Origin of the sequence: Brevibacillus sp. 1238 (assembly GCF_029892995.1) — a bacterium.
In the GTDB taxonomy this organism is placed as follows: Bacteria; Bacillota; Bacilli; order Brevibacillales; family Brevibacillaceae; genus Brevibacillus; species Brevibacillus parabrevis.
Window position 1 is genome coordinate 229,103 of the sequence record NZ_JARXWC010000004.1, and the last position, 114,387, is coordinate 343,489.

Here is a 114,387-nt window from a genome sequence, read left to right on the forward strand (position 1 = left end):
AGCTTTTCGTAGGTAAAGGCACGGTCGATTCCGACAATGACGTAGTCCGGATCAGCTTCGGTCAGGCGATAGCCTGCTGCTTCCAGTTGTGTCAGCAAGCCTTCCTCCCCGATCGCGTATACGTTTGCCCCGGCGGGCGCCTGCTCTTGTAAATACTGGACAGTCGCCATGCTTGTCGTGTAAACGTCACGGGCAGCCGCCTCGATTCCCATCCCCGTCAACCGATCCGCCACTCGCTCAGCCGATGTCGAAGAGTTGTTGGTTAAAAACAGGTACGGAATCTGCTTGTCCTGCAAATAGCGGACAAACTCGCCAGCCCCTGGGATCACTTCATGACCGCGGTAAATCGTTCCGTCCAAATCGAGCAAATAGCCTTTGTATGGTTTCATGTCTGATCTCCTCCACCCTGTTGTACCCATTTACCATACCCGCTTTTTCATCGTTTGACGAGTCGGCTGTATGTTTTTTCAACAGCAAAAAACCACCCTCGCACGCAATCGTACAAAAGTGGTCATCACTGACACTGTATTTACGCTTTTTTGATTTCAAACACGCACTTGTCTCCGCCTTTTGCCATGCAGGAGGTTTGCTCCACATCGGCGTTCAGCACGCGGCGGAACAAGGAAAGCTCACAGGTACAAGCCTGGTTGAACTCGCGCGCGACTTGGGCGATCGGACAGTTGAACTCCTGAATGCGGTACGTGTTGCCGTCCGCGTCCGCTTCCCATTCCACCATGTAGCCTTTTTCGTTTTGCAGCTCCGCCAGCTTCGCTACGCGGTCCTTCAACTCCCCTTGCACTTGGGAGCGATACGATTCCTCCAGGCGATTTTCGCGGCGGCGAAACAGCATCTCGACTTTGCCCATTCCGTCGATGTCTTTCAAATCTTGCAGGAAGTCCAGTGTCAAATGAGAATAATTGCGCGGAAACAGCTCATCTGCTTCCTGCGACAAGGAATATACATTCGTCGGTCGTCCCATTGCTTGTCTTACAAGCGTGGACTTGATCAGATTGTCTCTCTCCAAAGTGTTCAGATGGCGTCTGACCGCCATTTCAGTAATGCCAAGCTCGACGGCCATGTCGCTGACAGAGAGTGAGCCTTTTACCTTGAGCATGTGCAGGATTTGGTCACGAGTGGACGTCCCCTCGTTTGTCATACGTATCACCGTCCTTTCTACTTATTGTAGCGGATCGGCACGCTTTAGTAAACAAACGAAAGTGTTTTGTATAAAAAATCCGCTTCTCCATTTTCTAGAACAATTCTTTCTGCAAAAAAGCGCGAACTTGCGGGTCAAACTGGCGCATCGCTGCGACTGCCTCTTCTGCCAGCGCAAACATTTCTCCAGCAGGAACGCTTGTGTAGTCAATCACCAGATGCTTGCGGAAATCAACGACGCGCGTCAAGACGACCGCTTGCTCATCTGTAATGACTTGTTCGTCACGCAAAATTTCTACGATGTCGCTATAGCTGCCAGGGTCACGCATGATAAAGCCGTCGATCAACGCATTCCCTACATCGACAATTCCTTCGATGGACAAGTGCAGGGCTCGCTCCATCGCTGCAACAGCCACTTCATCCGCCAAAACCGCCTCGGCTCCTCGTTCCCTGAGCTTGTCCAGCAGATCAAGCATGAGAGACATATATGCTAAAACTTGGTCAATTCGCTTTGTATTCACGTCGTACATAAGATTCTCCTTATTTTCGCTTTTTGGCTTTTCGTTTCGCATAATAGGTAGTAAACACAAATGTCAGCACCAGGACGAGAAGGACCAATTCCCCTTCCTGCAAATAGGAATTGCTCACGGCTTTCACCTCTTTTCCTCCAACAGTATACCAAATTTGTCCCTGCTGTCACGAATCAGCTTGTACTTTGTGTTACAATGATGGGGTGAATTTTGCCGGCATAAAGGGAGGAACACAACTGTGGAACGCGAACTGGCATTGGAAATCGTGCGGGTGACGGAAATGGCTGCCCTCGCCTCGTCTCATTGGATGGGTCGGGGAAAGAAAAATGAAGCGGACGGAGCGGCGACAAGCGCCATGCGCGCCATGTTCGACACCATCAACATGCGGGGAACCGTCGTGATTGGCGAAGGAGAGCTGGATGAAGCGCCGATGCTGTACATTGGCGAAAAACTCGGTCACCCCGAAGCTGGCGGCCCGGAGGTTGATGTCGCTGTCGACCCGCTGGAAGGAACCACGATCGTCGCCAAAGGCCACAACAATGCCATGTCGGTCATCGCGATCGGTGACCGCGGAACGCTGCTTCATGCCCCTGACATGTACATGATGAAAATGGCTGTGGGCAAACGGGCTGCGGGACAAATCAACTTGCTTGATCCCGTGGATAAAATGATTGAAGTGGTAGCGAAAGCGAACAACAAGCGCGTTTCCGACGTGACTGTGATCGTTCAGGAACGGGAGCGGCACCAGCACATCATCGACACGGTGCGGGAAAAAGGCGCGCGCGTCAAGCTGTTCGGCGATGGCGATGTAGGCGCAGCGATTGCCGCCTGTCTGCCACATACAGGGATCGACCTGTTTCTCGGAATCGGCGGAGCACCGGAAGGCGTCATTAGCGCGGCGGCGATCAAATGCCTCGGCGGAGACATGCAGGCGATGCTCAAGCCGCAAAATAACGGGGAACGCGAACGCTGTATCAAGATGGGCCTGACCAATCCGGAGCAGTTGTTGACCTTGAACGATATGGTAAAAGGAGACGACGCCATTTTTGCCGCCACAGGCGTATCGGACGGCGAGCTGCTTCAAGGAGTTCGCTACCTGGGCGACGATATGGTGGAGACGCATTCCATCGTCATGCGCGCCCAAACGAAAACGATCCGTTTTGTCCGCGCTTTGCACAATATCGAACACAAACCAAATCTGTTATGGAAGTAGAGGAGCGTATTTATGGTGAATGACCTGTTTTTCTTGTACGACGAACCGGAGGACACGAAAACCCGCTTCGTCAGCTTTATGGGCGAAGCTACCCGATTCGATCTGGCTATCACGACGACAAACCGTTTTTACGGCAAAAAAATCGTCATCAACATCCAAAACGGCCGCTCTGCCATTATCGGGCACGACGATCTCGAAGAAGAAGGCTACCTCGAATTTGCCTTCAATCTGAACGAGCGGGAAGCTGAAGAGCTGAAAACTTTTTTGGAGACTGTCGTTTAATTCCGCTTTTTGGGCCTATCCCGCTCTTGACACAAGAGCCCGGGGATAGGCTTTTTTGCTGCCCATTTCCATCGGGACAACGCTCCTTGCAGGCGGATGTCTCGTATACTGCTACTGCACATACAGACACTGAGAGGAGTGCAGTCGCAATATGCAACCGTATCAAGCTGACGAAAACCAGTTGCAGGGCCATCAGGCGGACGAACAATATCAGATGATTCCGGAAGACCAGGCGCATCCCGTCTTCTTTCGCCGAAGAAGAGACGAAGGAATTGGCCCTGTGATCATTCCGCTTCCTTATAGCTACTATCCGCCTTATTACTATCCATACCCGTATCCATACTCCTATCCGTACTACCCGTACCCGTATCAGCCCTTTCCGTTTTACGGCGGCGGCTTTTGATGAAGCAAGATTTATGTACAGCAAAACAGCCCCTAGTCCCGGGGCTGTTTGCTTTTGTCTTTCTATGTGTCACGCTTGGGCGTGTTCTGACCAGTCGGAACTTTGTCGCGCTCCCGGTTGGGACGCATCTGGTTCGGACGTTTTTCCCGCGAGGAAGAGTCCTTGCCGTTTTTGTCCTGCTTTTCTTTGTGGAACTTGGGCTTGTCTGACCGATCGTTGCGACCAGCACCGGAACGGTCGTGGGAAGCTCCGTTATTGTTTCGCTCCTGGCGATCCTGCTTGTTTTGCCGGGGGTTAAAACGACGTCGGTCCTTGCGTTCGACAATGACAGCCGAACTTTCTCCCCTTGGCGCGTCATGGCGAATATCGAGAATCGTGTCCGGATTATCGTCGTTGCCTTCGTGCTCTCCACCGCTATGTCCAATGGCATCCTTCACTTTGCGCAAGACGAAGTACGGGCAGCCAAAGTTGCAAAACTCGTGCAGGTACTCATCCAAAGCGGCGATCCTCTGCTCGAACGGTACTTTGCGATTGGCATCTGTATAAAATCCCCGCAGACGAAGCTGTCCGTAGCCCCAGTCCCCTACGATGTAATCGTATTTATCGAGGATATCGCTGTAACGCTCCCTGAATGCTTCCGGATTCCAGCCGTCGCGATTTTCTTCCATGACTTCATAAGTACCGGCTTGCGTGCGAATCAAGTCCGCTTCCTCCTTACACTTGTTTACTTTTGTACATCTTACCATATTTCAAACAGCAAGAGATAAAATTCCCACGAAAACTGCACCTGCCCCCTGGACATTCTATCGTGTAGGGGGTGTTACCATTGAAAAAGACATGGTTGTATCCTGCGATTGCAGGCATTGCTCTCTTGGCTTCCGCTTGCGCAAACAACGCTGCGCCGAACTACACGCATCCGAATCAGGCTGCTCCTCACGTAACGAATGTTGACGGGCTGCATGTCCGCAACTACGACGGTGTGCGCTCCGCAAACTTTGACGGACTGCACGTGCGTAACGGGGTCGGTCTGAACAACGCGCCTGGCGTCGATAATGGCTTGCATCCGAACGGGACGTATCCACGGGCGAACGTCAACAATTACAACGCCTACACAAGTGGCATGCGACCGTACAACGCCTTTACCGACCACAACGACGGAGCGTTGGGCACGCCGAATGGAATGAATCATTCCATTTATCAAAAGCGGGCCTGGAATCGTGCAGGAGCTGGCATCATGCAAACCGGCATGCCGAAAATGGGCTACGTCCAGACGAACCGGGCCAGCATGAAGACCGCTGGCGCCCAAAACGTCTATGTAGACCGTGATGCGCTGGCGCAAGCAGTCGGCAACGTCACAACGAGCTGCCCCGGCGTTCAGCAATCTACTGTCCTGGTGACGGATGAAGAAATCTTCGTCGGCCTGAACACGCAGGGAGCTGATGCCCGCACCGCCAAAAACCAGGCGAAAATGAATGCGCAGTCGATTTCACCACGTTACTACAAAGTATACGTAACGGACAATCCGAACGACATTCAGGAAATCGCCCGTGTCGCCAGCCGCTCAAGCAATCTGCATACGGCGCGTAACGAAGACGCAGCCAGCATCGATACGCTGATCAAGCGAATGGGCGGCATGACGGATCGCGAGCAAGGAACCAGCACAAAAGCGCAAACGAACGCGCATGCAACCCACAAAGCTAACATGGGTACAACCAGTCGCTAGTGCGAATCTCCCCTGTACGTAAAAAGAACCCCTTTTGCCGCGATTCGTCTCGCTTGCAGGAGGGGTTCTTCCCTGTTATTGCGCCTGTGGCATTGCCGTTTCCTTGGCGATGGTTTCCTTCGCTGCATTGGCCTGTTCGTGGGCATGGTAAGAGCTGCGTACGAGCGGCCCTGCTTCGACGTGGCTGAAGCCCCGCTTCATGCCCTCTTCCTTCAGGCGGGCAAATTCATCCGGATGGTAATAGTGCTCTACCTTCAGGTGCTTTTTCGTCGGTTGCAGGTACTGACCAATTGTCATGATGTTGACATCTGCGGAACGCAAATCGTCCATTGTCTCGATCACTTCTTCGAGCGTCTCGCCTACGCCGATCATCAGGCTGGACTTCGTTGGAATGTTTGGCTGAAATTCCTTCGCCTTTTTCAACAGTTCCAAAGTCCGGTCGTACTTGGCGCGCGCCCGCACGCGATCGGACAGGCGGCGAACAGCCTCAATATTGTGGTTCAGCACGTCTGGCTTCGCGTCCATGACGAGCTTCAATGCATCCCAGTTTCCTTGGAAATCGGGAATCAATACTTCCACAGAGGCAAACGGCAGACGACGGCGAATCGCCCGGATCGTCTCTGCGAAAATTTGTGCGCCTCCGTCTTTCAGGTCGTCGCGGGCAACAGAAGTCACGACAACATGTCGCAAACGCATCTGCTCGGCTGCTTCTGCCACGCGTTCCGGTTCGGCCACATCAAGCTCCGTCGGCAATCCGGTTTTTACTGCGCAAAACCGACAGGCACGGGTACATATATCACCCAAAATCATGAACGTAGCTGTTCCGCTGGCCCAGCATTCATGAATGTTGGGGCATTTGGCTTCTTCGCAAACAGTATGTAGCGTCTTGCTGCGCATCGTTTGCTTCAACTCTTTGAAGCTGGCGAGTTCTGGTCCTGAAACAAGGTTGATCTTGAGCCACTCCGGCTTGCGTTGCGTCATAGGGCCCACTCCTCATGTATCTTGGTACGAGACATAATCAATCTCCATTATAGAGGTTGGATATACAAGGGGCAACCTCTTTCACAATTGAGGTAACAATTACCCGATCCGATGCACTTTATGCCGAGCCCCTCCGGACAGCAACGATTCCAGCATGCGCCGCTCGCGCTCGTGGCAAGTAAACAAAAACACTTGCTGCTCCGCTGCCAGCTCGGCAACGTACGCCAATGTTCTTCGCAACCGCTCGTCGTCATAGTGGACAAAATGGTCGTCCAAAAACAGCGGCAACGGTTCCGTCCGCTTGCTCACATGATGCAGCAGAGCCAGCCTTTGCGCCAAATAAAGCTGGTCGGCGGTTCCCGTGGAGCATTGCTCCTGGCTGACAATTTGCTTGCGGGATGGCTCCAGCAGGCGTACGGCAAAGCCTTCGCCCGGATCGAGCCTCACGTCGCAATAAGCCCCCGCTGTAATTTGGCTCATCACCTCGGAAGCAATCCGGTTTACATCCGGCGTGACGTCCCGCTTCCACTCCCCTTGTGCTTCCAAAAGAGTATCCCGCGCCAGTTGCAGCGCATCTCTGCGTTGCTGCAGTTGGCGCAGCCCCTGCACGGCTTGCTCGTATTCGTCTCTGGCACTCGCTACGGATTCGCTTTCATGCGCATTCATTTCGCCATGCGCCCTCGCCGTTTTTTCCCGCAGCTCCTGCAACTCGGCTTCGATGTGCGCTAACTGCGCCAGACAGTCGCTCCCCGCTTCCTCGCACTGTCGCTTTTCCCGTTTTAAAATCGCACGCAGCGCCTCGCCCCAGCTTTCCGCCAGCAGTTCCTCCCGCCTTGTTTTGGCCAGATCGTTCTCCAGCGCAACAGTCCGCTGCTCCTGCACGCTTCGTTGTAGCTCTTCCCTTTTTGCCAGAAAAGTATCCCAATCCGAAACGCCATAACGCCCCACCAGCTTCGCCAACTCGGCGTCCAAGGCGGCGATCTCCTGTTGCAGCTGTTCTCCCTCCAGCGCTTGCTGGCTGTCGATGGCTGCGGCGGGACTGCTGCTGTTTGCGCCCCCTTTTGCCCGCAGCACAACTACGCCGAGCGCGGCCAAAAGCAAAGCCAGACCAATGGCACTGCCTCCAAGGACAGGATGCTCCGTCGCCAAACCGACTGCACCCAAGCTGGCAAACACCCCGGCGACACCCCACAGACGCAGGACGCCTTTCCTCCGCTTCGCCTGGTTCCCTTGCCTTTGCGCGCGTCCTTGCCCTTGTCCCTGCCCCCGGCTGCGCGTTCCCGTGGACAAAGCGAGAACCGCTAACTCAGCGAGTCGCAAATGGCGCTGCTCCCGCTGTTTGCGAAGCGCAACCCCTCGCTCGTAATCGGCCGCAAGCTCGTTCAGCGCTTGGTCGGGCATCGCTTCTGGCGCGGCGGCAGTTCGCGGTTCGCCCCACTTTTCCACTTCTTTGCGCGCCTGATGGTGCAGTTGCCGCTCTTCTTCGCTGCCAGCAGACTGCTCCCACCAGTCCCACTCTTGCCTGTCGACTGCGGTAAAGCTTCGCTGCCAGCGCTCCTGCAAAAGCTGTTCCTGCTCCTGCCACTTTTGCATGCGCGCCTGCAACCTGATTCGCCGCTGCTCCAGCCCTTGGCGCTCCTCCTCCCAGCCGCGGATCGACTGCGCAAGTTGGGTAATCATGCGCCAGGCGGCTTCGGCATCAGCCAGCTCCTGTTCTTTGCGGGCGACCCGCGATGCAGCCTTGCCCATTTGCGTATTTTCCGCCCGCTCCTTTTTGCCGATGCTCGTCAAGTCGCGATCCAACTCCGCCAAAATCGTGTGGACAAGCGGACTTGCCTCCTGCACATCCGCAAACGAAGGCAACAGATGCTCGGCAGCCTCCAAAGGCTCCCGTCTGATCCAGGTCAAATCGGTGAACAAGCTGCGGGTAAGCCCCAGATGCTTTTCGAGAAAGTTCCGTTCCTTGCGGCGATCCTCCAGGTAGATGTCTGTCAGCTCCGTCCATTCCGGGTCGAGAAAAAGCCGCGCCTGTTCCCGCTCTTTCAAAAGCGTCCGGTGCAAGCGGTACGTCTTGCCCCCGAGCTGGTACGTAATGATCGTTTCATACTCTCCCTGATGCCAGGGGCGGTATTTTTCGTATTCAGGCAAATACCTTGCCGTCTTCACGTAGTCGCGCTTCATCCCGTACAGGGCGGCGAAAATCGCTTGCAGCAGCGTGGACTTTCCCGCTTCGTTGGGGGCGTAAAACAAATTCAGCCCGGGAGCGAAGCGAAAAGCAGCTCCTTGCCATTTTCCGAACCCGGTTACGGTCAGCTCCTCGATTCTCATCGCATGCTCCCCCCAATCCGCGCAAGCGCTTCTTGCTTCGCCAGTCTCGCTATTTCCCGCTCTTCTTCGCTGCGGGCATTCGCCTCGATCTGCGCCAGCTTGGCGAGCCATTTTCCCCAGATGCTGTCCTCGGCCATCAGCTTCTGCGCATCGATGTCCGGCCACGTCTCATCCGTAATTGCAAACAGAAAAAACCGCGAAAATCGCTGCTCCAGAACGGGAATCGAGGGAACAAAATGCGCCGCTCTCTCTCCTGTCAAAGTCACATACACGAGATCACGGTCGGCGATCCTGCCAAGCTGTGCCTCCATCCCTGCGATTAGCTGTTCCGCCGTTTCCGCTCCTTGCGCGTGGATCGTCCATTTATGAATCTGCCGCTGACTGACCGGGATCGCTTGCAAGGTCACTTTTCCCGCGTCGTCCAGCTCGCCGTGCAACACGCAGCGCTCTCCCGTTTCCTTATTGGTCAATCCTTCCGGCGAACCGGGATAGGCGGCAAGCGGCTGCTTTTTGAACGGATGGACGAATTGTTCCGGCTTGTGGATGTGCCCGAGAGCGACGTAGTCTACATCCGCCTGGACAAGCTCCTGCAAGCTCATAGGTGCGTAAGGCTGGTGCTCGTCTTTCGTCGCGTTCAAGATCGTGCCGTGCAGCACCATCAGGTGATGCCGATAGCCATCCAGCTTGCCCGGAAAAGTCGCAAGCGGCGATTCGTAGACGTGCGGCTGTCCAAAGCCCCAGCCGTAGATGACACACGACTTTTCCGGAAATTCGTATACGCCCCATTCCGGGGTAAACCAGTAGACGTTGCCAGGCCAGTCCATCGTCTGGTAAAACGAATCCGCGCGCCACGGATCGTGGTTGCCCGGCGCGATGCAAACGGGAATCGGAGCGACACTTTCGAACAGATCGCGCAAAAATACAGCCGTCGCTCTTCTGCCCCCGTGGTATTCCAGCAAATCTCCGGCGATCAGCCAAAAGTCGACCTGTCTGGACACGACCAGGTCGCGAATCGTTTGCAGCGTGCGGCGAACATCATCCTGCCTAAGCTCGTAACGATCCGCCAGCATATGTAAAGGCGCGTCCAGATGGACGTCCGCCGTATGAATGAATGACAACACGAAGCGCTCAACTCCTTGCATGACAAACTGAATCGGCAAATGGTACACTTTGGACAAGCAATCGCCAATCAGACGAACATACTTTCCCTATATGATACAGAGGAAATCATTGGTTGAAAAGGAGTGTTTCTTGTGCGCATCGCGTATTTGGACTGTTTTTCGGGGATCAGCGGAGACATGCTGCTCGCCGCATTGGTGGACGCAGGAGCCAATCGCGAGCGGATCGAACAGGAGTTGCGCAAGCTGTCTCCGGGAGATTTTCGCCTGGAGTGGAGAACCGTCGTCAAAGCTGGCGTTTCCGCTTTGAAGCTGGACGTCATCGATGAAAGCCACGCTCCCTCGCTGCCGCAGAAGCCTTTGAAAGTGCTGGGAAACGACCACACACACCGCAGCCACAAAGACATTGTGGCGATGATCCAGGCTGCCGGACTGGCGCCGCGCGTAACTCGCCGCTCTCTGGCTATTTTTGAAAAAATCGCGATCGCCGAAGCGAAAATTCACAATGTCCCTGTAGATACGGTCCATTTTCATGAGGTGGGCGCACTCGATTCCATCGTCGATATCGTCGGGATCGCTTTAGGACTGGAAGAGCTGGACATCGAGCAGCTTTACTGCGGGCCGATCCCGACCGGAAACGGCTACGTGCGCTGCGCTCACGGACTGTACCCGGTTCCCGCTCCGGCGACCATGGAGCTGTTGCTCGGCATACCGCTGCGCGAGACGAGCATCCAAAAGGAATTGACCACCCCTACCGGAGCAGGAGTGGCTGCCGCCCTAGTCGAACAGTTCGGTTCGTTGCCGTCGATGACCGTAGAGTCCATCGGCTACGGCGCAGGCACACGCGACCTGCCCGATCAGCCAAACGTGTTGCGGCTGTTGGTCGGACACAAGTAAACGAAAAAAACTTCCGCCGATGTGCTTTGTCGGCGGAAGTTTTTATTTAGGCAAGGGCAAAGGCTAGGATAGGCTTATCGCAGCAGACGCAAAAACTCACGCATAAAGCCGGGCAAATCCGGCCACGCATGACCAGAAACCAGGTTGCCGTCTACGTGAAGGGTTTCTTTTTCGTAAATCGCCCCCATCGCCTCGACGTCTGGCCTGCATGCCTGATAGGCCGTCAGCGTACGGCCAGCGAGATGCTCGGAGACGATTGCCAGCACCTGTGAACCGTGGCAGATCGCGGCAACAGGCTTGTTCGCTTCAAAAAAGTGCGAGACGATCGGCTTCAAGTTTTCGTTCAGCCTGATGTACTCGGGTGCTCTACCGCCCGGAATGATCAAGGCGTCGAACGCTTCCGGATTGATGTCGGCAAAAGCGGCGTGCGCAGGCAGCTGATAAGCCGGCTTTTCCGTATACGTCTCGCTGTGTGCTTCAAAATCGTGGCAAACGGTGTGCAGCGTCTTCACGCTGGGCGCAGCAATCACGGCTTCGTAACCCTCTTCCAGCAAACGGTAATACGGGTAGAACACCTCCAAGGCTTCTACGGCATCCCCTGTAACGATCAACACTTTTTTGCTCATCACACAGCCACCTCCATACGGTTTTGGGGTTTGGATACTCCACGTTTTCAATTCTTTGGCGGCTCGGCTTGCTCCTGCTTGTCTGCCCATATTTTTACAGAACTTTTACGGGCGGCCAGTTCCACAGCTTCCTGATAAACTTGCTGCAAAGGTACGCCGTTGGCTCTGGCAAGCTGCGCGCAGTGCTCGTATTCCGGCGCAATCTGCACCCGCTCGCCCCTGTGATAGCCGAGTTTGACCGCAACCTCTCCCCAACTCGTCTGGACGGTGATGAATCGCCTTGCCAGACGGTGACACGCTACAGGGAAAGAGCGAATGCCAAACGTCGTCGTCTCCTTGAACAAAATCGTTTTCATCGCCTCAAGCTGGCTCTGATAGCACATGACTTGCACCAGTATCGCGGCTCTGCTCTTTTTCATCGTCACCGGCAAAAAATGCACATCGTTCGCCCCTGCCAAAAAGCATTGCTCCATCAGATAGGAAAGCCACTCCGGGCTTGCGTCATCTATGTTCGCTTGCAATATCACCATGCCTTCGTCGATATGCTCGTCGGCGTGCTGCCTTTGCTCGTACCCGACAGGTATGCCGTCTGCTCGCGCCGTTTCAACGCCTGGCTTCAGCAAAATTGCTGCCACGTTGTTTTCGCCTTCCACCTGCACCAGTTCGCCTGCAAGCCCGCGCATCGGCTTTGCTCCCACTTCCTTCAACCAGAGCACGGCGAGCGGCGAAAAGTCGCGACGCGGCTCCAACTGTTCCGTCTCCCGAATCGCCAGCCCGGACAGAAGCGACAGGGCGGCGAGCGGCAAACCGAACGGGACGGCGATTGTTTCCACATACAGCTTGCCCCGGCACCAGTCAGTCAAAGGGCTTGTCATCAGCTCGCGCAAGGCTGCTGCTTCCCGTTGCCAGCGTTCCTGATCCATGCCCTCCCGATACCACTCCGCCAAATCGTGCATGCACCCGGCGAATTTCGCGGCGGCAGGCTCAGCTGCACCGATCCCTTGCTTGCTCGCAATCCGTTGCAGCGGCTTCACCAATGATTCCAGCATGATCGGACCTTCTGCCCGAATGACCAGCTTCATTTTTTCCCCTCCGAACTTTGCTTGTTTCTTCTTGCATCATACATCAAATGCCCGTGCCTCCGGAGAAAAGTTGCTCGCCTGCTTCCAAAAAGTATCGTGGATAATCCGCTCAGACTGGCAGAAACTACAACGGAAACTACCCTGGCTGGAGGGAGTCGGCATGCGAGTTTTCCGCCTAATCATTCAGATCAGCTTGTGCGTGGCAGCAATCGTTTTGCCGCTGGAATCAGGCTTTGCCAAAGGCTCTGCTGCCAAACAGACAGATCCTCTGCTAAAAGAGCGCCTGCAGCTTTTTTTGCGCATGGAGTCTTTGTACGGCATTCCGTGGAACTATTTGGCCGCGATTGACCAGTACGAGCGCACGATGAAAATACGCAAAAAACAAGCCAATACGCAAGAATCGAACGCGCGGCTCACGGCTGTTGATATCCCGCAGGAGCGCTGGTCAGGCGTGATGAACCCCGATCCGGAAGATACCAACCCGGCATCGATTCAGTTTTTTGACGGGCTGGGAATGGACGGCGACGGAGATGGGATCGCCGACCGCAACAACGATTTGGATGCACTCACTACGCTTATTCATTACCTGTCCGCTTACGGCTTTTCGGCGGATGACTGGCAAATCGGCGTCTGGTCTTACTACCAGCGCGATCGCTCGGTAAAAACGATCCGGCAATTCGCCCAGGTGTACGACAAATACCAGCACCTGCAACTGGACGAGCGTCATTTTCCCATTCCTGCCCGGTACGACTACAGCTACCGCAGCACATGGGGAGACGCTCGCGGCTGGGGAGGACGCCGCATTCACGAAGGCACAGACATTTTCGCCAGCTACGGCACGCCCGTCCTGTCGACCGCCTACGGAGTCATCGAGGTCATTGGCTGGAACCGCTACGGCGGCTGGCGAATCGGCATGCGGGACATGGGCAACGTGTATCATTACTTCGCGCATTTGTCCTCGTTTAAAAAAGGGTTGAAGCCAGGCGACATCGTCGAGCCAGGGCAATTGCTCGGGTATGTCGGCAGCTCCGGCTACGGAAAGCCCGGGACGGCGGGGAAATTTCCGCCCCACTTGCATTACGGCATGTACCGGGAGACAGGGGGAGCCGATTGGGCTTTTGACCCTTATCCGTATCTCAAGCGTTGGGAACGTCAAAGGAAGCGGTGATGCAGCCGCTTCTTTTTGGCATGTTCTCGATTTCCATTGACAGAGCGCACAGCAGCGAATTACAATCAAATCAAAATTTGGACGATCGTCCAAAAACGAGGTGCACAGCATGACTCCCCCTTCCAAAAGCCAAGCGAAAGCAGAAGCGAAGCGAGCCTTCCTGATCGAACAGGCAACGGCCTGTCTGGCGGAAAAAGGCTACGCCAACGTGTCTTTGCGCGATATCGCCAAGGAATCCGGCGTCTCGCTCGGCATCCTGCATTACTACTTCGCCAGCAAGGAAGATTTGCTGCTCGCTGTCATCGCAAGCTACAAGGAACGCTTGATCGACGAGTTGGAACGCGAAGTAGTCACTGCTCCCCTGGACAGTTGGCTCCCCGCACTCGTGACGGTTCTCGGGCGCAGTCTCCAAGAAGACCGCAAGCTGCATCGGCTCTGGTACGATTTGCAAGCGCAGGCTTTGTACACCCCCGTCTTTCTCGAACAAGTCCACCGCATTCGCGCCCGGCTGCACGACTTGATTGTGCGCATGCTCAGACGGCTGCAAGCGGAGCGGCAAACACCGCTCGCAATGGACGAGAACGCTGCCAGCTCGATCGTTTACTCCTTGATTGACGGCATGATCTTGCAAAGCTTGCTGGACGAAGACAAACCCGCAGCCGAAGCTTTGGCCCTTTTCCAGTTTGCAGTGCAGCATTTTCTTGCGTCGCTTTTTCCGCTTGATCAAAAATGAATGAGGTGATCCATGATGTCCGTCCTCTCTTTGCGCAATCCTGCGACTGGCGAAGTTTTTGGTTCGGTAACGGAGGCCAGCCCGGCCGAGGTTGATGCCGCCGTAGCAAAAGCACGGCGCGCCTTTGCTGCCTGGTCCGCTACATCCCTCGCTGAGCGGCTGCGCTATCTCGCTTCCCTGCGCCACTATCTCGTCGAGCACGGCGAGGAGCTGGCGCAAAAAATCAGCCAGGCAACGGGAAAAGTAACGCTTGAGGCGTACATGACCGAGATTTTTGTCACCGCTGATACGATCCGTTTTTACGAAAAGCACGCACAGCAAATGCTGTCTCCCCAGCCTGTTCCCACCCCGCTCGTGCTCTGGCCGAAAAAATCGTACATCCACTACAAGCCGATGGGCGTTGTCGCGGTCATCTCGCCGTGGAACTATCCGTTTCAGCTTGCCATCATTCCGATGCTGTCCGCGCTTGTCGCCGGAAATACCGTCATTCTCAAGCCGTCGGAAGTCACGCCGTCCACTGGCCTGTTGATCGAAGAACTGTTCGAGATTGTCGGACTGCCTGAAGGCGTCGTCACTGTCCTGCACGGCGGGCGGGAGGTCGGCAGTCGGCTTGTATCCGCCCGGCCTGACAAAATCTTTTTCACAGGTTCGGTCGCCACTGGCAAAAAAATCATGGCAGCCGCAGCGGAGCATTTGATCCCCGTAGAATTGGAATTGGGCGGAAAAGACCCGATGATCGTTTTCGACGATGCCCATCTGGAGCGCGCCGCAAACGGTGCCGTCTGGGGCGCTTTCACCAACTCCGGTCAAGTGTGCATGTCCGTCGAGCGCCTGTATGTCCACGAGCGCGTGTATTCCGAATTTTTGCGCTTGGTCACCGAAAAAACAAAAGCGCTGCGCCAAGGCTTTCCCGAGCAGGCAGAAGTCGGTTCGATGACGTCGCCGCAGCAAATCGGGATCGTCCGCGCGCACATCGACGACGCGCTCGCCGCGGGAGCCACAGCTGTCACTGGCGGAGCGATCCAAACGGACAGCATGTTCCTTGCCCCGACCATCCTGACAGGCGTCACACCGGAAATGAAAATCATGCGCGAAGAGACATTCGGCCCTGTCCTGCCGATCGTCACCTTTTCCGATGAAGCAGAAGTCATCCGTCTGGTCAATGAATCGCCCTACGGCTTGAATGCCTCTGTCTGGTCAGCCGACAAAGCAAAAGCGCAGCGCGTGGCGGAAAAGCTGTTGAGCGGAAACGTGTGCATCAACGACGTCATCATCAGCTATGCCAATCCGCACCTCCCTTTTGGCGGGGTCAAGGATAGCGGCATCGGCCGTTACCGCGGCCCGGTTGGACTGCAAGCTTTCACCCACAGCATCTCGATCATTCACGATCCCGGCTCGAAAAAGCGCGAGTTCAACTGGTATCCGTACACGCCAGACCAGCAGCTGATGTTTTCCGGGCTGACCCATCTGCTCTACGGAAAAAGGCCAAAATGGAATCTTCCCACGCTGAAAGCCATCTGGCGGGAGCTGAAACGACTGCGTTAGCAAGCCTGCTCCCCCTTATTTGATGGTTCCGTAGCCGAGAATGTCCAGTTTGACCTTGATGTTGAGATCGGCCTTCTTGTAGAGGGCCAATCCTTTTTCCCGCGTCCATTTCCCATGGTATTTCTGCCGGAGGCTTTCCTCCAAGCCAGCCGGATCGACGCCCCATTTTTGATAGTTTTTCAGCATGGTTTTCGTTTCACTTTGAATCCGCTTTTCCATTTGTTTGACCAGCTTGGTGATCTGCGGACGCTTATCCAAGTTTTTCTTTCCATCATAGCCGACGACCACGCCGCGCAGTTCCAGGTCGATATGAATGACCGGCTTTTTCGTATTGCCATTGCTCCGCACTTTTGATTTCGACCAGACGAAGTCGAAAATGATCTCTTCCATGTCGGCGTTCTCCTCCGCAGCGTCCGGGTCGCCAAACCCGAACTTGACGCGGGGGAGCCGCTTGCGTCCCAACAAACATTGCACCAGCTTCCCTTCGCGCTGCGAGTACAGTCCAATCATCTTGTCCTTTCGCAATAACGCAACTTGGGCAATCTCGATGCTCCCGTCTTGCTTGACCAAATACGGCAAATTCGGATCGCCTATATTGCTGGTCATCATGAAGACAAAATCGTGAATCGTGGAAAAAGACGAAAACGCCGTCTCCACTCTCGGACGCAGCAAGTCGTTCAAATACGTGTTGATTTCCGGCTTGTTCTTGTACTTCCCTCTGATGACATCCTCTACTTTGCCTTTGACGATGGCGATAAACACGTTTTCGCCCACAATCGGATTCCGGTACAAATCGAGCACGACTTTGCCAATCCCGCTTTTTCGGGCAAGCTCCTCGCTGAACAAAATGACGCGCAGCTGCGATAAAGTAATCGTCCGCTCCACTTTGGGAGCCAACGCCAGCATCGCTTCACTGGTCATCGAAGCCTGGGTCGCATAAATTTGCGTCGTTTCCTTGCCTTTTGCCGGAACCGGAATGGAGACCAGCACCTTCATTTGCGTATCATCGACATAGTCGAACCCCATCACGCCGATCATCGCCATGTCTTCAAGCGCCGGACGTTCATATTCGGCGGCACAGCCCGCAAGCGTGCAGGAAAGGAGTGCGATCAAAAAGAGCCAACTGCTCCATCTCATGACACCTTCTCCCCCTTTCCTCGCCGCAAAGCGTGCAGCATCAGCAAAAAGATCGGCCACAAGATCAAGCCGTACGCGAAGTAAACAGTCAGCTGGTCATACAGGTAACGTTGCGCTTCCACGGACAGAGGGCCGCGAATCATAAAGTAAGAAATCGCGGACGGCAACAAGAGATGCCATAAGCGACGTTTCCCCGCCAATTGTTCCATCCCCGTACGCGCCATCCACAAGTACGCGGTCGACGTGCTGAGAATGAGAAATACCCACAGACCGATTCCCAAATTTTCTACCCGCTCCAAAAAGGACAGCTCGACAGCCTTGAACAGATTCAAAATCGGGTAGACGAGATTCGCCACCTGCCATTCGGAAAAATACGCCACACTCGTGAGCAGCACCAACACGTAGAAGAAAACGACCGTCCATACGCCGATCAACACATGGCGCCGCGCTCTGTTCTTTTCGATGATAAACGGGTAGTAAATCAACAAAATTTCGTACCCCAGCATACTGCCTGAGGATTGGTTAAGCGCATCAAGCACACTGGCCAGATCGGTATTGAAAAGCGGAAAAATATGCGACAGCCCGCCTTTTTGAAAACCGTAATGCAGCAACACCAGCATCCACCCCGTAAAAAACAAGGCCAGCAGGCAAAATCTCGCCACGAGCTTGATTCCGCCGTTCGTAATGTACATCATGACGAGTGTCAAGCCAAGCAACGGCATGGTGATCGTCTGGTTGTTGAGCATCGAGGTTTGCAAAAGCCGGACGTATCCTTCATTCGCTGTCGATGTGTTCAGGATGGCGTAGACGATGACCAGGACGTTCAGGCAGCTGCCCAGCCACTTCCCCAGCAACTTTTCATGAATCCCGAACAGCGTATCTCCCGGGTAGCGGCTGCACAGCGCGATCATCGGAAAGACCGTCAGCGTCACAATGATTCCGAGCAAAATCGGCGCCATCCACAAGTTATAGCCCATTTTGCTGGCAAAATGAGAAAGCGACAGCAGATTGACGCCGACCATTGAATTGATGATCAGCCCGATTACATGGATCGGATTCAGGCTGTGAATCTTTCCTCTGTCCATCTATCTACTCCTCACCAACGGGCCGCGCCTGTTTGCGTTTTGCTCTGGACATGCGGTTGCGATAGACGATGAACTTCATCGGCGCGCGCACCAGGCCATTAAACAAATCCGTCCACTGGCGCGGCACACCCGGAGCCATGTAAGGAGTGCCCAAAGAGGTCAGGTTGAGCAAATGCGCAAACAAAAAAGCAAGCATCAGCATCTGACCGTACATCCCCATCATGCCTGCCATCAAAATAAAACCGTAACGAACGAGACGAATCGCGTTGCTCATCAAAAAATTGGGCGGAACAAACGAAAGCAGGGCCGAGACGGAGACGAGAACAATCAAGATGTTGCTGGCCAATCCCGCTTGAACGGACGCTGTTCCGATGACAATCCCGCCCACGATCCCGATCGTCTGACCGATTTTCGTCGGCATGCGTATCCCGGCTTCACGCAAAATCTCGATAACCAGCTCGATGAAGATCACTTCGATGACCGGAGGAAAAGGCACCTGGCTGCGCGATTCAGACAAAATCGTCAGCAAGGCGGGAGGGAGCATTTCCGGGTGAAAAGTCAGGACGGATACGTAGCTGGAAGTAAGCAAAATCGTCACAAACAGCCCGAAAAAGCGGATCATTCGCAGCAAGCTCGCCGTTAACCAGCGATTGTAGAAATCCTCGGGGCTGCTGAACATCTCCAGAAAAGAGGCCGGGCAGATCGCCGCTTCAGGGCTTCCGTTCAGCATAATGATGATTCTGCCATCCAGCAGTGCCGCTGCCACATTGTCCGGGCGACTGGTCAGCCCGAACTGGGGAAACGGCGAGTACGGCTTGTCTTCGAGCATTTGTTTCAAAACAGGCAGTCCGACGAAGCCCTGATACTCGACGTTTTGGATGCGTGTCTTCACGCGTTCGACGTTGATCTCGTTCGCGATATTTTCCAGGTACAGGACCGCTACCCGGTTTTGCGTCTCTGTGCCGATCGTGTAGGCGACAATTTTCAGGTTGGGCGTCGTCAATCTGCGGCGCAAGAGCGACAGGTTGATCTCCAGCATCTCCACAAACGAATCCTGCGGGCCGAGAACCGTCGCCTCGCTCTCCGACTTGGTAATCGCACGATGCTCGACCTGAAACGTATTGACGTGCAAAATAAGCTCCCGTTCCAGAAAAAACAGGATCGTATGGCCGCGCAGCAAATTGGCAAGCAGCAAGTCCAGGTTGCCTTCGCGACACGGCTGCGCGTAAGGAAGCACGGTCAACGGATCTCTGCCGTCCGAGCGCTGCAACGGCAAAAACACGTTTTCATACAACTGCGCCAGTTCCACCATCGTATCTAGAAAAAAAACGTGAACCTCTTCGTCATTGATCGTCAAAGCCAGGCTGCTGAGGTCATCCACGTTGTGCATTTGCTGTTTGATCATTTCCGGCGTGATTCGCTCGCCACGCGAAGGCGACGCGCCACCGCTCTTGGCTTGTGCCACTTTGAATACTTGCGCTCTCCACCAATCTGTCGGCTCCATCTTGAATCCCCCGATCTACAGGAAAATCCTTCTTACTTTGACCGATAGGTGGTGATTTTATCCATCCATAGGCGTTTTTATCCATGCAAAAACGGGAGCCTCAGCCCCCGCTTCTCGCCTTCTCATGCTATACTGTTCTCGTTTAGGCAAACTGCTTCGACAGATTCGCCATTTCAATCGCAGCCGCAGCGGCCTCCCAGCCTTTGTTGCCTGCTTTCGTTCCAGCACGCTCAATCGCTTGCTCAATATTGTCTGTCGTCAGCACGCCGAAAATAACCGGAATCCCTGTGGACAGCGACAAGGAAGCAACTCCTTTGGCCGCTTCGTTGCACACGTAATCAAAGTGCGGAGTTGCGCCGCGAATCACGGCGCCCAGCGTCACTACCGCGTCGTAACGGCCGGATTCCGCCATTTTTTTGGCAATCAGCGGAATTTCAAATGCGCCTGGCACCCATGCCACATCGACGTTTTCCTCTTCCACACCGTGGCGCTTCAAAGCATCGAGAGCGCCGCCAACCAGCTTGCTGACGATCAGTTCGTTAAATCGCCCTGCTACAATCCCTACGCGCAGTCCTGTCCCTACCAGATGTCCTTCAAATGTTCTCATTCCGTTCACTCTCCTTTGCATTATAGGTGGAGCAAGTGCCCCAGCTTCGTTTGCTTGGTTGTCAAATATCGCTGATTGTGCGGTTGCACCTGCATTTGCAACGGCACTCTTTCTTCTACTTTCAGCCCGTAGCCGTCCAGCCCGCGAATTTTGCGAGGATTGTTGGTCAAAAGGCGCATCCTGCGCACTCCGAGGTCGCGAAGAATTTGCGCACCAATCCCGTACTCTCGCAAATCGGCCGCAAAGCCCAGCTTTTCGTTTGCTTCCACCGTATCAAGCCCTTCCTCCTGGAGCTTGTACGCCTTGAGCTTGTTAATCAGCCCGATGCCGCGTCCTTCTTGGCGCATGTACAAAAGAATGCCCGCGCCCTCCGCCTCGATTTGCGCAAGCGCAGCATGCAGTTGCGGCCCGCAGTCGCATCGCTCGGAGCCAAAAATATCCCCGGTCAGGCATTCGGAGTGCACCCGGACGAGAACCGGCTTGTCCGAGTCGATCTCGCCCTTGATGAGCGCTACGTGTTCTTTGCCATCTACTTCGTTCGTATAGGCCGCGATCCGAAAATCGCCGAAGCTCGTCGGGAGATTCACTTCGATTTCTTTGTGCACATGCGATTCCGTGCGCATCCGATACGCGATCAAATCGGCAATCGTGATCAGCTTCAGCTCAAACCGCCGCGCAATCTCTACCAACTGCGGCAACCGGGCCATCGAGCCGTCTTCATTCATAATCTCGCAAATCACGCCTGCCGCAGCACTGCCAGCCATCTCCGCGAGATCGACGGCCGCCTCCGTGTGACCAGCCCGGCGCAACACGCCGCCCGCTTTTGCTATCAACGGAAAAATATGCCCCGGCTTGCGGAAATCTTCGGCTGTCTTCTGCTCATCCAGCATCGCCAGCACTGTCTGCGAACGCTCATGGGCTGAGATTCCCGTATGCGTGCTCGCCTCATCAATCGAGACGGTAAAAGCCGTCCCTTGCTTGTCTGTGTTGTCTTCGACCATCGGAGCAAGCTTCAATCTGGCCGCGCGCTCTTGCGTAATCGGCACGCAGACCAGCCCGCGCCCATGCGTTGCCATGAAGTTGATCATCTCCGGTGTCGCCGCTTCCGCCAGGCAGACGAAATCCCCTTCGTTTTCCCGATCTTCGTCATCCACTACGATAATCGCTTTCCCTTGGCGCAAATCTTCCAATGCCTCTTCTATCTGATGAAACATGGGACTTCCCTCCTCGTTCAGACAAATCCATTTTCCTGCAAAAAAGCCATGCTGATCGTCGAGCCTGCCGCTTGCCCGCTCCTTTGCTGGCCGCGATCGCCCAAAAGCCGCTCTACATACTTGCCGATGACGTCTGTCTCCAGATTCACCTGATCGCCTGCACGCCGATCCTGCAAGCTGGTCTGCGCCAGCGTGTGCGGGATGATCGACACGCTGAAATGCGTATCCGCAGCTTCCACCACAGTGAGACTGATGCCATCCACGCAAATCGAGCCGCGCTCGATGACGTATTTCAACAGCTCCGCGCTCGCTTCGATCGTAAACAGCACAGCGTTGGCGTGCGGCTGTCGCGACACGATCGTGCCTGTCCCGTCCACGTGCCCGGAGACGATATGCCCGCCAAAACGGTCGCCCAAGCGCATCGCCCGCTCCAGGTTGACTCGCTGGCCCGCTCGCAGATGGCGCAGGCTCGTCTTTTTCATCGTTTCCGGCATGACGTCGACCTGAAAATGCCGCTGCGTAAACGAAGTAACCGTCAGGCAAATCCCGTTGACTGCGATGCTGTCGCCCAGCTGCACACCTTCAAGCACCCGCTGCGCCCGGATCACGAGCTGACTCGCCTGATCGTTGCCCGTGAGCGATTCCACCGTGCCCAGCTCTTCTACCAGTCCGGTAAACATCGGCTTTCCTCCTCTTTTTACACGGTTTATAACATCGGAAAGCAGCCATCGGCCTCGGCAAAACAAAGCCGTCTGTCTCCGATTCGCTTTTTTGTCCTCACTCCCACTGTGGATAGCCGCTGATCCGCAAGTCCAGCTCATCCAGTTGCTCAACGGTCGGATTCGCCAGCTTGACCGCCTGATCCATCGTGGAAAAGCCTTGTCCTCCAAACGGTGTCGGCGCCTGACCACCGCCAATCATTTTCAGCGACACGTAGCTGATCACTTTTTGAATCGCCCGCGCCTGCAAAAACGCTCCGTTGACTGCGGCCCCGCCTTCGACGAGAAGCGAAGTGATTCCCCATTCGCCCAACGTGTCCAGCACCTCGTCCACCCTAATCTGCTCATCTGCCACGAACAGCCGGATACCTTTTTCCGCAAAAGCCTCCTGCTTCGCTTGCGCCGCAGCTTTCGTCGTAAAAATCCAGGTGGGCGCATCCGTATTTTGAATCACGTTGGCCCCGAGCGGCGTGCGCAGCTGACTGTCCCAGATGACACGCACAGGCTGTCGGCCGTGCGCTTGCCCGTCCAGTCTCGCCGTCAAAAGCGGATCGTCCGCAAGCACCGTGCCTACTCCGACCAGGATCGCGTCGTGCTGTCTGCGCAGCTCGTGCACTTCCCCCCGCGCCCGCGCTCCCGTTATCCAGCGGCTGTGCCCGCTTTCGGTAGCGATCTTGCCATCCAGCGTGCTCGCTGTTTTGATCGTCACAAACGGACGCCGCGTCGTGATGAAGTGGAAAAAGACTTCATTCAGCTTTTTCGCTTCCGCTTCATGCACGCCGACAACCACTTCCACGCCCGCTGCCAACAGCTTCTCCGCGCCTTTTCCCGCGACGAGCGGATTCGGGTCCAGCGTGGCGATCACGGCACGCCGGATGCCAGCCGCGATCACCGCCTCGGCGCACGGAGGCGTTTTGCCGTGATGACTGCACGGCTCCAATGTGACATACAGCGTAGCGCCAGCCGCTTTTTGCCCTGCCATCCGCAGAGCGTGCACTTCTGCATGAGGTTCGCCTGCACGCAAATGCGCTCCCATGCCTACTACTTCTCCGTTGTTTACCAGGACTGCACCGACGAGCGGATTGGGGCTCGTCTGACCGTTTGCCGAGCGCGCCAAATCCAGTGCCAGCGCCATGAACCGCATGTCCTGCTCCATGTAAACCTCCTCTTTCATGCACGGATTCCAGCCAATGCAAAAAGCCCTCGAAACCACTAGCGGCTCAGGGCATAAGGAAAGAAGCCTTATCGCATCCGTTTTTTGCAAAAGGGATGCCAAAAAGCATGGTCAGCTCTTCTTCCATCCGGACTTTACCGTCGGCTCTGGATTTGCACCAGATCAGTCGCTGACCGTAACGATCAGCGAGTCGCGGGCTTTAGACGTACATACGTCATTACCGCCGGTCGGGAATTTCACCCTGCCCTGAAGATTTTTGCGCTATGCAGTTTTCCAATAAAAAACGCCCACGAGCAAACGATACTCAGGGCGTAGGGAAACAAGCCTCGTGACAGTTCTGTTTTTGAAAAAACAGCCGCCGAAGCTATTGTAAGACACCTTCTCCCATCCGGACTTTACCGTCGGCCTTGGATTTGCACCAAGTCAGTCGCTATCCATACAGCAATAGCGAGTCGCGGGCTCAGACGTGCGTTCGTCATTACCGCCGGTCGGGAATTTCACCCTACCCTGAAGGCTGGTATTCAGTTAGGCACAGTATAGCACACATTTCTCGTCAACTGTCACTTTTTTAGGTGGAAGTGTCCTTTTCCTGCTCTCCGCGAGCGCGGCTACAAAATGTCCAGCAGCTCGCGCAAGTCCGTAATGTACGCTCGCGGCGAAACTTCATTGCGCTCCATGTCCGCCCGCTCTCCCTGATACGCGATAAACGCCACTTCCCCGCCGTGCGCCGCTTTTCCGTCAATCCAGGAATCTCCGACCATCGTCCACGCCGTAGCAGACCAGTTGGGGTATTGGGCGCGGATGTAGTGAATCCCGGACGGATGCGGTTTGAGTGTCGTCATCTGCTCGCGCGCGACAATCTCCTGGAAACAATCGGCGATTCCCGTATGATTCAGCGCTTCCTCGGCGGCTGCGTAGGCATTGTTGGTCAAAATGAACAAATGATACCGTTCCTTTAGGTGGGCGAGCACTTCCTTGACGTGGTCTTCCAGGACAGCCTCGTGCATCCCTGCTTTTTCAATCGCGGTCACGGCTTCCCACATCGTTTGCTCAAGCTGACTCGTCATCCGGCCCGACTTTCTGCCCATTTCGATCAATTGCGAAGCGGTGTGGCTGCGCCAGTCAAAAGTCGGCTCGCACAGCCCGTGCTCAGCCCATAAGGTAAAAATGGCCTGCTTCATTTCCAAAAAGTTGATTTTGGATTGCAGCAACGTATTGTCCATATCGAAAATGATGCCTTTTATCGACGCTCTGGTCATTGTCGGATCTCTCCCCCTTTTGCCAATGATTATTTGGTCAAGTATACCAAATTAAGAACGTTCGACTAGATACGAAAACGGGAATCAGGACTTTTTCCAATCGCAAAAGCTCGTGAACGACGCCCAGACGATCGACGATAAAAACATCATCATCCAGGGACAGGACCAGGAGAAAAACACCTCATGGAGCATGATCGGCGGCACGCTCAGCAGCCAGGAGGGCGTGATTGAGCTGACCGTCACCTGAGGTGAGCCGTAGATTTCCCCGACACCTTTTCACGGAACGAAAAAAGCGACAGCCCGCTGCTGCCGCTTTTTTGTTGTTCCCGCCATTCGCCAAGTCCGCTATGGCGCATCGTCTGCCCCTTCCATTTGCGCCCGGGGCACATCCGGCTTGCCCTCCGGATTGTTGTACAAATACTGCGGCACATCCCCGATAATCAGTGAATGCGTGATCGGGATTTTCGTGGTGATCGTCTGCTCCTCGGTGGCAAACGGGATGACGATCTGCAAATCGACCTCCACGAAAATGTAGACGGTTGCGAGCACCATGTTGATGCCCGCCTCCTTCAACTCTGTCTCCAGCTTTGTTTTCACAGAGCCGATCGGTACAAAAGTGACAGGCAAATTCGGTCCCATCTGCGCCAAAAACGTATTTCCTGTCGCCAAGCCAAGCGGAATGGTGCGATCGACTTTTTCCGTCTCAAATTCCTGAAGCTTGTTCTGCACTCGTGAAGTTGTCTCGCCGACAATTCTCGCGTATTCCCTAAAGTTAAACTGGTACGCCTGAATCTGCCCTTCGTTGTTCTTCTCGATCTTGACGATCTGGTTGAAATCGACGCCCTGCTGGGAAATTCGTTTGGTGACTGCGTCCGTAATCGCTTCTTTTGCCAATTGCTCTGCTTTTTGGGTTGCCAGGATCAAGAGCGTCGGTTCCAGCCGTTGCTGCAAAAAGACGAGTGACTGAATCGACAAAACCACAAAAATAACCAGCGCAATCAAAAACGCTTTCGTTCGAGAAAGCGGGTTCCTCCAACGCCGACGGGGTCGAAATATGGCCAATCCCGTCACCTCCCAATTGGTACATCCTATGGTAGGAGAAGGGAAAAAAGACTATCAGCGACGAGAGTCGGCAACACCCCCGCTTTTCTGCACGTACACGCCCAGTCCGACGAGCGCAAAAATCAGCAGCACCTGTGCACAGACAACCAATCCGAACAAGCCGCACGCCGCCGTTAACAGCGGTGCGCCAAGAAAACCGATAAAAAAGCCGCTGCGGCCGAGAAAGCCCTGCACCCCGAGCACCTTGCCGCGCACTTCATTTTTGGCCAGCTGCAAAAGCGTGCCCTCGTACACCTGTGCCGCCCCGCTCAAAAGCCCGGCGCATCCGAGCAACAACAGCACCCCCGCCGTCCAATCGGCAGCAAACGCCGCCACGACCAGCAGCGCCATCAGCCCGTATGCGCCAAGCAAGCCACGCCAAAAATCAACGGAAAAACGGACGGCGAAGTAAGCGCCAACCAGCCCGCCTGCGCTCATCGCGGACCACATCAGCCCGTGCAGGGTAGCATCGCCACGGCTTAGCCCATCGGCCAAAAACGGCAAGCCGTAGTTGTGCGCGGCCGTACTGATCGCCAGCGGCGCAGCCAGCAGACTGACCGCGAGCAGCACGGGCGCTCCTTGCAAATATACGAAAGCTGCGCGCATCCCGCCGCTTGCCGTTTCTTTCCCTTCGGCTTTTTCCGCCTTGTCCGGCGTAGCTCTGCTCTCCCAGCGCATCCGCGTCAAAATTGCTGCCGAAAACAAAAAGCTCGCAGCGTCTGCTCCAATGACGAGTGCATAGCCGACATGATCGGTTAACAAGCCGCCCAAAAGGAAGCCGACAATGCCGACAAACGATTCCAGCCTCACCTTGAGACTGTTCACCCAAGCCAATTTTTCCGGTCCAAACATCTGCGGCAATGACGCCTGGAAGCTGATCGCAAACAGCGTGTACAGCATCCCTTTGAGAAAAGCCGCCGCGACGACAACGTATGGATGCGGAATGAGCAAAATCGCCAGCAAAGCCAGCCCCGCTCCGATGTCGCTTGCGATCATCGCCTGTCTTCTGTCCATCCGGTCTGCCAATATGCCAGCAAACGGGCTGAACAGCATTCCGCCCACCTGTCTGGCGACAAAAAAAGCCATCAGCCAAAACGCGCTATGTTCAAACGTAAAAATCAAGGCGCTGCACGCGATCAAGTCCATTCGCGATCCGAGCGAGGACAGCGCATTGACGTACAAATACTTTTTCATGTTCATGTGTACCAAACCTCCTGTTGATCACAGGCGGTTCAGACTGACGCCCCCATCTACGGGGTGCGTACACTGATTATGGCAGTTGACATGCGCATGCCTCCTCGTGTGTAAGTGTGTAAAATCATGACTCGTTTTTGTTCTGTCACTTTCGACGGGGGCCGTTCCTTAACCGTCTATGTGCGGCAACTCATGCCGTACTCTCATCATAACGGGACGCTCCTATCTTGTCATGAAAAACGGGAAAACCTTCACAAAAAAATGGCGCTTCTCCTACGTCAGACTGCATCTGTCTTTCATATGGTAAGGGGGAAGATCTTTTTTGCCCTGGAGGTTTGTCATGAATCTGGAACGATTGGAACGTGCCTTTGGCTCCCTTGTTTGCCCCAGTCCTACCGAATTGAGGCAGGCTGTCGCTTCACTCGCGCTCTGCCCAGACGATATCGCGTCACTCGTTCCCCAACCGGAACAGCTTCCATATGGCCGCAAAATTTTGTATCTCACGCCTCACGTAGAGGTCGTTCTCATCCATCTTCCTGCCAGGCAGGAGTCCATCCCGCACAACCATGGCGACTCGTTTGGCTGGGAGTGGGTCATATCCGGCACGCTCACCAATGTCGTCTACCTCCCGGCTGACCGCGAAGACGAAGTTTTTCGGGCACAAACGACGCATGTCAGCGCAGGAGATTGCTATTACGTCGCTCCCGGCGAGATTCACGCCATTCGCAACAACACAGACGGACCTGTCCTCTCGCTCAATGTGTATACGCCCCCGCTGCAAAACTCCCGTCAGTACCGCGCCGTCCAATCCCCCACGTAGGATTGGAAAAGATACAAAAAAACCAGTACACCGCCAAAAGAGCGGTCGTACTGGTTTTTCGCGTCTACAAATTTTCCGTAATCTCGGACAGCTCATCAGCAGAGCTGGCTACTTGCGCCACTGCCTGGTTCATGTCTTCCATGACTTTGAAGAAGTTTTCCAGTTCTTTTTGAATGTGCGTGCTTTGCTCCTTGCTGTCTGCTACAGCGCCGATAATTCCTTCGAAAAACGCGTTCGTCTCATCCGTCATTTTGCTGCTCGACTGAACAAGCCCTTGAATTTCCAGAACGACCGAAGACAGCACTGTTGTTTGCTGGTTCGTTTTCTCAATCAGCTCCCGCACGCCGAAGACAGACTTCTTCGTCTGCTCCGCCAGCTTGCGCACCTCGTCAGCCACGACCGCAAAGCCTCGTCCCTGTTCGCCCGCTCTCGCCGCCTCAATCGCAGCGTTTAGGGCAAGCAGATTCGTCTGCTCGGCTATCGCCGTTACCACATCGACGATCCCGCGAATTTTTTCGGCATTGTCCTCCAGCGTGTTCATTTCCCCGGAGATTTGCCTCACGCTTTGCTGAATCAATCCCATCTGTTCTTGCTGCTTTTCCAGCTTTTCCTTGCCCTCCCGGGACAGCTCCTGCGCCTTGCTGGAAAATCCGGTGCCGTTTTCGGCATAGCGCAGCATCTCGCGCGACTGCTCCGTCAACTGCTCGACGGACGCGCTGTTTTCTTCCGATACCGCTGCCAGCTCATGGGCGGAATTGGTCAGCATGATCCGCAGCTCATCTTTTTTGTCCTGCTCGGCACGCCGAACACGCTCATGCTCGTTCTCGTACTCTTCCAGCACAATTTGCTGCTCGATGTTGAGAATTTTGGTCACCGCCGTAAGGGCCACCATCAGCTCGTTCTTGTCGGCAATATGCTTGTTCAAGATGTCCATAATCGAAACGAGCAGATTTTGGAACGCGCTCATGTACCATTTCGGTTCCAGTCCGATTCGCATATGTATGATGGCAATCTTGCTGCGCTGCTCGATGTAAGCAGCATCTATACAGCCATTGAACATTTCGGTGATGTGCCGGGTCAGTGTCCCTTTCAGTCTTTGAATCGTGCTGTTCTTGTCCACAATGTCCATGAGCAATGGCTCAGTTTCGATATTCGAATAAAAGAAATCTACAATTTTGTCAATATTTTGAATGATGAGCGGTTGAAGCGCTTTGACGATCGACAAGTCCTCCTCTGTCAGATGAATCAGAGCCAGTTGCCTGGAGAGGGTGTTTTGTCCTTGAAGCTTTACCTTCCCTTGTTCCTTGTGATCCTGGAAAAACGACTCCTTTTTGGCTTTTCCTTTTAATCCAAACAGGCTGGAAAATGGACATGTACTCATACGCCGAACTCCTTTTGACCGATTAAAAAATGGCTGGAATTACCATATTAGGTAGAGTAAACGAATTATTTCCAATTGGCATATCCTTTCAATTATATACCCGTTTGATCTAGAGTGTAAACCAAATGAGCAAGAAAAGAGGGCAACCGCGCTTCCGAACGGGAAGTCGGCGCCCTCATTTTTACATCTCTGCTTTCTTCACTTCCGCTTTTTGCAGCTTCCAGCTCGTCTTGTCCCATTTCCAAAGCGACTCGACGTAGGCAATCGTGTCAGCATTCGCGACACCGCTCACCCGCTGCACACCTTTCAGCTCGCAGACGCCATCGCGGTTTTCGTCGACAGGCGCAAGCACGCTGAAACTGTTCGGCATCACGTCTGTGGGCGTCACCAGCTTGCCGTTTTTGTAAACGCCGTTTTCTTCGTATATTTTTTTGCGATCGGACAAATCGAGAACCGTGGTCTGATTCGTCTCTTTGATCAAAATCGGAACCTTGTAGTTGTCCTGATACGAGCCGGAAATCGTCAAAGGCTGCGGCACGGGCAGCACAACAGGCTTGTTGTCCTTGTTGCTGAACAAATAAAAGTCGGACGTTCCCCCGCTTCCGCCCGTAGGCGCTTGCACCAAAATTTGTTTGGTGCCGTTTCCGATAAAATCGCAAAAGGCCATGTCCGGCTGATAACCGCCGTACGCCGTCGTGAAAAAGGTCGTCTTTTTCGCGACCGGATCTTGGACCATGACCTTCAGCTTTTCAAAATACGGGCTGTCCGCAGCAAAGCGTTGACCGAGCAGCGTCACGACATCCGGCTTTCCGTCTCCGGTCACGTCCTGTCTTTTGATCTGGATTTCCTCAAAAACGCCTGGTTGCTGCTGAGGCTGGCGCACTTCCTCTGCCAGAGCAGGCCCCCCTCCTCCCGCGATCAATACACAGGCCAAAATGACTGCCCAGCCAAATCGTTTTCTTTTTTCCATATCCATCCACCTTTGCTTTTTTGAACCTTAGGCGTAGTATGCAAAAAAAGCTGTGCTGCCATGCCTTTTTGTTGCGCGCATCGGCTGGTCAAAATGGCTAGATGAATTTATGGAAAGTGCGGTACACTATTCCAAGAATGTTGACCGTTTAGGCAAGCAGACGAGCATGTTTTCATACGTATGAGAATGACAGTCCAATCAGGAGGCGATGCAAGCGTGAGTACGCCAGAAAAACGGCGGGTCGCACAGGCTCCGCCCAGCCGCGAAGCGCTGCGCACGGCTTATGAGCTGATTCTCACACGGATTTTGCCGCGTCTGCCGCCGACCTCTCAATCTACTGGCAGGAGATGCGAACATGAAGATACGACTGATCGAAAACGGGATCATCACGCAGATCGATGACATAGAGGACGCTACCCAAGCACCCGGACAAGGCTTTTTTTGGATTGACGCTTCTCCGTTTGATCTGGATATTTTACAGCCGCTGTACGATCTCCACCCTCTGGCAATCGAGGACTGTATCGACGAAGAAGAACAGCGGCCCAAGCTGCAAATTTACGACGATCACTATTTTCTCGTGCTAAACGGCATTGCTTTTCACAACCAGGATATTTTTTTGCGCGAGATCAATATTTTTTTCGGCAGTCATGCGATTATTACGGTAACGAAGCAGGAAGCTCCCGAATTTGCCTCCATGCTTCCGATTATCAGGGAAAAAGAAGTGAATCACCCGGACACGTTTTTGTATCACCTGATTGACCAAATTGTCGATCGTTATTTTGATGTGACGGAAAAAATCGAGGACTTGATTGAAGCGCTGGAAGAGGAAATTTTAATGAAGACGCGCAAATCGCACCTGGAACAGATCATCGGGCTGCGAAGCGAGATTTTGTACGCGCGAAAAATGTTGTTGCCGCAGCGCGATTTGATTGACGCTCTGCACAAAAAAGAACTCCCGCTGATTCGTCCGAAGCTGCGGAAGTTCTTTGGCGATATTTGGGAGGACGCGAGTAAAATCGTGGAAAACTTCGAGACATTCCGCGACCTCATCGGAAACTTGCGCGAAGCTTATCAGGCGGCCCTCGCCGGACGGGCAAACGACATCATGCGCGTGTTTACGGCTTTGACCACCATTTTCATGCCGCTCACGATCGTGACGGGCATTTACGGCATGAACTTCGACTTCATGCCAGAGCTGCATTCGCCCTACGGCTATTACGTCGTGCTCGGGTGCATGGCGCTCATCGGGCTGACGATGTTCATCCTGTTCAAGAAAAAAGAGTGGCTGTAAACGAACAGGCTAGACGAGATCACCGCAGGCGACGATCATCAGCGAAAGTATTTTAGACAAGTCGCACTCATACGGCTGTGCCAGCTCCTGCCCATCTTCATCGACCAAAATGCGAATGAGCGGGCGGCTTGGCATGCCTTTGTTGGAATCAATCACGATGCCTGACACCCCTGTATTGAGCGTGACGCTCAACCCGACCGGGTACAGAGCGATGGTGTCGCGCAGCGCTTCTACATAAAACTGGTCAAACAGTCTTCCCGAGCCGGAATAGAGCACTTCCATCGCTTCGTGGGGCAGCATTCCCCGGCGATAGATGCGATCGGAAGTCAAGGCGTCGAATACATCCGCTACCGCCATCAGGCGACCGAACGGGTGAATTTGATCTTGCTTCAGATGGCGCGGATATCCGGACCCGTCCCAGCGCTCGTGGTGCTGAAAAGCGCAGTGGGCAGCAAGCAACGGGATGTCGTCTTGCCTGCGCAGCATTTCAAAACCGATTTCGGTATGTTTTTTCATCACTTCAAACTCTTCTGGCGTCAGGCGGCCCGGTTTTTTCAAAATCGTGTCCGGAATTTGCACTTTCCCGATATCGTGAAGCATGCCGCCAATAGACACATCGAGAATCTCCCGCTCTGTACAGCCTGTATTAATCGCCAGAGCCGTACTGTAGAGGGCGACGTTAAAGGAATGGCTGAAAATATAATTATCGAAGGCGCAGGCATCCGCCAACAGGTTGATCGCCGATTTGCTGCCTTTCAGCTCGTCGGCTACCGCAGCCATGACCTGTCTGAGCTGACGGCCCAGATTCTTGTCCGTGAACAGCTGCTGCCATTTTTGCGGTACCTCCTGGACACTGCGAAACGTATCGTGAATAATGGACATCGCCTGTCTGCGAGTGCCCTCGGAAATGACTGTATCCACCATGATATCGTCCGTGCGTTCATCTTGTATGTACAGGCTGTTGATGTTCTTGCTCATGAGGCGTCCGATCATTCGCTGGGTCAGTTCAACTCCTGCCCCAACGAGCACCGTTCCGTTTTCTGCATAGATGGAACGGGCAAGCTTGTCGCCCGGCTGGCATTTTTGAATGGATTTCAGTCTCATTTCCAACCTTCGCCTTTCATCAGAGTATCCCTATTATAGCGTGATTCGACGTAATTCTACATGAAAAATTTTCAAGTCTTTCAATTAGACATATGGACGGGAGACACAGGTGAAATAGCTTGGAAGAAGCTGCTGTATGTTTTTAGGTTATCGGTACTTCCGGGGGGAATTTTGAGGAAAATGCGGAATGACAGAAAGCTTGCTTGGGAGATTGCGTTATCGGTAGGTACTTTTTGCTGTGGCAGGGAAAGATTGAATGCAGGAAGCTTGTTTGGGTGACGCTTTGTAGAATGCGTCATCGGTAGGTACTTTTGCTGCGGCGAAGAAAGATTGAATGCAGGAAGCTTGCTGGGGCGCCGCTTTGTAGAATGCGTCATCGGTACTTTTGCTGTGGCGAGGAAAGAGACGAATCGCTGTAGCTTCTTGGGATACCCCCTGTGGGCCTGGACTGCACGGCTCCGGGGAAAAAGCGAAACCGCGTCAAAAGCAGCTCGCTCACAGATGTGGGGGCACGTTGACGCTTAAAACCGTGTTTCGCTTTTTCCTCGGAACCTCGGTCGGTATCCCAAAGAGCTTTCGCGGATTTCGTCTCTTTCCTCGTCAGCGGCTGGTGGTGGTGGTCGCGCGGGTTTTAAAGAAAAGAAAATACCAAATGCTAAAAAGCTTGCTTGGGCTGACCCTTTGTAGTCCGCTTCATCGGTACTTTTGCTGTGGCAAGGAAAGAGCTGGAGAGTTCAACGTATGTTTCAAAAAGACATGAAAAAATGTTTAAGTTTTTTCATGAAGTCAATTGCTGAATGCACCTCATCCATGCAAAAGATCGTTCATTAGCCGCACTGGATTTCCCCCAGATCATCCCTCAAAAATCCCAATCCGACCAAAGCTAAACACTGGCCGAGGAAACAGGAGAAACAAGCGGCAGGGCTTTCCAAGCTTCCCCGCAAGATGCCAGTTGTTCTGAGAAAATAAAGTTTTCAACTGAAAATGATCAACACCTAATTTAAGAAAACTATATAAATGAAAGCCTCAAACATATTGTGTACATCTAATATGTTTGAGGCTTTATGTGTTGGATTGGGCATTTATTTCGTATAGAAACGCTTTTTAGGAATCTAATGCTGTCAACTACGTTCAGCCTAACGATCGGTTGCTGTTTTCCATGACTCTCTGAATATAAGACTCCAGTACCTCGATGAACAATTTGGCCGCTTTCCCCATAAACCTGTCCGCATGGTAGATGATACAAATATCCTGGCTTGGTGTAGGGTTCAAAAGGGTGACGGCGGTGATCGTATCGCGATTGAGATTGTCCACTAACAAGCGGGGGAGAATGCAAGCTCCTACGCCTTGCTCGACCAAGGATAGCAATGTCGAAAGGGTGGAAGTTACAATCGGGCTATCGATCTTGATCCCCTTTTGCTGGCAGCAGGCATTAATGACCTTTGAAATTTGATGTTCCGAACCGAACATGACCAGCTTCATATTCTGCAGTTGCTCGAAGGGAATGGCTTTCGCTTTCGCAGCGGGGTGATCCGAGCGTAGTGCCAAGACGAACTCCTCATGGAACAGCGGTATAACGGTGATACGATCATCAGGTTTGTCAGGAGTTGTGGTAACGCCAAGATCCCGGATACCGTCGACAACCTGTTCGTACACATCTGTCGACTCCGTGACTTTAATCGACAACTTCGGGTACGAGCGATGAAAGTCGATAAGAAGGGCGTCAAACAAAAGGTCTCCGTCGCCAGGAAGAATCCCGATATCCAGCTTGCCACCATCTACCTTCTTTAAGTCCGCAATGGCCCCCTGAATGTAGTCAATGCGTTCGAAGATGATCTTGCTCTGCTCCAAAAGGATTTGCCCCGCATCAGTTAAAGCAATCCGTCTCCCAATGCGATCAAATAGCGGAAGTCCCAGTTCATTTTCCAAAAACTTAATTTGTTGACTGAGGTTCGACTGAGTCGTACAGAGATTTTCTGCCGCTTTGGAGAAGTGCATTTCCTTGCAGATGGCAGCAAAATACTGGAGTTGTCTAAGTTCCATACCGTCATGCCCCTTTTCCATTTTTTGCACGTCTTAGAAGCGAATGACTCCTTTACAGTATACCCACTATATGGATGATTTGCACGAATCGGTAATCGATCGATTAGTGAGACCGATCAATTGCATCGGAATCGTGTGATTGTTGCGTATTCAGGGGAGAGCTACACTTGCATTAAGAGAGCAGCAACAAAAAAGGAGGCATGATCTTATGAGTCAAACCATTATCCACACTGCTAACGTACTTCGTCAGGTTGTCATTGGTCAGGTTCAAGCCATTTCCGAGGAGCAGCTCGACATACAACCGATGGGCTTCCACAACACAATCCGCTGGAATGTCGGTCACATCATCTTTTGGATGGATCGGTACTCCACGCTCTGTTTCGATTCTCCATCCTTGATTCCGGATCAGTATGAAGCGCTGTTTACGTCCGGTACGAAGCCAGCTTCATGGACGATAGCTCCCCCGAGCAAGGAAGAATTGCTTCAATTGCTGACGATGCAGCTTTCCCGGCTATCCGAGCTGACGCCTGAGCTGCTCGATGCACCATTGAAATCGCCGTATGTCATGGGGCCATTCCAATTCGATACCGCAGGCGAGCTGTTCAACTTTGCTCTGGTCCACGAAGGGATTCACCTTGGTACAGTTTCAAGCCAGCTTAAGCTTATAAAATGAAGCCCTGCATCTAGATGCATAAAGCGATGGATCACACAATGAAATGAGGAGGCTTGTTATGACGAAAATCCATGAAGTATTTGCTGCTTTTAGGCGTGCTTTCGAAACAGGGAATACAAGCGATTTCCTAAAAAAGGTTACGGATGATTTTCATTTCTTCGTTCCGCTGCCGCTTGAAGGCTGGAATCAGAAGCAGCAAGGCCAAGAGCGGTTCGAGGAATTAATCAGGTTTGAGCGCTCGGTATTGCAGATGAGCCTCACGCCGCTGATCGAGCTAGAGAATGAAAGCTACGGGATGGTCGTATTTCGCTCGGAAGGGTTGCTGTACGGCAGGCCTTTCCAAAATGAGCTTTCAGTCGTCTTCGAGTTCGAGAAGGATCGGGTCCGCTCCTTCCGAGAATACGTAGGAATGCCGTTAAAAAATTACGAGGCACCGATGGTTGATTAATCTAACGAGAGCGATAGTTCAATAAAGCAGCGGCGAGTCTAAGCTTTCTTTTCCGGTCTTAGGTCGCCGCTGTTTCATTTATTGGGGTCAGTCTAAAAACAAAAAAACACCTTCGTCTCATCGACAAAGGCGTTCCGCTGTCCATTTCTGAACCGTTAATTCATCATCGCTACAGCATTTTGACGACCGCTTCCCGTCCGATCATCCCCGCTGTGATGCCTTGCGCCTCCGCTGTTGTCGTCACCGATTCCAGCGGCGCATCCAGCAGCTCCTCAATCGTTTTCACCCCGACAGCCCTGCCAGCCAAAATCTCCCGGCTCGCCAGCCGCTCATTCAACAGACCCACGTCCAATGCTCCGCACATGATGTACCCTTTGTCTGTCGTCACCGCAAGCAATGTCGTCCTGGGAAGCCGTACCGTGACGGCAATCGCCGTCCCTTCCGGAAAGTGGATAGGCAATACCTCGACCATCCTGCTCCCTCCTTTTCTCTCCTGCCTTTTGCGTTACCATCCTATGACACAGGAGCGAAAAGTGTGTGAATCAGTGCAAGTTCACAGCCGGGAACTGCTCGTCTTCCATTGCGACCTTGCGCTTCATCACTTCAATCATATACGTAGCCATCATGTGAAACAGCTCTTCCTCGTCCATTTCTTCCGCCAGTCCGAGCAGGGCGTCGCGGTCCTGCTCGTGCAAAACTCCAACCACCACGGCCGTAATGTCCTCTTCGTCACCGTTGAAATGACCTTTGTACAGCTCGTATACTTCGTCGATAAATCTCATGGCTCATCCCCCCTGCTTCATTCGATAGCATGCCCAGAACTTTCAGGGGACACCTTTTCCCATCTCGGCAAAAAAGCGCTTTGCACCAAAGTTCGGTCTGTGATCGTACTGGCAATCACTTCGCGAAGCATTTCCGGGTGGAAAAATTCAATCTCCCGCCCTTGCAGCAAGTCGGGAAACAGGCGATTGTACATGAACATGTCAACCGTACCGACACGATACTCCCGTTCGCGGATTAGCGGTTGCCCGTTGACTTCAATCGCGAGGATGTGCGGCTGCCCCGACTCTTCATAACGAATCCGCAGCCCGTCCACTGCCATCCAGCCTTCGATTTTGCCGCGAAAACCGCAGCCGCGCAGCTCGCGATGCACGATTTGCGGCTGGATCGCCTGCTCCAGCACACTGGCGAGCTGCTCCCCCGTCAACGTGACAGCGCAGGCGTTGATCGGGTGCGGCACGCTTTCCAAAAGCTGGGCAAACGTCAGACGGCCCTGATGCAAGTCGGACAGCAACAGTCCTCCGTTGGCGATCCCCACTTCTGCTTTGGTCCATCTGCGAATGCTCGCCGCCACAAACGAGCCAAACGGCGTCTCCTCCGTCCAGTTGACGTGCAAATCCTGCTCCAGCTCAGCGATCGGCTGAAACAGACTGGCATCTGCCGCTGCCTTTTCCTTTTGCAAAAAATCGCGCAGCGCCTCATCCGGCGCGTAGCTGGCGGTGTCAAACAACTCTGCCGAGACATCCGCAATCTGTTTGCCGTCGCGATCCCACACAAGCCGGATGTGGCCTACGTGCTCGCCAAAACGCCCCGTCTGGGCAATCAACGTGTTTCCGACCCGTTCCCCGTGCGGAAGCGTATGGTGCGTATGACCGCCCAAAATCACGTCCAGCCCTTCGACTTCCGCGGCGATCCGGCAGTCCGTCTGATAACCGAGATGAGACAGCAAAATCAAAATATCCGCCGAAGAGCGCAAGGCAGCAACCTGCTCACGAATAAGCGGAAGCGGATCGAGAATTTCCCAGCCCAGGCTCTGATAAGTAGAAAAAGGAATCGTCATGCCAAGCAAAGCGACCCGCAGCTCTCCAAGCGTATGGATAGCATAGGGGACAGCCCACTGTGGAGGTGCCGAGCTGGCTTTATCCAGCAAGTTGCCGACGATGACCGTGAAGTCCGCTTGCTCGTACATCTCGTCGAGCTTCTCTTTGGGCAGCGTGATGCCCTCGTTGTTGCCGATCGTCGCATACTGGTAGCCGCATCTGTTCATGACTTGGACATTCGCTTTTCCGAAGCTTGCCTCCGAGCGGACATCCATGCGATCCATATGATCCCCGATATCGACTGTCAGCACATGTTCCTGTTGGGCCTCCCACAGCTGGCGGCTTGTTTTCAGGCAAGTCGCAATCTGCGGCATTTTTTCGAAATGACTATGCAGGTCATTCGTGTGCAGCAAGTGCAAGGTCCAGGTGTCCGCCACGACTTTCCCCTCCCTTTTGTCTCTAAGGTCAACCGATGATCGCTTTTATGATCATTTGTACAGCTATCGCCAAAATCAGGATGCGCAAGAACAGCACAATCGTGCGTCCTTTCAGCTTGCTGGCTATGACCGCGCCCAGCTTGCCGCCCGCCCATGCGCCAGGTGCCAGCATCGCCGCATACAGCCAGTTCACATGATCGTGAAAAATGTTTGTGACCGAGCCGATCACCGCCGAGAAAAAAATGACCAGCATGGAGGTCGCCGTGGCAATGTGCGGAGGAAACCGGAACAACAGCATCATCGCCGGAACCATCAACACTCCGCCACCCACGCCAAACAAAGAAGACGTGATCCCGACAAAAAAAGCGATCGTAATGACACTCACCCTGCTATATCCATACTCGTATTCATTGCCCTCGTTGTCGACAAACTGCCGCTTGATTTCCCAGTTGATCTGGCGCGGCCGGAGTTTGTCCTTGACCATCAGGATGACGAACATGCACAACTGAAACAAGCCAAAAAGCAGTGTAAAATCTTCTGTTGCTAGTAATGTATTAAGGTAGACACCCACGATAGCACCAGGCGCGCTGCCAATAAAAAAAAGCAGGGCGCTTTGCATATCGACTTTTTTTTGCTTGATATACGATATGGACGAGGACAGCGCCGTCACCGCAATCACAAGCAGCGAGGTCGCTGCCGCTACTTGCGGAGACATGGAGTTCGGCTCATACCAGTTGGCGAAAAACAGCAACGCCGGAACAAAAAAGATGCCGCCGCCAAGCCCGGCGATACTGCCAATGACTCCGGCGACCACCCCGATCACCAAAAACAAAACAGCGATGGCTACAAGCATGTCTCCCCTTCTTTCTTCCTTGTTAAAACAACTCCATCTGTCTGGGATTCAAACCGCTCGGATCAAGTCCCAGCATGTCTGAAAACTGCTTGGCGTTCGCTGCCGCATCGCCTCCAGAGTTATTGTTGAACAAAATGCAAACTTCATCCGCTTCCTGCTCAATCTGCCGGATGTGGACAAGCCACTCTGCCAGTTCTTCCTCGCTGTAGCGGTACAAGTAGCGCACATCGCGCCATTTTTGACCTTCTCCCGGATCGCGCCACCCCGATTTGTTGCGCCCGTGAAACCGGACGAGAGCCAGCGAAGAATGCGTGACGGCGGGCACAATCGGAACCGATCCTTGCCCTGCCTGTGGTTCATCGCACAAGACGTGCACGGCTTCGATTTTATGTAAAAAGTCCAGCGTGCGCTCTCTAAACCGCGCTTCGAACCAGCTCTGATGGCGAAATTCCACCGCAAACGGATACGCCTTCATCGCTTGCCGGCAAGCCTGGACATACTGGACATGTTCCCTGGTGCAGTCAAACCAGGGCGGGAATTGAAACAGAAGCGACTTCAGCTTCCCGGCCTCGACAAGCGGCTGGATGCTCTCCTCAAACTGTTGAAACAGCTCGCGCCGGTTCACAGGCGCATCTCCCCGCTGATGGCCCGTCATCGCCTGGTGCGGCTTCACGATAAATCCAAAACGGTCCGGAGTGTCCCGGACCCACGACTCGTAGTTTCGCTGTGGTAAAATGGCGTAAAAAGAGCTGTCTACTTCCACAATCGGAAAATGGCTGGCGTACACCGCCAATTTATCGCCGCTGCGCACCCCTTGTCCGTACAGCGTGTCATGATCGCCCCAGCCACAGACACCCACATGTATCGTACTCATGGCAAACACCCCTAACAAAATCAAGCGAAATCAAACAGGAGGAGTCCCTTCGCATGAAAACAACTGACTGGTTGGGTGACCCCTTTGCGTTTAAGGATAACAAATTATACATGGGCCGAAAAGTAGCGAACCGCCTCCTGCGTGACGCTCAGGAGGCGGTTCCTTATGAGTTTTCCGCTCTGCTCGCGGGCAGAGACGCGACGATTACCGATGCAGTTGCCATGCCGATCTCTTCGGACACAGGCAACTTTTCCTGGGACGGCCCTGCCTTTCTCCAGGCGCTTCACTCCATTCGCAAGCGCCAGCTGCAATGGCTGGGCGTCCTGCACACGCACCCGCATACCGCTCCCATCCCGTCCAGACAAGACGTTTTGGGCTGGCACTACCCTACGCTTTCCTACTGGATCGTCAGCTTGGCGTCTGAGACACCGGAGTGGCGCGTCTATCAATGGAAGAACGGGGCATTTCTGTTGCGCGATTACACCGTGACAGAAGCGGCGGACGAAGCAGTCAACAGTTCTGCTGCTGTCTCCCCTTCGTCTCCAAAAAACTCCTGATACAAGGCGATTACGGCGCGGTCGGCTTCTGCCGCTTTCACCCCGAACATCATGCTGACTTCAGAAGAGCCTTGATTGATCATCTCCAGATTCACCTTCGCCGCAGCCAAAGCAGTAGTCGCTCTGGCTGTGGTGCCCACCGATTGGCGCATTCCTTCCCCGACGATCATGACGAGTGCGAGACTGTGCTGCACCGCGACGTCGTCCGCTCCCAGCTCGCGAAACATGCGCTCGATGATCCGCTTTTCCTTCTCTTCTGTCAGGTCTTTCTCGCGCAAAATGACCGAAATATTGTCGATCCCGGAAGGAGTGTGCTCGTACGAAATCCCTTCCTCCTCAAAAATTTGCAACAGCTTGCGGCCAAAGCCGATTTCTTTGTTCATCAAATACTTGCTGACGTAAATGCTGCAAAAGCCGCTGTCGCTGGCGATTCCCGACACCCTGTTTGTCGCAAACGGACGCTCGGCAACGATCATGGTGCCTGGCGCAGACGGATTGTTCGTATTTTTGATGCACACCGGAATGTCAGCCTCATAAGCCGGAATTAGCGCTTCCTCATGAAACACGCTGAATCCCGAATAAGACAGCTCCCGCATCTCGCGGTACGTGATTTCCTTCACTTCCTTCGGGTTGGCAATCAAGTTCGGATTCACGACGTACACCGAGTCGACATCGGTAAAGTTTTCGTACACTTCCGCAGTCACCGCTGCTGCCAAAATCGAGCCGGTAATGTCCGAGCCGCCACGCGAGAACGTCACCAACTCACCGCTTTTCGCATACCCGAAAAAGCCGGGAAAGACAGTAATTCCGCTACGTTCCCGCAAAGAAGCAAGCTTCGCGTAAGCTTCCGGCAAAACGTGGGCGTTGCCCGCTTCGTCGGATACGAGCATCCCCGCGTCCTGCGGATTGACGTAGCTCGCTTCCTCGCCCAAGCTTCGCAAGTAGTGGGCCACGATTTTGGCGCACGTATCCTCTCCCGCTGCTTTGGCAGCATCCATGAAGCGCTCCGCTGACAAGCCTTGCCGATTGCTCAGCACGTCATCCAGCTCGCTTTTGATTTGCTCTGCGACAGCTTCTCCCAGCCCCAGCTCAGCGATGATCTCCTCATAACGCGCAAAAACAGCCTGCTTTTCTTCCTCGGCCTGTTGCTGCTGCAAAAAACGGTTCGCGCAGCTGATCAAGAGGTCTGTTACTTTTGTATCTTCCTTATGTCTTTTGCCAGGGGCTGAAACGACGACGAGACGTCTGTCCCGATCCGCCATGACGATGCTGCACACTTTTTTTATTTGCTCGGCATTCGCCAGGGAAGTGCCACCAAATTTTGCTACCTTCATTCTTTACTCCTCCATCTATCCGCTCTTGTCCGGTCTTTTTCTTTCATGAATTATGTTACTAGCTTAATGTATCCACCCAAAAAGCACAAGTGTCTTTTCCACAAGTACACAACAGAATAATTTGGACAAGTTGACGCATAGTAACGGGTGAGAGATTCCACAATGAGGTGTGTTATGAAAAAACATGTACGCTTGCTCCTCCTCACCTGTGCCGTGTTCCTGCTTCTCTCCTACAGCCAAACGGCGTCCGCGATTCGCGAAAAAAATCGCGAATACTACGAGACGCGCGGGGAGATCGTCTGGGAAGTTCCCACGAAAAGCAAGATCATTGCCCTCACTTTTGACGACGGGCCGGACCCGGGCTACACCCCGCAAATTGCCGCCCTGCTGAAAAAGTACGAGGCCAAGTCTACCTTTTTCGTGGTTGGCTCACGTGTAAGCCAGTACCCGGAAGTCGTTCGCTCGCTGGCTCAGGATCAGCACGAGATTGCCAACCATACCTACAGCCACCCCGATATTCGCCGCCTTTCCCCGGAGCAGTTGCGAGAGGAAGTCGAAAAGACTCAGGAAGCGATTCATTCGGCAACAGGAATACGACCTGCGCTGTTCCGTCCGCCTGGGGGATACTACAGCGAGTCCATCGTGCATACGGCGAAGCAGTCCGGCTTTTTGGTCATCATGTGGTCGTGGCACCAGGATACGCGCGATTGGGCAGACCCCGGCGTCAAAAAGATCGTCGACAAGGTGCTGAACAACGCCCGCAACGGCGATATTGTCCTGTTCCATGACTACGGCGGAAACCGGAAACAGACGGTGCAGGCGCTGGAACAAATTTTGCCCGAGCTGAAAAAACGCGGCTACAGCTTCGTTACCGTCAGTGAGCTGATGAAGCACTCCGGTAGACTCAAGCAAGTAGACCGAGCGGATTAAACAGCACAAATCCCCCTTGTGGCTGAAGGGGGATTTGTGTTTTGTCACCTTCGCATTATGCTTTGTGATCCGTTTTGTTTGCTGGTCGTGCCTTGTCATCTGCGGGATTGCCCGCGAGCAAGTGGGAGATAGACGGAGCAGCAGGCTGGCTTTGGTTCGCCGTTGGGCCAGACTGCGCCGCACTGCCCTTTTGCATGAAATCGGAAATCATTTTGTTCATATCAAGCCCGGATACGTCTTTGAGCATCTCTGGCAGTTGGGCCATCAGCTTCGTGACATTGCCGCTCAGTCGGTTGACGCCGTCTCCCTGACCGCCGCCCGCATCCACAATCGTTACTTTGTCGATCGCCTTCATCGGCTCGGCAATTTTTTCGGCCAGTTCAGGCAGCATTTTGGCGATGATGTCCAAGATGGCGGCATGACCGAACTTCTCGAACGCTTCCGCGAGCTTTTCCTTCCCTTCCGCTTCGGCTTCCAGCTTGAGGCGCGTTACTTCTGCCTCCGCGCTTCCTTTCGCCTTCTCGGCTTCGGCAATCGCCAGACCTTCCAGTCGCTTCTGCTCCGCCATCGCTTTCGCCTCTGCCTCGATCCGGTATTTGAGCGCATCGGCTTCGCGCAGTTTTTTCGCTTTTTCCGCTTCCGCCGCTTGCTCCACGGAGTAGCGATCCGCATCGGCTTTTTTCTTCACTTCCGCGTCATATTGCTTCTCGCGGCGCAAAATTTCTTTTTCTTCCAGCTCGATCTCTTTTTGCTTGCGCACCAGATCGATTTTCATTTCTTCTTCCGTAACCTGCTGCTTGGCGACAGCTTCTTGCAGCTTGTAGGCTTGGTCCGCGCTTGCTTTCGCCCGGTCCTGCTCCTGTTTGAAGGCAGCTACCTTCAGCTCTTTATCTTTCTCCGCTTCCGCGATGTTCGTTTCTTTCAGCAGCTCGGCTTTGCGCGCCTCTTCTTCGGCCTGGGCCTGTCTGATCCGCGCTTCCTTGTCTGCGTCGGCTTGCGAGATCGTCGCATCGCGCTTGACTGCCGCGATCTGCGGAATCCCCAGCGCTGCCAAATAACCGTTTTTGTCGCGCACATCCTTGATCGTGAAGCTGACCACGGACAGCCCCATTTTTTTCAAATCTTTGGTCGCGACCGATTGAACTTCCTGGGCAAAGCGCTCGCGGTTTTTGTAAATTTCCTCCACCGTCATGCTGCCGAGAATCGCCCGCAAGTAGCCTTCGAGCACTTCCTGCGCCTCGGCACGCAGAGCCTCATCTTTTTTGCCCATGAACTGCTCAGCAGCGGTGGCAATATCCTCGATCGAACCGCCGACCTTGATAATCGCCACACCGTCCGCCATGACAGGTACACCTTGCTCTGTATATACTTCTGGCGTGGACACATCGAGCTTGTGGGACAGAAGACTCAGAAAATTTGCTTGTTGAAAAATCGGGAGGATGAACGCACCGCCGCCGCGGACGATTTTCATTTTGCGGCCAGACTCGTCGCTCAGCACATTTTTCGTGCCCAAATAACTCCCTGTCACGATCATCGCTTCATCGGCACCAACGGTTTTGTACCTTGCCCAAAATGCGATCCCCAAAACGAGAAAGACTGCGACTACGATACCGACCGTTACTAAAATGTCCGGTTCAAACATGCACTCTCAGCTCCTTTTTCTATGATTCAGGCTGGAAAGGAATAACGTACAAGACATGGTCGCGCACTTCTACCACTACGACGCGCGTTCCTTGCGGGATGCTTACCCGCTCCAGACTGGCAGCCATATGGTAGGTCGTCCCGCTGAGCATGGGCAACAGCACTTCGCCCAAGCCCTCTGCCGGAATCGTCGTGCCCACCTCGCCCAGCTTTCCGCCCAGTTGGGTCATGGAATAGCCTGTTGAGTTCTCTGCCTGGCTCATCGGCTTTACCCAGAGAAAGTACGCGAAGACTGCCAAACCCGCACCGATGACCGCGGCCAACACAAACACGACGAGGTCAGACAAACTGGTAAAACGGGACAAAATATACCCGGCGCCGCCAAAAGCGGTGAGGCCGCTGACAAAAGTGATTGGCTGAAACAGCGGCAAATGAAAATGATCGAGCCAATCCGAGACCGCATCGCCGAATAAAAGCGATAAGACGGTATAAATAATGCCACTCACAAGGCAGACCATGTAGACGGTTTCAAGTACGCCCACGCTTGTCACTCCTTTCCAAGATTGCATCTATTTTTCATACGTTTCAGCTCGGAAAAGGTTTCATAATTAAGGAAAATCCTCCCTGTATACAGAGAGGATTTTCCCGCTTTCATCCGATGAATGTTTGTACAAGCAAATACAGATTCAGCCCCATAATGATCGTCGCCACGATCCAGGCCAGCCATTTCAGCCACCCGGCGTTGGCAAACTCGCCCATTTTGGCCTTGTCGCTGGTGAATTTAACGAGCGGCACGACGGCAAATGACAGCTGGAGGGACAAAATGACCTGGCTCAAAATCAGCAAGTCGGTAGCCCCGCTCTCGCCGTACAGCGCGGTGACAATGACGGCTGGCACGATGGCAATCAGGCGGGTAATCAACCGGCGCAGCCATGGGGTAATTCGCAAGTTCAAAAAGCCTTCCATGACGATCTGGCCTGCGAGCGTTCCCGTCAATGTGGAGTTCATCCCCGCCGCCAACAGAGCGACCCCGAACAAAATGCTGCCGAGCGTCGTGCCGAGCAGGGGGGCCAGCAGGTGATAAGCGTCTGCGATATCGGCCACATCTGTCATCCCCGCCTGGTGAAATGTCGCGGAGGACAAGATCAGGATCGCTGCATTGATCGCCATGGCGAACACCAGGGCAATCGTCGAATCGAGCGTTGCGTATTTGATCGCTTCCTTTTTCCCCAACGTCGTCTGGTCGTACTGTCTCGTTTGCACGATGGACGAGTGCAAGTACAAGTTGTGCGGCATGACCGTCGCCCCCAAAATCCCGATCGCAATGTAGAGCATCTCCGGATTTTTCACAATCTCTGTGCTGGGGATGAAGCCGCCGAGAATCCCGGCGATGTCCGGCTGCGACCAAAACATCTCGAATGCGAAGCAGGCACCGATCGTCGCAATCAGGGCAATCACGAGCGCTTCAATATAGCGGAATCCTTTGTTTTGCAAAAACAGGACGATCATGACATCAAGCGCGGTAATCAACACGCCGTACACGAGCGGTATTCCGAAAAGCAAATTCAGGGCGATTGCCGCCCCGATGACTTCTGCCAGGTCGCACGCCGCGATGGCAAGCTCGCACAGTACCCACAGTCCCATGGCTACCGGCTTGCTGTAGTGATCCCGGCATGCCTGCGCCAAGTCTCTTCCTGTCACAATCCCCAGCTTTCCAGCCAGCGCTTGCAGCAAGATCGCCATCAGGTTCGATAGCAAAATAACGGAGAGCAAGGAGTAGCCGAAAAGGGAGCCGCCCGCAATATCCGTCGCCCAGTTGCCCGGGTCCATATAGCCGACCGCCACGAGATAGCCGGGGCCAGCGAAAGCTAGAAACTTGCGAACCCACGAGCCTTTGGTCGGAACTTTCATAGAGCGGTGGACTTCCGGCAACGATGGCCCATCCGCCTCTTTTCTCCATGCTTGCTGATTTTGGGCAGCTTCGCCTGAGTTTGATCTGGATAGCATAACCCTTCACCTCAATTTGTGGACCAAGTCACCTTTTTTGCCCCAAGGCAACTCTTGGTCAAAAAAATATAGAAATTTGCCTCCACCAAAAATGTTTACCTAGCGAAATATATGTTTTATTATACTCCGATTCCGCCCTTTTGCAATGGTTGCCCTGCATATATTTGGGCGCTTGTTGAACACTACTCGTATTCCTTTTCAGGAGGGCTTGATCGTGAATTGGGAACAGGAACTGGCCGAGCAGATGAGCGGCAGCTCCGATTACGTCCAGCAACAGCTGCGGATCGGAGAAAATGTCTACACGGTATGTTATTTAGAGTGTTTGGTCGAGGCCAACTATATTCAGGATGAAATTGTGGAAAAGTTGGCCGATCCAGCCTGCCGCTTCCCCTTTCATACTTTGGAGACAACTCCAGAAGCCATCGAAGCGATTTTATACGGCAATCTCGTAATCTACAGCCATGCAGAGCAAGTCTTGTATGTCGCAAACGGAACCGGGATGGAGACGCGCAACGTTCAGGAATCCGAAAATGAGAGTTCGCTTCGCGGCCCCCGCGACGGGTTTGTGGAATCCGTGAGCACCAACCTCTCGCTGATCCGCCGCCGCTATCCTGACCCGGAATTGAAAGTGGACATCCGGCAAATAGGCCGGCGGACCAAAACAAAAGTCGCGTTGGCGTACATAAACGGGATCGTCAATCCGGTTATTCTCGATGAAGTGAAAACTCGTCTGTCGACCATGGATATCGATGGCGTCATGGATAGCGGAACCGTGGAGCAGTGGATTGAAGACAGCTGGTATTCGCCTTTTCCGCAGACACAATACACAGAAAGCCCGGCAAGAGTGCTGCACATGCTGCTGGAAGGGCGCATCGCGATCATCGTCGACGGTTCTCCCTTCGTGCTGATTGTGCCCGTCACCTTTTCGATGCTGTTCCAGGCTCCCGATGATTATTACGAGCGCTGGATGATCGGGTCGGCAATCCGCATCATCCGCATAACCGGTGCCAGTATTGCCCTGATTTTGCCTTCCTTGTACATTGCGCTTATTTCTTACCATCCGGGAATGATTCCAACCCAGCTTGCGCTCACCATCTCCGCAGCCAGGGCGGAGGTGCCGTTTCCTTCGTTCCTGGAAGCCGTTTTCATGGAAGCGACGCTGGAAATGCTGCGGGAAGCCGGACTGCGCTTGCCGAAGATCATGGGCCAGACGATCGGCATTGTCGGCGGGCTGGTCATCGGACAATCAGCCGTTGAAGCCGGGATCGTCAGTCCGGTACTCGTGATCGTCGTAGCCATCACCGCGATCTCATCCTTTCTCGTGCCTGCCTACAACGGGGCCATCGCCCTGCGTCTGCTACGCTTTCCCCTGATGCTGCTCGCAGGCAGCCTCGGGCTGTTCGGTCTTATCCTCGGCATTCTTGCTATTCTCGCGCATCTAGTTTCATTAAAATCGTTTGGCATCAACTACTTTTCTCCGCTCGTTCCCTACCGCCCGAGCGACTGGAAAGACATGTTTGTCCGGGCACCACTGCCTTATTTGCGGGACAGGCCGGAAATTTTGCACCCGCAAGATAAAAAGCGGATGGATCTGCACAAACGAAAGAAAGGATGGTAGATGTGATCAAAGACAAGCTGACTGCCCCACAAATAACCGTACAGTTGTTTGCCGCAATCGTGGGAGTCGGCATTTTGTCCTTGCCGGAAACCGTCGGGAACAAGGCTGGCGTCGACAGCTGGATCGTCATCATGGTTTCCGGCCTGGTTGCGATGGTTGCTGTATCGATGATGGCTTATGTCGGGTCGCGATTCCCCGGGAAAGGGATCATTGAATACGGTCCTTTTCTGTTCGGCCGCTTTCTCGGCCTGGTGACCTTGCTTGCTTTTCTGGTCTATTTTTTGATGTTCGTCGGGACAGTCGTCCGCATCTCTGCCGATGTAACCAAGCTGTTTTTGCTCGACCAAACCCCTATAGAAGTGGTCATTATCGGCATGCTCAGTGTGAGTACCTATTTGATCATGCACGGAGTCAATGCCATTGCCCGGTTCAACGAGGTGATTCAGCCGATTGCGGTGTTGATTTTGCTGCTCGTCCTGACCCAAACCGTCCGCGACACCGACATCGGCCGCCTGCTCCCCATCATGGGTGACGGGATCGCCCCGTTGCTGCACGCCTTTCCGACCACCTTTTTTTCCTATCTCGGATTCGAGATTTTGCTGTTCATTCAGCCATTCATGGAAAAACCGGCCCTCGGGCAAAAAAGCGCCCTGATCGGAGTTGCCGCTACTCTTTTTCTGTACACGCTGGTCACAGCCCTCTGCCTTGCCGTGTTAGGCGGTCATGAAGTTACGCTGGTTGAATACCCTACGCTGGCGATCATTAAAAATATTGAGGTGCCTGGCGCTTTCATCGAAAGGCTCGATTCCATCATGATGATGGTCTGGATTCCTTTTGCCATCACCACGATCGTCATGTTTCATTTTTGTGCCAGTCTGATCGCCTCCCGCTTGCTCAAACTCCAGGAGCACAGAGTCATTGCCTTGCTGCTCATGCCTATCGTGTTTTTGATTGCCGTCCTGCCACGCAACACGCTGGAAGTGGACGAATGGAGCAAATGGTCCAGCTATCTTGGCTTCGGCCTGATTATCGTCATTCCGCCTTGTCTCTGCCTCATGTACAAATGGAAAGCAAGAAGGCGGGCACACGCATGAGAAAAAGTCCCGTCTCCCGTCTGTTCGCACTCCTCATGCTGCCAGTCTTGCTCACCGGATGCTGGGACAGGGTGGAAATTCAAGATCGACTGTTTGTGCTGGCTGCTGGCATTGACAAGAACGTGCAAAAAGAACAGAAACGGTCTTATTATGAATTTACCGCCCAGTTGGTCGAGCCACGCGCCTTGTCCGGCAAAGTATCCTTGCCGAACGTCTCTCCCGTCTGGAATCCGACTTCCTCCGGGCCGTCGATTTTTGAGTGCATTCGCCTGATGGCGACGCGCGTGGCGAGACAGCCGTACTATGAGCATCTGCAGGCAATCATTATCGGGGAGGAGCTGGCGAAGGAAGGCATCGACAGGTCATTGGATCTCTTTTACCGCGATCACGAGTCGCGCCGCAAAATCAAGCTGATCATCGCCAAAGGAAAGGCAAAAGAGGCTCTTTATGTCAAACCGCGGCTGATGCCCTTGCCTGGTCGCTACATTAGCAAGCTGACGGAAGAAGGAGAATCGAAAACAGCCAGATTGCCTGCGACCACATCCATCGGGGAATTTTCCCGCAACTTCCACAACGGAGAAAACAGCATCCTCCCCGCTATTCGAGTCGAGCAAAACGAGGTGAAAATGGCGGGAGGCGCGATCATGAGAGGAGACCGACTGATTGGTTGGCTAAGCGATCATGAAATAAAAACGCTCCGCTGGATTAACGGAACGTTTTCGAAAGGCGATGAGGTGATCGTCAAGCTAACGGACGCGGATGAACGGCCCTCTTTCATCACAATGGAAGTAAAGGGCGCCCGTTCCACCGTGAAAACATCGGTCGAAAACGGAAAGCCCGTGATTACCCTTTTGATTCGCGGAGAGGGCAATATCGCAGAAGACGGCTTTGGCAATAAGCCTACCATGGAGAAAATCAAGAAAAAAGAGGAGCAGATCAATCATGCGCTCAAGCAGAGAGTGGAGAAGCTGATCGCCATGATGCAGCAAAAACACGGGATCGATATTTTCGGCTTCGGCGAAGAGTTCCGCAGATTTCAGTATGCTTACTGGAAAGCCCACAAACATGAGTGGGATGCCTTGTTCAAAGAAGCAGAAATCCGCATAGACGTGCAAACGTTCATCCGCCGTTACGGCCAATTCAAATAGCAATGAAATGAGCGACAAGCACGATTCCTGACAAGATCAGCAAAAGGTAGCCGCCACCTTTGGCAAAGGCCGCATCACGGGTCAGCTGCCGATTGCGGTAGGCGACATAGTACCGAAAACGCAAAATCAGGCCGACCACAAAAAGCAAAATGACCAAATAATAAGAGGTCAGGGATTCGAGAAATCCGATAACAAGCGAAAATCCCATCGTACTCCCCCTTTTCCATCCTGGTGTGATTTTCCTAGTATGGTCCAGGGGTACGTTCCTTATCGCTTGCTCATTTGAAGCACCTTTTTCAGGCGGCGAATCCCTTCCCTGATTTTGTCCGGCTCTTCCCACGAATACGTCAGCCGGAGCCACCCCGGCTCGGCACCATACACCCCGCCCGGAGTGAAGACGACTCCCTCCCGGATTGCACGATCCAGCAGCTCCTGTTCCTCTAGCGGCTCATGCAGTTGGCAACAGATGTGATAGCTGCCCGCTGGTCTGTTCCAGGCAGCATATTGTTGCAATTCGGTTTCCAAAGCAGCGTTCATCGCCTGTTGCTGCTCTCGCAAGTAAATGGCGAGTTTGTTTATTTGCTCCTGCCAGCTTGCTTCCTGCAAAAAATGACGCGCAAGCTGCTGCGAGATACTGCTTGTGCCGAAGTCCATCTGCTGCTTGGCGTCAGCAAGCCGCTCCACGACAGAGCGCGGCCCCACCAGCCAACCGATCCGCAGCCCCGGAGCTACCGTCTTGGACACACTGTTGACGTAAAGCACATGTCCCGCTTGGTCAATCGCCTTGATCGGTCGCGGAGGAAGTGCCGCTCCTGCCAGACTGAGCGCCCCGTAGGCGTCATCCTCCACCAAAGGAATCCGCAATTCCTGGCACGCGGCCAAAAGCTGCGCCCGCCTCGGTTCACTCATCACAATTCCGGTCGGATTATGGTATGTCGGATTGGCGAAAACCATTTTGATCCGCTGTTCTCGATGCAACGCAACCAGTGCCTCCGTGATGATCCCTTGCTCGTCTTGCGGCAGCCGAAACAGCCGCAGCCCGGCCGAGCTGAACAGCGGCAAGGAATACGAGTAAGACGGCCCTTCCATCGCGACCGCATCGCCCGGATTCAACAGGCACTGCGTAATCAGATGCAGCGCCTGCTGCGCCCCGGAGGTCACCAAAATTTCCTCGCTGTCCGCTTTGATCCCGTAATGCTGCGCCAAATGCTCGGACAGCACGGCCCGCAGTCCCGGATCTCCTTTTGGCTGCGCGTAGCCAAGCTCCAGGCGCATATGCTTCAAACCGCCCAACTGCTCGGCAGACATAGACGGAATCATCGCCGTATGCAGCTCTGCTTTCGCCAGGTTAATGATCGAGGAATCCAGGCAAGCATCCTGGATGCGTTTGGCAAGCGGATAGGCAGGCAAAAACGCCCCTCCGTTCGTGTATTTGTACCAGTTCGGCATTTGCTGGACTCCCCACAAATGTCGGCTGACCCATGTACCGCTTCCTTGCCACGATTGCAACAGCCCTGTTGCCCGCAATTCCTCATATGCCGCTGATACCGTTCCCCGGTTTACGCCGAATCTTCTCGCCAATACCCGCTCGGGCGGCAAAGAAGCGCCTGGCGGCAGCTCCCCGGATACGATTTGCTGCTCCAATCTTTTCGCGATTTGCTGATACACCGGAATCCCCGCAAGCTTGTCAGGCTTCCACTCCATCTCGTTCCCGCCTCTTCACCGTCTTTTTTTCCATTAGCTTCGACAAATTGGCCTACTCATCCTGCTGCCAATTGGCCCTACCGTTCCCATCCGTCCTCTACTAAGCTGAAAGCACACTGTTCGCATTTCTCATCAACAAAGGACGGGATCACAAATGAAAGCAGACTCTCTACCGGAGGAAGCACACACAAAACGGGCGCAAGACACGCCCGCACAAGCAAAGCCTGACGGCGGCATGACCTTGGAAAAGGCGGGCATGCTATACGGCTTGCTCGGCGTATGCAGCTTCAGCCTCACCCTGCCTGTGACAAAAGTGGTCGTCACTGCGCTCTCGCCCGCATCGGCCGGACTTGGCCGTGCGCTGATCGCTGCCATCTTGGCTGCATTAGTTCTCGTGTTCAAGCGCGTTCCGCTGCCGTCCTTGGCCCAATTCAGCCAGCTCGTCCTCGTTTCCGCTGGCGTGGTGATCGGCTTTCCTTTTTTCTCCTCATGGGCAATGGAGCGCGTGCCCGCTACCCACGGCGCGGTCATTATCGCCCTGCTGCCGCTCGCAACAGCAGGCGCAGCCGCCTTTTTTGCCGGAGAGCGCCCGGGAAAAACGTACTGGCTTTCCAGCATAGTCGCGTGCCTGACGATTATCGGCTACGCTGTTCTCTCCGGGTTTGGCGCCTTGCAATGGGCTGACCTCGCGTTGCTCGGAGCCGTCGTGTCCGCTGCCATCGGCTACGCCGTCGGCGGGCAGCTCTCCAAAACGCTTGGCGGCTGGCAAGTGATCAGCTGGTCGTTGATTATCGCTTTCCCGTTTCTCGTCGTGCCGATCGCGGGTCCGCTCCTGACGGAATTGCAGCATGCCTCCTGGACCGTCTGGGCTGGCTTTGGCTACATCAGCGTCGTCAGCATGTTTCTCGGCTTTTTTGCCTGGTATCACGGCCTTGCGCTTGGCGGCGTCGCCCGCGTCAGCCAGACCCAATACTTCCAGCCGTTTTTGTCGATTATCGCCTCCTGGCTGCTTCTCTCCGAGCCTTTTACATGGGGAGCCGTGCTGGCGACCGTCATTGTCGCGCTCGCTGTTGCCAAAGGAAAAAATGCCTCTGTCACCGTAAAACAGCCAGCGCCGTCCACAAACAGCAGATAACAACTGCTTCCGCCAAGCTCACAAGCATCTTGTCTGCTGCACATAAAAAAGCACCGCCCACAAACAGCAGGCAGCGACTCCTTTCCACCAAGCTCACAGGCATCTTGTCTGCTGCGCATAAAAAAGCACCGCTCCCCGATGAAAAGGACGGTGCTTTTGCTGCTATCGTTCCATTAGCCAACTGGTCAATTCGTCTGATCCAGCATGTTTCCCATATATCCCGGGCGATAGACTGGATCGCTCAACGCTTGCAAAACCTGATCGGGCCGCGCGCTATGATACTGTGGCAACGTTCGCCACTCCTCCAGCGTCACCCAGCCTGCCCAATCGATCTCTTCGTCCTCCAGCCCGCCGGGAATCGGCGTCTTGTCCTCTCCCACCAGCTTGGCGAGGACAGCAATCCCCACCGTATGCTTGCCAGTGCCTTCCTGATCAATCCGGTCGTCCACCCAGAGCAGACGCTCCATTTCGACCAGCAGTCCGGTCTCTTCCCATACTTCCCGCCTCGTGGCGTCCGGGATGGCTTCCAAATACTCCACATTTCCACCCGGCAAGCTGTAACAGGTTCCGTTTTTGCCCTTTTCCCGAATCACCAGCACTTTTCCTTCGTGCCAGACCACTACTGTGACTCGCAAACGTATTTCTTTCATCCCGCTCGCTCCCTTCTCAGATGGCAGGGGTACGCATAACATGCAGGGAATCGACACCGGAGTGCGCAAAACATTCCTGCAAGGCATCCAGTCCAAAACGCTCGACATACCCGGCTTCCGATTCTGCGATCGCATGCAGCATCATGAAGCGGATGACGTCGGCGCCGTTCGTATAATATTCAAAGCCGACCTCTTCAAAATAGGCGGGGGTAAGCACGGCGTGATTCAGCACAGAGCCTTCGACAATCGCCTCTTCCAGCTTGAACAGCTCTCCTGCCTGCACGCGCTTCTGCTCCTGTTCCCACTGACGGATCACCGCCGACGCAATCGTCGCCAGATGCGCGATCATTCCTTTTTGAAACTGATAGGAATACAGCATGCATTCGCTCGCTCCGGTCTTGTGCAACTCCAGCGTCACGTATGTCCACCATCCGCGCCTGCGCGATGCCGGATAAACCGCAATCAGCACATCCGCCGCTTCGAGCTGATACAATTCTCCCCGACACCCGAAAAAACGCTCGCAATGATCGATCAGTTGCCCTGTTACTAGCATATGTATATCCTCGCTTCAACAAGAAAAAAATGTGCGGTTCACCCGAAAAAAGCATGCTCCGAATCGCAAGCATACTGAGCGTATCTTATTTCCGATCCAGCCCCTTGACCATACCTATTTATTTTATCATTGCCCCAAACGAATGTACATGTTCCCCAATTTCTTTCAGCAGCGGAACATTATGCAAAGTATTCACAAAATCATCGCATTTTCCTATAGATTTTCTGGTAAAATTTGAAAAGTGTTTTCTTAACCTATCAGACAATCAGACAAGAAAAAGGGGTCGGCAGCATTGATTGAAGTAGAAAAGAAGTGGAGAGAACTACTGGATTTTTACGCTTTGACGGAGGCGGATCTGGATTTGTTAGCTCGTCACAAAGAGTACGTCCAGACTCACCTGCACGAAATTGTTGACTGTTTTTACGAAGAACTGGAAAAGCATTCGCATCTGCGCAAGTTGATACAGGCGAATGCAGCGGTCGACAGACTGAAAAACATGCAGTATGACTACGTGGAATCGCTGACGAGCAATGTCATCGACGCCCACTACATCACAAGTCGCCAACGGATCGGCTCCACTCATGCCAGAATCGGTTTGTCCGCTTCCTGGTTTTTGGGGGGCTATTCTCTTTATTTGCGGCTGTTTTCCCAAAGGCTGCACTCCCTCAGCGATCCGGATGCCTTTTACCAGGCGCTGTCCAAAAGGGTGTTCTTTGATTCCGCGATCATTCTGGAACAATACATAGGCGAAACTATGCGCGAAAATGCGATCTACCGCGAGAACATGGAGCAAATGGCTGCCGAGTTAAGCACGACTACCCAGGAAGCGTTGCGCATCTCCTCTGTGTTTGCCGAGTCTGCAACCAATCTTGCCGTATACAATGAAGAGATCGCCCAATCCATGCGCGTGCTCAAAGAGCAAAACGAAGAAATCGAGAAATTGAGCGGCTTCGTATCCGATGTGTCTGTGCAGACGAATTTGCTGGGCTTGAATGCAGCCATCGAAGCGGCGCGAGCGGGAGAACACGGGCGCGGCTTTGGCGTCGTCGCCGATGAAGTGCGCAAGCTCGCGGACAAGTCAAACGCTTCTTCCAAAGAAATCAATCATTCGCTTGGCAGCATGGTTTCCCAACTGCAAAAAATCGAGCAACAGGTCACGCTTTCCGCGCAATCAGCCGATCAGCTCGATTCCACTTCCGAGCAATTATTATCGATTATCCAAGCCTTGGATGAGCTGTCTTGCCGCTTGCAAAGCAGGCAATAGTCTTTTTCAGTCGACAGCCGAGCGGGGCGAATATGTCCCGCTTGGCTGTTTTTTTGCTCACGGTGCGTCCCATTGCGGCTTTCATCGCAATCCCGGCAAGCCTTTTTCGGCAAAAGAAAACCCCCGGACTTTTCCCGGGGGCCGCTGATGGAGCTTTCATGCACAACATTATCGACGTTCTATGACCTCAAACTCCACGATGGCATTCGTGTATCCGTCTACCGTGATAGCAAATTCATACGTACCAGGCGCATAGTTTCTTCCCTGAACATTCATGATAACTTTTCCTGGCTGAGTGGTATCCAGCCGGAATCCGTCAATCCATCTTTCGTTCGAGCGATCCCATACTTTCGTGATGTGTTCGCGCCAGCTTGGATCGTCCGAAAACGTGATGTGAAATTCATGCTCACTCACGACCGTCCCTGTTAAGGCAGGGGGCGCCACTGGCGGAGCCATGTCAATCTCGACTGTCACATCCTGGTAGCCTGTTGCGGAAATGACAAATTCGTATCTCCCCGGCTCATAGACGTAGTTCGACTGATTCATCATGATTTTTCCGGCTTGTGTCGTATCGATGTCACTCTCAGCGATGATCCTGTTTTCTGTTTTGTTGCGGATACGGAAAATGTTCTCGCGCCAATTCAAGTTATCGGCAAACGCGATTTCAAACATGCCGTTGCTTTTGAGCACAACGTTCAAAGCAGGTGCCGGCAATCCGCTATTCTCGACTTGCTCCCATCTTTTGCGCGGGAGTTTTGTTCGAGCCTACACCGTGCGGGCGACTTTCATCGCACACGGCGTTCCATCAGCGGATAAGAAAAATTTTACAACGGGCACGATTATTGTAGGAGAAATCATCATTTCCCCTCCACTATCCAAGGTTAAGTGTTTGATCATTGAAAAAGGAGCGTCCAGGTCGACGCCCCTTTTCTCCTGCCTTACTTCGGATCGGCAAGGTTCATCTTTTGTTGCTTCATCAAGTATTCCACCAGCGCAGATTGATCGATATTCTTGTCCCAATCAGGATTGTTCTTCGATTTGACCAGGTTAAATCCGATTGCGTAGTATGCATTTTGCTCTGCCCAAGTGTAGCTGACATGAAGCAGCTGTGGAGAGGCATTCTCCTGAAGCACTTCTGTTTTGATCACTTCTTTTCCAGCAATGGAGACAGAACTGGCTTTTCCTGTACGTTTCTCTGTGGAGCCGTCCAGGACCATTCCGGTTTTTTTGAACTGCTCCAACAAGTTAGCGTCTTTGAACTGCACAAACCAGAATTGGTAAATCCCTTCCTGGTTGATGTCCGCTCCCATGTACTCCATATTGAGCAGCTGGCTTTCACTTGCCTTGCCGTCCTTCTCCCCTAGATAAATTGCTGCTGGTTGAAGTTGAGCACGTTCGATCCGATACTTCCCGAGGGGCTGAACGGGAAATTTGGGTGCAAATCCGATCGCTTTTTGCACTTGCTGCAAATCGTCGGTGTCATAAATATCGTGGGACGCGCCTTTTCGTTGCGAGGTGTATTGTTTGTAGACCTGCTGATCAGGAGCTGTCATGCTAGTGATCATTTTGGCGAAATCGGCATCTGTGATGTCTTTTCCAAGAACGCCATCCAGGCGATTATGGATGCGATACTGTACGCCGTTATCCAGTCAGACGCTGTATTTGTCCACTTCCTTTTCCCTGTGGGCAGCCGCCTTTAGCACATTCACTCCTTGTACATTCAGCGTTTCCTTTTTCATCTCTTTGATGCTGCCGTCCCGGATGGGCCAGCCCAGCTCTTCTTCTTTGACAATTTCCGTGTAAGCGGCATCCAGCCCCACTCCGCCACGGATTGCGGTAATTTCCAGGCCACCGTCAATGTAATCATGCTCTCCGTCATTTCCCATCTTTTGCAAATACATGCGAACCATTGTCCGTTTTTTGCCTGTATGTTTGTTCTCGTCTGATCCGTGCTTCATGACATCCTCAGGTCCTACATCGATGCCTAGCAACATATAGCCTTTTGGTAAAGCAGCGGGAACTTTAAACGGAAAATCCGCGACCTTGACTGCTCTCTCCAATTCCGTATAGCTTCGAATCGGCGCATCAACCAGCACTTCCTTTTTGTTCGCCGCCAAACTGCTCACAGCATGGCTCTCCTGTATGGTTCCTGCTCCTGGCTGGGCCGCATGGGTCAACGCCGCTGTCCCGATGCAAACGACGCACACGACAGCGATTGCCGACAAGCGGTAAGAGCCTTTTTTAAACGATTGGATCATCGTAATCCTCCTGAGAATTTCCTTTTTATCGTTCGATTCGAAAAAGAACAGCAACGGTTGCCGGCTCTGTTTCGTCGATGCATGCTTGAGAAACTCAATCATGGTCAGTCCATAAGGGATCGCCTCGGCTTCTCCCAAAACTTCCAGCGCACATGCGTCACACGCAAGCTCTCCGTCTGTTTTCATCTTTTTCATGCACAACCAGACAAGCGGATTCATCCAGTGAATCGCCAACGCCAAAACGCTCAGCGTGTTCCACAGTGTATCCCGTCTTTTTACGTGGGCTACCTCATGCGCCAGAACGTGGGCGAGTTGAACATGGTCCAACTCCTTTTCCATCGCTTGTGGCAAATACACCCGCGGAGCGAGTATTCCGAAAACGTACGGGCCGATCGAATCGCTTCCCGTATACAAAGGAATGGGCTGCCTGATGCGGAACTTCCGGCGGCAATTGTTCATGACAGCCAGAGTCTGCTCGTCCGTAATCCGTTTGTATGTCCGAAACCGTCTCTTTATTTTTTGCGTATAGGCGAACAATGCGGCGATGATCGTCACGGAGCCGATCAGCCACACCAGTGAAATCAATTGCAAGGCAAGACCATGCCGGGATGCAGCAGGAGCTTGTTGCTGTTGAGCTTGTTCGGGAAGAACAGGCTTCGCGATCCCATGATTTTTCTCGTTCATCGTGGTAAAATGGTTTGGAGTAGATACATTTTCTTGGCTGTTTTGTGGTAATTTCTTGGACGTTTGCCCGTCCGCAAAAGGATTTAGCGCAAGAACAGCTCTTTTTATGTCGGAAGCATATGGCAGTCCGTGAAACATGCTGACAGGGCTGTCAGGGAAGTCAGGAAGCAGCAACCGAAGCAAGACGATCATCCACAGCAAATGGCGAAAGCGTGCACTCATGCGGCGATGAAACATTTTTTGCACAGACATCACCAGCAAGGCAACGACGCTCGCAGTCAGTGTGGAATAAAAGAACCATAAAAAAACGTCAACTACCATATCCATGTCTTTTCCCTCTTTTTATAGTTTCCAGCCTTTGCTTAGGTCTGAGAACCGTTTCCTTTTTCTCTTTTTTCTCCTGTAGCACCTGTTGCAAAAGTTCGATCACCCTATCGAACCGCCTGGTCGCTCCGCTCGCTGGAGTCGGACAAATAAATCGCAATCTGCTCAGCCGTGATCGGGCTTCTCTTCCAAATCTCTTTCATGTTTTCCGGTTCCGATTCAGATATTTTCGGCAATTCTCCCATGCATTCACTCCTTTAAATTTACAGTTGTAAATGATGCGTTGATAATATTACATCTGTAAATTTAAATTGTCAATATGAGGAAATCGAAAATTTGCGAGTATAACCAACTTCAAAGTACAGTCCGCAAGGGAACAGCCGGGTGTCTTCTCAGCAAAGACTTCCCTCCCCCTTTTTATTTTCTGATACGTTTGCCTATACTGGAAATTTATTGACCCGTCCAATTTATTTTGTGGTAAAGTGGGTATAGATACAGATAATGGAAAAGGAGGCTCGGTGTGGTGTCGCTTTCATTAGGTGAACTCATTAGCAGCCATCGTAGTCGACGCAATCTATCTCTTTCAGATCTCGCAGAAATGTCCGGGGTCAGCAAAAGTACCTTATCCTCCATTGAATCGGGGGAGACGAAGCGGCCCAGTTATACCACGTGGAAAAAAATAGCGGACGCTATGGATATAGCGCCTAGCACGATCATAAACGCTTTTGTAGACACGACCTATCATCCGAAAACGCTGGAAATTGTCCTGGCAGAGGTGATTCGGGAAGGCTGGGAAGCACTTGTCGCGAAAGTTGCCATTCGCTATTTGGAATCTCCCCGGATTGATACATTCAGAGCGTTGGATCATATCGACGGCACCGCCAGAGATACGGAGAACAAGCGAATCAAACGTATTTTATGCGATTCGATTATTACATTCACCAGAAGTCGGGGCATACCATCCTATCTCGCCAGCGCCCTGTATGAACGGTATTTGATCGAGCGAGACGACTTCTCCCGTTTCGAGGAAACGTATCGTCGCGGGAAGGAGCTGCTCCTCTACACCGAGCATCTCTATACAGAAGATCGCATCGACTACTATTACAAAATGGGTGTTCACGCCAACATTCTGGGACTGCACGACGAAAGCATCGAGTTATGCAGGCTGGGCTTGCGCGAGGATCGGACGGATAGCAAGCAAAAAGCATCGGCCTACATCTCGCTGTTCAACTCATGTGTCTACTTCGGAGACATCCACGTCGCTGCCATCTACTTGAAAGAATACGAGAACAGCCAATACGCCGATTTTCGCAAAAATCATTTTCGCGCCACCCTCTTGGCGAAAAAAGGCCAGCACGAGGAAGCGATCGAATTGTTTCGCGTCTGCTTGCAGGAGGCGAAAAAAGAAGGGCGGATATCCATCGTCGTCGACCTCATGGCATCTTACCTGGAGGCTGGAAAAACAGACGAGCTTCTGCGGCTGATCGAATCGGAAGATCAGTTTCTCCCGGAAGCCACGCCGCAACATCCTTATCGAATGAAAACATTGGCGCAATACTACAGGCGCAAGGCACTCTGCTTGATCTCGCTGGAGAAGTTCGATCAAGGATTCCACAGCCTGAGCGAAAGCATCAAATATTTCAAACAACTGGGCACAACCTCCGAGGTCATCGATGGCATCCGCCTGTTCCTCCGCCACCATCGCACAAACAACAAAAATCTATCTTTCAAAAATATGGAAATTCTTGAAGATATATGTGATAATATTATATAAACATAGAAAAGGAGGAAAGCTTCATGAAAAAGATTCTTTGGATTCTTGCTCTTGTCTTGTTCTTTTCCTCGCCCGTCGTATCAGAAGACGTCAGTGCCGCTGCAAAGCCAAAAGCGAAGCCTTATCTGGTGGAGCCGGATTGGTAATCGTTGTGAAAAGAGAGGCGATATTGCCTCTCTTTTTTTGTTTCGTGTCATTGTTATGTACGGGTTTGGTGGGGGTTTTGTCACGAGTGTTCTCGACTCGTTGCACGATGATTGTTCACGGGGCATGTGGGGCATGATGCGTACAATCCCGAACCATCATCCATTTTCCTTTCAGGTCCAGTAAATAGGATTTGCGGTCTTTCGCCAACATCTTTTAAATCGCAGGTCATTTTATCACCTCACTTTTTCACAATCATACATTTGTCCCAATAATAGAAAAGCCCTACCTCGGACTCAAAATCCGAAGCAGGGCTTCCGCGCTTATGTTGTCGCTTTTTCTGTTACTTGATCCAGCATTGTAGCATGATCCAAGACTAAAAAGCATTCTAGTGGCACGATTTTTTTTTAAAGAATAGATTTTTCGGATTTCCCATTAATTGATACACAATAACCAAAAGAATAATATGTAATATATTGTAGAAAAATGCAAAAAACATATACTTACAAAATTTGGTATTTGTTGGTATATTTTAAATTGTGCTGTTTTTATTATTATTAAAAAGGAGAGTTACCATGAATTTGTTTAAGAAATCAATCTTGTTAACATCGTGTTTAGGAGCTTTTTTTGCTTTGGGTTATGGTTTTGCAGAAGCAAGTAATGCTGATGTTGCATTTGCAAAGTGGGACCCTAATAAGGATTATGAATACACATTGGATAAATCAATCACTAAAAGTGAGAGAACTGCGATTATAACAGCTGATAACCAATGGAACAATGTTGATGATCCCGTCTATTATCTAAAGGAAAGTCCTGTAAAAACAGACATTGCTTCGTCAAAAAAAGATGCGATAAACATAATCTACACAGCCTCTCTTGGGACTACTGGTGGTAAACTTGCCGAAACAAGAGCTTATATCAACCGTTATGACTATGTTATCGAAGCAGATATAGTAGTCAACGAATCTTTTGCCTATTCGACCGGATCTAAACCTGATTCAAATACATTCCACCTACGAACCATCATGACTCACGAAATGGGACATGTACTTGGGATTGGTCATTTAGCAGATAAACCGGCTGTTATGTATGCAACTTTAGATAAGGATCAAGTGAAAATTCCTCTCTCAAAATATGATAAAGATGCTTATGTGATTAACCACTCTAAATAGCATCTAGGATTAAAAATAACAGGAGGTAAAAATAATGAAAATGAACATTAAAAGCGGAATAATCGCTTCTTCTATGATTTTAGCTTTTGGCCTTGGTTATGTGGTTTACGACACATATAATGTAACCAAGTCAACAATTCGTGTTGAAGGTACGTTAATCGAATTATCACCTGAGGAACTGGCTGCAGCAAGTTCCTTAATCATTGAAGGTAAAATTAATCACATTACACAGCCACAATGGAATACAGAGGATGGAAATGAGCCAGAAGTGATTGAGGATGCAGATGCAATTTATCGAGATATCACAATAAAAGTAAACAAAACGCATAAAGGTAAGGAATTAGACGAAGTCGTAGTTCGTGTTTACGGTGGAGAAACAGAAAACGTAATTATGGATATGGAAAATGCACCAGAATTTACTGAAAACGAGAAAGTCCTCCTATTTCTAAATGTTGATGATTCACCAGCGAACAAAACAAACTCTACTGATCACTATGCAATAGTGGGTTCCTACCAAGGAAAATTTAAAGTTAAAAATGATAAAGTTGACAATAAAAGAGAGAAATTCCAATTAAATGAGATAGTCGACATAATTGAAAGTCATAAAGATGACAAAAATCCTTTGCAGCAGTAAATCATGACGTTTTAACAGGAGTAACCCGCTAGTTGAGAATCTAACTAGCGGGTTACTCTCTTTTTACAAAAGTTCATATCGACAGGTCATTCTCTTTTCTTTATGAACTCCTTGTATAGCCTTCCAATCCACGATGACCCGCACCGGTCTTCGGATCGATGAAGCGCTGACGTTAACTTGGGATGACATTGACACCGAAACCGGCCGCTTAACGATCAATAAAACGCTGGTTTATCCGCTCAACTCGACGCCTTACATTTCGACGCCAAAGTCAAAGAACAGCGTGCGAGAATACTTCAAAGAGGTATGCAAGCGGGCCGAGCTTCCGGTTCTGTCTCCGCACGCTTTAAAGCACTCCCACGCGGTCCATCTTCTCAAAACCGGCGCAAATATAAAATACGTGTCCGAGCGACTAGGACACGCACGCAAGCGTCAAAGTCACAGCGGACACGTATTTACACATCACTAATAAGATTGAAAACGACGCACTCGCCCTTTACGAGAGGTACGTCCAAAATGGGCAAATCATGGGCAACCAGCCCAGCAGGAGCAGGAAAAGTCTATAATATTAAGCTTAACCGATGCTTCCCTCCATCTCGAACTTGATTAATTTTGCTCGAAATGACACGAACTGATTAGCAATAAATCCGGTCAGACCTTTGATATAAAGCCGTTCCTTCAAATGGTTTAAAATGGATTATAATTTCAACTTGGCACGGAAATTTGACTAATAAAACCATGTAGAAAGGATTAAAATTTTAGAACTCAATGTTTGCGAGGAAGGACAAGAACAATCATAAAAAGATACGGGTTTTTCTTCCTTACATTAGTCGTGATGAAACGTATCATATGTAAATGGGGTTTTTCACGAAATTTGGAACAGCACCTTTTCTAAATAGTAAAAGAGGTGCTGTTTTTGTTTTTTTATGATTAGATTAACATTTGTTGCATGAAAGCTTGTTTTTGTTTTTGTAATAAATATAATTTTTCTTGTTCATTTTGAATTTTATTATCCAATAAATTTAGAAACTCAGCAATTTTTCTTTGCTCTTCTAGAGTAGGAATATTGAATTTAAGTGTAGCGAAATCTTTATAGCTAATTGCTTTTCCATCTCTAATACCATAAGTTGTCGTGTTTAATCGCTGGATAAAAGAATCTGTTTTAAAAAATTTCGCGAAATATGGTTCGTAAATCTTTTTACCTTTTTTACGAAATACTGTATAAGCAGGGCTTACTAGACCCTGTAAATTGGAAATCTCAATGCCGCCTTGGAAAGAACGCAAACTAATAATAAAATCGTTCGTTTCTACAAGTTTGTATGATTTTAAATTCTCATTACTGAATGCCATATGTCTTTCTAAAGTATCTCTTAAGACCATCCCATTATCTTGAGTAGCAGAAAGGACAGGAAAATCACCATTGTGGTTTTTATTAGAAACTGACTCAAATAATTCATCAGCTTTAATATTAGTTTTCCACTCAGGGAAATCAGCCCCATTTTCATCCTTAAATCGCAATTTCTTACTAAAAAGCTTCTGCATATAGCCTTTTTTCTGTTCTTTCAGCAAGTTGATTTTTTCTTGTTGAAGTTGGATTTTCGAATCAAATTTCTCAAGAAAGCTACTTATTTTCACTTGTTCCTCTAAACTAGGTAGATAGAAATGATAGGATGCATATTCCTTAGAATTGATACCAGGTTGCCCAGAACGCATAGACATTACTTTAACCCAATTATTATATGATTGAGTCATTGTTTGATAATAAATAAATTTGGCATTATGTTTTTCTTCAATTCGTGCTCTAATTAAAAACCCTGCAAAGTATAGTTTTCCATCTTCCTTTTTATAAATGTAAGATTTACCTGTGCTTGCCCCGGTTCGTGCAAATACTATATCGTTTTCTTTTAATAAATACTCATCAGTTAGTTCCCCATCTGGTGAAACCCTATTATTCTTTATATATTTTCTACTTTCATCATCAATATCTGTTATACGAATGTATTGATTTTCACCATCGAATGGCTTGGCCGCAGCATTTAAACCGTATGATATTGATTTACAACAGTTTCCCAATGTAGTAAAAATCCATTCATCTTCAAACTCCTTAAATCTTAACGAAGGAATATGCATTTTTATACCTCCAACTCTTTGAAGTATTTCTCTAACTCTCGATCCACTTCTGCAATTTCATCATCAATTACTTTCAAGCGTTGTGCTACTGCTTGCAAATCAACTGTTGTTTCTTCTTCAAATGTATCCACGTAGCGAGGAATGTTTAAGTTATAATCATTTTCTTTGATTTCTTCTAATGTTGCTGCGTAAGAATACTTGTTGATTGTCTCGCGACTTAAGAATGTGGCAATGATTTTCTCAACGTGTTCATCTGATAAAAGGTTTTGATTTTTCCCTCTTTCAAATTCATTAGATGCATCAATAAATAATACATCGTCATCATGCTTACGGCATTTTTTGAATACAAGGATGCAAGTTGGAATACTTGTACCATAGAAAACGTTTCCTGGTAAGCCAATTACAGCATCTAAGTAATTTTTTTCTTCTATCAGATATTTACGAATTGTTCCTTCTGCTGCACCACGGAATAGGACACCATGTGGTAACACAACAGCCATTTTACCGTTATCATCCAATTGATGAATAAAATGTTGAATAAATGCAAAATCAGCTTTGGATTTTGGTGCTAATTTAGCATAAGCACTAAAGCGTTCATCTTCTTTGAATTTGTCGTCAGCACTCCATTTTGCTGAGTATGGAGGATTTGCAACGATCACTTCAAAGCGTTGCTCGATATGTTGTGGTTCTTCTAATGTATCAGCATTCCTAATATCAAAGCGTTGGTAGGGAATACCATGTAGCAGCATATTCATTCGAGCTAAGTTATATGTTGTCGAAACTTTCTCTTGTCCGTAATATTTGTGTACCTTTGCCTCTTTTCCTACACGTAATAGTAACGAGCCAGATCCACAAGCCCCATCATAAACATCACGAATTTCTGTTTTTCCAGCAGCCACAATCTTCGCTAAGATTTTAGACACTTGTTGAGGCGTATAGAACTCTCCCGCCTTCTTCCCAGCGTTTGCAGCGAACTGAGAAATCATGTACTCATACGCATCACCTAATACATCGATTTCTGCATTGTCTTGTTCAAATGGAATTTCTGCAATATTGACGATGACTTTACTTATAAGATTTGAACGGTCTTTAACTGTGCGACCTAAACGTGATGATGTTAAGTCCATGTCATCAAATAAGTTTTGGAAGTCGTCTTGACTTTCTGTACCTAATGTTGATGATTCAATTGCTTTTACACCGTTTTGAAGCATTTCTACGTCAAAATTGCCGTTTACTCCTTTTTCAATTTCTTTAAGGAAATATGAGAACAAAAATTGTGGTTCTACTATATAACCTAACTCATCAATAAGATATTCTGCTAAGTCCTCGCGGTACTCTTCATTTTCCCATGCTTCAGCATAAGAAATGTTGTCTTCCCTTAATAATTGGTTTGCACGTGCTTCTACTTTTTCTGATAGGTAACGATAGAAAATTAACCCTAGAATATAATCCTTGAATTCACTAGCATCCATTTGACCTCGAAGGTCATTAGCCATCGCCCATAATTTTTTATGTAATTCAGCCTGTTGTTGACGTTGTTTTTCACTTGTTGTCATCGTAAGTTCCTCCTCAAGTTTGATGATTAATTCACGTTGATACTCTGAATTAGCCTCTGTTGAATATATTGCTGTTGCAATTCACGTTTTTCAGTCATTAACGATTCTTTTCTCTTTTTTAACTGAGCTATTTTGCCAATAATTATTTGCTTTCGGATAGGTGGTAAGTCAATTTCTAAATCCTTTAAATGAGACAGCTTCAATAATGAAATAACTGTTCCCTCACTTAATACTGACAACTGCTTTCGAATGGATGGATATTCATTAAAGTACCATTCAAAGAAGGCTGCATCTACATCACTTGTTAATTCGATTTTTATGAAATTATTTGTTAACAATAGTCCGCTATATTTCTCGGGTAACAGAGCAATTTTTTGTGTATGCGTGTGTAAAATAAGACTGACTGTGTCAGTTAGCAGTTGTGGTACCAATTTTTCTTTCGGTACAGCAATTTCCACATTTTTTTCATTTGAAATTCGATAAGCTAAGCCCAGTGTTTCGTTAAATTCCTTTAATGATAATGGTTTGACTTTTGTTGTCTCAACGTTGTCAGAAAAAGCTTCCAACCGATTCGCAAAAGCACCTTGTGTAAATTTTGCAATTTGATATAGTTTCACAACACTCCTCCTTTGATATTTTTTAATATATCAACACCTATGAATATAATGTAAATGATATTTCAAAAAATATCAATGTTTTCTCATTTGATTTTTGATATTTTTTAAAATAACAAGAAAAAGCGCTAATTTAGCGCCCTCTCATTTATTAAATGGGTTATGTGGTAACTACGCACCGTATTTTTCGGTAAAGTCACGAATGAAAGTAATAATTGCTTTGATTGCTTTATTCTTTTTCAAGAACGAGCCTGATAAAGAATCCATAATTGCATTTTTTTCAATTAAAGTGGAATACTCATATGTTGATACTTGTTCACGTAATATACTGTCTTCAATGTTTACTTGTTTTGCAAATGTTGTGAGTTCTTGCTCACTCATTTCTTCTTCGTAACGGTTATATGCATCCATCACAGATTCATTAGGGGCTAATATTGGTGCAACCTTATCTAAGAACCCTTTTATCAATTCAATTTTTAGACGTAACTTCGGATCAGATGCATGGTCTAATTCTTGTTTGATAAAACGAATCTCTTTGTCACGTTCTTTTTCGTTTTCTGTGTTAAGGTTCGCAATTAAATTCAAAATGTAGCTGACATTAATCTTGTCTGTATGCATTAGCTCTAACTCAAAGTCGATGTCATGCAAGATCGATTCTTTTGGCACTTCACTACGCTTAAAATCTTCGTAAACCTTGAAATATTTGCTCTTGTAATCTTCATATGATTGTTGTGAAATTGTTAGCTCTGATTCATCAAACTCAAAATCAGAAAATGACTGTAAACGTTGAAGGAATTTCGTCACATTTTTGAATGCAATGATAAATTGCCGCTTATCTTCCTCGCTTTCTAGCTCGTCTACTTCTTCAGGAATGACTGCAACATTTCGTAAGTTTTTCACTGCTTCCTTAAACGCTTTTAAATATTCATCGTAGCTCCCCATTAAAACGGTATCAACGTTGTCCGTTCTAGAGAATAACTTAATTGCTTCATCTGTTTTTTCTTTTAAATTTCGATAGCAAACAATATTTCCGTATGGTTTAGTAGATTTCTCTACACGATTTGTACGGCTATATGCTTGCAACAAATCATGATATACCATGTTCTTATCCACATAGAGTGTATTAAGTGGCTTGCTATCAAATCCAGTTAAGAACATCTTTACGACAAGTAAAATATCTATTTGGGCATTTTTCACTTTTTTTGATACATCAGAAAAATAACGATCCCATGTTTCTGTCGAGAAGTCTGTATCACAAATTTGGTTATAATCTGAAATCATGCGGTCTAATGCTTCACGAGAATGTTCACCTGTACCATCACTTTCCTCGTTTTGCCCATATGAAAAAATTCCAGCAATCTTTAAATCATGATTCTTAGAGTTAAAAATATCGTAATACTTAATTAACGTAGGAATAGAATCAACTGCAAACATAGCGCAATAGCCTTTGCTCTTCGAACGTCGTAGATGATTACTAATTATATGGTCAGCTACTAAGTTTAAACGTCGTTCCTCATGCCAAACTTCATCTGTATCAATCGCTTGTACTTTTGTATCATCTGTTTCATCGATATTAGCGTTAAAGGTACGAATGTATTCTACTGAGAAACCAAGTACGTTCCCATCACGGATAGCATCTTTAATAAGGTAATAATGCAAGCATTTTTCAAAAAGGTCGGCAGTTGTACGTCCATCTTGACTTTTATTCTCGATAAAGCGTGGTGTTCCCGTAAAACCAAAGTATTGAGCATTTTGGAAGTGACGATCAATCTCTTTTCGCATATCACCAAATTGGCTACGATGACATTCATCAATAATAAAAACGACTTTTTCTTGTTTATATGGTTCCATAATCTTAGCGTACTTTGGACTTTTGATTGCATTGTTCATTTTTTGAATTGTTGTCACAATGAATCTCTTCATAGGATTCTGTATTTGCCCAATAAGGACTTCGGTTTTGTCTGTGCGGTCAACCGCTCCCTTCTGGAACTTGTTGAACTCAGCAATGGTTTGACTGTCTAAGTCTTGACGATCAACGAGGAAGAATACTTTTTTGATGTTTTCCTCATCAGCTAAAATTTGCCCAGCTTTGAAGGAAGTCAGTGTTTTACCCGAACCGGTTGTATGCCAGATGTAGCCGTTGTTGTTTGTTTCGGTTGCTCGCTTTACAAGTGCTTCAATTGCATAAACTTGATATGGACGCATAACCATTAATGCTTTATCTGTATCATTAATGACCATATAACGACTAATCATCTTCGCAAGATGGCATGGATTTAAAAATGTACTACTGAAACTTTGTAAGTTTGAAATCAGTTCATTTTTTTCATCTGACCAAAAGAATGTAAATCCAAATTGAATGTCATAATCAGAATTCGAAAAATACTTTGTATCGACACCATTACTTATTACAAATATTTGTAGAAAACGATATAAACCTGGAAATGTATGGCGACGATAGCGTTGGATTTGGTTAAACGCTTCTTTAAAGTCTAACCCTCGTCTTTTTAATTCTATTTGAACGAGAGGTAATCCATTAATTAAGATAGTGACGTCATAACGATTGGTGTACTTTCCAGTCACAGTGGTTTGTGTTGTAACCTGAAAAAGATTCTTACACCAATCTTTTGTGTTTAGCAACTCTACATATAATTGAGTACCATCTTCACGTTCGATTAATAATTTATCACGTAGGATTTTGGCAGAATCGTAAATGCTTTTGCCTTCTATTAATGTAAGAATCCTTTTAAATTCTATATCAGATAATGGTTGTCCATTTAGTTTATGTTCATTAAATAAATTAAGTTGTTGCTTAAAATTAGCTAATAATGCATCATAGTCCGCAATCTTGACCGCATTATAGCCTTGATTTACAAGTTGTTTATGTAAGTTTTTTTCAAGTTCTGCTTCAGGTTGGTATGCCATTTGGTAGGAACCTCCTTAATACCATCGTCCCTTTTATTATACTTAAAAATTAATGTTTAAGTTTCATTTTTATTTTTAATATTGTTTGTGGAACAGTAACCATCGATTCAGGCATACCTTAAAACATAGTGTCAGCGCGATTAAAATATCTTTCTGTTATGAAAAGCATTTTACATTATGCCGTTCATGAACTTGAAGTGCTTGAAAAAAACCCGGCTGATAAATTAAGAGTTCCAGTTCAGGATTCTGTTGCCATAAAGAAAGAAAAAGTGAAATATTTTAGCCTTGAGGAATTAAACCAGTTATTAGATTTTATGAAAAAATACAAATATCAACGCTTTCCTAATCATCAGCTTTACTACATACTTATGTACTTTTTAAGCAAAACCGGTTTAAGGATATCTGAAGCTTTAGCTTTAAGATGGGTAGATATTATTGGTGATAAAGTAACTATAGATAAACAAGCAAGCCGTGATGATAATAACAGTGTAAAATTAACGACATTAAAAAATTCTTCTTCCTATCGCACTATCAAAATAGACCCTGATTTAGTACGTGAATTAAAGAAGTTTAAGATGAAGCAAAATGAATGAATTCTAGGAAATACAAGATTCCGCAAAAATGAAGATGGCATTGTATTTCAAAATTATAACGGGCATTATTTAACACCTTCTACTTTTCGTGAAACCATGCAAGATTACTGCAAAAATGCCGGTGTTGATTATAAAGGCACCCACGGCTTTAGACATATTCATGCGGTGCTGCTGCTTGAATCAGAGGCGAGCCTTAAATATGTATCAAATCGCTTGGGGCATAAACCATCAAAACAACAGCGGATACTTATCTTGATATTACCGAAAAAATAGAAGAAGACGAACTTCAAAAGTTCGCCTCCTATGCTAAAAGATAAGTTCAACTTGGCACGAATTTGGCACGCCACCAAGTTGGCACGATATATAATCCCCTCAAACCCGCAATATATAAAGGTTTTTTTGATATTATCCGATACTACCTTCCATCTCAAACTTAATGAGACGGTTCATCTCCACCGCATACTCCATCGGCAATTCTTTCGTGAATGGCTCGATGAAGCCCATGACGATCATTTCGGTCGCTTCTGCTTCCGACAGGCCGCGGCTTCGCAGGTAGAAAAGCTGATCCTCGGACACTTTGGATACAGTCGCTTCGTGCTCCAGCGTGATGTTGTCGTTCATGATCTCGTTGTACGGGATCGTGTCGGACGTGGACAGTTTATCGAGAATCAGCGTGTCGCACTTGATGTTGGACTTGGAGCCTTCCGACTTGCGTCCAAACTGCGCCAGACCGCGATAGGTTACTTTTCCGCCGTCACGGGAGATCGATTTGGAAATGATTGTGGATGTGCAATCCGGTGCCAGGTGAATCATTTTGGCGCCTGCGTCCTGGTGCTGTCCTTTTCCTGCTACTGCGATGGAAAGAACCGTACCTTTGGCGCGTGGGCCTTTCATGATAACTGCCGGGTATTTCATCGTCAGCTTGGAACCGATGTTGCCATCGATCCATTCCATGTTTGCATCAGCGTAAGCAACCGCACGTTTGGTTACGAGGTTGTATACGTTGTTGGACCAGTTTTGGATCGTGGTGTAACGGCAACGCGCGCGCTCTTTGATGATGATTTCTACAACAGCGGAGTGCAAGGAATCCGTGCTGTAGATCGGAGCTGTACAGCCCTCTACGTAATGCACGAACGAATCTTCGTCCGCGATGATCAGCGTACGCTCGAATTGGCCCATGTTTTCCGAGTTGATACGGAAGTAAGCTTGCAGCGGTGTTTCCACTTTGATGCCTTTTGGCACGTAAATGAAGGAACCGCCGGACCATACTGCCGAGTTCAGTGCCGCAAACTTGTTGTCTGCTGGCGGGATTACGGTCGCGAAGTATTCCTTCACGATGTCAGGATACAGCTTTACTGCCGAATCCATGTCGCAGAAAAGAACGCCCAGTTTCTCCAGGTCTTCCTGCATGTTGTGGTAAACTACCTCGGATTCGTACTGAGCCGATACACCTGCGAGGAACTTTTGCTCCGCTTCCGGGATACCCAGCTTGTCAAAGGTTGCCTTGATTTCTTCCGGCACCTCATCCCAGCTGCGGCCTTGCTTTTCCGAAGGCTTTACATAGTAGGTGATGCTGTCGAAATCGAGGTCGTCCAGATCGCCGCCCCATTTTGGCATCGGCATGCTGTTGAAAATATCCAAAGCTTTCAAACGAAACTCCAGCATCCACGCCGGCTCGTCTTTGATCTTGGAAATTTCCTCGACGATCTCGCGGGTCAAACCCTTTTTCGTACGGAATACAGAAACGTCCTTATCGTGAAAGCCGTACTGGTAATCCTGTATCTCAGGGGCTTTTTTAGCCATCGTTGCTCACTCCTTCTTCATTCATGTCCTTACCTGATGCTATTTTTGCTCTGCCTGTTTGATGCCTTGCTCCAGCGCTTTCCAGGCCAGAGTGGCGCACTTGATCCGCGCAGGGAACTTGGCTACGCCTGACAAAGCTTCGATGTCACCCAAATCAATCGAGTCGTCGATTTCTTTGCCCTGCATCATCTCGGAGAACTTGTGCGCCAGTTCAAGTGCTTCCTCCACTGGCATGCCTTTGACCGCATCCGTCATCATCGAAGCCGATGACATGCTGATCGAACAGCCTTCGCCGAGAAACTTCGCATCTACCACCTTGCCCTCTTCCACTTTCAAAGAGAGCGAGATGCTGTCGCCACAAGTCGGGTTATTCAAATTAACAATGAGTCCGTCGGATTCTTCCAGCTTGCCGCGATTGCGCGGTTTCTGGTAGTGGTCCATGATCACGCGGCGGTATAAATCATCAAGAGAAGACATTGCCGAAATACTCCTTCGTCTTCTTCAATCCCGCTACCAGCACATCCACTTCTTCCTCTGTGTTGTACAGGTAGAAGCTTGCCCGAGCGGTAGCCGTCACATTCAGCCAGCGCATAAGCGGCTGTGCGCAGTGATGGCCTGCACGAACTGCGATCCCGTAGCTGTCCAGCACAGTAGCCAGGTCATGCGGATGCACCGTATCCAGATTGAATGTAATTAAACTGCTGCGGTCTTGCTGCGGTCCGTAAATTTTCAGTCCTTCGATCTCGCGCATTTGCTCCATGGCGTATTTCACCAGGTGCTTTTCATGACGCTCGATGTTTTCCATCCCGATTTCTTCCAGGAAGTCGATCGCAGCACCAAGTCCGATCGCGCCTGCGATGATCGGCGTTCCGCCCTCGAATTTCCACGGAAGCTCTTTCCACGTAGAATCGTACATATCCACGTAGTCGATCATTTCACCGCCAAATTCCATCGGCTCGACTTGCTCCAGCACCTCGCGCTTTCCGTACAAAACGCCGACTCCGGTAGGGCCAGCCATTTTGTGGGCAGAAAACGTGTAAAAATCGCAATCCAAATCCTGGACGTCGATTTTTTTGTGCGGAGCGCCCTGAGCGCCGTCCACGAACAAAAGGGCACCGTGCTGATGGGCAATCTGGGCAATTTCCTTGATCGGAGTAGTATCTCCAAGTACGTTGGAAATATGGTGAATGGCAACGATCTTGGTATTGTCTGTTACTGTTTCCTTGACCGCTTCGAGAGTGACGGTACCGTCCTCTGCCAGCGGAATGAACTTGAAAGTCGCTCCGGTAGCCTTGGCTGCCTGCTGCCACGGAATGAAATTGGCGTGGTGCTCGACCAGTGTGGTCACAATCTCATCCCCGGGCTTCAGAACCAGACGCGCGTAGCCGTAGGCAATCGTATTGATCGCCGACGTCGTGCCGCGCGTAAAGACGATCTCCGCCGCTTCGCGGGCGTTGATGAAGGCGCGAACCTTCTCTCTCGCGCCCTCGTAGCCGTCTGTCGCCCGGTTGCCCAAGGTGTGCACGCCGCGGTGCACGTTGGAGTTGAACTCCTTGTAGTATTTATCCATCGCCTCAATTACCGGAAGCGGTTTTTGAGAGGTTGCTCCATTGTCTAGATAAACGAGCGGATGACCGTTTACCTCTTGGTGAAGGATGGGAAAATATTTCCGAAGCTCCTTGGCGTTCATTAGCCTAACTTCCTTTCAAGCGCCTGACGGAGTTTGTTTCTCACTTCTTCCACCGGAATCTCGGAAACGACCGGATCGAGGAAGCCGAGAATGATCAGACGTTCTGCGCCCTGACGGGAAATTCCACGCGACATCAAGTAGTAGATGGACTCTTCACTGAAGCGTCCTACCGAAGCAGCATGCCCCGCTTTGACGTCATCCTCATCGATCAAAAGGATCGGGTTGGCATCGCCACGAGCTTTTTCACTCAGCATCAGGATATTTTCCGCCTGCACACCGTTTGCCTTTTCAGCGCCTTTTTCGATTTTGGTGATACCGTTCAAAATGCTGACTGCTTCACCTGTCATAACAGCCTTGCTCACCATGTCAGACTCGGAGTGGGTTCCGATATGCTGCACCTGGGAAGTCAAGTTTTGACGCTGGGAACCTGTCCCTACCGAAATGGACTTGGTCAGTGCGTTCGAACCTGTTCCTTTGAGAACAGTAGTATTGTTGGCAACCGTGTTGCCATCGTTCATTTCGCCCAAAATCCATTCCATGTTTCCGTCACGATCAACGATTGCGCGACGGAAGCTGTAGTCGTGCACTTCTGTGGACAGGGAACGCACGGAAGCTACCTGCACGGATGCGCCAGCTCCTACGAACACTTCCGCAATGCTGTTCGCTACCATGCTTTTGCCTTCGCCGGATACGTATGTATCGACGTAGGTTACTTTGCTGTTCGCTTCTGCCACGATCAACACGTGAGGAGCCAACAGCGCATGGTCACCAGCGATTTCGTATACAACCTGAAGCGGTGCATCTACTTCTACATTTTTCGGAACGTAGAGGAAAACGCCGCCGTTTGCAACTGCGGCATGCAGCGCACTCAGTTTATGCTCGTCTTGCGCAATGACTTGATGCATGTATTTTTGAACGAGTTCGCCATGATTTTGCAAAGCGTCAGCCAGCGTTGTAAAAATCACGCCTTGTGCTTTCAGCTCGTCTGTCACGGCATGAAAAACGGTGGAGGCATTTTTTTGCACAACCAGGTTTTTCACGCTGTCCACATCTATTTGCCCTTTTACCAATTCGCTCAGCTCATTGGCCGACGCTACCTTGGCAGTGGTTTGAAACGGATCGAAATCAACAGTATTCCACTTGTCAATCTTCGTTTTCTCCAAAGCGGGAAGCGGAAGCTCTCCCGCCGCCTTCAGTCCGGCGAGGCGCTTTTCCAGGAACCAGGCAGGCTCCTGATTAGCTTTGGAGTACTCGGTGATCGCTTCGGAACCGAAGCGGAGCTGTACATCCACACTCATTTCACTGCTGCCTCCTTCTTCCTACACGTTGGCGTTTACGGTTTCGTCCTCGATGCCGAGCTCTTCTTTGATCCAGTCGTAGCCTTCTGCCTCCAGGCGCTCAGCCAATTCAGGACCACCGGACTTCACGATACGACCTTGCATCATGACGTGTACGAAGTCAGGCTTTACATAGTTCAGCAAACGTTGGTAGTGAGTGATGATCAAGAAACCGCGGTCAGCGGAACGCATTTCGTTTACACCATTGGCTACGATTTTCAGCGCGTCGATGTCCAGGCCGGAGTCAATCTCATCGAGGATACAGATGCTTGGCTCCAGGAGCATCATTTGCAAAATTTCATTGCGCTTTTTCTCCCCGCCGGAGAAACCTTCGTTCAGGTAGCGGTGAGCAAAAGAATCGTCCATTTCCAGCGTGTTCATTTTTTTGTCCATCTCGCGGATGAATTTCATCAGGGAGATTTCGTTGCCTTCGCCGCGACGCGCATTGATTGCGGAACGCAGGAAGTCAGAGTTCGTTACGCCACTGATTTCGGACGGGTATTGCATAGCCAGGAACAGACCTGCGCGTGCGCGCTCGTCTACTTCCATTTCCAAAAGGTCGTCGCCATTGATCAGCACTTCGCCATCTGTTACCTCATATTTCGGGTGACCCATCAGCGTAGATGCCAGTGTCGATTTACCGGTACCATTCGGTCCCATGATCGCGTGCACTTCTCCGCCCTTGATTTCCAAATTCAGACCCTTGAGGATCTCTTTTTCTTCGATCTTGGCGCGAAGGTTTTTTATTTGCAAATGCGGTACTGCTGTCATCTGAATTCCCTCCATACACGTCAAAAGTGAGTTGGTAAATTCTCAATCCATTCTCAATAACTATCTTATAATAAGAATAATTATAAATCAAGGAATGAAACATATCTGTATTTTTTATATCATTATATATAGAAAGTACGCTTTTGCTTCCTATTTCCTTTCCAAATAGGGCACCCACCCAAGCATTTTTTCCCAGTTCGCTTCTTCCAATACCCTTTTCCAAATTCCTGAAAAAGTTTCTTGTCCTCAGTTGCCCGAGATTGTTCCCGAAATGGAAAAAGCCACACCCGATGGCTCGTGTAAAAGCCTGCCATTGGAAGCTTACCCGAGTAAATATCGCGCGTCAAATGGAAAAGCTGTGCCTGCCACAAAAAAACCCGTCAGCGACAAACTGACGGGTTTCGCAATCAAGCTATAGGTATAGGTGCGCTTACGCTTTTGGACCTGCCGTAGCGATATCCGTTGCGTTCGGGAATTTCTTCTGGAAGTTCTCGATGAAACGTGCAGCCAAGTCAGCTGCCTGTTTGTCGTAGTCTTCCTTGTTTGCCCATGTGTTGCGCGGTTGCAGCACTTCTGCCGGCACGTTCGGGCAAGAAGTCGGCACGTGTACGCCAAAGATTGCATCTTGCACGTACTCTACTTTTTCCAGCTCGCCGTTCAAAGCTGCGGTAACCATTGCACGCGTGTAGGAAAGCTTCATGCGCTGTCCAACACCTACAGGGCCGCCAGTCCAGCCAGTGTTTACGAGGTAAACCTGAACATCGCGCTCATCGATCTTTTTACCGAGCATTTCGGCATAAACAACCGGATGCAGCGGCAGGAAAGGAGATCCGAAGCATGTAGAGAACTCGGTTTGCGGAGCCGTTACGCCGCGCTCTGTACCTGCCATTTTGCTTGTATAGCCGGACAGGAAGTGATACATCGCTTGCTCTTTGTTCAGCTTGGAGATTGGAGGCAGAACGCCAAACGAATCGGCAGTCAGGAAAATGATGACGTTTGGCTGGCCGCCCACTCCAGGAATCACTGCGCCGGAGATTGCCTCTACCGGGTAAGCTGCGCGCGTATTTTCCGTATATTTGGTGCTGTCGTAATCTGCTGCGTGAGTAACAGGGTCTACGTCTACGTTTTCCAGAACCGTGCCGAATTTGATGGCGTTCCAGATTTGCGGTTCGCCTTCTTCGGACAGCTTGACGCATTTTGCGTAGCATCCGCCCTCGATGTTGAATACGCCATTGTCGGACCAGCCGTGCTCGTCGTCACCGATCAAGAAGCGGTTCGGGTCAGCGGACAAAGTCGTTTTGCCTGTACCGGACAATCCGAAGAACAACGCTACGTCGCCGTCTTTGCCTACGTTTGCCGAGCAGTGCATGGACAGTACGTTGCGCTCAGGCAAAAGCATGTTCATGACGCTGAAAATCGATTTTTTCATCTCGCCCGCATACTCGGTGCCACCGATCAATACGGTTTTTTGCTCAAAGCTCATCACGATGAAAGTTTCGGAGTTGGTTCCGTGAACCGCCGGATTTGCTTTGAAGTTCGGCACGTAGATGACAGTAAACTCTGCTTCGTGCGCTGCTAGTTCGTCCGCAGAAGGACGGATGAACAGCTGATGCGCAAACAGGTTGTGCCAAGCGTATTCGTTTACGACGCGGATTGGCAGACGGTAAGTCGTGTCTGCACCAGCAAAACCGTCAAACACAAACAGCTCGTTTTTCGTTTGCAAGTAGTGAAGTACGTCCTGCTGGAGTACCTGGAATTTTTCCGGGGAAATCGGCTGGTTAACCGGCCCCCAGTTAATCTTATCGTGTACGGAAGCTTCGTCCACCACAAATTTGTCCTTTGGCGAACGGCCGGTAAACTTGCCTGTTAGCGCATTGAGCGCCCCCTTGTCGGTCAAAATCCCTTCGCCACGCTTTACTGCCATCTCAACGAGTCCAGCTACAGGCAGGTTGCGATGTACCTGAGTAGCTCCCAGAATGTCAGAAAGCTTGTGAACCGTATTGGTCTCCATGTGTGAACGATCTCCTTCCCAAAATGTATATCCAGTTAAGTTAACTTTTTCATTGTCGTTCGATTTGTAATTAGTATATCACATTTAATCAAATAAGCCACATAATTTTATAATCTGTTGTGGAGAATGTGTGAATAACCTCCCTTGTAGTTTTCCCATCCTACAGTATTTCAGTTCTTCCTCTTCATGTCCACCCCCTAGTGAAAGAATGGATGCAAAAAACCCGCTGCATCAGCGGGTTAGACAGTGCATTTTTTAGCCCAAAGTCTTGGCAGCAGCATGCTCAAACGTGCGAACGATGACGCGGCTGAGGATTCCGACACCGTCTTTTAGAGCCGACTGCTCGAATTGCATGTGCGGGTGATGCAATCCAGGCTGCAAGTCGCAACCGAGAGCGAGCATTGTCGCTTTGATTCGCGGCCGCTCCACTGTGTAATAATGGAAGTCTTCCGCTCCCGGGCTGACTGGCGCAGGCTTCAGGTTGTCCGCTCCGAGCACGTCGACGATCGCCTGTTCCATCAATCCCTTCGCTTCCTCATCCACTTCCGCGGCAACCATTCGCGAACCTTCTTCCAGCTTGATTTGCGCTTGATAAGACGCAGCAATTCCTTCTATCATCTGGCGGACGCGGGCAATCAGCTCGTCCATCGCCTGATTCGTTTGCGCGCGCAAATCGAGGGCGAATCTCGCTTTGTCGGGAATGATGTTGTAGCTCTCTCCTCCCGCTTGCAGCATCGTCATTTTGACAGTGGCCGGGACCATCGGATTCAAATGGATTTGACCGATTCCCGAGATGATCGCTCCTGCCACTTCGATCGCATTCACCCCGAGGTGAGGTCTGGCTCCATGCGCTGACACTCCCGTGATCTCTCCGTACAAAAACATCGCCCCGCCGTTGTAAATGGCTGGCCCTGCTGTGCCATTCGCCATTTCCTGAATCGGACGGAGATGGACGCCGTACAAATAGTCGATGTCGTCCACGACACCTTTTTCCACCAGCTTCAAAGCGCCTGTGCCTTTTTCTTCTGCCGGCTGGAACAAGATTTTCAGCTTTCCGGGCGGCTGGTAGCCGGATGCAATCAACGCCTCCACGGTTTCGACAATCATGGTCATGTGCGCATCGTGCCCGCAGGAATGATTGGCGCGCCACTCCCCGTCCACTTCTTGCCACAGTGCATCAATATCGGTTCGAAGTCCTACGACAGGCTTGCCTTCTCCCCATTCGGCGACAAGTCCCGTACAATCGGCAAAAGTGGTTACCTTAAGCCCAAGCGCCTGCATCCTTTCGACCAGATAGCGTGTCGTCTCGACCTCTTGCCAGCTGATTTCCGGATTCGCATGCAAATAACTGAATGTTTCGTCAATGGTTTGCCCACGCGAAACAATCGCCTCTTTCAACGCCAAGCTATTAGACATGATTGCGCCTCCCCCAATCGTTTCTTCCTCATTATACCACATTTTCGCTATTTATTCGGAATCGTTCGAAAGTGGGGCGGCTGGCCGGCTACTTGCACGTCAGCCGCAAAATCGCATCGAGCTTCAACTGATCGCGCAGCGTGCCTATTATTTTCACCTGCTGCTTGGCTAGTGCATATACAAGCTCATCCCCGCCAAACAGCATCTCCATCTGATGTTCGCCTCCCCTGACGATCAGGTCGGCAGATTGCTCCTCCTCCCAAACTCCTGCCGAAACACCGCCTTTTGATATCGTCAACTGCCAACGCGATGCCGTATCATCAATCACGATCCCGATCCGTTTTTCCCAGCCAGTCGTTACAAACCGCAGGTGCGTCTTCTTTTGCAGCCGTTCGCCAACCTCGTCAAGCAATTTGCCGATCCCGATCATAGGTACGCCCCCTCTCTTTTCCAATGGGTTCGTTTTTTGCTCCGTCGAATCCTTTGGCGAGGAATAAGAACCGTTGTCGGGTCTTGTCACGGCGGCTGCCTTTTTCTCGACACTGTTTTTTTCGCCTGTCGAAATCATAAAAAAAGCACCTGCGATTGCCGCAGATGCCTGTTTGCCTTTACCTGTTATTCATCAAATTCGTCCTTGTCCAGTCGAACCTCCAGATGATGGCCATCTGGCGTCTCAAAGTACAAGTTAAAACTCGTAGGCTGCGTGATCGGACCTCGGTAGCAAATGTTTTCTGCTTCCAGCTTGTCGACCAGATAGTCCAGCTCAGCACGGCTCGTTACGGAAAAGGCGAGGTGATCTACCTGCCCTACGCCACCCTTGCCTTCCGCCCCGCCATGCGGATGGAGACCGATCCGTGTGTATGTGCCAATTTGAAAGTAGACAGGTGCTCCTTCCACCATATTCTCTTCCGGGATGGGGACTTCCAAAATGTCCTTAAAAAACCGAGCTACCTTCACGACATCGCTGCAATTCAACGCGATGTGGTGAACGCCTTTCAAATGAAACATTCACACTGCCTCCCACGTCAACTAAAGGTCATGCGCTTTTTTGCGACACTTGCTTGCGTTTATTGTACTGCTTCAGTCGTTCGCTTAACCGTTTCAAGCGATTCATAAGGGCTTCGCGCCACTCGTCATCCTGCAACTCCTTCGCGACTCCGAGCAAATCCAAGGAAATATCGATCTGCTGCTTCAAAACTTCTGCGAAGCTTGCAGCTTCATCCGTCATGGTACAATTCTCAAACAACTCGGATGTATTGTCAACATTGACAAAATCAGCGAAATCGACTTCCGGCGCCTGATCTCCCTGAGCATATTCTACTAAAATTTCGTACTCTCCCTCAATAGCGGGATGAACCTCAATTCTGTCACATACAGGACAAAACATGATGGGGACATTGTGTACAAGCGTTTTATAATGACGGACTGAGCCTACGGAACCTACCATTCCAGCACCACAACAAAAACTCATAAATAGTCTCCCTCCTTGTTCTCCAGACTTCAGAACAACTGCGTCTGGCCGAAACTATCTGTCTGTATCCGCATTGTAACCCGTAATCCCATGAATGCTCTACCCGCAAAAAGATACCAATCGGTTTATGGTAAAACAATTAGTTATCCCATTGTACTCGATTTGCCACTGTTTGAACACCGTTTTCTGATTAATTTGAAACTTTTCCCGCATTCACCTAAATTTCATACAGATTTCATACAGAGAAGTTTGAATCAAACCGATATAGGGAATAGTTATTCAGCTAGTAAACGAAAAAGGAGAGCGGATGTATGTTTCGTTTTAAAAGCCTACGAGCCAGGACTCTTACCATTACCCTTCCTGTCATTGTCATTACCTTGGCACTTCTCATGGGCATGGCCTTTATGTTCTCCTACACGCTGTTGAACAAGGAACTGACGGACAAAATGAACTATCAGTTGGACGTGCTTAGCGGCAAAGTGGAGAAAGAACTGGAGACACACAGCAAAGTCACAGAGCACATGGCACGGACAATTGAAATGACTCCTCTTACGTATTCGCTGGAGCAACTAGATTCCCTGCTGAACAAAACAGTTCCCGTGAACCAGACCTCGGTCGGGATGGGAATTTTCATGGAGCCGTATGCCTTCGATCCGAGCAAACAGTTCGTTTCGACTTATGGCGCAAAAAAAGACGGCAAGGTGGACATTACGTATGAATACAGTACACCCGCCTACAACTACCCTAGTCAAGAATGGTACAAAATCGGAAAAGCAACATCAAAGGTAACCGATTACACGCCGCCTTACTATGATGAGGTTTCCAAAATTTCTATGATGACTGTGGTGGCTCCGTTTTACTCCCCCGACAAAAAGCTTTTGGGTGTAGCCACAGACGACATTACGCTCACAGACATTCAAACGATGGTTTCCGGCACGCAAGTAGGCAAGACTGGCTGGGCTTTCATGCTTGATCAGGACGGCAAATTCCTGTCTCATCCGCAAACGGACAAGCTGATGGTGCAATCCGTGCAAAGCGACAGCAACACGTCTCTTGCCGAAATTGGCCCGGCGTTGCTTTCAGAAAAGGAAGGCGCGAAAACTTTTACCGATGAGAACGGGATCAATCGCTTGTACTTCCAAAAAATCGCTGGCACAAACTGGACAATTGCTCTCGTCATGCCGGAAAATGAATTTTTCGAGCCTTTGAGCATGCTGTTTTATCAGCTTTTGGCAGTCAGCCTGTTTGGGCTTTTGATTCTCATCGCCGTCATTTATTTCTTCAGCAAGTATTTGACCGGACAAATCAACAAGGCAAACCAGCTCTCGCAAGCATTGTCCGCTGGCGATTTCACCGCTTCGATGGATGTGAAAACGGCCGATGAGATGGGCGTCATGGCCAGCCGCTTCAATACGATGACCGCCAATCTGCGCGACACGCTTGGGCAGGTCAGCTATAACGCACAGCAGGTCGCCGCTACTTCCGAACAACTGATGGCTAGCGCCGAGCAGACGAGCAAAGCGACAGAGCAGATCGCCCAGTCTGTCCAGGAAATCGCCTACGGGACAGAACTGCAAGTGGACGCGACCAATCAGGGCAGCGATGTGATCAACGAAATTGCCCAACATATTTCTTTGATGGAAAAAGGAATCGAAGAAGTCAGCTCCTCCACTCGCGATGCAAACCGTCAGGCGACAGAAGGCAACCAGATGGCCGCCAAAACGGTAGAGCACATGACCGTGATTCACGACCAAATGAAGCAAACGGCAACGACTGTCAACGCACTGGGTCAACGCTCTCAGGAAATTGGACAGATGATCTCGCTCATCACTTCGATTGCCAACCAGACCAACCTGCTTGCCCTGAACGCCGCCATCGAAGCTGCCAGAGCAGGCGAACAAGGTCGCGGCTTCGCCGTAGTAGCCGACGAGGTGCGCAAACTGGCTGAACAGTCCAGCTCGGCGGCTGAACAAGTAAGCAACATCGTCGCCGACATTCAGCGCGATACGGAATCCGCCATCGCTGCCATGAGTCACGGCTCCGTCATCCTCGGAGAAGGCATGTCTTTGGTGAACTCGACGGGAACGGCATTCGAGCAAATTACTGACTCCACCTCGCTCCTGCTTACCCGCACAGACGAGGTATCGGCTGAAATGAGAAAAATCAGCCAGGAAATGCAAGCGATCGTCTCAGCCATCGACCACATTTCGCAAATCGCGATGCAATCCGCGGGCAATTCCCAAACCGTCGCAGCCGCGGCGGAAGAACAAAACGCTTCCATGGAAGAAATCTCGGCAGCAGCGACCATGCTGGCCAAAATGGCCGAAGAGTTGAACGACAACGTTCGTTCGTTCAAGCTCAGTTAGTTGGTTTACGGCTTCCGTTTTCGCAATAAAAGACTTCGCCACGTTTTGGTGGGCGAAGTCTTTTTGTTTTTGTGGTGAAGGCAATTGGGGGTGACGCTTTGTAGATTACGTCATCGGTGCTTCAGGCGTGGCGAGGAAAGAGACGAATCGTTGGCCGAGGAAACAGGAGAAACAAGCGGCAGAGCTTTCGGACTCCTACCAAGCCGGAGGCGAAAAAGGAAAACGGCTTTTAAGCGGCAACGTGAACACGCTTCTTCGAGCACGCTGCTTTTGCCGCGGTTTTCCTTTTTCACCGCAGGCGGCCAGTCTCCGCTTCCCCGCAAGTGGCAAGGTGCCCTGCAGCGGTTTCTCCTGTTTCCTCCCTCCACCGAAGCCCCGAGCAGCAGCCATTTTCAAATGAAAAAAGCCAGAGCATGCGCCCCGGCTTTTTGTGTTTGCGACTATTCTTTTACCATTGCCTCGTATTTGTCGGCATCCATCAGCTTGTCAAGCTCAGCTTCGTCGGACAGCTCGACAGCGATCATCCAGGCTTGCTCGTATGGCGAGGAGTTAACCAGTTCAGGCGCATCTTCCAATTCGCCGTTTACTTCTACTACTTTTCCGGTTACAGGAGCGTACAGCTCGGAAACGGTTTTTACGGACTCAACGCTGCCAAATGGCTCATCTTGCTGGATTGTCGCGCCTACTTCTGGCAGCTCGACAAACACGATGTCACCCAGCTCTGATTGAGCAAAAGCGGTGATTCCGATGTACGCTTTGTTACCTTCTACTCGCACCCACTCATGCTCTTCACTGTAACGTAGATTTTTCGGGAATTCCATCGTTTACATATCCTCCTATCAGGTACAATCCATTACACATACATAATTAGACGAACATTCTAGGATTCCTCTTCGATCCCCAAAATTCTGAACAGACGTTTTTTTACCAGGTTGAGACCCTTCTCGCCAGCCTGGAAGTGACGCAGCTGGAGGTTCTCGTCAAACAGGTAAAAAGCAGGAACGTACTCGTTCTGGAAAGCATCAACCGTCTTCATGTCGTTGTCGATCGCAATCGGATGCGTCAGGTTGTGCTCGGCAATCGTCTGTTTGATCACTTCAATATCTGTATCTTTTTCCGAACGCGGCATATGAATACCTATGACTTTCAGGCCATTGGCAGCGTACTTGTCGCGCCATTCGTTAATGTTCGGCATTGACTCTTTACACATGTAGCAACTAACCGACCAAAAATGCACCAAAACAGGGCTGCCTGCCAGATCCGCTTTGCTTACTTGTCCGTTCACCCATTCGGTAATTCCTGGGAAATCCGGCAATTCTTCGCGCAAACGCATGGAAACTCATCCCCTTTTTACTCAGCTTTGTCTATCTAAAGTGGATTATATGCTAAAAAAAGGGTCTAACAGCAAGAAGTTAGACCCTTTTACAGCCTGTTCGTTCAGGCAAAAATTATTTCGCAGACAGTTGAGCTTGACCTGGGCGCCAGTTAGCTGGGCACAGACCGCCGGATTGCAGTGCTTGCAGCACGCGCAGTGTTTCGTCAACGGAACGACCTACGTTCAGGTCAGTTACTACTTGATATTTCAGGATGCCTTCTGGATCGATGATGAACAGGCCGCGGTGAGCTTGGCCGCCTTCTTCATCCAGTACGCCGTAGTCACGAGCTGTTGTTTTCAGGAAGTCAGCAGCCAGCGGGTAGTTCAAGCCACCCAGACCGTTTTGGTCGCGAGGAGTGTTGATCCAAGCGCGGTGGGAGTGAACGGAGTCTACGGATACACCGAGAATTTCTGCATCGAGGTCTTTGAAGTCTTCGATAGCATCGCTCATGGAGATGATTTCAGTTGGGCAAACGAATGTGAAATCGAGTGGATAGAAGAACAGTACCAGCCATTTTCCACGGTAGTCAGACAAGGAAACCTTGCCAAAATCTTTTCCGTTACCCAAAGCTGTTTCCAATGTAAAGTCAGGAGCCGGGAGTCCAATCAAACGTTGAGCCATTATGTAAAACCTCCTTAGGAATGTGTTCTTGCCTACCTATTTCATGATAACAAACGAGCCACTTTATAGTCAATACAATGTAGGAATGATTTCAACCTGTAATTGTTTTTCATTTATACCTGTGATCTTTTCATGCCCAAAAACTAGATTAACCGTTTGACCTGCCGCTTATTCGCCCGCTTTTCTGCTCAAAATGCCCGAGTCGGCCACAGAGCGCGCAGCTTGGCGCAAAATTTCCGGTTCTTGTACAAGCGCGATCCTGACGTAGCCCTCGCCTTCGTCGCCAAAAGCACTGCCCGGGATCACGACCACGCCTGCCTCTTCCAGCAAGGCAATCGCAAACTCGCGTGATGTCCAGCCTGCAGGGACAGGAGCCCAGACGAACATGGTCGCTTTCGGCGGAGTGATGTTCCAGCCCGCTTCTGCCAGGGCAGCCAGCAGGACGTCGCGGCGTTCCTCGTAAATCGGTCCGACTTGATTGGCGCCGCCTGACTCCCGATCCATCCGCAGCGCTTCCACCGCCATTTGCTGTACAGGCAAAAAGACGCCGTAGTCCACATTGGACTTGACGATCGCAAGCGGCTTGATGATCTCGCTGTTTCCGACTACATAAGCAACCCGGCAGCCTGCCATGTTGAAGCTTTTGGAAAACGAGTTGAACTCGATCCCGACCTCTTTGGCCCCCGCCGCCTGCAAAAAGCTCGGCGGCCGATAGCCGTCAAAAGCCATTTCCGAGTACGCCAAATCATGCACGACGATGATGTCGTGACGCTTCGCAAAAGCTACCACCTCTTCGAAAAAAGCGATCGTGGCAACAGCCGATACCGGATTGTTCGGATAGTTCAAAATCATGAACTTCGCCCTTGCAGCGATCTCCTCCGGGATATCGGCAAGCTTGGGCAAAAAGCCGTTTTCTGCGCGCAGCGGCATCCGGTACGGGATCGCCCCCGCCAAATGCACGCTTCCTTCGTAAATCGGATAGCCAGGGTCGGGCACGAGCACGATGTCGCCCGGATCGGTCCAGGCCAGAGCAAAGTGCGCCAGCCCATCCTGCGAGCCCATCAAGGAATGAATTTCTCCGTCCGGCGACAGCTCGACGCCGAAGCGGAATCGGTACCAGCGGGCCACCTCTTCGCGAAAAGCAGCTGTTCCTTCGCTCAAAGCGTAGCCAAACGCGCCCGGCTGCCGCGCAGCATCGAGAAGCGTATGCAGCAGCTGGTCCTCCGGCGCTTGGTCAGGACTGCCGATGCTCAAATCGTACACGGTCCGTTTTCGGGCAACTTCCTTTTTACGGGCAGCCATCTCCGAAAAAATAGCGGCAGACAACTTTTCCAGTCTCTTCGACGGTTGGCGCATTTCTTATTTGCCTCCCCAAGCCTTTTGCAACTCGTCTTCCTTGAAGCCCAATGTAACGGTGTTTTCGCTCGCGATCAGCGGGCGCTTGATCAGCTTGCCGTTTGAAGCCAGCAATTCAAGCATTTCCTCGTCCGTCATCGTCGGCAGCTTGTCCTTCAAGCCAAGCTCGCGGTATTGCACGCCGCTGACATTGAAAAACTTGCGCAGATCAAGCCCGCTCGTTTGCCAAATCTGGCGCAGCTCTTCTTTCGATGGCGGCGAGTCGACAATAGGCACTTCCTCGAAGCTGACATTTTGCTCGGTGAGCCATTTTTTCGCTTTGCGGCATGTATCACATTTGCTGTACAAATAAGCTTTCGTCGTCATGGGCGTCTTCCTCGCTTTTCATTCATAATCGTCTTCCTATTTATTGTAAGAGAATACCAACAAAGAACACAACGTTTGCAAGCAACACCACCGATTAAATATGATTTTGCCATCAAATAAAATCAATGCTATAGTGAAGAGAAACTGTTAATTGTTAGGAAACGAGGTTTTGGCAGAATATGATGAAACTTATTAATCGCTAAATAAAATTCCAATGAATTTTATACGGAAAAAGGTCAAATGAAGGGCATGCCCTCCGTTTCTTTTGTATTCCCTTTTTCCAACAGCGATTAAGAAGACATCTAATCTGATCAAAACCAGATTCCAGCGTTGTTCATCCGCCCTATTGTTTACTTTGGAGCAGGCGTTTGAAGTATACCTATATCTGGAAACGAGACCACGAGGAGATTTTTCTTCTTGTGGTCTTTTTTATGCAGCACTTGCTCTGGTGAAAGGAGGCGATGGCTACAAAACATTGCTGCTGCAACAATGACAGGGCTTGAGACAAAAAGGAGGACTGCAAAATGCGTGAGTATCAACTGATCAGTGACTACAAGCACAATCAAACCTATAAAGAAAGCTTTAACGAGCTGGCAAAGCAAGTATTCGAGCTTGATTTTCACGAATGGTACACGAGAGGCTGCTGGAATGACGATTACATCTGCTATTCCTACGTGGACGGAGAAAAAGTCATCGCGAATGTTTCTGTCAATAAAATGATCGTGACTTCCAACGGCAGAACTTATCAGGCACTGCAACTAGGGACGGTGATGACGCATCCCGATTACCGTCAGCAAGGGCTGGCAGCAAAGCTGACGAACCACGTCATTACCAAGTACGAACAGGACTATGATTTTCTGTACTTGTTCGCCAATCCGTCCGTGCTCGACTTTTATCCCAAGTTCGGTTTTCAAAAGGTTCAGGAAAGCCGGTTCAGCTTGCTGGCATCCCGCGTAAAAGCGACTGTCCCTTCCAAATCCGCTCTGCGCAAGCTTGATGTCGACAGTGCAGATGATTTTGCCTTAATGAAGGAATTTGCGGCCAGCCGCGTTCCGGTATCGACGCGCTGGGGTGTGCAAGCAAGCGAGCATTTGTCCCTGTTTTATTTTTTGCTCGTCTTTCCCGATTCGCTCTATTACATCGAGCAGGAAGACGTCATTGTCTTGTTCGAGCGCGAAGACGACCAGTTGCATGTCTTTGACATCGTAAGCAAAAGAGCAGTCGATCCAGAGCGGATCATCGGGCATTTGCTGACTAATGAAACGAACGTCATCCAGTTTCACTTCATGCCTGAGAGCGACAATGAACACATCCAGGCTGAGCTAATCACCGAGACGGATGACACCTTGTTCGTCCGGCCATCGCTTCCAGAGCTACCGGAGCATTTCTTGTTCCCGCTGACATCGCATGCCTGAGCCTCCGTTTCGGGAGCAGATGCAAACAAACCTCCAACCCCACACGAGCTCGTGGGCTGGAGGCTTGTTTTTTGTTCATGAAGAAGCATCGTCGCCATCTTCATTTTCCACCGCTTCATTCCCGGGGTTTACCTGCCACGTGTTGGCAAGCGGCGAATAAGGCACCCCCAACTGCTTTGCATTCTGCGTTTCCACCGCTTCAGCCAACGTTCCGGTCAGCGGCTGCGTATACTCGATTTTCTGTTCCATGCCCGCTTCCTCCTCGCTCATCGGCTTGCTTTTTCAGTGTGAGGAGTTTGCGCGAACTTATGCAGAATGAGCCGTTTTGATTTCCACCTGATAGCCGGCGTGCTTTCTCACCTGGAACACGCCGTTTTCGAAAATCAGGTACTGCGCTTTAACGCCAATCAGTCGTCCGCCGAGCTGTTCTTCTTTGTCCAACGTTTTCGAGTTGATTTTGTCCAGCGATTCCAAAATCGGGTATGTAATGTCCACCCATTCGTCTTCTCTATATTGGAAAGCTTTGAACGGTTCGGGAAAATGGCTGTACACTTCATCGCGCATCGCAATCAGGTCGATTTCCTTGACGTCGCCCTTGAGCATTTTTCGCCAGTTGGTCTTGTCCGGCAAAAATTGGCTCAGGTGATACTCCAGCTCGCCTGCCATCCGGCGTGTCGGCACTTCCGCAATCGGAATCGCCCGAATCGCTCCCTGATCCACCCAACGTTTGAGCTGATTGTGCTTGCGCGTCAGCCCGACCTTGATGTCGCTGGAAACTGCCAGATAGACGTAATGCGGGATCATGCAATACTGTTCGCCGAAGCTTTCATCCCGGCACGTTCCCTGGTCAAAATGACATTCGTGCGGCTTGACGATGCACAAGTCATTTTCCGGCAGTTTGGTAAAACAGGGGTAGCAGTACCCGCTGTTGAATGTTTTGTTCGTCTTCCGCCCACAGGCGATGCAATTTTTTTGCCCCAAAAAAGCAATGGACAGTTCACTGCCCAGCCATTCGTTCAAGGGCATGCGTTCTTCCCCGATGTTCAAATAATAGTCGACAGGCTTGTCTTTTCCATGATAGTCATGGGTCAGCCCATGCAGGATACCGCGGAGTTCCACTTCATTCTCTCCTCTCCCCATTACAGTTCTTTCATTTTACCATATTGTCTGTCTGCGCCGGGCGCTGTTTTCTTTTGGCAGCATGTTTTCTCCAGCATGGGTGAACCTAGAAGCATCTTCAGTAAAAAGGAGGCATCCGCCATGAGCCGCGGCTCGCTCGTTGCATTGCTGATCGTCTGCCTGCTCGGCTTCGGGAGCACTCCTGCTTTTGCGAAGGAACTGCTCCCTTCCTATGAGCCGATTCACCGCATCGACACGAACAAAAAGGTAGTCGCCCTGACCTTTGATGACGGCCCGGACGCTACCTATACTCCGAAAATTTTGGAAGTGCTCCACAAAAACGGGGTGCAAGCTACCTTTTTCGTCCTTGGCTCCCAGGTAGACAAGCATCCGAAAGTGCTCCAATGGATTTACAAAGCCGGACACGAAATCGGCAACCACGGCTATCATCATTTTGACCTGAATAAACTGACGGAGCACGAGGTGTACGAGGATCTCAAGCACGCTGAACGCTCCATCCTGAAAACTACTGGCATTCTCGCCCAATATTATCGTCCGGCTGGCGGCGTCATGACCCACGACGTCATGAACGCGGTTCAGGCAAGCGGCTACGACATCATCCACTGGTCTGTCGATCCCAGAGACTGGTCACTGGCGAGAACCGCCTCGGTCATTGCCAAAAGCGTGAAAAGCAACGTCTCGTCCGGCGACATTATTTTGTTTCACGATGGTGGCCTGAACCAAAAGCAGACGGTGGCTGCCCTGCAAGAATTGATCAGTGATCTGCGCGCGCAAGGCTATCGCTTTGTCACGGTCTCTCAGCTGCTCGACGCGTCCAAGTAAAAGGCACCGTCGCGATCGCTTGCGGCGATGCAGCAGGTGCTGTTTCTTTTAAGCAAGCACTTTTCCCAGGAAAGAACGCAGGCGTTCATGGCTGGTGTTGTCAAAAAACTCTTTGGGACTTCCTTCAGCCATGATAATGCCTTGATCCATGAAAATGATGCGGTCGCCCACTTCTTTGGCAAATCCCATCTCATGCGTGACTACCACCATGGTCATTCCTTCCTTGGCCAAGCTTTTCATCACGGCCAGCACTTCTCCTACCAGCTCCGGGTCAAGCGCGGAAGTCGGCTCGTCAAACAGCATCACTTTTGGATTCATCGCAAGCGCTCTGGCGATGGCGACCCGCTGCATCTGCCCCCCTGACAGCCGCTCCGGATAAACGTCTGCCTTGTCCTGCAGCCCCACCTTTTCCAGCAATGCCAGTCCTTGCTTGCGAGCTTCCTCATGTGCGAGCTTTCTGACCTTGATCGGAGCGAGCATGACATTTTCCAAAACCGTTTTATGCGGAAACAGGTTAAAGCGCTGAAAAACCATACCTACTTCTTCCCTGACTTTGTTGATGTCTGTCTTGGGGTCCGACAAGTCGTGACCGTTGATGACGACTCTTCCGCTGGTCAATGGCTCCAGCTGGTTCAGACAGCGCAAAAAGGTGCTTTTGCCCGACCCGGACGGCCCGATGATGCACACGACCTCCTTTTCCGCCACCTGTGTCGTAATTCCTTTCAAAACCTGAAGCTCTCCGTAGCTTTTGGTCAAATCAGTCACTTGTATGATCATTGTCATCCCCCTATTGCAGTTGCTGCGTTCGCTGTATTCCACAATCATATTGTACCGCAATATAGAAGCAATTGCATGAATACTCTTACTTCTTTTTGGTATTCCCGGCAATCCGCATTTTTCCAACGCCCGTCCCAGCGTAATGATTCCCTTCGCTGCTCATCCTAAAGGGGAGGTGGTTTTCATGCATCGTAAAAAATGGGTCGCCCTCCTGATCGTGCTGGTTGTCTTTTTCGCAGGCATTACCGTGGAAGGCTTGGCTGGAGGGTATGAAGAGCTGGCCGACAATCCCGGATTTGCCTGGGAAGAAAATATTGTGTACGGCTCAGGCAGCAGCAAGATCGTGCAGTTGTTCGTAAACGGCGTCATTTCCGGGGAGCCAAACGCAACCGGGATGCCCTCCATGGCGGAGCTGCTCGCCGAACAGTTGCGGAGAGTCGAGGAAGATGAGCTGGTCAAGGCGTTGGTGCTCAGGATCGACAGTCCCGGCGGCGAGGTTGTCGCTACCGATGAGCTGCACACCCGTCTTTTGCGGCTCAAACAGCTCCGCGATATTCCGATTGTCGTCAGCATGGGCTCCACAGCCGCGTCAGGCGGGTATTATTTGGCGACGGCTGGAGATTCGATTTTCGCCAATCCGAATACATTGACCGGAAGTCTAGGCGTCATCTTCTCGCTGGTGAACTACAGCGAAGCGGCTGCCAAGCTGGGAGTCAAGCAGTTTGCGATCAAAAGCGGGCGGTACAAGGATATCGGCAGTCCGGCACGTCCTTTGACCGAGCCTGAGCGGCAAATTTTTCAGTCGCTGGTGAATGAAAGCTACGGCAAGTTCGTCGACGTGATTGCAAAAGGCCGCAATCTCTCGCGCCAGCGCGTGCTGGAAATTGCCGATGGACGGGTGTATTCCGGCGAGCAAGCCAAAAAGCTCGGGCTGATCGATGAGTTCGGCGATTTGGAAGAAGCGACCCGGCATGCTCTCTCCCTCTCCGGGGAGCAAGTTGCCATGGTCGTGCGCTACAGTGATCAGCTCTCCATCAGCAAGCTACTGTTCAGCTTGAAGCAGCATTGGTCCAATCCGGACCCGCTTGGAATCGGGAACATTTTGCAGCGCCAAAGCTCTCCCCGACTGTTGTACCAATTTATCCCTTCGTTTTGATAAAGGAGTGAAACGAATGAGCGATCCAGATGCCATTCAAGCTTTGGAAAACAGTCAGGAGCCGCCGCGCGAGCATCAGTTTGCAGGCTTTTGGATTCGGGTAGCTGCTACTCTCTTGGACTCGCTGTTTTTGGTTGGCGTGAGCATGCTGGTTTTCAATCCGCTTCGCCGCAATCTCGGCGTATCCGGCGACTTTCTTTCGCTGATCGATCTGTTGGAAGCGCTGTTCGGTCTGCTTTATTTAGTTCTTTTGACATGGTGGACAGGTCAGACGCTGGGCAAGCAAATTATCGGCATCCGCGTCATCAGCGCCAGGCACGCTCGCGGCAGGCTGACTGGCGGACAAGTCATTTTGCGCGAGGTGCTTGGCAAGCTGCTTTCCTCGCTCGTCTTTTGCATCGGCTACATGTGGGTGGGCTGGAATCCGCAAAAGCAGGGCTGGCACGACTTGCTCGCCAAAACGTACGTCATATGGGATCGCAAATGACAAGCCTCCACTCTTGCAGTGGGGCTTGTTCCTTTTTTCGACATAAATTGCATCCTTAGCCTCTGTTTTTCGCCTGTGCATACACCGATACTTGTATCAACCAAAGCTTTTCCATCCGAGGAGGTAGACAGATGAACAAGAAAAAAGTAGCCAGCATCCTCGCCTTTGGCCTTTCCCTGGCGCTGTTGGGTCAGCTGCAGCCCACTTTTGTGACAGCGGCTTCCCCTGTCTCCACCCAGCAAGCTGCCGTCAAATCCGTGTCGACCTACGGGATTGCGCTCGGAATGACTGCCGCGCAAGTCGAGCAAAAGCTGGGCAAGCCAGCACGCAAAGACCCGAGCCACACAGGAGTGGAATGGTGGATTTACAATCGGGACTTGAACCATTACATACAAGTAGGCATCCAGAACGGCAAAGCCGTCACGCTGTTTTCCAACGGAGCGAATGTAAACGTCGGGGGAATGACCATCGGTTCGACCACGAAAGCTTTGCAAGATGCGTGGGGAGCGCCGAAAAGCACTTTGCCGATCACGTCTGGCTTGCGCATTCAGGAAAATACGCTTAGCCATCCGACCTATATGCAAAACAATCAGGTATTCACCTTTTCCATCGACCAATTGGGCGGAAACAAGGTCGCAGGTGTCCGCATCTCTACGCCCGAGCACTTTGCCACTATTGCCATGGGCTTGATGTATCCGATTGTGTACACGGAATTGCCCGCTGCACCCAAGCTGACGGATGCGCAAATCAAGCAAGTGGCAATCGCCTATGAGAAAGAAAATTTTGACTTGCTGAACGTAGCGCGGCAGCGTGCCAAGCTGCCTGTCCTGACGTGGGACGAGCAGGTAGCAGTCGTCGCCCGTGCGCACAGCAACGACATGGCGCAGCATAATTATTTCAGCCACAATTCGCCGACGACCGGAAGCCCGTTTGACCGCCTGAAAAAAGCGGGCATTCGCTACAGCTATGCGGGAGAGAATATCGCCTACGGCCAGTTGGACGGCATTGAAGTCCACATGGGCTGGATGAACTCCTCCGGGCATCGCCAAAATCTTTTGAATCAAAACTACAAGCAATTGGGCGTCGGTGTCGTGATCAAAGCCGGTCAGCCGTTCTACACGCAAAACTTCGTCACCAAATAAACGCTATAGCCAAGAAAAACACGCCAAGGACTGACCTGGCGTGTTTTTTGTGGGCAAAACGTCGCGACGTCCTGCCTGAACGTTCATGTAACGGAGCGTGTCTACATCTGCAAAAATCGCTCGCCAAGCCAACTACGGCTGGGCAGCAGCGTTCGCAGCAGGAGGATTCGCGGGCGGTGTCTGGCCCTCGTCAGAAAAGAACGGGATAACGACCAGACTGAGAACGAAAAACAAAATCCAGACGAGTCCCCGCTTGAATATGCACGGAGTCAGCATCGGGTCAACCCCTTCCACAAGCATTTCTACTTTATTCATACGCTTCCCTCCCCTGCGCCCGTTTATGCTTTTTTTCCGCAGAAAAAAACCATCCCTCGAACAAACACGAGAGATGGCGATCTGGCGTGCCCCCTGTCACCCTTGTTTTTGCAAAGGCAACGAGCATTGTGTATCTTGCGACTTGCTGTTTTTCGCAAACAGGCAGGCTGCGGCAAAAACAACCAGCAGCGCCCCCATTACCCAAAACATCGTCCACGGCTCCCACCACTCCATGAGCACGCCGTTGACATTCGGCGCGAGAATGCTGGCCACGCCGAAATTGATTCCGGCAATGATGCCTGCGGTCGGCACCATCGCCGCAGGCAAAATATCGGCGGAATAGGCCAAACCGAGCGAATAAAATGAACCGACTGCTGCTCCGGCAATCGCCAGCAAAAGCATCATCAGCCAAACGTTTTCCCCGGCGAGCGGGAACAGGAAAAAAGCAACTCCGCCGACGATGGCGCAAGCGAGCATGACTTGCCTGCGGCCGATCCGATCGCTCAAAGTGCCAAGCGGCATTTGCAAAATGATGCTGCCTACTACAAACGCCGGAAGAATAAGCGATACCCATTCAATCGACAGCCCGGTGCGCAGCGCGTAGACCGGGAAGCTGCCGTTCAAAGAAGTCTCCATGAATCCGTACAAGAAGGAAGGAATCAGGGACAGCCAACCGATGCGCAAAACCGTGGCGTACTTGTTCTGTTTCTTTTCCGCCTGCACAATCGCTTCGGGAAACTCGTTTTGAATCCGCAAGATGAGCAAAAAAGCGATGGCGTACAAAAACAGCAGCACGCCAAAAGGCACCCACAGCCCCAGCGGCAACAGATTCAAGCCCAGCGGCCCGATACTGAAGCCCACTCCGTACGCCAAACCGTACAGGGACAAGTCGCGCCCGCGCGTTTGCGGCGAGGCGATCTTCGTTACCCACATTTGACTCGAATAGTGCAAGCTGGTATCCCCGATCCCCATCAGCATCCTGAGCACGAACCACACGGCCAGATGGCTGAACAGCGGAATCAGCCCTGTCGCGACGGTAAGCAGCAGCATCCCCCACAAAATCGTGGATCGGTAACCAATCCGCCGGAGCGGAATTTCCAGCAAGGGCGAAACCAATACCATCCCGATGTACAGGGCGGCGGCGTTCAGTCCGTTCATGACAGATGACACGCCCTGCTTTTCCAACAGCACAGCCAACAACGGAATGCTCAACCCTTGGCTCAGTCCAGCTATGGCTACCACCAAAATCAACACCCAGAAGGTGTAGCGCGATGAAGACATGGTGTTGAAGCTCCTTTCTCTCCAAAAAACCTCTATCCACCCAGTTTAACAGAAACACTGCCCTGTTGAAGCTGGTACATTTTTTGATACAGTCCATCCTGCGCCATCAGTTCCTCGTGATTGCCCCGCTCCACAATTTCTCCCCGGGAGAGGACGAGAATCTGGTCGGCATGCTGAATCGTCGAAAGCCGATGGGCAATGATAAACGTCGTACGTCCACGCGACAGGACGTGCAAAGCTTCCTGGATCGCCAGCTCTGTTTCGCTGTCGATACTGGCGGTCGCCTCGTCGAGAATCAGAATGGCCGGATCGGCAGCCAGCGCGCGGGCAAAAGAGATGAGTTGCCGCTGACCAGCTGACAGCGTCATCCCGCGCTCCACGACTGGTTCCTCGTAGCCGTTCGGCAGGCGGGTAATAAATTCGTCAGCCCGCACCGCCTTGGCTGCCTGCACGACATCTTCATCCGAGATCGTGTCGTCGTACATGCGAATATTGAAACCGATCGTACCCGTAAACAAAAACGGATCTTGCAGCACAAGCCCTACATGACTGCGCAACGAATGCGTATCGATCTCGCGCATGTTTTGCCCGTCAATCAAAATGCTTCCTTTTGTCACCGGATAAAAACCGAGCAGCAGGTTCATCAGCGAGCTTTTTCCCGATCCGGTATGACCGACTAGCGCGATCGTCTGACCAGGCTTTGCCGTGAACGAGACGTTTTTGAGCACGTAGTCATCCTCGTTGTAAGCGAAGGATACTTGGTCGAAAACGACTTCCCCGCGCGGCCGCTCGATTTGCTTGCCGGCCTGCTCCGTTTCCGGCGCCGTATCCAAAATATCGAACACGCGAGCTGCGGCGATCGTTGCCTGCTGCATTTGCGACAGACGATTCATGATCATGTTGATCGGCTCGAAAAAACGTCCCATGTAATCGACAAAGGCGAACAGCGCCCCAAACGAGATGACACTGTGAAAAGACGCGGAACCGTAATACCAGATGATCACCGTCAGGGCGATTTTCCAGATCAAGTCGACAGCAGGCCGCAGCAAAAGAGATTCCAGGTTGATCTCCTTCATCCGCATCTTGAAGTAGCTCTCATTCACCTGCGCGAACTCTTCCTGCACGCCTTTTTCGCGGCGAAACGCCTGGACAATCGTCATGTTTTGAATCATTTCATTAATAGTGGCATTCATGTCGCCCAGCTTCGCCCGAATCACCGCATAGTAGCGCGAGCTGTACTTTTGGTATACATAAATCAAAGCGACGAGCAGCGGAACCGTCAAACAGCAAAACAAAGCGAGCTGCGGCTGGAGCACGAACAGCGCGATCAAAATCCCGACCAAATAAATGCCGTTCTGGACAAAAGTAGCCAGCACACTCACGTAAAGCTCGCGGATCGCTTCGGTATCGTTGCTGACGCGGGAGACGAGCGAGCCGACAGGTGTCTTGTCAAAAAAGGACACCGGGAGCTTTTGCAAATGAACGAACAACTTCATCCGCATGCGCTGAATGATGCGCTGGGCGGTCGTCTGCAACCACAAAATCTGGATGTAGTTGAAACACGCCGACAGCAAAATCAGCGCCCCGTACCCGACTGACAGCCAGATGATCGGCTGCACGTCGTTTTGATACAGCGCCAGCACTTCGTCGGCTGTCAGCTTGATGCCCGTCAACGTCGTTTCCGTTCCGTCAGCAGTTTCCGTCGTTACCGCAAAGCGCTCCCGGCCATTTTCCGGCTCGACTGGCGCAAACTTCTTTTCCGTATTTTGGGCATTCTCACTGAGCTTGCCCTCCATTAAATAGTACGTAGCTCCTTCGGAAAGCACGGTCATTTCTGCGCCTCGGACGCTTTCCCGAGTCAACCCCGCCTCCTGGAGCGCATCTTCGCGCATATAATACCGATCCTGGATGGCGACCGCTTTTTCGGCTGACGCTTGCGGCCGTTCTTCCAGCTGATACCACGGCTTCTGGATCGCCAAAATGTGATTGTCGATCATCACCTTGGCGAGAAAAGGGCCTGCCAGCTCCGCGCTGGTTCCAAGTAAAAGCAGGAACAGCGCTCCCCATATTTGTTTCTGAAACGGCCGGGCAAATTCAACCAGCCGCTTCCAGCTTTTTTCTTTACTCACGAAACGCTCTCCCTCCCTCTATGCCGATTTATCCAGCAACGTCTTGCTCCATCTGCTGCCTGCGATACTGCTCGGCGTACCAGCCGTTTTGCTGCATCAGCTCGGCATGTGTTCCCCGCTCGACAATTCGCCCCGCATCGAGCACGAGAATCAGTTCGGCATGCTGGACGGCAGACAGGCGATGCGCCGTAATAATCGTCGTCTTGTTGGCACGCTCCTGGCGCAGATGGCGCAAAATCGCCTCCTCCGTGCGTGCGTCAACCGCCGACAAGGAATCGTCCAAGACGAGGATGCCCGCATCGAGCAGCAGGGCGCGGGCAATCGAGATTCGTTGCTTTTGTCCCCCGGAGAGCGTCACGCCTTTTTCCCCGACCATCGTTTTCAATCCTTCGCGGAATTGCATCAGGTCGCTCTCCATTTCCGCCAGCCGCATCGCGTGCAGCACTTCCGCCTCGCTCGCACCCGGCTTGCCGAACGAGACGTTTTCCGCAATCGTGCGGGAGAACAGCAAGTGCTCCTGGGGCACATACGCGATCTTTTGCCGCAGCGTATCAAAAGACAGCTCCTCAATCGGCACGCCTCCGACGAACAGCGTCTGACTTTTCATTTCATACTGGTGCAAAAGAGCGCGGCACAAGGTCGATTTCCCGCTCCCTGTCCGGCCGACAATGCCCAGCGTCTCCCCTTCGCCCAAAGAAAACGTAATGTCGGACAGCGCCAGCTTGTCACTGCCCGGGTAGGCAAACGAAAAGTGGCGAGCTTCTACTGTATGGGGTGTCTCTGCCGCAATCGGATGGTCAACCTCGTGCACATCGGGCTGCTCCACAAGCAGCTCGGACAGACGCTTGTGGGACGCGCCGCCACGCTGCAACACATTGACTAGCCAGCCAAAAGCGAACATCGGCCAGATCAACAGCCCGAGGTACAGGTTGAAGGCGACCAGTTCCCCCAAAGAAATCGCGCTCGTAAAGACAAGGTATGTTCCATAGCCAAGCCCGATCAAAAAGCTGAAACCTATAATGATGGCAATTGTCGGCTCGAACAGGGCGTCGATCCGCGACACGCTGACGTTTCGCTCCAGCGTTTTCTCGCTGACTCTTCTGTAGGCTTCAATATCTTCCTTTTCCTGCACAAACGCCCGCAGTACCCGCACGCCGGAAATCGACTGCTGGACGTGATCGTTCATCTCGCCGAACGCTTCCTGCGCCAAGTAAAAGCGCTCATGCAGCAAGCGGCCGTAATAGGCAGTCGACCAGGCCAAAAAAGGCATCGGAATCAAAGCGGCGAGCGTCAGCTTCCAGTCGATCGCGGTCACCATGACTCCGAGCGTCAAAAGCGTCATGAACAACGAATCGACCAGCGTGAGCACTCCGGTACTCGCCGTCTGCTCGATGGCGGGAATGTCGTTGGTTGCCACAGCCATCAAATCACCGCTGCGCTTGCGATGGTAAAAAGACGGCGTCATCCGGGTCAAATGCCCGAAAAGCCGCTCTCGCAAAGTTCGCTCCAAAATCAACGCGCCGCCGTTCAGCAAATACCTCCAGGCAAAGCGCATCGCGTACAGCCCGACCCCAAGCGCGAGCAAAATCGTGACTGTCCGCGTCAAGTCTTGGGCAGTCAAAGAGCTGTTGCGCATCGCGTCGACAGTCTCGCCGATCAGCCGCGGCGGCCAGAGCATCAAAATGTCGATGAAAAACAAAAAGGCTATGCCGATCGTGTACCGCTTCCAGTGGGCACGAAAAAACCAGGATAGCTCCTTGAGTGTCTTCAAGCTAATCACCTCTTTTTATCGAGCAAAAAAGGGCGTGCGAATCGCGCAGCCCCTTTTTGCTTCCTTCATCGTAATTGACTGAATTTTCTTTGTCAATCTACCTTTTTTGTCTGGCTCTTTCCTGCCATTCTTCCTTCAACATGCTGTACACGGCATGGTCGACAAAATGGTCATACAAAAACTCATTGCGCCGCAGGATTCCCTCCAGTTGAAAGCCGAGTCTCTCGGGGATCGCTCTGCTTTTCGAATTGCCTGTCGCCGCCTGAATCGTGATTTTCTCCAAGTTCCATGAACCGAAAACAAGGTGATCCATATACGCCGCCACTGCTTTGGTCATCAGCCCCTTGCCCTGAAAGCCGGCGCCAAGCCAATAGCCCAGTGATGTCTTCTTGTTGATCCAGTCCAGATTGTGCACACCGAGAGTCCCGGCCATCCGACCGTTATACCAGATTCCGTAGTGAATCCCTTGATTGTCGTCATACTGTTGAATCGTTCTTTGGATGAAATAGCTCGTGTCATCCTCGCACTTCGTGTAATTCAGCCAAGGCAGCCACTCTTTGAGGTAGGATCGGTTCGTATCGGTGAGCCAAAACATTTCGCTGGCATCCGACAACTCCAACTGTTTGAGAAATGCTTCTTCGGAAATCGGGATCGTTCTCATGATAACCGCTCCTCCTTCTCATTCGCTTTCAACGGGCAAGCAACTTCTTACGCTCGATTATGCGGCTGGTTCCATAATTTAGCAAGAATCAGACGATCTATTCCTGAAAAAAAGCGCCCGCCATAAAAAGGCAGACGCTCCTGATACGACGGACTATTGTTTGCTTTTCGCGATCTCTTCCGGCTTGAAAATGCCCGTCTCTGTCACAATTGCGGTAATGTACTGGGCTGGCGTCACGTCAAACGCCGGATTGTACACCTTGATATCATCCGGTGCTACCTGTTTGCCCAAGCCGTGTGTGATCTCTTCTGCCGGACGTTCCTCAATCGGAATTTCCGCACCTGTCGCCGTCGCCAGATCGACAGAGGACAGCGGCGCCGCTACATAGAAAGGAATGCCATGCGCTTTTGCCAAAACGGCTACTCCATACGTGCCGATTTTGTTGGCGACGTCGCCGTTGGCCGCTACACGGTCTGTTCCCACGACAACGGCCTGCACTTTGCCTTGCGACATGACCATAGCTGCCATGTTGTCGCAAATCAAGGTGACGTCAATCCCAGCCTGCTGCAATTCATAGGCGGTCAGGCGAGCGCCTTGCAATACGGGGCGCGTCTCGTCGGCGTATACTTTCAAATCCCACCCGCGTTCTTTTGCCAAATAGAAAGGAGCGGTAGCCGTACCGTATGCAGCAGTAGCCAGCGCACCCGGATTACAGTGTGTAAGCACGCCCATGCCGTCTTGCAACAGCGTCAGCAAATGTTCGCCGATCGTGCGACATACTTCTGCGTCTTCTTTTTGAATCGCCAGTGCTTCGTCGAGCACAGCTTTTTTCAGCTCGTCAACGGGCAAGGCGGAGTTTTGTTGCACGCGTGCTTTGATCCGGTCAAGCGCCCAGAACAGATTCACAGCAGTTGGCCGGGACGTTCCCAAATAGTCTGCCTGGCTGTTCAGCTCTTGCCAAAACTGTTCATACGTTTGCGCTTCGCTGCCGCGGATTCCCAAATACAGTCCGTAGGCGGCGGCCATGCCGATTGCCGGTGCTCCGCGCACTTCCAGGCGGCGAATCGAGCCCCATACTTGTTCGGCGGTCGTCAGCTGCAAATAAATCGTTTCTACTGGCAAACGCGTCTGATCAAGCAAAACGAGTACGTCGTCTTCCCACTTGACTGGCGTTGTTTGTGTACTGGTTGTCATACTGTCGTTGCCTCCTGATAGTAGCGTGCGGTTACGTTGCGGACGATGTCCGTGATGTCTGTCGATTCCTCAATGTCGTTGCGTCCGAGAATCAGCGCTTCCCCGATCGCCAGCGCCAGTCGTTCTGCTTCGGCGCGTTTTTCGGCGTCTGCGATGGCATTCAGATCAGCCACTCCTGCCAGGCCGATCACACGGCGCAAAATTTTGCATCCGGCATAGCCTGCCGTATCCTGAATCAGTCGTTTCACGTAGCTTTGCCACAAGCCCTCGACATGAGCGCTGCGTTCTTTAGCCTGCTTGTGCCAGAGCTGGACAAACTGGGAAACAAATTCGTTCCAGACATCTTCAACCGTTTCCAGTAAGTATTCGCGGTAGGAGTCGCGTTCTCCTTGGTCATTTTGCAAGCCGTGCTGACCGGCGTAGTTGAGCAGCAGGTTGGCGATAACGGCACCGATGTCAAAACCGATCGGCCCGTAGTAGGCAAATTCGGGGTCGATCGCTTTCAGGCTGCTCTCGGTGATGAAGATGCTGCCTGTGTGCAAATCGCCGTGCAAAAGTGCTTCTGCGCGAGTCAGGAAATCGAATTTCAGCTTGGCGATTTCCAGCTTGAGCGGCTTGTTGTTCCAGATGGCCTCTACTTCTTTGCGGATCAGCGGGTTAAAGTCGTTGGTCGGCGCATTTTCATACGGGTCGGTAAAGACGAGATCTTCTGTGATTTTGCATAATTCCGGATTTATGAATGTTCCGACTAGCGCTTTTTTGTCGTACGGATGCGCCCCCAAATCGGATGTGTAGAACAAGGTTTGCGCGAGAAAACGTCCGATCTGCTTCGGAAAAAGCGGGTAGCGCTTGCCCTCAATCAAGCCTTTGCGCATGATGACGTGGTCGCCTACGTTCTCCATCACCGTCAGCGCCAGCTCCTGATCGAAGTGGTATACTTCCGGCACCAGGTCAGGCACGTATTTGTGCTGGATGCGGAGCGCTTCACTCTCGATGCGGGCACGGTCAATCGTCAGCGGCCATGATTCTCCCACGACTCTCGCAAACGGCAACGCTTGCTTCACGATGACTTTTTTTCCGGTAGCCGGCTCCTGGATATCGAACACGAGGTTCAGATTCCCGTCACCGATTTCGCGGCTGGTCAGCTCTGCTCCTTCTGTAAACAGACCCGGCAAGCCTTTTACGTACTCTACTGCTTCCTGCTCAGTCAATGCGCGGTATGCCATGATTGATTACTCCCCTCACAAATCGTTTTTTTCTCTATCTCGAACGGAATGACAAAATGGTCAGGAATCCGTGTCCAAACGCACAAAAAAGACCTCTTTCCCGAAGAAAAGAGGTCGCTGTCGCCACGTATAATAAACGTGTCATGTCCCCCTTATCTTCCAGACCACTTTTGTTTCTGCAGGAATTAGCACCGTGCACGTCGCTTTTTGTTTCAGCCGCTGCTCGCGTTGAAATAGCGTCGTGTCGGTTGCCGGGTATCATCGGGCCAGTCCCTCCACCTTCTCTGGATAAGGTATCCAAACGTATGCGGTTTTGATTTAGTTTGAATCATACAACCTGCCGTTCCACGATGTCAACACCCTTTTTTCGCAAACCGCGCTTCTCTCCTACCAGACGTGCTGAGTGCCGGAAGCAGCCGGGCGATCCCAGTTCCACCAGTCAATTTGGCCGACAAAGGCAGCGGTAATCGACTTCTCATCCTTGAGTTTGAGCAGTTCCTTCGTCGGTCCGGTCAGGACTGCTCCGTAGAGGCGAACGCCTTTTTCCTGCAAGTAGCGATAGCGCTCCTCGACTTGCGGATCGCTTCGCGAGACCAAATATTGTCCCATGTCGCGCGCGAGGCTTTTTTGCTCGACAAGGTAGGCCATTTCCCCCAAAAAGGCTGCCATCCGTCGGCTTCCTTCTCCGTTGACCTGAATCGGAGCCGCTCCGTAATTCAGCTCGTGCTCCGCAAATCCCCATGCTTCTCCCGGCCCCAAGAGCAGGTAGCCGTCTTTTTGGTCTTCGTGCCTGGCTTCCACTCCGGTGTCCACTGCCAACCAGACCGTATCCTGGTTGGCGGAGCTGATGTAGCGGGAGATTCGCTCATAATACTGCTCGTACGTCAAAAAATCAGCAAAAGAGACAGCCAACTGGGCAACGGTTCCTTCGGGGAGCTTCTCCAAAGTCGTCCAGGCTGGCGTGCGCCAATGCGCCAGTTCGTCTGCGTCCGGTTTTTGCCCGCTTTGAAGCGGATAGCGGAAAAACAGCTTTTGCTCCCTCACTCCGTTGGTCCATTGCGGCTTGGCGTTGACGTTCCACAACACGTTGGTGCTTTCAAAGCGGCCTGCGTTTTTGATGTCCGCCCCTACTCGCTCGCGAAGCTCCATCTGGATGCTGCCGTACAGCAGTCCCACCTGCGCGCCGCTGCTGCCCACGCTGACACCCGGCTGCGTAAAATTGACCATGTCCTTCGCTACCCGGTGCAGATCATCGTGCATCGACGACCCTACCCATCCGTTGACGCCCAGAAATACCACGCCAATTACAAACGGGATGGCAAAAGCGTACACGGAACTGAGCAAGCGATTTTTCCATTTTCCCCGCCGGACAATCGCCCTCTGCTTCGCTTCGGAAAGCTGGCTGTGCCCGCCCTCGTCCAGCGCGTCGAGTTCCCGTGGTTGCTGCTCTCCTTCTTCGCCCAGCAAAAGCCGCTCCAGCCGCTCTGCGCATGCCTCATCGGCTGCCAGCTCCTCGCCAAGCCGCTTTGCTTCTTCCCCTGTCAGTTCCCCTCTCAAATAAGCGAGCAGCTTTTGCTCGCGATCATGACCGTTTTGGTGCGTCATGGCCCTTCCTCCTTCCACAGCTTCCGCATCTTTTGCCGACCGCGAAACAGCGAGCGTTTGACGTCCGCCAGTTCGATCTCCAACACCTCTGCCATTTCCGCGTAGGAAAATTGCATGGCTGACAGCAAAATGACCTGTCGTTGCTTGGGCGGCAATTGCTCCAGATGCGCATATGCCTCTTTCCACAATTCCTGAGCGACCAACAGTTCCGCCGGGTCGCTCGCGGATGCGTCCGGTCGTTCCGGCATCTTTTCCATGTAGTCGACCGGGCGGCGCTTTTGCTTGCGGTGCCAATCGATAAAAGCGTGGTAAGCGACCTTGAACAGCCATGGCCTGACCTTTTCGCCGCGGTAGTCTTCCAGGGAGGCATACGCCCGGAAAAAAACCTCCTGCGTCAAGTCCTCCGCATGCCTGGTATCGCGTGTCAGCCGGAAAAGGTAGCGGTATATGTCGTTTACGTGCATCTGGTACACATACTCCAAGCCTACTTTCCCAATGCCTCCACATCCCTTCTTTACGTACCACGCCCTCTAGCGAAAAAAGTTTCACTTCCGGCCACTTTTTCCCTCTCTGCAGAGAGCACATTCCGGCAAAAAACAAAGATTGACTCCGGACAACAGAAGTCATATCATGGGTGTAGCACACACGGCTGACTGGCCTGTGAACCACATAACTCTTATCGCGAGCTGGCTGAGGGACTGGCCCTATGATGCCCGGCAACCGGCGCTATTTTTTTCTTGAATAGCGAAACGGTGCTAATTCCAACGGATAAGAGTCGGTACGAGAAGCGGCATTGCTGCGTCTTCTGTCCCGACTACTGACCCGAGAGATGAGAGGAGACGAGACGTTTTTATAGTCGACAACCGCCTCCCCGCTCTGGGGAGGCTTTTTTACATGCCTGAAAGCTTCACGAAACTTTTCAAGCTGCCCAAGGAGGACTAGCATGAGTGATCAACGCATCCTCGTCACTTATTTGACGCAAGCCAAAGACTTACACAAAAAAGCAGCCGCCATCGCCGTTGGCATGACGGTCGGCTCCTGGACGGATTTGCCCGCAGCGAAGCAAGCTGAGCTGGCTCCTTATCTCGGGGAAGCCGTGAGCGCTACGCCGCTTGAGACATTGGAAAACGGCGAGACGCGCGGACTGATCACCGTCAGCTACCCGACGCGCAATTTTACGCACGACATTCCTTCGCTTTTGACCGGAATCTTCGGGAAACTGTCCATGGACGGAAAAATCAAGCTGGTGGACATCACTTTCCCTGAGTCGTTTCTACAAGCTTTTCCCGGACCAAAGTTCGGCATTGACGGACTGCGCGGACGTTTGGATGCACAAAACCGCCCGCTGTTGATGAGCATTTTCAAATCTTGCCTCGGTCTTCCCTTCGAAGATTTGAAGACGCAATTCCGGGCACAGGCGCTCGGTGGCGTCGATCTGGTCAAAGATGACGAAATCTTCTTCGCAGACGATCGCGCGCCGTTTTTGGAGCGTATCCGCGCCTTCAAGGAGATCGCGCAGGAGACAGAAGCGCAAACTGGCAAGCCTGTCCTCTACGCGGCCAACCTGACTGGCCCGATCAACGAGCTGAACGAAAAAGCAAAGCGTGCCGTGGAAGCTGGCGCAGATTGCCTGCTGTTCAACGTCCTCGCTTTTGGCTTCGATGCCTTGCACCGCCTGGCAGCCGATCCGGACGTCAACATCCCGATCATGGCCCACCCCGCTCTCGCTGGCGCTTACTATCCGTCGCCTGATTACGGGATCGCCACTCCGCTTTTGCTCGGCACCCTGATGCGAATTGCCGGAGCAGACCTGGTGCTGTTCCCGTCGCCATATGGCAACGTCGCCCTGGACAAAACAGAAGCGCTGCAACTGGCGACCAACTTGACCACTCCGCTGGAAGGCGTGCGCCGCTCGTTCCCGGTTCCATCAGCCGGCATCCATCCGGGACTCGTCCCGCAGCTTTATGCGGATTTCGGTCTGGACCAAATCGTCAATGCTGGCGGCGGCATTCACGGACATCCGGGCGGCGCTACCGCAGGGGCCAAAGCGTTCGTCGATGCAATCGCAGCAGTCACGGCTGGACACACCCTGGGAGAAGCGGCGAACCAATCGCCTGAACTGGCGGCAGCCCTGGAGAAATGGGGTGGCGCACGATGAGCAAAAAGCTCGTGCTGTTCTGCGATTTTGACGGAACGATTACGGAAAAAGACAACATCGTCGCGATTGTAAAAAAATTCGCTCCCCCTGAGTGGGAAGCTCTTACCGAACAAATTTTGTCGCAAAAAATCAGCGTACAGGAAGGCGTCGGCAAGCTGTTTCAGCTCTTGCCCTCCTCCCTGCGCCAGGACATTGTGGACTACATCGTGAACGAAGCGACCATTCGCCCCGGCTTTGCCGATTTTGTCCGCTTTTGCCGCGAGGAAGGCATCGAACTGCTGATCACGAGCGGCGGCATCGACTTTTTCGTAAAGCCGATCCTCGCTCCGTTTGATTTGGATCATGTCCCGATTTACTGCAACGGCAGCGACTTCTCCGGAGAGAACATCACGATTACGTGGCCGCATTCCTGCGACGAGCATTGCACAAACGGCTGTGGCATGTGCAAGACAACCATTATTCGCCGCTACGATCCCGCCACTCACTATCGTGTCGTCATTGGTGATTCCATCACTGACCTGGCTGGCGCCAAAATTGCCGATTTCGTGATCGCCCGCTCCTTCCTCGCGCAAAAAGCCGAGGAACTACAGCTGTCACACAGCACTTTCGCCACCTTCCACGACGTGATCGCCACACTTACGCAACTGAAACAGGAGGTTGTCTGACACATGACCGCAACACTCGAACAGCGTCTGGACGCGTTTCGTCGTCTCGATGACGCCAAGCTGACATTTGCCCGCCGGGACTGGTTTCCCGGCACAAGCGGCAATCTCTCCATCAAGATTCAAGACGAGCCGCTGCAATTTGCCGTGACGGCAAGCGGCAAGGACAAGACGAAGCTGTCGCCGGAAGACTATCTGGTGGTCGATCAAGACTCCCGTCCCGTGGAAGCAACCTCGCTCAAGCCGTCCGCCGAAACGTTGATCCACGCAGTCGTCTATCAAAAGTTTGCCAAAGCAGGTGCCTGCTTCCACGTCCATACGGTCTGGAACAATCTCATCTCCGAGCTGTACTTCGGCCAACGGGCTTTCACCATTCAAGGCCAGGAGCTGATCAAGGGCCTTGGGATTTGGGAGGAAAATGCGCGGATCACTGTTCCGATTGTTGAGAACTTTGCCGATATTCCGACCCTCGCAGCCGCGATCGAAAAAGTCATCACCCCAGAAATTCCGGGTGTTCTGATCCGTAACCACGGCATTTACGCCTGGGGCGGCAACGACTTTGAAGCGAAGCGCCACCTGGAAGCATTTGAATTTCTGTTTGAGTACCACGCCCGCTGGCTGCAACTGCGCCAAGCTGTCGTGTCCACTACATCCAACTAATCAAGGGAGGCAAGCATCATGGCACAAATTCGTTTCCACGACAACAACGAGTACATTTCCGCTCCGGAGGAAGTCATTTCCTTCCTGGACACCCAAGAAATCATTTATGAAAAATGGGATGTAGCTCGCCTCGATCCGAAGCACCGCGACAACTACAGCCCGACAGACGAAGAAAAGCAAGAAATTCTCGACACCTTCAAGCCGGAAATCGATGCGATCAGCCAACGCCGCGGCTACTTGACTGCCGATATTATCGTCCTCTCCGACAAAACGCCGAACCTCGACGAGCTGTTGGTAAAATTCAAAGGCGAGCATCACCACACAGATGATGAGTGCCGCTTCTGCGTAGACGGGCACGGCATTTTCGCGATCAAAGGAAAAGACGGACGTTACTTCGACGTTGAGCTTTCCCCTGGCGATCTGATTTCGGTACCGCCGAACTTCCGCCACTACTTCACGCTGATGGATGACCGCAAAATCAAAGCGATCCGCCTGTTTGTCACACCTGCTGGCTGGGAAGCTATCTACTAATACAAAGTGCGGAATGCGAAACACCCTGGAGCGAATGCTGCACCAGGGTGTTCTTGTTTCTTTTAACGTATTTTAGCGAATGACGCCGTTGCCCTTGATCGACAGCTCCGGCACGAACTTCACTTCCGCCTGGGCAAAAGCTTTGGGCCAATTATCTTGCACCTTTTTCCACTCCTGATACGCATGCGCTCGCGCGTACAACCCGAATCCGAATGGATCGACTTCATTTTGCTGGCACTTCACGACCAGTTTCCCAAATTCTTTGCGCAGCTCCGCATTAACCATCTGCTCCATGTCCTTATAATCCTTTTCCATGTCAAAAGGGAACAATCTCTCCGAAATACCGCCGCCGAACTTCATCTTTACTTCAAAATGAAACTTGCCGTCCCGAAAGGTCGTCTTCACTTTTTTGGATGCTTGCTTTGCGATGAGGCTGACTCTGTGCTTGATCATCTTTTTGCTGTCATTGGGCGCAGGGATCGGCACCGTAAAGGTCACTTCGCCCTCTTTTCCGTGCAGAAACAACTGGAGCAGCATCGTTTCCTGACTTTGCAGCAGCTCGACATACGTGCCCTCCTTGCTCAGCACCGCTGTTCCCAAAATCTTGATCGCTTTTTCTTTGCCCACAGCCGTGATGGTTGGATTAATCCCTTTTTCAAACATTTGCCGATGAAAATCTTGCGCCCTCGTCCGCACGGTCAAATTCCGCTGATTAGCGGTATCGATCAGCTTGGTCAGATGCAGGGACAGCCTCGGCTTGTCTGGCGGTTGAAAGTGAAACAAGTCACCTACCTCGCCGTCAAAATAGACCATCCGGGCGTTGACCGTAAAGCGCGCATCGCGGAAAATGACGTCGAGAATCTTGAACCAGTCAGGGTGCTCCAAAAGTCGCTTTCCCAGCACGATCGCCTGGATTTTCCCTGAAAGAGTAAGCCCCGTCACCATCTCGTCCAATCGTGCCCGCGCCTGTCGGAAAGACTCCGCTTTTACGCCAAATTCTTCGCTTTTTTTCTTCGCTTCTCGGCTGAAAACCGGACTGGACAAATAAAACAGCAGCTCATCCTTCTCATTCACGTCAACTCCGGCCATCAGCGTAATCGTCGCATCTTCCAAATCGATTCGATCCATGCAGCCCGACAAAAAGAAAAACAGCGCCGAGATCAACAGCAGCTTTCCGGCTTTGCTCATCCCTTTTGTCCCCCTTTTCCGCGCCGAAACAACTGGATCGCCAGCCACCAGATCACGGGGATGATGTATCCGCCAACCATTCCAGTCATGCTCCACACCTCGCTCCACTTTTTCAGATCGATGAACGTGGGCGTATACAGCCAGGCTCCCACGACGATCAGGATCATCAGAATGAACAAGTGCTTGCGATGATCGGCTGACCCGACCATTTGGCTCGTCGTGAACACCGTAAAATACATGTACGGCAGCGTGGTCGTCGACAAAAAGAACAAGTAGAACGCAAGAAAAATGATGTCGATTCGCTCCAGAAAGCGATACTCGATTACTTTCCACAAATTGAGTGTCGGCCACGTATATTGCGTGATTTCATCCGGACTAAAAAAGGAAAAGCTGAACACAGTAATATGCATAAAAATCAGCATGGACAATGTGTTTGCCACCACAATTCCCAGCGAGGCATACTGTTTTCGCTGCAAAAACGGGTACAGAAAAAACGCCAGCTCAAACCCGAGAAAGGACAATATCGTCGATTTGGTTGCGGAGAAAACCGGTATCCACCCGTCTTTTAGCACAGGCAGCAAGTGAAGCCAATTGGAATACGGCAAGATGGAAAAGACAACGATCGGCATCCACAGCGTCAAGTAAAAAATCAACTCGGCATACCGTCCCAGCACCCGCAGCCCGCCCTGCACAACCATATAGGTAGGGATCACCGTCAATATCGCCAAAACGTATCCTGGCGTCTGGGACAAAATCCACACGTTCACAATCCCGATCCCGTTGGCGATTACCGTCATGGCGGCAAGGGCGCAATAACAGGCGACAAGCGCGGAAACGACCATTCCCAGCCATTTTCCAAAAAAGACGGGAATCAAATCGACGATCGTTTTGCCCGGATAGCGCTTCATGATGTTCACAATGAGGAGGCTTGCCACAGTAGCGCATACCCAGCCAATGAGAATGGAAATCCATCCGTCCGTTCCCGCTTCCTCGGCCAACTCTCGCGGCATGGACAAGACTCCGATCCCCACTTGTGTTCCATGAATAAAAAATACGTACTGGAGGACAGTCAGCTCGTTAAATGCGTATTTTTTCATTCGCCATCCCCCCGAGGACGGTTATCCCCCTGACGCTTGGACTGGACGACGCGGGCGCTGGCCGGACGATTTTTCATGCTCCACAACGGCAAGCGCAGAAACAAGTCCTTCCAGTCTGAAAATCGTACGGGTGCCAGCGGACTTCCGTAAGGCACGCCCAAAGATTCCAGCGAGATCAAATGACCGATCAGCCCCATCATCCCGATCACAATGCCAATAATCCCGAACATCGCAGCCAGTCCCATCATCAAAAACCGCAGCAGCCGCACTGCTGACGCCATGTCGTAGTTCGGGATGATAAAGGAAGAGATCGCGGTAAAAGCGACTACAATCACCATGATGTTGCTGACGATCCCGGCCTGTACAACCGCCTGTCCGATAACGATACCGCCGACGATGCCCACCGTCTGTCCGATCGGCGCAGGCAGCCTCACCCCGGCTTCCCGCAACATTTCCAGCGTCAGTTCCATGATCATCGCTTCCAGCAAGGGAGGAAATGGCACTCTCTCCCGCGACTCTCCCACTGACAAAATCAAGTCGAGCGGAATGACCTCGTAGTTAAAAGAGATCACCGCGATGTAGACGGCTGGCAAAAAGGTAGCCACCAGAAACGCCATAAAGCGCAGCAGCCGGATAAAAGTGGCAACCAGCCAGCGGGTACTGTAGTCGTCCACATTTTGAAAAAACGAGGCAAAGGTCGCAGGGCCGATCAAAACGCTGGGAGAGCGATCGACGACAACAGCAACCTTTCCCTGCAAAATGTGCGAAGCAACCGAGTCCGGCCGTTCTGTCATCATGAATTGCGGAAAAGGCGAGTACGGGTTGTCCTCCACCAACTCCTCCAGCTCTCCCGTGTTCAAAATCGAATCGATCCGAATCAGCTTGATTCGATCCTCAAACTCTTGCAGCACCTCGGGATGAACCACATCTGCCAAAAACAGCAGCGACACTCTTGTCGGCGCCCTGTCCCCCACCCAATACTCCTTGATCTTCATCTCCCGATTGGGAAGATAGCGGCGGATCAAGGCGATGTTTTGCATCCCTGTCTCGACGAAGCCTTGATGCGCTCCCTTCAAGGACGCTTCAAGCTGAGGGTCCTCGATGGCGCGCTGCGGCCAGCCATGTGTCTCGACAGCGAGCGCTTCTTTGCGCCCCTCGATAAACAGCAAGCTGCTGCCATCGAGAATCTGTCTTTCGACCTCGTGAAAATCGTATATATTAAACACTTTTCCTACGGACAAAAGATCGTAGATGCTGGCAGGCCCTTCGCTTTGCTGGGAAAGAAGCGGCCGAAGCACATTGTTGTTCACCGAGCTTTTGTCTACCAAACCCGTCAAATAGACTAGCGCGACGCTTCCCTCGACAAACTTGCTCTCGAACGTGCGGATTACTAGATCGGGCGTCAGGGTAAACATCGTGCGCAACTCTGTGATGTTATCGCTTAAACTGTCACTGATCTCACGCGCAGGCACCGGGACAGAAGAGTGACTGAATCTGTCTTTTGCCGATGCCCTTCTTCGTCTCAGCCATCCTCTCATCCCCATCTGTTTTGGTTCCCATCCTCTGCGTAGTTTGTTGTATTAGCGTTCGTGACTGATTCCAAAAATATGCATTCAACTTCTCACAAGCGAACGCGAAAATCGCATAAATCCAAACGACCTGCAAATACTGACAGGAGAACTGGAACAGTTTGGCGGGAGACTCATGAAAAATGGACTAGCCTTTACCCAAATCGTAGTGATGCTGATGCTGACAAATGGACTGATGAATCACGTTCTGGTCATCCCCATGATGTTGGACTCGGCCAAAAGAGATTCCTGGATATCCGTCCTGTTTGCAGGCGTCTTATACCTTATCTGGACGGCTCTGCTCTATTTTATTTACCGCAAAACAGGCAGCGAGCCGCTCCTGCAATGGATGAAGCAGCGCTATGGCCCGGCTGTCGCTTACTTTCTGGCCATCTTGATCTCGCTCTATTGCTTTGTCATCGCCACGACCACCTTGACGGATACGGTCACGTGGATCAATTTATCTTTTGCCCCGCAAACCCCGCTCTCTGTCCATGCAGGTCTGTTCGCCCTGCTTTGCCTGGGAAATGCTTTGCTCGGCATCCGGTCGATTGCCGTGACTTCGACCGTTTTATTGCCCTTTGTCGTAGTGCTCGGATTTTTCGTGATGGCGACCAATTTCCAAAACAAAGACTACAGTCTGCTGCTCCCGATCATGGAAGATGGCCTGGCGCCTGTAGCCAAAGGCATGGTGTACGCAGGGGCAGGCTTTACCGAGATGATCCTGTTTTTGCTAATCAAACATCACTTGCGCGCTCCAATGCCTTACTATCAAATTTTTTTGCTTGCTGTCATCTTCATCGGTTTGACCATCGGACCGACCATTGGCGCCATCGTGGAGTTCGGGCCGCTGGAGGCGACCAAGCTGCGCTATCCGGCTTACGAGGAATGGCGGCTGGCCAACATTGGCCTGTACATTGAGCATCTGGACTTTTTGAGCATCTACCAGTGGTTTAGCGGAGCGTTCACACGCGTCTCCCTATCCCTGCTCCTCATTGTCGATGTATTTTTAATTCCAAAAGGACGCTCGCGCTTCTGGTGGCTGCTCGGACTTTGTTTCCTCGCGACCGTGCTTTCGCTCTATCCGATCAGTACGATTGAATTTTACAGTTTGCTGTCCAAGCTGATTCTGCCTGCCATGCTCGTCCTGGCTGTGTCACTTTCCCTTTTGCTAGCGCTCCTGACAGCCTTTGCCCCAAGGAGGAAGCCACATGAAAAATCGTAGGTTTGCCAAGGTGAAGCAGGTGCTGGAACACTCTACTGCCACAGCGGACCATGCAGAGCTTTCCTCCCTTAGCATGCGGTCTTTTCATGAGCTGTTTACGGACTGCAATGACGTTTGCATCGAGGAACATACATTGATCCCTGGCCCCGAGCCCTGCTATGTCTCCTTCGTATACTCCGACTGCATTTGTGACCTGGACCGGATCAGCGAATATTTGATGCCGCAGCTGACCCGGCTGTTTTCCGACGAGCAGATCAGGAGCGCAGATGATTTGCGCGAGAAAAAGCTGTTTTTCATGAACGAGTTGACGTACCCGACCGATATTGACTGGATTTGCAGGCACGTCTTTAGCGGAAACCTGCTCATGGTGTTCGAGGAGTTTCAAATCGCTTTTTACGTCGAGACAGGCAATCCGCCCAAGCGCGATCCCGAAGAGTCCAATACCGATGTGTCCATCCGCGGACCTCGGGATGGGTTCACGGAGGAGATCGGTACGAATCTGGCTTTGATTCGCAAAAGAATGCGGACACACCAGTTGAAGTATCTCCCATACATCCTGGGCAGCCACACCCACACACGAGTCGGTCTCTTGTACCTGAAAGACCAGATCGCGCCGGAGCTGGAACGCGAGATATGCTCGCGCCTGGATAAGTTGGGCAGCAAGGGCATCATCAGCGGGTTGCAAGTAGAAGAGAATTTGTCCCACACCCCACTGACACTGCTCCCGGAGTACCAATACTCGGGAAGACCTGACTACGTGACCAACGCTTTGTTAAAAGGACGTTTTGCCATTTTAGTTGACGGTTCCCCGACCGCCTTGATCGGCCCTGTCAACTTTTCCATGCTGCTGAACGCCGCAGAAGATGCCAGCTCCTCTGTCTTCTCGATCGCCTTTGTCCGGTTTCTGCGGATTTTCTGCGTGCTGATCGCCCTGTTTTTGCCCGGCTTTTGGGTCGCCCTGATCACTTATCATCAGGAACAGCTGCCCTACACATTGATCGCCACCATCGTAAAATCGCGGCAAGGAGTGCCGTTGCCTGCTGCCCTCGAAGTGTTGCTCATGGTGCTGCTGTTTGAGCTGTTCAAGGAGGCTGGCCTGCGTCTGCCCATGGCGATCGGCCAAACGCTTTCGGTCGTCGGCGGATTGATCGTCGGACAAGCTGCGATTTCAGCCGGACTGACCTCTACAGGCAGCCTTGTAATTGTGGCGCTTTCTGTCATGGCAACGTTCACCCTGACGAACCAGCACATTGTCGGAACGATCACCTTGCTCCGGCTTGGCATCAGCGTAGTCTGCTCGCTTTTGGGGATGTTCGGTTTTATGATCTCGGCTCTGGCGACGCTTTTGTACTTTGCCAACATGCGTTCCTTTGGCTTGTATTACTTGTCTCCGCTCGCACCGACTTTCTGGCCCGATTTGTACAAAACCGTGTTTCGCACGCCATGGCGCAAAGCCGAACGAAGTCCCGAGTTCCTGCACGACCCTTCGGAAAAGGGGGAGGGCCAACGATGATGCCCCACCTTCGAGCGATTGCGATCACACTCGTTTTCCCTGTTTTGCTCTGCGGTTGCTGGAACGCGCGGGAAATTGAAAATTTGCTTTACGTCAACGCCCTCGGCATCGATTACGTTAACGATGAGTTTGTCGTGTACGCGCA

The 114,387-nt window shown here is 51.4% G+C and carries 115 protein-coding genes, 2 pseudogenes and 4 riboswitches (2 of these 121 only partly in view); of the genes and pseudogenes, 42 read left to right on the top strand and 75 right to left on the bottom strand.

Annotated elements, in window-relative coordinates:
- From M2298_RS12010 to M2298_RS12025, 4 genes are all read right to left on the bottom strand, one after another.
- On the bottom strand, positions 1-389 hold the 5' end (the start) of the coding sequence (locus tag M2298_RS12010; RefSeq protein ID WP_280648562.1) for a TIGR01457 family HAD-type hydrolase. 391 nt of this gene lie to the left of the window's left edge; the window shows 389 of its 780 coding nt (coding positions 1-389); it begins with the start codon at positions 387-389; its stop codon lies beyond the left edge, outside the window.
- 140 nt (positions 390-529) lie between these two features.
- Entirely contained in the window at positions 530-1,156 is a 627-nt protein-coding gene (locus M2298_RS12015; RefSeq protein WP_122964506.1) for a helix-turn-helix transcriptional regulator, read from the bottom strand.
- A 94-nt stretch (positions 1,157-1,250) separates the two neighbouring features.
- Positions 1,251-1,685, bottom strand: coding sequence for a DUF86 domain-containing protein (locus M2298_RS12020; protein ID WP_122964505.1), 435 nt, complete (start codon positions 1,683-1,685; stop codon positions 1,251-1,253).
- A gap of 10 nt (positions 1,686-1,695) precedes the next feature.
- The gene (locus M2298_RS12025; protein WP_007777847.1) at positions 1,696-1,812 is read right to left on the bottom strand and encodes a hypothetical protein; all 117 of its coding nucleotides are present in this window, start codon (positions 1,810-1,812) and stop codon (positions 1,696-1,698) included.
- Positions 1,813-1,923: 111 nt separating this feature from the next.
- Here M2298_RS12025 and glpX point away from each other — a divergent pair, with 111 nt between their 5' ends.
- From glpX to M2298_RS12040, 3 genes are all read left to right on the top strand, one after another.
- Positions 1,924-2,898, top strand: coding sequence for a class II fructose-bisphosphatase (gene glpX, locus M2298_RS12030; protein ID WP_122964504.1), 975 nt, complete (start codon positions 1,924-1,926; stop codon positions 2,896-2,898).
- Positions 2,899-2,910: 12 nt separating this feature from the next.
- A complete protein-coding gene (locus M2298_RS12035) occupies positions 2,911-3,180 on the top strand; it encodes a DUF3055 domain-containing protein (RefSeq protein ID WP_122964503.1) in 270 nt (89 codons plus the stop codon).
- A gap of 151 nt (positions 3,181-3,331) precedes the next feature.
- Complete coding sequence (locus tag M2298_RS12040) at positions 3,332-3,583, top strand: hypothetical protein (RefSeq protein WP_122964502.1); 252 nt, start codon at positions 3,332-3,334, stop codon at positions 3,581-3,583.
- Between the two features lie 62 nt (positions 3,584-3,645).
- Here the strand turns inward: M2298_RS12040 and M2298_RS12045 are convergent, their stop codons facing one another.
- Positions 3,646-4,284 carry a YutD family protein gene (locus M2298_RS12045; protein ID WP_274874329.1) on the bottom strand — a complete coding sequence of 213 codons (639 nt, stop codon included), beginning with the start codon at positions 4,282-4,284 and terminating at the stop codon, positions 3,646-3,648.
- Between the two features lie 116 nt (positions 4,285-4,400).
- Between M2298_RS12045 and M2298_RS12050 the strand changes: the two genes are divergently transcribed.
- Positions 4,401-5,306 carry a YhcN/YlaJ family sporulation lipoprotein gene (locus tag M2298_RS12050; protein ID WP_274874330.1) on the top strand — a complete coding sequence of 302 codons (906 nt, stop codon included), beginning with the start codon at positions 4,401-4,403 and terminating at the stop codon, positions 5,304-5,306.
- A 75-nt stretch (positions 5,307-5,381) separates the two neighbouring features.
- On the opposite strand, the gene lipA is transcribed toward M2298_RS12050, so the two are convergent.
- From lipA to M2298_RS12065, 3 genes are all read right to left on the bottom strand, one after another.
- Positions 5,382-6,287 (bottom strand): lipoyl synthase, encoded by a 906-nt coding sequence (lipA, locus tag M2298_RS12055; protein WP_122964499.1) that lies wholly within the window; start codon positions 6,285-6,287, stop codon positions 5,382-5,384.
- A 99-nt stretch (positions 6,288-6,386) separates the two neighbouring features.
- Positions 6,387-8,615, bottom strand: coding sequence for an ATP-binding protein (locus M2298_RS12060; RefSeq protein ID WP_280648563.1), 2,229 nt, complete (start codon positions 8,613-8,615; stop codon positions 6,387-6,389).
- Positions 8,612-9,736 (bottom strand): metallophosphoesterase family protein, encoded by a 1,125-nt coding sequence (locus M2298_RS12065; RefSeq protein ID WP_173596747.1) that lies wholly within the window; start codon positions 9,734-9,736, stop codon positions 8,612-8,614. Before M2298_RS12065 ends, M2298_RS12060 begins: the two co-directional genes overlap by 4 nt.
- 132 nt (positions 9,737-9,868) lie before the next feature.
- Here M2298_RS12065 and larC point away from each other — a divergent pair, with 132 nt between their 5' ends.
- Entirely contained in the window at positions 9,869-10,630 is a 762-nt protein-coding gene (gene larC, locus M2298_RS12070; RefSeq protein WP_173596746.1) for a nickel pincer cofactor biosynthesis protein LarC, read from the top strand.
- A gap of 74 nt (positions 10,631-10,704) precedes the next feature.
- Here larC and M2298_RS12075 read toward each other — a convergent pair whose 3' ends face one another.
- A complete protein-coding gene (locus tag M2298_RS12075; protein WP_063227367.1) occupies positions 10,705-11,256 on the bottom strand; it encodes a DJ-1/PfpI family protein in 552 nt (183 codons plus the stop codon).
- A 47-nt stretch (positions 11,257-11,303) separates the two neighbouring features.
- Complete coding sequence (gene larC2 / locus M2298_RS12080) at positions 11,304-12,338, bottom strand: nickel pincer cofactor biosynthesis protein LarC2 (RefSeq protein ID WP_280648564.1); 1,035 nt, start codon at positions 12,336-12,338, stop codon at positions 11,304-11,306.
- A 160-nt stretch (positions 12,339-12,498) separates the two neighbouring features.
- Between larC2 and M2298_RS12085 the strand changes: the two genes are divergently transcribed.
- The 3 genes from M2298_RS12085 (at position 12,499) to M2298_RS12095 (ending at position 15,784) form a co-directional block, all read left to right on the top strand.
- Positions 12,499-13,506, top strand: a complete 1,008-nt coding sequence (locus M2298_RS12085; RefSeq protein ID WP_122964495.1) for a M23 family metallopeptidase — start codon at positions 12,499-12,501, stop codon at positions 13,504-13,506.
- Positions 13,507-13,615: 109 nt separating this feature from the next.
- Positions 13,616-14,239 (top strand): TetR/AcrR family transcriptional regulator, encoded by a 624-nt coding sequence (locus M2298_RS12090; RefSeq protein WP_173599633.1) that lies wholly within the window; start codon positions 13,616-13,618, stop codon positions 14,237-14,239.
- 15 nt (positions 14,240-14,254) lie between these two features.
- Positions 14,255-15,784: an aldehyde dehydrogenase family protein gene (locus tag M2298_RS12095; RefSeq protein ID WP_370641109.1), complete on the top strand. Its 1,530-nt coding sequence runs from the start codon at positions 14,255-14,257 to the stop codon at positions 15,782-15,784.
- Between the two features lie 15 nt (positions 15,785-15,799).
- Here M2298_RS12095 and M2298_RS12100 read toward each other — a convergent pair whose 3' ends face one another.
- From M2298_RS12100 to M2298_RS12135, 8 genes are all read right to left on the bottom strand, one after another.
- The gene (locus M2298_RS12100) at positions 15,800-16,921 is read right to left on the bottom strand and encodes a Ger(x)C family spore germination protein (protein ID WP_280648565.1); all 1,122 of its coding nucleotides are present in this window, start codon (positions 16,919-16,921) and stop codon (positions 15,800-15,802) included.
- A complete protein-coding gene (locus tag M2298_RS12105) occupies positions 16,918-18,006 on the bottom strand; it encodes a GerAB/ArcD/ProY family transporter (RefSeq protein ID WP_173596741.1) in 1,089 nt (362 codons plus the stop codon). The genes M2298_RS12100 and M2298_RS12105 overlap by 4 nt, the downstream gene beginning before the upstream one ends.
- Positions 18,007-18,010: 4 nt before the next feature.
- Positions 18,011-19,510: a spore germination protein gene (locus M2298_RS12110; protein ID WP_173596740.1), complete on the bottom strand. Its 1,500-nt coding sequence runs from the start codon at positions 19,508-19,510 to the stop codon at positions 18,011-18,013.
- A gap of 142 nt (positions 19,511-19,652) precedes the next feature.
- Positions 19,653-20,117 carry a 6,7-dimethyl-8-ribityllumazine synthase gene (gene ribH / locus M2298_RS12115; protein WP_122964489.1) on the bottom strand — a complete coding sequence of 155 codons (465 nt, stop codon included), beginning with the start codon at positions 20,115-20,117 and terminating at the stop codon, positions 19,653-19,655.
- A 20-nt stretch (positions 20,118-20,137) separates the two neighbouring features.
- Positions 20,138-21,331, bottom strand: coding sequence for a bifunctional 3,4-dihydroxy-2-butanone-4-phosphate synthase/GTP cyclohydrolase II (locus M2298_RS12120; protein WP_280648566.1), 1,194 nt, complete (start codon positions 21,329-21,331; stop codon positions 20,138-20,140).
- A 17-nt stretch (positions 21,332-21,348) separates the two neighbouring features.
- Positions 21,349-22,011, bottom strand: a complete 663-nt coding sequence (locus M2298_RS12125) for a riboflavin synthase (RefSeq protein ID WP_122964487.1) — start codon at positions 22,009-22,011, stop codon at positions 21,349-21,351.
- A 97-nt stretch (positions 22,012-22,108) separates the two neighbouring features.
- Positions 22,109-23,206, bottom strand: a complete 1,098-nt coding sequence (gene ribD / locus M2298_RS12130) for a bifunctional diaminohydroxyphosphoribosylaminopyrimidine deaminase/5-amino-6-(5-phosphoribosylamino)uracil reductase RibD (RefSeq protein ID WP_280648567.1) — start codon at positions 23,204-23,206, stop codon at positions 22,109-22,111.
- Positions 23,207-23,335: 129 nt separating this feature from the next.
- Positions 23,336-23,482, bottom strand: a riboswitch (FMN riboswitch).
- 114 nt (positions 23,483-23,596) lie between these two features.
- Positions 23,597-23,743, bottom strand: a riboswitch (FMN riboswitch).
- 89 nt (positions 23,744-23,832) lie between these two features.
- Positions 23,833-24,483: an HAD family hydrolase gene (locus tag M2298_RS12135; protein ID WP_122964485.1), complete on the bottom strand. Its 651-nt coding sequence runs from the start codon at positions 24,481-24,483 to the stop codon at positions 23,833-23,835.
- Between the two features lie 112 nt (positions 24,484-24,595).
- Between M2298_RS12135 and M2298_RS12140 the strand changes: the two genes are divergently transcribed.
- Positions 24,596-24,730, top strand: a complete 135-nt coding sequence (locus M2298_RS12140; protein ID WP_256436777.1) for a hypothetical protein — start codon at positions 24,596-24,598, stop codon at positions 24,728-24,730.
- Between the two features lie 98 nt (positions 24,731-24,828).
- On the opposite strand, the gene yunB is transcribed toward M2298_RS12140, so the two are convergent.
- Both yunB and M2298_RS12150 read right to left on the bottom strand, forming a co-directional pair.
- Positions 24,829-25,554 carry a sporulation protein YunB gene (gene yunB, locus M2298_RS12145; protein ID WP_122964484.1) on the bottom strand — a complete coding sequence of 242 codons (726 nt, stop codon included), beginning with the start codon at positions 25,552-25,554 and terminating at the stop codon, positions 24,829-24,831.
- A 45-nt stretch (positions 25,555-25,599) separates the two neighbouring features.
- Positions 25,600-26,784, bottom strand: a complete 1,185-nt coding sequence (locus tag M2298_RS12150; RefSeq protein ID WP_173596736.1) for an MFS transporter — start codon at positions 26,782-26,784, stop codon at positions 25,600-25,602.
- Between the two features lie 334 nt (positions 26,785-27,118).
- Between M2298_RS12150 and M2298_RS12155 the strand changes: the two genes are divergently transcribed.
- Positions 27,119-27,598: a cysteine dioxygenase gene (locus M2298_RS12155; protein WP_173596735.1), complete on the top strand. Its 480-nt coding sequence runs from the start codon at positions 27,119-27,121 to the stop codon at positions 27,596-27,598.
- Positions 27,599-27,662: 64 nt separating this feature from the next.
- Here M2298_RS12155 and M2298_RS12160 read toward each other — a convergent pair whose 3' ends face one another.
- Together M2298_RS12160 and M2298_RS12165 are read right to left on the bottom strand one after the other, a co-directional pair.
- Positions 27,663-28,979, bottom strand: a complete 1,317-nt coding sequence (locus tag M2298_RS12160) for a globin-coupled sensor protein (RefSeq protein WP_122964481.1) — start codon at positions 28,977-28,979, stop codon at positions 27,663-27,665.
- 181 nt (positions 28,980-29,160) lie between these two features.
- Entirely contained in the window at positions 29,161-29,949 is a 789-nt protein-coding gene (locus M2298_RS12165; RefSeq protein WP_280648568.1) for a hypothetical protein, read from the bottom strand.
- 216 nt (positions 29,950-30,165) lie between these two features.
- Here M2298_RS12165 and M2298_RS12170 point away from each other — a divergent pair, with 216 nt between their 5' ends.
- Positions 30,166-30,351 (top strand): hypothetical protein, encoded by a 186-nt coding sequence (locus M2298_RS12170; RefSeq protein ID WP_141254221.1) that lies wholly within the window; start codon positions 30,166-30,168, stop codon positions 30,349-30,351.
- Positions 30,305-31,240 (top strand): magnesium/cobalt transporter CorA, encoded by a 936-nt coding sequence (gene corA, locus M2298_RS12175; RefSeq protein WP_122964480.1) that lies wholly within the window; start codon positions 30,305-30,307, stop codon positions 31,238-31,240. Before M2298_RS12170 ends, corA begins: the two co-directional genes overlap by 47 nt.
- Positions 31,241-31,249: 9 nt before the next feature.
- Here corA and M2298_RS12180 read toward each other — a convergent pair whose 3' ends face one another.
- Both M2298_RS12180 and M2298_RS12185 read right to left on the bottom strand, forming a co-directional pair.
- Positions 31,250-32,344, bottom strand: coding sequence for an HD-GYP domain-containing protein (locus M2298_RS12180; protein ID WP_173596733.1), 1,095 nt, complete (start codon positions 32,342-32,344; stop codon positions 31,250-31,252).
- Positions 32,345-33,475: 1,131 nt separating this feature from the next.
- Positions 33,476-34,387: a LysR family transcriptional regulator gene (locus M2298_RS12185; protein ID WP_173599641.1), complete on the bottom strand. Its 912-nt coding sequence runs from the start codon at positions 34,385-34,387 to the stop codon at positions 33,476-33,478.
- Between the two features lie 208 nt (positions 34,388-34,595).
- Here M2298_RS12185 and M2298_RS12190 point away from each other — a divergent pair, with 208 nt between their 5' ends.
- Positions 34,596-35,060 carry a DinB family protein gene (locus M2298_RS12190; protein WP_217022236.1) on the top strand — a complete coding sequence of 155 codons (465 nt, stop codon included), beginning with the start codon at positions 34,596-34,598 and terminating at the stop codon, positions 35,058-35,060.
- 58 nt (positions 35,061-35,118) lie between these two features.
- A complete protein-coding gene (locus M2298_RS12195; RefSeq protein WP_373926267.1) occupies positions 35,119-35,508 on the top strand; it encodes a nuclear transport factor 2 family protein in 390 nt (129 codons plus the stop codon).
- A 169-nt stretch (positions 35,509-35,677) separates the two neighbouring features.
- Here M2298_RS12195 and M2298_RS12200 read toward each other — a convergent pair whose 3' ends face one another.
- The 5 genes from M2298_RS12200 to M2298_RS12220 all read right to left on the bottom strand — a co-directional run bounded on the left by M2298_RS12200 (position 35,678) and on the right by M2298_RS12220 (position 39,492).
- Complete coding sequence (locus tag M2298_RS12200; RefSeq protein ID WP_274874342.1) at positions 35,678-35,980, bottom strand: YunC family protein; 303 nt, start codon at positions 35,978-35,980, stop codon at positions 35,678-35,680.
- A gap of 70 nt (positions 35,981-36,050) precedes the next feature.
- Positions 36,051-36,290, bottom strand: coding sequence for a DUF6154 family protein (locus M2298_RS12205; protein WP_122964475.1), 240 nt, complete (start codon positions 36,288-36,290; stop codon positions 36,051-36,053).
- Positions 36,291-36,307: 17 nt separating this feature from the next.
- The gene (locus M2298_RS12210) at positions 36,308-37,765 is read right to left on the bottom strand and encodes a bifunctional metallophosphatase/5'-nucleotidase (protein ID WP_173599645.1); all 1,458 of its coding nucleotides are present in this window, start codon (positions 37,763-37,765) and stop codon (positions 36,308-36,310) included.
- A gap of 28 nt (positions 37,766-37,793) precedes the next feature.
- Positions 37,794-38,618, bottom strand: a complete 825-nt coding sequence (locus M2298_RS12215; RefSeq protein WP_122964473.1) for a sulfite exporter TauE/SafE family protein — start codon at positions 38,616-38,618, stop codon at positions 37,794-37,796.
- A gap of 22 nt (positions 38,619-38,640) precedes the next feature.
- Positions 38,641-39,492 (bottom strand): DUF72 domain-containing protein, encoded by an 852-nt coding sequence (locus M2298_RS12220; protein WP_122964472.1) that lies wholly within the window; start codon positions 39,490-39,492, stop codon positions 38,641-38,643.
- A 110-nt stretch (positions 39,493-39,602) separates the two neighbouring features.
- Between M2298_RS12220 and M2298_RS12225 the strand changes: the two genes are divergently transcribed.
- The gene (locus M2298_RS12225) at positions 39,603-40,049 is read left to right on the top strand and encodes a M67 family metallopeptidase (protein ID WP_229049745.1); all 447 of its coding nucleotides are present in this window, start codon (positions 39,603-39,605) and stop codon (positions 40,047-40,049) included.
- Here the strand turns inward: M2298_RS12225 and M2298_RS12230 are convergent.
- Entirely contained in the window at positions 39,971-41,383 is a 1,413-nt protein-coding gene (locus tag M2298_RS12230) for an aspartate kinase (RefSeq protein ID WP_173599647.1), read from the bottom strand. The two genes, M2298_RS12225 and M2298_RS12230, sit on opposite strands and share 79 nt — an antisense overlap.
- Before the next feature lie 174 nt (positions 41,384-41,557).
- On the opposite strand from M2298_RS12230, the gene M2298_RS12235 reads away from it, so the two are divergent.
- A complete protein-coding gene (locus tag M2298_RS12235; protein WP_173596729.1) occupies positions 41,558-42,313 on the top strand; it encodes a polysaccharide deacetylase family protein in 756 nt (251 codons plus the stop codon).
- A gap of 55 nt (positions 42,314-42,368) precedes the next feature.
- Here M2298_RS12235 and M2298_RS12240 read toward each other — a convergent pair whose 3' ends face one another.
- The 3 genes from M2298_RS12240 to M2298_RS12250 all read right to left on the bottom strand — a co-directional run bounded on the left by M2298_RS12240 (position 42,369) and on the right by M2298_RS12250 (position 45,961).
- Positions 42,369-43,955 carry a flotillin family protein gene (locus M2298_RS12240; protein ID WP_173596728.1) on the bottom strand — a complete coding sequence of 529 codons (1,587 nt, stop codon included), beginning with the start codon at positions 43,953-43,955 and terminating at the stop codon, positions 42,369-42,371.
- Positions 43,956-43,974: 19 nt separating this feature from the next.
- A complete protein-coding gene (locus M2298_RS12245) occupies positions 43,975-44,496 on the bottom strand; it encodes an NfeD family membrane protein (protein WP_122964467.1) in 522 nt (173 codons plus the stop codon).
- A 109-nt stretch (positions 44,497-44,605) separates the two neighbouring features.
- Entirely contained in the window at positions 44,606-45,961 is a 1,356-nt protein-coding gene (locus M2298_RS12250; RefSeq protein WP_122964466.1) for an Nramp family divalent metal transporter, read from the bottom strand.
- A gap of 214 nt (positions 45,962-46,175) precedes the next feature.
- Between M2298_RS12250 and M2298_RS12255 the strand changes: the two genes are divergently transcribed.
- From M2298_RS12255 to M2298_RS12265, 3 genes are read left to right on the top strand one after another with little or no spacing between them, the layout of a single operon-like run.
- Positions 46,176-47,579 carry a spore germination protein gene (locus M2298_RS12255; protein WP_233454094.1) on the top strand — a complete coding sequence of 468 codons (1,404 nt, stop codon included), beginning with the start codon at positions 46,176-46,178 and terminating at the stop codon, positions 47,577-47,579.
- 2 nt (positions 47,580-47,581) lie between these two features.
- Complete coding sequence (locus tag M2298_RS12260) at positions 47,582-48,673, top strand: GerAB/ArcD/ProY family transporter (protein ID WP_173596727.1); 1,092 nt, start codon at positions 47,582-47,584, stop codon at positions 48,671-48,673.
- Positions 48,670-49,821, top strand: coding sequence for a Ger(x)C family spore germination protein (locus M2298_RS12265; RefSeq protein WP_167470296.1), 1,152 nt, complete (start codon positions 48,670-48,672; stop codon positions 49,819-49,821). Before M2298_RS12260 ends, M2298_RS12265 begins: the two co-directional genes overlap by 4 nt.
- Here the strand turns inward: M2298_RS12265 and M2298_RS12270 are convergent.
- Together M2298_RS12270 and M2298_RS12275 are read right to left on the bottom strand one after the other, a co-directional pair.
- Complete coding sequence (locus M2298_RS12270; RefSeq protein ID WP_173596726.1) at positions 49,814-50,029, bottom strand: CLC_0170 family protein; 216 nt, start codon at positions 50,027-50,029, stop codon at positions 49,814-49,816. The genes M2298_RS12265 and M2298_RS12270 overlap by 8 nt on opposite strands.
- A gap of 59 nt (positions 50,030-50,088) precedes the next feature.
- Positions 50,089-51,525, bottom strand: a complete 1,437-nt coding sequence (locus M2298_RS12275) for an aminotransferase-like domain-containing protein (protein WP_280648570.1) — start codon at positions 51,523-51,525, stop codon at positions 50,089-50,091.
- Between the two features lie 235 nt (positions 51,526-51,760).
- Here M2298_RS12275 and M2298_RS12280 point away from each other — a divergent pair, with 235 nt between their 5' ends.
- Positions 51,761-52,660: a DMT family transporter gene (locus M2298_RS12280; RefSeq protein WP_280648619.1), complete on the top strand. Its 900-nt coding sequence runs from the start codon at positions 51,761-51,763 to the stop codon at positions 52,658-52,660.
- A gap of 185 nt (positions 52,661-52,845) precedes the next feature.
- Here the strand turns inward: M2298_RS12280 and M2298_RS12285 are convergent, their stop codons facing one another.
- Both M2298_RS12285 and M2298_RS12290 read right to left on the bottom strand, forming a co-directional pair.
- Positions 52,846-53,310: an NUDIX domain-containing protein gene (locus M2298_RS12285; RefSeq protein WP_122964461.1), complete on the bottom strand. Its 465-nt coding sequence runs from the start codon at positions 53,308-53,310 to the stop codon at positions 52,846-52,848.
- Between the two features lie 16 nt (positions 53,311-53,326).
- On the bottom strand, positions 53,327-53,863 hold the full coding sequence (locus tag M2298_RS12290) for a suppressor of fused domain protein (RefSeq protein WP_122964460.1): 537 nt from the start codon (positions 53,861-53,863) through the stop codon (positions 53,327-53,329).
- A 292-nt stretch (positions 53,864-54,155) separates the two neighbouring features.
- Between M2298_RS12290 and M2298_RS28255 the strand changes: the two are divergent.
- Positions 54,156-54,605: pseudogene (locus tag M2298_RS28255) on the top strand (protoglobin domain-containing protein); the annotation flags it as partial.
- Positions 54,606-54,764: 159 nt separating this feature from the next.
- Positions 54,765-55,127 (top strand): methyl-accepting chemotaxis protein, encoded by a 363-nt coding sequence (locus M2298_RS28260; protein WP_420840588.1) that lies wholly within the window; start codon positions 54,765-54,767, stop codon positions 55,125-55,127.
- A gap of 168 nt (positions 55,128-55,295) precedes the next feature.
- Here M2298_RS28260 and M2298_RS12300 read toward each other — a convergent pair whose 3' ends face one another.
- From M2298_RS12300 to M2298_RS12315, 4 genes are all read right to left on the bottom strand, one after another.
- Positions 55,296-55,841, bottom strand: a complete 546-nt coding sequence (locus tag M2298_RS12300) for a hemoblobin-interacting domain-containing protein (RefSeq protein ID WP_122964457.1) — start codon at positions 55,839-55,841, stop codon at positions 55,296-55,298.
- Between the two features lie 224 nt (positions 55,842-56,065).
- Positions 56,066-56,680, bottom strand: coding sequence for a hypothetical protein (locus M2298_RS12305; protein WP_141254156.1), 615 nt, complete (start codon positions 56,678-56,680; stop codon positions 56,066-56,068).
- A gap of 96 nt (positions 56,681-56,776) precedes the next feature.
- Positions 56,777-58,396 carry a M56 family metallopeptidase gene (locus tag M2298_RS12310; RefSeq protein WP_280648571.1) on the bottom strand — a complete coding sequence of 540 codons (1,620 nt, stop codon included), beginning with the start codon at positions 58,394-58,396 and terminating at the stop codon, positions 56,777-56,779.
- A 104-nt stretch (positions 58,397-58,500) separates the two neighbouring features.
- On the bottom strand, positions 58,501-58,638 hold the full coding sequence (locus tag M2298_RS12315) for a hypothetical protein (RefSeq protein ID WP_173598508.1): 138 nt from the start codon (positions 58,636-58,638) through the stop codon (positions 58,501-58,503).
- 278 nt (positions 58,639-58,916) lie between these two features.
- On the opposite strand from M2298_RS12315, the gene M2298_RS12320 reads away from it, so the two are divergent.
- The 5 genes and pseudogenes from M2298_RS12320 to M2298_RS12340 all read left to right on the top strand — a co-directional run.
- A complete protein-coding gene (locus M2298_RS12320) occupies positions 58,917-60,167 on the top strand; it encodes a helix-turn-helix domain-containing protein (protein ID WP_122964737.1) in 1,251 nt (416 codons plus the stop codon).
- A 23-nt stretch (positions 60,168-60,190) separates the two neighbouring features.
- The gene (locus M2298_RS12325; RefSeq protein ID WP_255679174.1) at positions 60,191-60,313 is read left to right on the top strand and encodes a hypothetical protein; all 123 of its coding nucleotides are present in this window, start codon (positions 60,191-60,193) and stop codon (positions 60,311-60,313) included.
- 573 nt (positions 60,314-60,886) lie between these two features.
- Positions 60,887-61,483, top strand: a complete 597-nt coding sequence (locus M2298_RS12330) for a matrixin family metalloprotease (protein WP_280648572.1) — start codon at positions 60,887-60,889, stop codon at positions 61,481-61,483.
- Positions 61,484-61,517: 34 nt separating this feature from the next.
- Complete coding sequence (locus tag M2298_RS12335) at positions 61,518-62,117, top strand: hypothetical protein (RefSeq protein ID WP_122964453.1); 600 nt, start codon at positions 61,518-61,520, stop codon at positions 62,115-62,117.
- Positions 62,118-62,244: 127 nt separating this feature from the next.
- Positions 62,245-62,683 (top strand): annotated as a pseudogene (locus M2298_RS12340) (site-specific integrase); the annotation flags it as partial.
- Positions 62,684-63,047: 364 nt separating this feature from the next.
- Here the strand turns inward: M2298_RS12340 and M2298_RS12345 are convergent.
- From M2298_RS12345 to M2298_RS12360, 4 genes are all read right to left on the bottom strand, one after another.
- Complete coding sequence (locus M2298_RS12345) at positions 63,048-64,247, bottom strand: restriction endonuclease subunit S (RefSeq protein WP_122964452.1); 1,200 nt, start codon at positions 64,245-64,247, stop codon at positions 63,048-63,050.
- 2 nt (positions 64,248-64,249) lie between these two features.
- A complete protein-coding gene (locus M2298_RS12350; protein ID WP_122964451.1) occupies positions 64,250-65,803 on the bottom strand; it encodes a type I restriction-modification system subunit M in 1,554 nt (517 codons plus the stop codon).
- Positions 65,804-65,829: 26 nt separating this feature from the next.
- Positions 65,830-66,420 (bottom strand): restriction endonuclease subunit S domain-containing protein, encoded by a 591-nt coding sequence (locus M2298_RS12355; RefSeq protein ID WP_122964450.1) that lies wholly within the window; start codon positions 66,418-66,420, stop codon positions 65,830-65,832.
- A 168-nt stretch (positions 66,421-66,588) separates the two neighbouring features.
- Entirely contained in the window at positions 66,589-69,342 is a 2,754-nt protein-coding gene (locus M2298_RS12360; protein WP_280648573.1) for a type I restriction endonuclease subunit R, read from the bottom strand.
- Positions 69,343-69,500: 158 nt separating this feature from the next.
- Between M2298_RS12360 and M2298_RS12365 the strand changes: the two genes are divergently transcribed.
- Together M2298_RS12365 and M2298_RS12370 are read left to right on the top strand one after the other, a co-directional pair.
- Positions 69,501-69,935 (top strand): site-specific integrase, encoded by a 435-nt coding sequence (locus tag M2298_RS12365; protein ID WP_280648574.1) that lies wholly within the window; start codon positions 69,501-69,503, stop codon positions 69,933-69,935.
- 39 nt (positions 69,936-69,974) lie between these two features.
- The gene (locus M2298_RS12370; RefSeq protein WP_280648620.1) at positions 69,975-70,208 is read left to right on the top strand and encodes a tyrosine-type recombinase/integrase; all 234 of its coding nucleotides are present in this window, start codon (positions 69,975-69,977) and stop codon (positions 70,206-70,208) included.
- Between the two features lie 132 nt (positions 70,209-70,340).
- Here M2298_RS12370 and sufB read toward each other — a convergent pair whose 3' ends face one another.
- From sufB to M2298_RS12420, 10 genes are all read right to left on the bottom strand, one after another.
- A complete protein-coding gene (sufB, locus tag M2298_RS12375) occupies positions 70,341-71,738 on the bottom strand; it encodes a Fe-S cluster assembly protein SufB (protein WP_122964446.1) in 1,398 nt (465 codons plus the stop codon).
- A gap of 39 nt (positions 71,739-71,777) precedes the next feature.
- Entirely contained in the window at positions 71,778-72,215 is a 438-nt protein-coding gene (gene sufU, locus M2298_RS12380) for a Fe-S cluster assembly sulfur transfer protein SufU (RefSeq protein WP_122964445.1), read from the bottom strand.
- Positions 72,202-73,428, bottom strand: coding sequence for a cysteine desulfurase (locus M2298_RS12385; protein WP_063227330.1), 1,227 nt, complete (start codon positions 73,426-73,428; stop codon positions 72,202-72,204). The genes sufU and M2298_RS12385 overlap by 14 nt, the downstream gene beginning before the upstream one ends.
- The gene (gene sufD, locus M2298_RS12390) at positions 73,428-74,726 is read right to left on the bottom strand and encodes a Fe-S cluster assembly protein SufD (RefSeq protein WP_280648575.1); all 1,299 of its coding nucleotides are present in this window, start codon (positions 74,724-74,726) and stop codon (positions 73,428-73,430) included. Before sufD ends, M2298_RS12385 begins: the two co-directional genes overlap by 1 nt.
- A gap of 21 nt (positions 74,727-74,747) precedes the next feature.
- Positions 74,748-75,536, bottom strand: coding sequence for a Fe-S cluster assembly ATPase SufC (gene sufC, locus M2298_RS12395; RefSeq protein WP_122964443.1), 789 nt, complete (start codon positions 75,534-75,536; stop codon positions 74,748-74,750).
- A gap of 430 nt (positions 75,537-75,966) precedes the next feature.
- The gene (gene pckA, locus M2298_RS12400) at positions 75,967-77,547 is read right to left on the bottom strand and encodes a phosphoenolpyruvate carboxykinase (ATP) (RefSeq protein WP_122964442.1); all 1,581 of its coding nucleotides are present in this window, start codon (positions 77,545-77,547) and stop codon (positions 75,967-75,969) included.
- Between the two features lie 255 nt (positions 77,548-77,802).
- The gene (locus M2298_RS12405; protein ID WP_217022226.1) at positions 77,803-78,963 is read right to left on the bottom strand and encodes a M20 peptidase aminoacylase family protein; all 1,161 of its coding nucleotides are present in this window, start codon (positions 78,961-78,963) and stop codon (positions 77,803-77,805) included.
- Positions 78,964-79,051: 88 nt separating this feature from the next.
- The gene (locus M2298_RS12410; RefSeq protein ID WP_233454092.1) at positions 79,052-79,531 is read right to left on the bottom strand and encodes an SCP-2 sterol transfer family protein; all 480 of its coding nucleotides are present in this window, start codon (positions 79,529-79,531) and stop codon (positions 79,052-79,054) included.
- A 47-nt stretch (positions 79,532-79,578) separates the two neighbouring features.
- Complete coding sequence (locus M2298_RS12415; RefSeq protein WP_063227324.1) at positions 79,579-79,971, bottom strand: VOC family protein; 393 nt, start codon at positions 79,969-79,971, stop codon at positions 79,579-79,581.
- Positions 79,972-79,999: 28 nt separating this feature from the next.
- Entirely contained in the window at positions 80,000-80,434 is a 435-nt protein-coding gene (locus tag M2298_RS12420; RefSeq protein ID WP_063227323.1) for a hypothetical protein, read from the bottom strand.
- A gap of 311 nt (positions 80,435-80,745) precedes the next feature.
- On the opposite strand from M2298_RS12420, the gene M2298_RS12425 reads away from it, so the two are divergent.
- The gene (locus tag M2298_RS12425; RefSeq protein WP_173596718.1) at positions 80,746-82,800 is read left to right on the top strand and encodes a methyl-accepting chemotaxis protein; all 2,055 of its coding nucleotides are present in this window, start codon (positions 80,746-80,748) and stop codon (positions 82,798-82,800) included.
- A 440-nt stretch (positions 82,801-83,240) separates the two neighbouring features.
- Here M2298_RS12425 and gcvH read toward each other — a convergent pair whose 3' ends face one another.
- From gcvH to M2298_RS12450, 5 genes are all read right to left on the bottom strand, one after another.
- Entirely contained in the window at positions 83,241-83,621 is a 381-nt protein-coding gene (gcvH, locus tag M2298_RS12430) for a glycine cleavage system protein GcvH (RefSeq protein WP_122964439.1), read from the bottom strand.
- Between the two features lie 59 nt (positions 83,622-83,680).
- Positions 83,681-84,133, bottom strand: coding sequence for a redoxin domain-containing protein (locus M2298_RS12435; RefSeq protein WP_063227320.1), 453 nt, complete (start codon positions 84,131-84,133; stop codon positions 83,681-83,683).
- Positions 84,134-84,248: 115 nt separating this feature from the next.
- Positions 84,249-84,797 (bottom strand): peroxiredoxin, encoded by a 549-nt coding sequence (locus M2298_RS12440; protein WP_063227319.1) that lies wholly within the window; start codon positions 84,795-84,797, stop codon positions 84,249-84,251.
- Positions 84,798-84,965: 168 nt separating this feature from the next.
- Positions 84,966-86,153, bottom strand: a complete 1,188-nt coding sequence (locus tag M2298_RS12445; RefSeq protein ID WP_280648576.1) for an aminotransferase class I/II-fold pyridoxal phosphate-dependent enzyme — start codon at positions 86,151-86,153, stop codon at positions 84,966-84,968.
- A gap of 3 nt (positions 86,154-86,156) precedes the next feature.
- Positions 86,157-86,519 carry an arsenate reductase family protein gene (locus tag M2298_RS12450; protein ID WP_063227465.1) on the bottom strand — a complete coding sequence of 121 codons (363 nt, stop codon included), beginning with the start codon at positions 86,517-86,519 and terminating at the stop codon, positions 86,157-86,159.
- 524 nt (positions 86,520-87,043) lie between these two features.
- Between M2298_RS12450 and M2298_RS12455 the strand changes: the two genes are divergently transcribed.
- Positions 87,044-87,934, top strand: a complete 891-nt coding sequence (locus M2298_RS12455; protein WP_274874349.1) for a GNAT family N-acetyltransferase — start codon at positions 87,044-87,046, stop codon at positions 87,932-87,934.
- Between the two features lie 75 nt (positions 87,935-88,009).
- Here M2298_RS12455 and M2298_RS12460 read toward each other — a convergent pair whose 3' ends face one another.
- Positions 88,010-88,183: a hypothetical protein gene (locus tag M2298_RS12460; RefSeq protein WP_280648577.1), complete on the bottom strand. Its 174-nt coding sequence runs from the start codon at positions 88,181-88,183 to the stop codon at positions 88,010-88,012.
- Between the two features lie 57 nt (positions 88,184-88,240).
- On the bottom strand, positions 88,241-89,053 hold the full coding sequence (locus tag M2298_RS12465; RefSeq protein ID WP_122964435.1) for a DUF2797 domain-containing protein: 813 nt from the start codon (positions 89,051-89,053) through the stop codon (positions 88,241-88,243).
- A 141-nt stretch (positions 89,054-89,194) separates the two neighbouring features.
- Here M2298_RS12465 and M2298_RS12470 point away from each other — a divergent pair, with 141 nt between their 5' ends.
- Positions 89,195-89,896, top strand: a complete 702-nt coding sequence (locus M2298_RS12470) for a polysaccharide deacetylase family protein (protein WP_122964434.1) — start codon at positions 89,195-89,197, stop codon at positions 89,894-89,896.
- Between the two features lie 48 nt (positions 89,897-89,944).
- Here the strand turns inward: M2298_RS12470 and M2298_RS12475 are convergent, their stop codons facing one another.
- Positions 89,945-90,673: an amino acid ABC transporter ATP-binding protein gene (locus M2298_RS12475; RefSeq protein WP_083955624.1), complete on the bottom strand. Its 729-nt coding sequence runs from the start codon at positions 90,671-90,673 to the stop codon at positions 89,945-89,947.
- Positions 90,674-90,857: 184 nt separating this feature from the next.
- Here M2298_RS12475 and sppA point away from each other — a divergent pair, with 184 nt between their 5' ends.
- The 3 genes from sppA to M2298_RS12490 all read left to right on the top strand — a co-directional run bounded on the left by sppA (position 90,858) and on the right by M2298_RS12490 (position 93,458).
- A complete protein-coding gene (gene sppA / locus M2298_RS12480; RefSeq protein WP_280648578.1) occupies positions 90,858-91,829 on the top strand; it encodes a signal peptide peptidase SppA in 972 nt (323 codons plus the stop codon).
- Positions 91,830-91,845: 16 nt separating this feature from the next.
- Positions 91,846-92,316 (top strand): RDD family protein, encoded by a 471-nt coding sequence (locus M2298_RS12485; protein WP_122964432.1) that lies wholly within the window; start codon positions 91,846-91,848, stop codon positions 92,314-92,316.
- Positions 92,317-92,447: 131 nt separating this feature from the next.
- Positions 92,448-93,458, top strand: a complete 1,011-nt coding sequence (locus M2298_RS12490; protein ID WP_280648579.1) for a CAP domain-containing protein — start codon at positions 92,448-92,450, stop codon at positions 93,456-93,458.
- Between the two features lie 132 nt (positions 93,459-93,590).
- Here M2298_RS12490 and M2298_RS12495 read toward each other — a convergent pair whose 3' ends face one another.
- From M2298_RS12495 to M2298_RS12535, 9 genes are all read right to left on the bottom strand, one after another.
- Positions 93,591-93,773 carry a hypothetical protein gene (locus M2298_RS12495; RefSeq protein ID WP_122964430.1) on the bottom strand — a complete coding sequence of 61 codons (183 nt, stop codon included), beginning with the start codon at positions 93,771-93,773 and terminating at the stop codon, positions 93,591-93,593.
- A gap of 96 nt (positions 93,774-93,869) precedes the next feature.
- Positions 93,870-95,090, bottom strand: coding sequence for an MFS transporter (locus M2298_RS12500; RefSeq protein WP_255679265.1), 1,221 nt, complete (start codon positions 95,088-95,090; stop codon positions 93,870-93,872).
- Entirely contained in the window at positions 95,087-97,183 is a 2,097-nt protein-coding gene (locus M2298_RS12505) for an ABC transporter ATP-binding protein (RefSeq protein WP_280648580.1), read from the bottom strand. The genes M2298_RS12500 and M2298_RS12505 overlap by 4 nt, the downstream gene beginning before the upstream one ends.
- Before the next feature lie 28 nt (positions 97,184-97,211).
- Positions 97,212-98,954, bottom strand: a complete 1,743-nt coding sequence (locus M2298_RS12510) for an ABC transporter ATP-binding protein (RefSeq protein ID WP_280648581.1) — start codon at positions 98,952-98,954, stop codon at positions 97,212-97,214.
- Positions 98,955-99,051: 97 nt separating this feature from the next.
- Complete coding sequence (locus M2298_RS12515) at positions 99,052-99,615, bottom strand: GNAT family N-acetyltransferase (RefSeq protein ID WP_122964426.1); 564 nt, start codon at positions 99,613-99,615, stop codon at positions 99,052-99,054.
- A 153-nt stretch (positions 99,616-99,768) separates the two neighbouring features.
- Positions 99,769-100,809, bottom strand: coding sequence for an S-methyl-5-thioribose-1-phosphate isomerase (gene mtnA, locus M2298_RS12520; RefSeq protein ID WP_173596712.1), 1,041 nt, complete (start codon positions 100,807-100,809; stop codon positions 99,769-99,771).
- Entirely contained in the window at positions 100,806-102,035 is a 1,230-nt protein-coding gene (gene mtnK, locus M2298_RS12525) for an S-methyl-5-thioribose kinase (RefSeq protein ID WP_122964424.1), read from the bottom strand. The genes mtnA and mtnK overlap by 4 nt, the downstream gene beginning before the upstream one ends.
- 149 nt (positions 102,036-102,184) lie before the next feature.
- Positions 102,185-102,330, bottom strand: a riboswitch (SAM riboswitch).
- Between the two features lie 92 nt (positions 102,331-102,422).
- Complete coding sequence (locus M2298_RS12530; protein WP_173596711.1) at positions 102,423-103,640, bottom strand: anti-sigma factor; 1,218 nt, start codon at positions 103,638-103,640, stop codon at positions 102,423-102,425.
- The gene (locus tag M2298_RS12535) at positions 103,637-104,113 is read right to left on the bottom strand and encodes a sigma-70 family RNA polymerase sigma factor (protein ID WP_173596769.1); all 477 of its coding nucleotides are present in this window, start codon (positions 104,111-104,113) and stop codon (positions 103,637-103,639) included. The genes M2298_RS12530 and M2298_RS12535 overlap by 4 nt, the downstream gene beginning before the upstream one ends.
- A 200-nt stretch (positions 104,114-104,313) precedes the next feature.
- Positions 104,314-104,415: riboswitch (SAM riboswitch) on the top strand.
- Between the two features lie 168 nt (positions 104,416-104,583).
- Between M2298_RS12535 and M2298_RS12540 the strand changes: the two genes are divergently transcribed.
- From M2298_RS12540 to M2298_RS12555, 4 genes are read left to right on the top strand one after another with little or no spacing between them, the layout of a single operon-like run.
- Positions 104,584-105,798: a 2,3-diketo-5-methylthiopentyl-1-phosphate enolase gene (locus tag M2298_RS12540; RefSeq protein ID WP_122964422.1), complete on the top strand. Its 1,215-nt coding sequence runs from the start codon at positions 104,584-104,586 to the stop codon at positions 105,796-105,798.
- Complete coding sequence (locus M2298_RS12545) at positions 105,795-106,463, top strand: 2-hydroxy-3-keto-5-methylthiopentenyl-1-phosphate phosphatase (RefSeq protein ID WP_173596709.1); 669 nt, start codon at positions 105,795-105,797, stop codon at positions 106,461-106,463. Before M2298_RS12540 ends, M2298_RS12545 begins: the two co-directional genes overlap by 4 nt.
- A 3-nt stretch (positions 106,464-106,466) precedes the next feature.
- Positions 106,467-107,120, top strand: a complete 654-nt coding sequence (locus M2298_RS12550) for a methylthioribulose 1-phosphate dehydratase (protein WP_122964420.1) — start codon at positions 106,467-106,469, stop codon at positions 107,118-107,120.
- Between the two features lie 18 nt (positions 107,121-107,138).
- A complete protein-coding gene (locus M2298_RS12555) occupies positions 107,139-107,651 on the top strand; it encodes a 1,2-dihydroxy-3-keto-5-methylthiopentene dioxygenase (protein ID WP_063227299.1) in 513 nt (170 codons plus the stop codon).
- A gap of 72 nt (positions 107,652-107,723) precedes the next feature.
- On the opposite strand, the gene M2298_RS12560 is transcribed toward M2298_RS12555, so the two are convergent.
- The 3 genes from M2298_RS12560 to M2298_RS12570 are packed head-to-tail and all read right to left on the bottom strand — an operon-like array spanning position 107,724 to position 111,480.
- Positions 107,724-108,839 (bottom strand): Ger(x)C family spore germination protein, encoded by a 1,116-nt coding sequence (locus M2298_RS12560; protein WP_274874355.1) that lies wholly within the window; start codon positions 108,837-108,839, stop codon positions 107,724-107,726.
- On the bottom strand, positions 108,836-109,936 hold the full coding sequence (locus M2298_RS12565; protein WP_274874356.1) for a GerAB/ArcD/ProY family transporter: 1,101 nt from the start codon (positions 109,934-109,936) through the stop codon (positions 108,836-108,838). The genes M2298_RS12560 and M2298_RS12565 overlap by 4 nt, the downstream gene beginning before the upstream one ends.
- On the bottom strand, positions 109,933-111,480 hold the full coding sequence (locus tag M2298_RS12570) for a spore germination protein (protein WP_122964417.1): 1,548 nt from the start codon (positions 111,478-111,480) through the stop codon (positions 109,933-109,935). The genes M2298_RS12565 and M2298_RS12570 overlap by 4 nt, the downstream gene beginning before the upstream one ends.
- Positions 111,481-111,640: 160 nt before the next feature.
- Between M2298_RS12570 and M2298_RS12575 the strand changes: the two genes are divergently transcribed.
- The 3 genes in view from M2298_RS12575 to M2298_RS12585 are tightly spaced (each overlapping or abutting the next) and all read left to right on the top strand, a layout consistent with a single transcriptional unit that may run on beyond the window.
- Positions 111,641-112,729, top strand: a complete 1,089-nt coding sequence (locus M2298_RS12575) for an endospore germination permease (RefSeq protein WP_122964416.1) — start codon at positions 111,641-111,643, stop codon at positions 112,727-112,729.
- Positions 112,716-114,242, top strand: a complete 1,527-nt coding sequence (locus M2298_RS12580) for a spore germination protein (RefSeq protein ID WP_274874357.1) — start codon at positions 112,716-112,718, stop codon at positions 114,240-114,242. The genes M2298_RS12575 and M2298_RS12580 overlap by 14 nt, the downstream gene beginning before the upstream one ends.
- On the top strand, positions 114,239-114,387 hold the beginning of the coding sequence (locus tag M2298_RS12585; RefSeq protein WP_229049748.1) for a Ger(x)C family spore germination protein. The gene runs 1,006 nt beyond the window's last position; only the first 149 of its 1,155 coding nucleotides appear in the window; its start codon is at positions 114,239-114,241; its stop codon lies beyond the right edge, outside the window. The genes M2298_RS12580 and M2298_RS12585 overlap by 4 nt, the downstream gene beginning before the upstream one ends.

Coding starts and splice junctions, on each gene's coding strand:
- M2298_RS12305 (WP_141254156.1), bottom strand. CDS start 56,680: ATGACAGCTCCTGATCAGCAGGTCTACAAACAATACACCTCGCAACGA.
- M2298_RS12475 (WP_083955624.1), bottom strand. CDS start 90,673: ATGATCATACAAGTGACTGATTTGACCAAAAGCTACGGAGAGCTTCAG.
- M2298_RS12040 (WP_122964502.1), top strand. CDS start 3,332: ATGCAACCGTATCAAGCTGACGAAAACCAGTTGCAGGGCCATCAGGCG.
- M2298_RS12185 (WP_173599641.1), bottom strand. CDS start 34,387: ATGGAACTTAGACAACTCCAGTATTTTGCTGCCATCTGCAAGGAAATG.
- M2298_RS28260 (WP_420840588.1), top strand. CDS start 54,765: ATGCGCGTGCTCAAAGAGCAAAACGAAGAAATCGAGAAATTGAGCGGC.
- M2298_RS12415 (WP_063227324.1), bottom strand. CDS start 79,971: ATGTTTCATTTGAAAGGCGTTCACCACATCGCGTTGAATTGCAGCGAT.
- M2298_RS12225 (WP_229049745.1), top strand. CDS start 39,603: ATGGGCCGAAAAGTAGCGAACCGCCTCCTGCGTGACGCTCAGGAGGCG.
- M2298_RS12530 (WP_173596711.1), bottom strand. CDS start 103,640: ATGACGCACCAAAACGGTCATGATCGCGAGCAAAAGCTGCTCGCTTAT.
- ribH (WP_122964489.1), bottom strand. CDS start 20,117: ATGAGAACATTTGAAGGACATCTGGTAGGGACAGGACTGCGCGTAGGG.
- M2298_RS12280 (WP_280648619.1), top strand. CDS start 51,761: ATGACCTTGGAAAAGGCGGGCATGCTATACGGCTTGCTCGGCGTATGC.
- lipA (WP_122964499.1), bottom strand. CDS start 6,287: ATGACGCAACGCAAGCCGGAGTGGCTCAAGATCAACCTTGTTTCAGGA.
- M2298_RS12150 (WP_173596736.1), bottom strand. CDS start 26,784: ATGAACATGAAAAAGTATTTGTACGTCAATGCGCTGTCCTCGCTCGGA.
- M2298_RS12035 (WP_122964503.1), top strand. CDS start 2,911: ATGGTGAATGACCTGTTTTTCTTGTACGACGAACCGGAGGACACGAAA.
- M2298_RS12250 (WP_122964466.1), bottom strand. CDS start 45,961: ATGCTATCCAGATCAAACTCAGGCGAAGCTGCCCAAAATCAGCAAGCA.
- M2298_RS12330 (WP_280648572.1), top strand. CDS start 60,887: ATGAATTTGTTTAAGAAATCAATCTTGTTAACATCGTGTTTAGGAGCT.
- sufB (WP_122964446.1), bottom strand. CDS start 71,738: ATGGCTAAAAAAGCCCCTGAGATACAGGATTACCAGTACGGCTTTCAC.
- M2298_RS12125 (WP_122964487.1), bottom strand. CDS start 22,011: ATGTTTACCGGACTGGTAGAAGAGCTGGGCACGGTGGAATCGCTCACG.
- M2298_RS12195 (WP_373926267.1), top strand. CDS start 35,119: ATGACGAAAATCCATGAAGTATTTGCTGCTTTTAGGCGTGCTTTCGAA.
- M2298_RS12090 (WP_173599633.1), top strand. CDS start 13,616: ATGACTCCCCCTTCCAAAAGCCAAGCGAAAGCAGAAGCGAAGCGAGCC.
- M2298_RS12445 (WP_280648576.1), bottom strand. CDS start 86,153: ATGCGCCAACCGTCGAAGAGACTGGAAAAGTTGTCTGCCGCTATTTTT.
- M2298_RS12100 (WP_280648565.1), bottom strand. CDS start 16,921: ATGAGATGGAGCAGTTGGCTCTTTTTGATCGCACTCCTTTCCTGCACG.
- M2298_RS12095 (WP_370641109.1), top strand. CDS start 14,255: ATGTCCGTCCTCTCTTTGCGCAATCCTGCGACTGGCGAAGTTTTTGGT.
- M2298_RS12420 (WP_063227323.1), bottom strand. CDS start 80,434: ATGAGTTTTTGTTGTGGTGCTGGAATGGTAGGTTCCGTAGGCTCAGTC.
- M2298_RS12550 (WP_122964420.1), top strand. CDS start 106,467: ATGACCGCAACACTCGAACAGCGTCTGGACGCGTTTCGTCGTCTCGAT.
- M2298_RS12435 (WP_063227320.1), bottom strand. CDS start 84,133: ATGCGTTTGCGCGAAGAATTGCCGGATTTCCCAGGAATTACCGAATGG.
- M2298_RS12270 (WP_173596726.1), bottom strand. CDS start 50,029: ATGGGATTTTCGCTTGTTATCGGATTTCTCGAATCCCTGACCTCTTAT.
- M2298_RS12135 (WP_122964485.1), bottom strand. CDS start 24,483: ATGACCAGAGCGTCGATAAAAGGCATCATTTTCGATATGGACAATACG.
- M2298_RS12345 (WP_122964452.1), bottom strand. CDS start 64,247: ATGCATATTCCTTCGTTAAGATTTAAGGAGTTTGAAGATGAATGGATT.
- M2298_RS12290 (WP_122964460.1), bottom strand. CDS start 53,863: ATGCTAGTAACAGGGCAACTGATCGATCATTGCGAGCGTTTTTTCGGG.
- ribD (WP_280648567.1), bottom strand. CDS start 23,206: ATGGAGCAGGACATGCGGTTCATGGCGCTGGCACTGGATTTGGCGCGC.
- M2298_RS12405 (WP_217022226.1), bottom strand. CDS start 78,963: ATGTCTAATAGCTTGGCGTTGAAAGAGGCGATTGTTTCGCGTGGGCAA.
- M2298_RS12275 (WP_280648570.1), bottom strand. CDS start 51,525: ATGGAGTGGAAGCCTGACAAGCTTGCGGGGATTCCGGTGTATCAGCAA.
- M2298_RS12165 (WP_280648568.1), bottom strand. CDS start 29,949: ATGGAAAAAAGAAAACGATTTGGCTGGGCAGTCATTTTGGCCTGTGTA.
- M2298_RS12085 (WP_122964495.1), top strand. CDS start 12,499: ATGCGAGTTTTCCGCCTAATCATTCAGATCAGCTTGTGCGTGGCAGCA.
- sufC (WP_122964443.1), bottom strand. CDS start 75,536: ATGACAGCAGTACCGCATTTGCAAATAAAAAACCTTCGCGCCAAGATC.
- M2298_RS12315 (WP_173598508.1), bottom strand. CDS start 58,638: ATGGGAGAATTGCCGAAAATATCTGAATCGGAACCGGAAAACATGAAA.
- sppA (WP_280648578.1), top strand. CDS start 90,858: ATGCATCGTAAAAAATGGGTCGCCCTCCTGATCGTGCTGGTTGTCTTT.
- M2298_RS12455 (WP_274874349.1), top strand. CDS start 87,044: ATGCGTGAGTATCAACTGATCAGTGACTACAAGCACAATCAAACCTAT.
- M2298_RS12060 (WP_280648563.1), bottom strand. CDS start 8,615: ATGAGAATCGAGGAGCTGACCGTAACCGGGTTCGGAAAATGGCAAGGA.
- M2298_RS12235 (WP_173596729.1), top strand. CDS start 41,558: ATGAAAAAACATGTACGCTTGCTCCTCCTCACCTGTGCCGTGTTCCTG.
- M2298_RS12310 (WP_280648571.1), bottom strand. CDS start 58,396: ATGGATATGGTAGTTGACGTTTTTTTATGGTTCTTTTATTCCACACTG.
- M2298_RS12495 (WP_122964430.1), bottom strand. CDS start 93,773: ATGAATAAAGTAGAAATGCTTGTGGAAGGGGTTGACCCGATGCTGACT.
- M2298_RS12105 (WP_173596741.1), bottom strand. CDS start 18,006: ATGGACAGAGGAAAGATTCACAGCCTGAATCCGATCCATGTAATCGGG.
- sufD (WP_280648575.1), bottom strand. CDS start 74,726: ATGAGTGTGGATGTACAGCTCCGCTTCGGTTCCGAAGCGATCACCGAG.
- corA (WP_122964480.1), top strand. CDS start 30,305: ATGAAGATACGACTGATCGAAAACGGGATCATCACGCAGATCGATGAC.
- M2298_RS12365 (WP_280648574.1), top strand. CDS start 69,501: ATGAAAAGCATTTTACATTATGCCGTTCATGAACTTGAAGTGCTTGAA.
- M2298_RS12540 (WP_122964422.1), top strand. CDS start 104,584: ATGAGTGATCAACGCATCCTCGTCACTTATTTGACGCAAGCCAAAGAC.
- M2298_RS12555 (WP_063227299.1), top strand. CDS start 107,139: ATGGCACAAATTCGTTTCCACGACAACAACGAGTACATTTCCGCTCCG.
- sufU (WP_122964445.1), bottom strand. CDS start 72,215: ATGTCTTCTCTTGATGATTTATACCGCCGCGTGATCATGGACCACTAC.
- M2298_RS12350 (WP_122964451.1), bottom strand. CDS start 65,803: ATGACAACAAGTGAAAAACAACGTCAACAACAGGCTGAATTACATAAA.
- larC2 (WP_280648564.1), bottom strand. CDS start 12,338: ATGAAGCTGGTCATTCGGGCAGAAGGTCCGATCATGCTGGAATCATTG.
- M2298_RS12220 (WP_122964472.1), bottom strand. CDS start 39,492: ATGAGTACGATACATGTGGGTGTCTGTGGCTGGGGCGATCATGACACG.
- M2298_RS12560 (WP_274874355.1), bottom strand. CDS start 108,839: ATGAGCAAAGCCGGAAAGCTGCTGTTGATCTCGGCGCTGTTTTTCTTT.
- M2298_RS12265 (WP_167470296.1), top strand. CDS start 48,670: ATGAGAAAAAGTCCCGTCTCCCGTCTGTTCGCACTCCTCATGCTGCCA.
- M2298_RS12545 (WP_173596709.1), top strand. CDS start 105,795: ATGAGCAAAAAGCTCGTGCTGTTCTGCGATTTTGACGGAACGATTACG.
- M2298_RS12575 (WP_122964416.1), top strand. CDS start 111,641: ATGAAAAATGGACTAGCCTTTACCCAAATCGTAGTGATGCTGATGCTG.
- M2298_RS12325 (WP_255679174.1), top strand. CDS start 60,191: ATGAAAAAGATTCTTTGGATTCTTGCTCTTGTCTTGTTCTTTTCCTCG.
- M2298_RS12460 (WP_280648577.1), bottom strand. CDS start 88,183: ATGGAACAGAAAATCGAGTATACGCAGCCGCTGACCGGAACGTTGGCT.
- M2298_RS12155 (WP_173596735.1), top strand. CDS start 27,119: ATGAATCTGGAACGATTGGAACGTGCCTTTGGCTCCCTTGTTTGCCCC.
- M2298_RS12240 (WP_173596728.1), bottom strand. CDS start 43,955: ATGTTTGAACCGGACATTTTAGTAACGGTCGGTATCGTAGTCGCAGTC.
- M2298_RS12570 (WP_122964417.1), bottom strand. CDS start 111,480: ATGGGGATGAGAGGATGGCTGAGACGAAGAAGGGCATCGGCAAAAGAC.
- M2298_RS12470 (WP_122964434.1), top strand. CDS start 89,195: ATGAGCCGCGGCTCGCTCGTTGCATTGCTGATCGTCTGCCTGCTCGGC.
- M2298_RS12565 (WP_274874356.1), bottom strand. CDS start 109,936: ATGAAAAAATACGCATTTAACGAGCTGACTGTCCTCCAGTACGTATTT.
- gcvH (WP_122964439.1), bottom strand. CDS start 83,621: ATGGAATTCCCGAAAAATCTACGTTACAGTGAAGAGCATGAGTGGGTG.
- pckA (WP_122964442.1), bottom strand. CDS start 77,547: ATGGAGACCAATACGGTTCACAAGCTTTCTGACATTCTGGGAGCTACT.
- M2298_RS12190 (WP_217022236.1), top strand. CDS start 34,596: ATGAGTCAAACCATTATCCACACTGCTAACGTACTTCGTCAGGTTGTC.
- M2298_RS12200 (WP_274874342.1), bottom strand. CDS start 35,980: ATGGTCGAGGTATTGCCTATCCACTTTCCGGAAGGGACGGCGATTGCC.
- M2298_RS12490 (WP_280648579.1), top strand. CDS start 92,448: ATGAACAAGAAAAAAGTAGCCAGCATCCTCGCCTTTGGCCTTTCCCTG.
- M2298_RS12580 (WP_274874357.1), top strand. CDS start 112,716: ATGAAAAATCGTAGGTTTGCCAAGGTGAAGCAGGTGCTGGAACACTCT.
- M2298_RS12450 (WP_063227465.1), bottom strand. CDS start 86,519: ATGACGACGAAAGCTTATTTGTACAGCAAATGTGATACATGCCGCAAA.
- M2298_RS12075 (WP_063227367.1), bottom strand. CDS start 11,256: ATGAGCAAAAAAGTGTTGATCGTTACAGGGGATGCCGTAGAAGCCTTG.
- M2298_RS12230 (WP_173599647.1), bottom strand. CDS start 41,383: ATGAAGGTAGCAAAATTTGGTGGCACTTCCCTGGCGAATGCCGAGCAA.
- mtnK (WP_122964424.1), bottom strand. CDS start 102,035: ATGGCATACCGCGCATTGACTGAGCAGGAAGCAGTAGAGTACGTAAAA.
- M2298_RS12180 (WP_173596733.1), bottom strand. CDS start 32,344: ATGAGACTGAAATCCATTCAAAAATGCCAGCCGGGCGACAAGCTTGCC.
- M2298_RS12515 (WP_122964426.1), bottom strand. CDS start 99,615: ATGAGAACGATCCCGATTTCCGAAGAAGCATTTCTCAAACAGTTGGAG.
- M2298_RS12385 (WP_063227330.1), bottom strand. CDS start 73,428: ATGAACGCCAAGGAGCTTCGGAAATATTTTCCCATCCTTCACCAAGAG.
- M2298_RS12410 (WP_233454092.1), bottom strand. CDS start 79,531: ATGATTTCGACAGGCGAAAAAAACAGTGTCGAGAAAAAGGCAGCCGCC.
- M2298_RS12015 (WP_122964506.1), bottom strand. CDS start 1,156: ATGACAAACGAGGGGACGTCCACTCGTGACCAAATCCTGCACATGCTC.
- M2298_RS12425 (WP_173596718.1), top strand. CDS start 80,746: ATGTTTCGTTTTAAAAGCCTACGAGCCAGGACTCTTACCATTACCCTT.
- M2298_RS12205 (WP_122964475.1), bottom strand. CDS start 36,290: ATGAGATTTATCGACGAAGTATACGAGCTGTACAAAGGTCATTTCAAC.
- M2298_RS12440 (WP_063227319.1), bottom strand. CDS start 84,797: ATGGCTCAACGTTTGATTGGACTCCCGGCTCCTGACTTTACATTGGAA.
- M2298_RS12335 (WP_122964453.1), top strand. CDS start 61,518: ATGAAAATGAACATTAAAAGCGGAATAATCGCTTCTTCTATGATTTTA.
- M2298_RS12110 (WP_173596740.1), bottom strand. CDS start 19,510: ATGGAGCCGACAGATTGGTGGAGAGCGCAAGTATTCAAAGTGGCACAA.
- mtnA (WP_173596712.1), bottom strand. CDS start 100,809: ATGACAACCAGTACACAAACAACGCCAGTCAAGTGGGAAGACGACGTA.
- M2298_RS12160 (WP_122964481.1), bottom strand. CDS start 28,979: ATGAGTACATGTCCATTTTCCAGCCTGTTTGGATTAAAAGGAAAAGCC.
- M2298_RS12360 (WP_280648573.1), bottom strand. CDS start 69,342: ATGGCATACCAACCTGAAGCAGAACTTGAAAAAAACTTACATAAACAA.
- M2298_RS12285 (WP_122964461.1), bottom strand. CDS start 53,310: ATGAAAGAAATACGTTTGCGAGTCACAGTAGTGGTCTGGCACGAAGGA.
- M2298_RS12120 (WP_280648566.1), bottom strand. CDS start 21,331: ATGTTTCATCAGATAGAAGAGGCATTGGAAGATTTGCGCCAAGGGAAA.
- M2298_RS12485 (WP_122964432.1), top strand. CDS start 91,846: ATGAGCGATCCAGATGCCATTCAAGCTTTGGAAAACAGTCAGGAGCCG.
- M2298_RS12215 (WP_122964473.1), bottom strand. CDS start 38,618: ATGCTTGTAGCCATCGCTGTTTTGTTTTTGGTGATCGGGGTGGTCGCC.
- M2298_RS12020 (WP_122964505.1), bottom strand. CDS start 1,685: ATGTACGACGTGAATACAAAGCGAATTGACCAAGTTTTAGCATATATG.